Consider the following 113781-nt stretch of genomic DNA (forward strand, 5'->3'; position numbering starts at 1 on the left):
TGTCGACGACGGCGAGTACCGGCAGGTGGTGGGTGCGGGCGAGGCGCATCAGGTCGCGGGTCGCGGCGGGGAGGGTGTCGCCGGACAGCGGTACGGCCGGGTCCGCGGCGGTTTGGAGGCGGTCGACGACGAGGAGGGCCAGGCCGTCGACGTCGGCGAGGGTGGACTCGATGGCGCCGGTGTCGAGGTCGTCTCCGTCGTCGACGTACAGGGGGGCTTGGCGGGGTTCGGCGAGTCGTGCGGCGAGGTGTGGCGGGGGGTCCAGCAGGCCCGATCGCAGTCGTTGGTAGTCGGCGCCGGCGTGTGCGGCGGTGATGCGGGCGACGACGTCCGCGGCGGAGGGGCCGGAGGCGGCGTAGAGGACGGGGCGGCCGTGGACGACGGCGGTGTCGCGGGCCGCGCTCGCGGCGAGGAGGCTGCCGCCGGCGCCGGGTGCGGCGGCGATGAGGGCGAGGCGGCCCGGGAGGAGTCCGCCGCCGGTCGCGTCGTCGAGGGCGGCGAGTCCGTAGGAGAGTGCGGCGCGGGCGGTGCTGGTGATGCTCTCCAGCACCGCGGCGGGTCCGGTCAGTGTCCGTGCCCGGCGAGCAGGCCGCGGGGTCTGGGGCGGTGCGGCCTCGGCGGGCGGGGCGGGCGCCTCGTCGACGGGCCTGGTCGCTGCGGTTTCGGCGGGCGACGGGGGCGTGGGCGCCGGGACCGTCGCCTCGGCGGGGACGTCGGCGGGGAGGAGTACGGCGACGTCGCGGGTGCGCTTCCGCAGCCGCTGGGGAGCGCCGGCGGCGGCTGCGGTGACGAGGCTGCCCAACTGCTGGCGGGCCTGGGTGAGTCCGTGCGCGGGCCAGGACTCCAGCACGGCGTGCTGCTGTTCGGTGAGGGCGTTCAGCGGTGTCAGGACGGCCCGTACGACCGTGTCGCCGGACTCCCGCGTGATGACCACGGGCTTTCCGGCATCGAGCAGTTGGAACAGGGCCTTACGAGCGGCCTCCGTCCCGTACGGCCCTGTGGCGACGCCGTGTGTGGGCACGCGGGGTCACCTCCTCACGGTTTCGACCTCACACCTTGATGTGTAAGCAGTGAGAGCAAACCTATCAAGACGTGTCCCAACTATGCGCCGGAACAGGCGCTTTCACCAACATGACGAGACGTCGTCATGTCAGGAGCGGTGACGGACACCAAGGGGAAGAGGCGGCAGGTGCCGGTCGCGGGCGCCTGCCGTCTTGTTTCCGGAAGGGGCCGAACGGCCGGACCTGACAGCCCAGTTAGCCGGCACGTACAGGCACCGGCGCGGACGGTGCTGTGCGGAGTACGCGGAGTACCGTCCGGGCCGGACGGCTCCCGCCGCGATGCGGGCCGGGCTTCTCCGCGGGCCGGTGCCGCACCGGTTTGTCACTGTGGGCTCAGATGGCTGTGTTTCCATGCCTGTTGGGGTTCGCCGACGGCGTCATCCGCTTCCTGAGCGGCTGTTCGGGCCCGGCCGCGTCGGCCGGCCGCCGGGGCCGCACCGTTCGGCGGCAGGTCGTTCGGCGGTCGGTGCCTGGCGGGGTTCTAGGGACTCGGCCACAGGGTGAGGCGGTCGGTGACCCAGTCCCACACCCCGGCCTGTGCGCTCTTGCCCGGCTCCGCGGGGGTCGAGGTCCGGGGCCCGCCTGCGGAGCCACCGGGCTGTGGCTTCGGGGTCCGCCACGGAGACGGAGAGCAGCCTCCACGGCGTACCGGGCCGCACCTCGACGCACACCACGGGACGGCCGGGCCGGAAGGCGACGAAGTCGTCCTCCTCGTGGTCTCGGCGGGTGCCGGCGTACAGCGCCCCCGAGATCCACACGCCGCGGCGTGCGACTCCGCGCAGAGCACGCCACCAGTCACGCTCGGTCCTCACGCGCCGTACCGCGGCGAGCGGTACCCGCACGTCGCCGTGCCGCGCTGCGGCCTTCTCCCACCAGGGCAGCCGGACGATCAGGTCGTCGTCTTCGACGAGTAGCCGTGCCATCGCGCGTTCGTCCCCACTTCGTGGCGGTCCTCGGCCCGATCCGGGTTCCCGCCGGAACCCGGTTCACCCCCCGCCCGCTCGCCGAGACACGGGCCGCGGGAGTGCCGGCTCTCCGCGGGCGGCGGTCGTCCGCACGCGCCGGTCGTCGGCCAGCGTTTCGCCCCGGGCATTTCAACGGCAGCGCCGTCGCCGTCGCCGCCGCCGCCCCAGGGGGCACCAAAGGAGGCACCAAAGCGTGAACCGGGCCCTCCCCCGCGCAGGGTTGGGCCGCAGGCGTAGCGAAGCTGGCACCGCCTTCCCCCGGCCGTCATCTCAACTTCCCGTCTGTGGGCGGGACATGGAGACAGCGCGACACAGAGAGGTTCGGCCGGGAGGTTCGGCCGGGTGTCGAACTGGGCGCTCCTGTCTGCGCGTTCCCCACCCCCGGGGGGCCGGGCCCGACGGCGCGGAGCGCACCCTCCCGGCCGACGCCGCCACCCCCGTTCCCGCTCCCGCTGCTTCTCCCTGTGCCCGTTACCTCTGCGTCCCCTCCAGCCTTCCAGCCCTTCCCAGACCCTCCGGTGTCCCGGCCGTCGCCTCCGGCTCCGTTTCTTCCGGGCGTTACGGTCGAAAGTAGGTAAAAGCTGCGCGGAAGGGGACACTATGTCGTCCCGGATGGTGCATGAGAGCGCACTCAACGATCTGCGGAGGGGTTTCACCGGCGTTCTGCTGACTCCCGGTGATCCCTCGTATGAGGAGCGGCGGCATGTCTTCAACGCCATGATCGACCGCTCGCCCGCGCTGATAGCTCTGCCCCGTAACGAGGCCGAGGTGGCCCGGGCCGTGGCCTACGGGCGTGCCGAGGGGCTGCAGATCGCGGTGCGCGGCGGCGGGCACAGCGTGGCGGGGAATTCCACGACCGACGGGGTGGTGGTGGATCTGCGGCTGATGAACGGCGTCACGGTGAATCCGGACGCGCGGGCGGTGCGGGTGGGCGGCGGTGCCACCATGGCCGATCTCGACCGTGCGACCCAGCCGTATGCGCTGGCCACGACGGGCGGGCGGGTCTCGACGACGGGGGTCGGCGGGTTCGTGCTCGGCGGGGGTTCGGGGTGGCTGGAGCGGGCCTTCGGCCTGGCCTGCGACAACCTGCTGGCGGCCGAGGTCGTCACCGCCGGCGGTGATCTCGTACGGGCCACGCCGCACACCCACAGCGAACTGTTCTGGGCGCTGCACGGCGGCGGCGGCAACTTCGGCCCGGTCACCTCGCTGACGCTGCGGCTGCATCCGCTGCCCGCGCTGACGGCCGCGCTGCTGGTGTGGCCGCCGGAGTCGGGTGGGGAAGTGGCGCGCGCCTACCGGGAGTTCATCGCCGGCGCCCCGGACCAGGTCGGGGGCGGGCTGATCTACCTGACCGCCGGGGAGGAGCCCTTCGTCCCCCGCGGGCTGGTGGGGAAGCTGGTGTGCGCGGTACTGATCACCTACACCGGGCAGGAGGCGCAGGCCCGTGAGGTCATGGCCCCGATGCTGCGGCTCGGCCACGCCGGAGCGATGATCGCCCAACTCCCCTACGCGCAGCTGCAGAGCATGCTCGACGACCCGCCCGGCTACCGCAACTACTGGTCCGCGGAACACCTCGACGCCTTCCCCGACGACGCCGTCGACCTGTTCTGCGCACGGGCCCACGACATGATCGTCCCCTCCCCTCCCAGCACGTCCTCTTCCCCCAGGGCGGCGCGGTCGCCCGCGACGCCGACCGCTACCCCCTGCCCTGGCGGCACGCCCCCTGGATCGTCCACCCCTTCGGACTGTGGAACGACCCCGCCGACGACACCCGCGGCAAACAATGGGCCCGCGGCCTGCGCGAGGACCTCTCCCCCTGGGCAAGCGGCGCCGTCTACCTCAACTTCATCGGCCACGAAGGCGAAGACCGCATCATCGCCGGCCTCGGCCGCCACAACTACCAGCGCCTGGCCCGCATCAAGGCCCACTACGACCCCGACAACACCTTCCGCCTCAACCACAACATCAAACCCGCCCCCTGACCCCCACACACCAGGCAGCGGGCAGCGGGCAGCGGGCAGCGGGCAGGCCAACGCCCCGGGCGCCGGGGCGAGAACACCACCCCCCAGCACCACCGGCCCACACCCGCACCCCGCCCCGGGACACCGATCCCGCCCCGCCCCCGGGGCCGGTCCCGGCCTCGACCTCGACCGCGGTCTCGGTCTCGGTCTCGGTCTCGGCCGGTGAGGCAGCACCTCAGCAACCGTCCCGAACTACCGGCCCCCACCCGCCCCGTACGGCGACGAACAGCAGGCCGTCCGATCCCACACGGCCCGCTACGGGCGGCGAGCACGCCGCACACCCGCAGACACCGCAGCGTTGCCCCACCGGACGAGACCAGGCACCCCCGCCCCCAACGAGACCTCCGTCGTCGGCACAACCCCGCGGACAACACCCGGGCGCACCCCTTCGTGCGCCCGGCGAAGTCCTGGCTCCAGGCGGGCACTTGGCGCAGGCCGGTGTCCGGTCGGGCGGGGCGGCCGGGCGGGTAGCGGAGTGCCTGGGGCCGGGGATGTGAAGGGGACTCGGCCACCACCCGCCCCCGGACCCGATGAACACAAAGCCCGGCCCCACAGCCCCCACACCCCACACTCTCCCGCTCTCCCGGGACGAGACCGGCCCCCCACCGACCGGCACACATACCACCCGCACGACGCGCCCCCGGGCACCGGCCCGCCTGGTTCACCGCCGTCCCGCCAACACCCCACCCCACCCCGGCGAAGCGCCCGATCACCAGCGGCCACGCTCTACGCCCACCACGCGTGCCGTACGCCGCACGCCAGAACTTCGGCCCGCCCGACAGGCGCACCCCTGAGACAGCAACAACCGCCCCTTCTCCGCCAGTTCACTCACCTCCCGACGCCCCCGCGCCGCCGCACGACCCCACACCCCAGCGCCCGGGGCCCGGGGCCCGCCCAAAATGCGCGGGTGGTCCGGCGAAACGCCTCGCGCCCGTACAGCACGTGGCCGGTGCGAGCGATCAGTGAGCACCGGCATCCGCCGCCAGCCCCGCCCGCGCGCTGCCGCCGGAACCACCACCGCCCCGGCCCCCGCGCACCCGGCACAACTCCCCCGCCACGACAGCCCGTTCCCCACCCCCGGCCCGCAACCAGCCGCCGGGCCCGGCCCTCCCTACGGCCCCGCCCCGGGAAAGGACCTCCCGGCCGACGCCCATGCCGCGACCGGCTACCGCCGCCTCGCCCCCTGTGACGCGGGCGCGATCGCGCCGTCTACGCGACGTCAACACACCGCCCACACCGGCGCCTTCACCGGCCGCCGACCCCCGGCGCCAGAGACCCCGGCGCCGGGCGACCGCGGTTAGCCCCGCCTACGCGATCACTGCCACCATGGGCGATGCGCCGAGCCGCTGCCCCCGGGCAGGCCGCGCCCCGTGCGCACGCCCGCAGCAGCCTACCAGGGCAACCACCAGGAAAAGAAACCAACCCCCTTGCAGAGGAGTCGACATGTCGTCGAAGCGCCGCCGTAAGAAGAAGGCACGCCGTAAGAACGCGGCCAACCACGGCCGCAAGCCCCAGACCTGAACCACCACCGCACACCCGCACCCCACCGGCGCACGCCGCACCCGGCAGCCGCCCGCCCCCGCCGCCCCTACCCCGGGCGCCCCGGGGGCGGGCGGCTGCCCCGCACCCAGAACCTCCGGCACCCCCGACATCCCCAGCACCCCCAGCACTCCCGGCTCCTCCGGCGTCCGGTCGGCGACCTCGCCCCGGGCGGCGTTTGTCAACAGGGCAACGAACAGCACCCCCCTCCTTTACAACGTTGTAGCGGGCGCAGTACACATGCTCTGCCGCCGTCAGCGCCCAGGGAGGGGACACGTACGTGACCGCAACCACCGCCGGATCCCGGATCCGCACCGCCGTCGCAGGATCGGCCCTGCTCGCCGTCCTCGCCGCCGCGCCCGGGGCCTACGGCACGTTCGCCTCCGCCGACTCCCGGAACCCGGCTTCTGAGAGCCCGGCTTCGGGGAAGACCTACGTCAACCCCGTCTCCCGCGGCTTCGCCGACACCTTCGCCGACCCCGCCGTCGTCCGCGGAAAAGACGGCTACTGGTACGCGTTCGGCACCACCGACCCCCTGCGCAGCGGCGGGAAACCCCACTCGCTTCCCGTCGCCCGCTCCCGCGACCTGGTGGAGTGGAAGTACGTCACCGACGCGCTCGGCAAGGACAACGCGCCCGGCTGGGCCGCGGAAGACGCCGCCTACTGGGCCCCCGACATCACCTACCACGACGGCCGCTACTGGCTGTACTTCGTGGTCACGCAGACCGACGCCACCGACGAGAAGGACGACAGCGCCATCGGCGTCGCCACCGCCTCCAGCCCCGCCGGACCGTGGAAGACCCACGGCGAACCGGTCGTGCCGCCCCGCCGCGGCGACAACGGCTTCAAATGGACCTTCGACCCCGCCCACGTCACCGACACCGACGGCCGCCGCTACCTCTACTACGGCTCCTACAACGGCGGCATCGAAGTCACCGCGCTCTCCCCCGACGGCACCCGGCGGGCGGGCCGCCCCACCCTGGTCGCCACCGACAACCGCTTCGAAGGCGCGTATGTGATCCGCCGCGGCGGCTGGTGGTACCTCTTCGCCTCCTCCGGCGACTGCTGCGCCGGGCCGACCACGGGTTACTCGGTGTTCGCAGGCCGCTCCCGCTCCGTCCGCGGCCCCTTCACCGACCGCGACGGCGTACCGCTGACCGCGTCGCGCACCGGAGGCTCCATCACGCTGACCCCCAACGGCAACCGGTGGGTGGGAACCGGCCACAACGCGGTCGTCACCGACCTCGCCGGGCAGGACTGGATGCTCTACCACGCCATCGACCGCTCGAACCCGTACCTCGACAAGCCCTACGGCATCAACCGGCGCCCCATGCTCATCGACCGGCTCGACTGGAAGAACGGATGGCCGGTGGTGCGAGGCGGGAAGGGCGCCTCGGCCGGGCGGCAGCCCGCACCGGTGACCTCTCCCCGCACGAAAGCGCAGAAGCGGCCGGCCGTCCCTGCCGGCGGGGACAGCCGGCCGCCCGGCGATCCCGGATCCCTCGACCCCGCCCGCAGCGACGAGTTCGACGGTGAACGGCCCCGCCCCGGATGGCAGTGGGTACGTCACCCGGCGGGAAGCGTGAGGGACGGGCAGTACGTGTGGCGGACCCAGGACGCGGAGCTGCACAAGAAGACCAACACCGCGTCCGTCATGCTGCGTCAGGCGCCGCGGGGCGACTTCACCGTCGAGACGAAACTCAGCATCGACCTCGGCGTGGAGACCGTACGCAACTACCAGCAGGCCGGACTGGTCGCCTACGCCTACGACGACCGGTACCTGCGCCTCGCGCACACCGCCATCTGGAACACCCGGCAGACCGAATACGGCAAGGAGCAGCCGTATGCCGGAGACATCGCCTACGGCTCGGCCTCGGTCGGCCCTCCCGCACGGACCACATGGCTGCGGCTGCGGCACACCACCTCTCACGGGGAACACCACGTGCAGGCCCTCACCAGCCGCGACGGAACACAGTGGACCGCCGGCGGCACATGGACCATCCCCGGAAAACACCGGCTGCGCTACGGACTCGTATCCCTCGGCGGCGACGGAGCCACGGCGAAATTCGACTACTACCGCCTCTACCGGCACTGACAGCACCACAGCAAACAGAACCCGGACAGCGGGCAGCAGGCGAGCAGAACCCGGGCAGCGGGCGAGCAGGAGACGGGCAGGACGGAGCACGGGTACCGGGCGGCTCCAGGCGGGCCGCGCGCCGGGCCGGCACCACGCGAGGCATGACCCGGCGGCAGAGCGGGCCCGGGTGCCGCAGACCCCCGAGCCCGCTTCTGCCCAGCCGTGCACCAGGTCCTGCGCTGCGCGACGCATCACGCCGGGCATGACCCGGCCGCGCGGCGGCTACCCCGGAAGGCAGCAACCACAAGCCGGAAAGGGGAGAACGCTGATGATCTCGGAGCAGATCTCGGTGGCGGTGCCCGGCAACGTCGACCTCCCCGGGGACCTCGACATGCCGCCCTCCCCGCGCGGGATGGTGCTGTTCGTCCACGGAAGCGGCAGCTCCCGGCACAGCCCGCGCAACCGCGCCGTCGCCGCCGAACTACAACGCCACGGATGGGGCACCCTGCTGATCGACCTCCTCAGCGAGGACGAGGAGAAGACCGACGCGGCGACCGGGCAGCACCGCTTCGACATCGCCCTGCTCAGCGAACGGACGGCCACCGCCATCGAGTGGCTGAGCAAATACCCCGTGACCCACGGCGTGCCCGTGCACCTCTTCGGAGCCAGCACCGGCGCAGCAGCCGCCCTCGTCGCCGCAGCCCAGGCCGGACCGGTCGTCTCCGTCGTCTCCCGCGGAGGCCGCCCCGACCTCGCCGGCGACGCCCTCAAACAGGTAGAAGTCCCCGTACTGCTCCTCGTCGGCGGACGCGACCCCCAGGTACTGGAACTGAACCAGGAAGCCGCCCAGCTCCTGCCCGCGGACCACCAGCTCCAGGTCATCCCCGGAGCAACACACCTCTTCGAAGAACCCGGCGCCCTGGAACAGGTCGCCGCCGCAGCACGCGAATGGTTCCTCAACACCGCCGAAGCACACGCCGAAGGCCACCACCTGCCCTGACCCCCACCACACCCAGCCCCCCGGCACCCGCCCGCCGTCCCCCGCCCACACCGGCACCACCGAACGACCCACGACCCACGAGCGAACGGCCCACGAGCGGGAAACCGCCGGCTACGCCGGGACGCCGAAGCGCCGCGGCCAGGGGAAACCCGGCGCGAAAGCCCTGTCCCCAGACCGGCCGACGCGGGACAGCGACCCCTCACGACACCCGGCCGGGAAGCGTTCGACGCGCAGCAGCCCCCGCCCCTCCCCGGGGCCGGACAGGCCGCAGAGCACACGCCCTCCCCCCGCCGAACAGACCGCCAGGAACACGTCCTTCGCGCGCCGGGCACCCCGGTACGATGCGGGCATCACCTACCCCTACCGGGGGCCGAGCAGCGGCCAGGCCGAGGAGAACTGAAGCCAGTTGCCGCGCCGGATCACCATCTACGACGTCGCCTCCCAAGCCGGAGTGAGCATCTCCACCGTCTCACTCGCGCTCAACACCCCAGCCCGGGTCAGCGAGCGCACACGGCAGCGCGTGCTGAAGGCCGCGGACGCACTCGGCTACACACCCAAGACGGAGGCCGTCGCCAAGGCCCGCAAGGGAGTCGGGCGGATCGGCGTGCTCGCCCCCTACACCTCCTACCCCTCGGTGGCACGGCGGCTGAGCGGTGTACTGAAAGCGGTGGGCGACGGGCCGCTGGAAGTCGTCGTCTTCGACCACGCCTCAGCGGCACATTCCGCCTCACCCCTGCTGGAGACTCTGCCGCTGACCGGCCGGCTCGACGGACTCATCGTGATGAGCCTGCCGCTGGAGGACCATGCCGCCCGCCGCCTCACCGACTCCCGGCTGCCCGCGGTACTGGTCGACGCGCGGCGGGACGGCTTCGACTCCGTGCACACCGACGACGCCGACGGCGGACGGCTGGTAGCCGAACATCTGCTGGAACGCGGCTACCACAGCTTCGGCTTCCTCGGCGAGGAACAGATGTCGCAGGCGTACCAGTCGCCGGGACAGCGCCGCCTGGCCGGATTCCGTACCGCACTGGCCAGCGCGGGCCACCGACTTGAAGCAGAGCGCGTGCGCCACACCCCCCACGGACTGGAACAGGCCACCAAAGCAGCGAAAGAACTGCTGGCCAGCCCGGACCGGCCGCGGGCACTGTTCGCCGCAGACGACACACTCGCCGCCGGGGCCCTGCGCGCGGCCGGTTCACTGGGACTGGCCGTCCCCGGCGACCTCGCACTGGCCGGATTCGACGACAGCGAACTGGCCCGTGCACTGGAACTCACCACCGTCCGGCAACCCCTGGAAGAATCCGGCCACACCGCAGCCGACCTGCTGATCCAGCGCATCACCCACGGCCCCACGGCCACACGGGAGACCACCCTCAAACTGGAACTCCTCCCCCGGCACTCCACCTGAAAAGCCACGCGGAAGCCGGACACAGAACCACCGACCACCGGACCACCGGACCACCGGACCACCGGACCACCGGCAACCCGCGACCGGCAACCGACCCGGAGTGTCGAAGTGCTTCGACGAATGCTGTTGACAGGGCGGGAGGGGGGCGTGAGGCTGCCGGTGACCCATCGGCCTGGAAGAACGGAGACGCCGTGCGCAGCAGCCACGTGGTGACAGGAGGAGGCCGCGGCATCGGACGGGCCGTGGCCGAACGGCTGCTCGCCGAAGGCCACTTCGTGGTGGTGATCGAGGCCGACCCGGAGGCGGTGGAGTGGCTGGAGCACCCTGCGCACGCCGCTCGCGCCTCGGCCGTCACCGGCGACGCCCGCGAAGAGGCCGTGGCGGAGCACGCGGCGGACCTCGCCGAATCAGCCGGCGTGCTGGACGGCTGGGTCAACAACGCCGCCGTCTTCCGCGACGCGTCACCCGGCATCTCCCCCACCCCGGCGGTCATCGAACTGATCGAGGCCGTCATGGTCCCGCCGTCACGGGATGCGCCACCGCCCTACGCCGGTTCCTGAAGGCCGACTCGCCCGGGGCGATCGTCAACATCACCTCGCACCAAGCCCGTCGGCCCGTACCGGGATGCGCCCCGTACGCCACCGCGAAGGCGGCCGTCGAAGGACTGACACGGGCACTCGCCGTCGAATACGGACCCCGCGGCATCAGGGTCAACGCCGTAGCACCCGGATCGATCGCGACCGAGCGCTACACATCACTCCTCGCCGCCCAGGAACCCCACACAGCGCAGGCCGTAGAAGCCGGGATGCGGGCACTGCACCCACTCGGCAGGACCGGCCTCCCCGAAGAAGTCGCCGCAGCCGTGACGCACCTGCTCTCCACCGAGGCCGCCTACATCACCGGCGTCACCCTGCCCGTCGACGGCGGACGAACCATCCTCGGCCACGACCCCGAACCGCTGCAGACCACCAACACCTGACAAGCCCCTCCCCGCACGACGCGCACACAACGAAGCGCGCTCACACGAGGAAACGCGCTCACGCGAAGAGGCGGGCTCACGCGAAGAGGCGGGCTCACGCGAAGAGGCGGGCTCACGCGAGGAAACGCAGAACGCTCACTCCGTGAAACGCAGAACGTAGCGGCGCTGCCAGGGCGTCTCCACCGCACGGGGATCGTAATGGCGCCGCACAAAGGCCACGGCCTCGGCCGCCGGGACACCGTCGAGGACAGCCAGACACGCCAGCGCGGTACCGGTACGACCCCGGCCCCCACCGCACGCGACCTCCACCCGCTCCGCCCCGGCCCGCGACCACGCCTCACTCAACACCGCCAACGCCTGAGGACGGCTCACGGGCAGCCGGAAATCGGGCCAGCGCAACCAGCAGAAATCCCACGGCACATGAGACGGCTCCTTGCCCAGCAAGAACACCGAAAACGCCGGGACAGGCCCCGGCGGCAACGGACGGCGCAGCGCCCGTCCACGCAACAGACGCCCCGAGGGAAGACGCACCACCCCGCCTCCCGCCGGATCCCAAGTACCGCTCACAGGGCCCAGGCTAGACCCCCAGGCGGGACGCAGCCCCCGGCCTGAAGCGGCCCGCGCAGCCACAACAGGAATGAGCAAAAAGGGATGAGCAAAAAGGGATGATGGGCGCACCAGCCGAGGAAGGGACCGGAGAAGAACATGGAGATCTGGATCAACCCCCACTGTTCCAAATGCCGTTCCGCACTGTCACTGCTGGACGCGGAAGGCGCCCACTACACCGTACGGCGCTATCTCGAACACCCCCCCACCACCACCGAACTGGAAGACGTCCTCACACGACTGGAACTGGAACCCTGGGACATCACCCGCACCCACGAACCCGCCGCCACAGACCTCGACCTCGCCTCCTGGCCACGCACCCCAGACAACCGCACACGCTGGATCGAAACACTCGCCGCCCACCCCACCCTCATCCAACGCCCCATCATCACCGCCCACGACGGAACCACCGTCATAGCCCGCACACCACAAACAGTGAAAACCGCACTCCAACACGACACACCACAAACACCCAACTAAAACCCCCACACAAACACCCAACAGACGCGGACAAGCACCCAACCGATACAGAACCCCCAGACAAGCACCCGACAGATACAGAAACCCCCGGGGGGCCGCTCAACCAGCAGCACCATGACCGACGTTGACGCTGCGACGGCCGTTGACGCTATGACCGGCGGCGGCCCACCCCTGCGACCCCAGCACCCCACCAACACCGCACACAACAACAACAGATGCGACACACCACTCACCGGAACCGGCGAAAGCCGCCACCCCACCCCAGACCGTCCGGACGTCACCGGCCGAAACCACCCCGAGCCGCTCAACCAGCAGCGCCATAACCGACGTTGACGCTATGACGGACGACGGCCCGCCCCCTGCGATCCCAGCCCCACAAAGCACGGCACCAGCGGCCCACCCCCTGCTCCCAGCACCCGACCAACACCGCACACAACGACAACAGATGCGGCACACCGTCACCGGAATCGGTGACGTCCGTACTCGACCGAGACGGTCCGGCCGTCACCGGCCGACCCCCGGGTCTGCTCAACCAGCAGCGCTTTTACGGCTGTTGAGGCCCCGCAGCAGTCCCACGAAGCGCGGCACCGGCGAAGCCAGCACCTGCTCCCAGCACCCAACCAACATCACCGCGGACGACGAGAACAGATGCCGCAGGCCACCCACCAGAAACAGCGAAAGCCGCCACCCCACCCCGGACCGTCCGGACGTCACCGGCCGACCCCCCCCGGGTCTGCTCAACCAGCAGCGTCATGACGGCCGTTGACGCTATGACGGACGACGGCCCGCCCCCTGCGATCCCAGCCCCCGACCATCACCGCAGACGACGGGAACAGGTGCGGCAGGCCGCTCACCGGAACCGGCGAAAGCCGCCACCCCACCCCAGACCGTCCGGACGTCACCGGCCGAAACCACCCCGGGCCGCTCAACCAGCAGCGTCATGACGGCCGTTAACGCTATGACGGACGACGGCCCGCCCCCTGCGATCCCAGCCCCCAACCAACACCACAGACGACAGGAACAGATGCGGCAGGCCGCCCACCGGAACCGGCGAAAGCCGGCACTCGACCGAGGAGGTCCGGACGTCACCGGCCGACCCCCCCCCCGGGTCTGCTCAACCAGCAGCGCCATGACAGCCGTTGAGCCCCGCAGCCACGATATGCCCGCCACGCCCGCCACGCACCGAAGGAAACCGGGCCGGCCCACGGACAGGAGCGGCGCCCGCAGACGACACACCAGACGACTGGTCCACAACAATCCCCTCTCAAAAACACACACAACACGCACGCACCCCTCAACAGACCAATACACCCCACAAAACTCATCACCCACCCCCAAACACAAACCCGGCACACCCCCACAGCCCCCCACGCGGCACGACAGACCGCAGCGGAAGGACGGTGTTGCGGGGAGGCCGAGGCGCTCGGCCAGGGCGAGGACGCGCGCGGGGCTGGGGCTCGTCGGTGAGGCGAGCAGCAGTTCCGCGTCGAGGACGTCGAAGGGCTCCTCGCCCGTCACAATGCTCAACCTCGCAGTCTCGGAGAGTCCGGATACTGAGCAGTTTGCTCAGCGGACTGCGCCGTGATTGTGCGGTCGTCGTGGTCCTGCTGTCATGTCGGTGCAATCTGCTGACTTCGATGCTTCGGACGGGCGGCATGAGGACTACGGACGACGTGACAGGCGCGGCCTCGGCGGGCGGCGGTGCCGGGACGTGTCCCGGCGGCTCGCTGGATCTGGAGACGCTCGCGGCCGTCGAGCGGCGTGTGCTGTGGCTGGCGACGTCGGTGATCGACCATGCCAACCGTGTCCGCCCGAATCCGTCGGGGCTGAAGGTGGGCGGGCACCAGGCGTCCAGTGCCTCGATGACGTCGATCATGACGGCGCTGTGGTTCGCTCAACTGGGCCGCGAGGACCGGGTGTCGGTCAAGCCGCACGCGTCGCCCGTGCTCCATGCCGTCAACTATCTCCTCGGCGAGCTGGACGAGTCGTATCTGACGACGCTGCGCAGCTTCGGCGGTCTGCAGAGCTATCCGAGCCGTGAGAAGGACCCGGACCCGGTGGACTACTCGACGGGGTCGGTGGGTATCGGCGCCACCGCGCCGATCTGGGGCGCCCTGGCCCGTCGCTTCGTCAACACCCGTTTCGGCGGCGGGGGTTCGGGCCGCCAGTACGCGCTGCTGGGGGACGCCGAGTTGGACGAGGGCGCCTGCTGGGAGGCGGTGCTCGACCCGGCGGTGGCCGATCTGGGCGAGGTCGTGTGGGTCGTGGACTTCAATCGGCAGTCGTTGGACCGGGTCGTGCCGAACATCTCGGCGACTCGTCTCCAGGGGATGTTCGCCGCCGCGGGATGGCAGGTCATCACCGTCAAGTACGGGCGTCTGCTGCGGGAGTTGTTCGCAAGGCCCGGCGGTGACGCGCTGCGTGCCCGTATCGACGAGATGACCAACCCCGAGTATCAGCGGCTGTTGCGCTGCTCCGCGGATCAGTTGCGTGAGCGGCTGCCCGGTTCGGGGCCCGGCCGGGAGACGATCGCGGGGCTGCTGTCGCAGCTCGACGACAGGGCGGTCGTCGCCGTGCTGCGCAACCTCGGCGGGCACGACCTGGGGGCGTTGACGGATGCCTTCGCGCGTATCGACGACACGCGGCCGACCGTCGTGTTCGCCTACACGGTCAAGGGGCACGGGCTGCCCACGGCGGGCCATCCGCAGAATCACTCGGCGCTGCTGACGGGTGAGCAGATGCAGCAGCTCGCGGAGCGGGTGGGCGCCGATCCGGCGGATCCGTGGGCGCGGTTCCCCGAGGGCAGCGCGGAGGCGGTGCTGTGTGAGCGTACGGCGGCGAGGCTGCGCCGGGAGGATCGGCGGCCGCAGCAGCCGCCGTCGCTGCCGGAGGACTTCGGCCGTACCCCGTCGGGGAAGGGCTCGACTCAACAGGCCCTCGGCAGAGCGCTGTTGGACCTGACGCGGCAGGCTCCGCAGGCGGCCCGGCATGTGGTGACGGTCTGCCCGGATGTGGCGTCCACGACGAACCTCGGCGGCTGGCTGAACAAGGTCGGCACCTGGTCCCCCACCCAGCGCCGGGACTGGTTCGCCGACGACGCGGAGACGATCCTGCACTGGCGTGAGCAGCCGGGCGGGCAGCACATCGAACTCGGCATCGCGGAGACCAACCTGGTCGGGCTTCTGGGCGAGTTGGGCGCGACGTGGAGCCGGTGGGGCACTCCGCTGCTGCCGATCGGCGTGGTCTACGACCCGTTCGTCGGCCGGGCGCTGGAGCCGTGGTCGTTCGGGATGTACGCGGGCGGCCAGTCGATCCTGGTGGGGACGCCGTCCGGGGTGAGTCTCGCGCCGGAGGGCGGCGCCCACCAGTCGGTGATCACACCCTCGATCGGCCTGGAGCAGCCGGGATGCACCTCCTACGAGCCTGCGTTCGCTCTCGACGTGGAGTGGTGCCTGCTGGCCGCGCTGGCCAACCTCGGCAGACCCGGCGGCAGTTCGGCGTATCTGCGGCTGTCGACGCGAGCCGTCGATCAGGCCCTCGCGCATGTACCGGCCGACTCGGCGGCACGTGAACGGCGGCGCAAGCAGTCCGTGGCCGGCGGCTATCTGCTGCGCCGGCACCACGATCCGGCGCTGACGATCGCCGTCACCGGAGCGATGGTGACGGAAGCACTGGCCGCCGCCGACCGCCTCGACCAGCTCGGGGTCGGCGCGGATGTCGTCTGCGTCACGAGCCCCGACCTGCTCTTCCGTGCCGTGCAGGCGCGACAGGGGCTTCAGGACGGCCCGGACTGGATCCTCGACCAGACCTTCCCCCGGGAGCGAGCCCGTCCTCTGGTGACCGTCCTCGACGGGCACCCGCACACGCTCGCGTTCCTCGCCGGCGTCAACGGGATGGCCTGCCGGGCGCTGGGCGTGACGGGCTTCGGGCAGAGCGGCAGTCCGGAGGAGGTCTACCGGTACCACGGCATCGACAGCGACGGCATCGTCGCGGCGGCGCTGGATCTGGGGACCGGTCTACGATGAGCCGCGTGCGACCCGTCGTTGTGCATGTGGACGTGGACCGGCCCCGGGAGGAGGTCTACGACTTTCTCGATGTCCTCGCCGCCCACGAGGAGTTCACCGATCACATGCTGCGCGAATGGGAGTGCTCTGGCCCGTCGCGCGGTGTCGGCGCGAAGGCGCAGGTTACGGCGGTCGTCGCCGGACGCCGTGAGGGTGTCGCGATCGAAGTCGTGGAGGCGAAGCGCCCGTTGAAGATCGTGGAACGCAACACCGGCGCGGGCGGACGCCGGGTCGCCCACGGCACCTACCTTCTTCAGGAGCTTGCCGGCAGCGGTACGCGGGTCTTCTTCGAGTACGCCTGGCGGACCGCACCCGCGAGCGAGCGACTGGCGGCTCCCGTAACGAGATGGCTGCTGCGGCGCGCCAATACCCGTGCACTGCGGCGGCTGGCCGGCCTACTGGAAAGCCACGGTTAACGCTCGTACGCCGAGGAGGAGTTCCTCATGCGGATCACCGTCGTGGGCAGCGGAGACGCCTTCGGGTCGGGCGGTCGCTTCCAGACGTGCATCGCGCTGGGCCCTGACGACCCGGCAGCCGCCTCCCACACCCTCCTCGACTGCGGCGCGACGAGCGCCGTCGCGCTCAAGCAGCAGGGCTTCGACCTGAATTCGATCGAGACGATCCTGGTCACCCACCTGCATGCGGACCACTTCGGGGGCATCCCTTTTCTCATTCTGGACGGCCAATTCCGCCGCCGTACACGTCCTTTGACGGTCGTGGGACCGCCGGGCACCGAACAGCGGCTGACGGAGGCGATGGAGGTCTGTTTCCCGGGCTCGTCGTCGGTCCAACGCCGTTTTCCCGTACGGGTGCTGGAGCACCAGGAACGCACCGCGCTTCCGACGGAGCGCTTCACAGCCATCCCCTACGAAGTACGGCACGCGGCCGGAGCACCCTCGTATGCGATCCGCGTAGCAGACACCGATTCCGCAGCGCAGATCGCCTATTCAGGAGACACCGAGTGGACCGACGCCCTCATCGACGTCTCCGACGACACCGACCTCTTCCTCTGCGAGGGATACGCACCACACCCCGTCCGCTGGCACCTCGACCTCACCACCCTCGCCGACCAGCACCACCGGCTGAAGACACAGCGACTGGTCCTCACCCACCTCTCACCCACCGCGCTCACCGCAGACCTGCACAGCTGGAACATCGCCCACGACGGCCTCACGTTGACCGTCTGACCCCCGGCACCTGAGGACCACACCAACCGGAGCGACCAACACGCCCCCCACCATGGCTCAACGCCGTTATGCGGCACAGGAGTTCGGCCCATCCCGGTTGCTCGGAGTCGTCTCCGCACCCCCCCGCAGGTGGCTGACCCAGCGCACACCCCCGTCAGGCCAACCACCCGCTGCGCGGGGTCACCCCCGAAGCCACCAGGGACTCGAGTACGCCACACCCCAGTCATTGCACGCGTGGCCCGAAGGCCCCGGGGACGGGTTCGCCTGAGACGGGTCGGAGACGCGCAGGACGATCCAGTCGCCGTCTGCCGCGTCGAGGGGCACGGTGAACTTCGTCAGCCGATTGGACTGGGTCTCGACGACGTCCGCGACGGTCGGGGCGTCCGAACCCGGGCGCAGGACCTGGACGTTGAGGGGCTTGCCCTCCCACTCGGGGCCACGGTCCAAATCGACGGTGAACTGCACGTCGCCCGAGGCCAGACCGAGAGTGCCGCCCATCTGGACGCCGTTCGCCACGGCGTCGAGTCGCAGCCCCGATACGCGCGTTGCGAAGAAGCGCCGGGCCCGCATCGCCTCGAAGACGCCCGCGCGGGTGTTCTCGGTGACCCACAGCCCGCTGCGGCCCTTGCCCTCGGGGAAGCCCCAGTCCGTGCCGTGCTCGTCGGTGACGCCCGTCAGGCCGGTACGCCATCCCTTGTTGAGGCAGGCCACGAGCGGCGAGCGGCCGGTCTTCGACCAGCCGTCGAAGAGATAGTCGTCGCCGCGGTTGAACATCTCCAGGCCGACCATCTTCTCCAACACCCCTGACGAGAAGCTGAAGTTGTCGAACATCCCGGGCTCGCGACCGGGGTGGTTGAAGCTGGCGACGGCGTCGCGGCCCTCCAGCCAGCCGTAGAGCGAGCCCGGACTGCCGGCGCCGCCCAGGTCGACCCAGTCGTCGGTGAACCAGACGTTGGCGTGGCCGTGCAGCGGGTGGGACCACTCGAAGCCGCGGATGGCGGTGTAGTCCCCGGGATCGTTGGCGGCGTCCGCGAGCTGCCCCGTCCGGTCCCACTCTTCCGAGCTGAGGCCCTCGACCGACAGCAGCGTGGCGTGATCGGTGAGAGCGGCGACGTCCAGACCCGCGTCGCGCATGGACGCGAAGGCGAGTTCGGGATTGCCGTCACCGTCGGACATCGCGGTGTGGTTGTGCATGTCGGCGTGGACGAGCGTGGTGCCCTGCCTGAGCCGGGAGCCGCGCGCGGCGCCGGTGCGCTTGACCGGTACGTCCGACGATCTGGCCGTACGGGTACTGACCGCACTCGCGGTCCCCGGCACCGAGGCAGCTATGAGAAGCCCGCTCGCCCCGGCGAGCATGGATCGTCGGCTGGGTCTGTGGTGGTGGTCGTGTGTCGTCATGCGGGGTGTCTAGCGCAGACTGCCTTACCCGTCAGTACCCCGCGCACGACGGATGTCTGAACTCTTCGCCGAAGACGGCCTGTTCGGGCAATTCCTCCGGCGATCAGTACCTCCTCACCCTTGCCGGCGGCCGGGCGGACCGGTAGCCGAGTGGGACTGCGCGCCGCCACACTCCCCTGGAGCCGGGTTGTGGCATCGCGGCTGAGGGCGAGCCGCAAGGGCTGAGCGCGGGACCTGCGGTGTGGACCGCCGATCCCGCGCTCGACCTTGCAGCTTCCGGCCGCCCCCGCTGGGCTTCGTTCACTCGTCGATCGCCGCTCCGAACTGCGCGTTGGCCGCGGGCGCCCCGAGGCGCGCCCCGTCGTAGGTCCACGTGCCGGTGGCGACCAGTCCCGACGACGACGCGGGCAGGACCCATATGAAGCCGTCGTTGGTGTTCTCGCCCGGTGCCGCCGCGAGCAGGCCGAAGAGGCCGTTCTTGTCGGCGTCGATGAGCCGCACCTGGCCGCCCCACCGGTCCGAGCCCTCCGCGATGCCGGGGATGTCGGCGTGGTTCTGGTCGAAGCTGCGTGCCCCGGTCGCCGTCAGCCCGCCCGCCGCCCCGCGCAGTGTCCAGACCGCCCCCGCGTCGGGCGTCGAGCCGATGTCCTCACCGGGTGCGCCGACGGCGAGGTCGGGACGGCCGTCGCCGTTGGTGTCGCCGGAGGACATCTCGGAGCCCCACATGTCGCCTGCCTCGGCCACGCCGGGTACGCCCGGGGAGTCCTGCGTCCACGTCTGCGACGGGGCCGGGTCGAGACCGGAGAGATCGCCCTTGCCGAGGTAGACGGAGACGGAACCGCCCAGCGGCGAGCCAGAGCCCGTGTCGCCGATGGCGAGGTCGTCCTGCCCGTCATGGTTGAAGTCGCTGGAGTTGATGCCTGGCCCGCCCTCGAACGTGCCGCCGTCTCCCAACGCGCCCGCGTCGGCCGCGCCGTGCAGTACCTGCGTGACACCGGCGCCCGGCTTGTCACCGGTGGTGACTCCGGAGATCGCCAGGTCCGCCCACGAGTCCTCGTTGTAGTTGCCATGGCTGAGGCTCCGCAGCGCCAGGCCGCCGGCGGCAGGGGCAACGTCCAGCGCCTGTGATCCTTCGGCTGCCGGCTTCAGCTGCTGGGCCGCAGCCCCGGGCGGGGCGGTGAAGAACAGCAGTGTCTCGTTCTCCAGGACGGCGATGCTGTCGCGCAGGTTGGCGTCCGGCTCCGCAGGGTCGGGGGCGAAGTACCTGGCCGCCTCGATGGCCCGTCCGAAGTTCGCGCCCGCTCGCGGCTGGTCGGGGTTCTCCAGCCAGGTGCTGTCGCTGCCGTGCAGCCCGGTGGGCGAACCCCAGAAGACGATGGCGCCGCCCGCGTCTGACAGCCCCGCAAGGTCCTCACCGGGGATGCCCACGATCGCGTCGTCGTAGCCGTCATTGTCCAGGTCGCCGGAGGCCACGGCCCGGCCGACGCCGTCGCCGGCCTCGGCACCGCCGGGGACGCCGGAGGTGTTCTGATTGAGGACGCTCTTCTTGGTGGTGCTGAGACCACTCGACGAGCTGTACTGCACGGTGACGTAGCCGGCGCCCGAGGCGCCGCCCACCGTGCCGCCGGGGACTCCGGTCAGCACGTCGTCGTAACCGTTGCCGTCGTAGTCGCAGTTGCGCTGCTGCCAGCCGATGGACGGGAAGGGCACGGAGGCCTGTGCGGCGGGTGCCGCGACAAGGGCCCCGCCGGTGAGGGTGAACAATGCCGTGGCCGTGAGGGCCACGTTTCTGAAGTAGCGCACAGGAGAGCCTCCTTGGTCCCCTCAAACTGCTGTGCCGTGCTGGTCAGCCCCTGGTGGACTGTGCGTGGGCGGAGAGAACGCGGCCGGTTCCCGGGAAGCCCCGGGGAACCGGCCGACGGGTTCCGCGGAGGAGCGGTGGCGCCGCCGCGGTGGCCGCGGTACGGCGTCGAGTCCCTCCGCGACCTCGCCCGTTGAGTGATGCGATGACAGCGATGACGGCAACGTCCGTATTGCAGTCACCAAGAAGACAATCCAGGTTCGTCCAGGGTTGTACGGGATCGGGATCGGGACGGCGCCTGGGCTGCCCGATGCTGCGGCTGGTGCAGTGCTCGATCCAGAGCGGGACCGCCTTCGCACGGGACAGGCACGTTCCCTCAAGAAGATCGGTCAAGCGAGGCGAGAAGACCCCCAGCCCTGAGCACGGCCGCACAGTGGTGCATGCGACCGTGGCCCTGGCGTTTCGCAAGCCGCGAGCCCAGCCCGGCCGTGCTGGCGAAGAGCCGGGTAGGCGGGCACTGGGAGTCGACAGAGAAGCCGCCTCACCGGACGCGTTTCAATCCGGGCGTCGGGCCCTATCGCGTGTGGCGCTGCGTAGAGCTGATGCGGGAGGCGGACTCCACTGTCGAGGAACTGAAGCGTCAACTCGAAGGCCGCGCCCGATTTATGGATCTCGTTCAGAGAGTTCGTGCCGAGTGACCGGGAGACGACGGCCAACAAAGTCGAGGCGCCGCTACCACCATCGACTGCAACTGACGTTGTCACAGGCGCGCATATACACGCTCCGGGCGCCCCAATAAGGGTAGTTCTTTCCGAACCTCATCTTCTTGTGTGTTACCCGCCCCGATTCCCAGTAGATCTTCATCTGCACAGAGACGTGGGCGTCGGCGCCCGCCCACTTGAGGCGGCCGTCGTAACCGCCGTGCCCGTCCTTCTTCCACCATTTCCCGACGTCAGCCGCGAGACCCTTGGTGGGTGTGTACAGGGTCCTGACCGCGTGTTCGGTGAAGTGCGGCTTGGACGGCGCAGCGCTGGCCGCTTGTCCACCGGCAAGAGTCATTGCGGTGGCTGCGGCAATTACAACTGCCACACGTCGGATGTGCATGCGATGTTCCCCCTTGACTCCGATGCCCCTCAGTTGATCTGAGGGTGCAGCGCGAGCGTTCTTTCGGTATTGCGCCCACTTGCCCGCGCCGCCGTTCTACGTGGTCGATATTCAAAGCTAGCCCGCGACTTCGGAGACGTCGTTAGCGGTGAGTGCCAGCCCCTTAGCGTGGCGCGCCAGAGCTCTCGTACAGGGCGAGCTGTCGGTATTCGCGCGGCGGCATGCCGTAGGCGGTGCGGAAGGCCCGGGTGAAGTCGGCGGGACGGCGGAAGCCCCATCGGATGGCGATGGCATTGATGGGCCGGGTGGCCAGTGTTGGATCGGCCAAGTCGCGGCGGGCGCGTTCGAGTCGCTGCTCGCGGATGAACATGCTGACGGTGGTGCCCTGGCTCTGGAAGATCCGATGCAGGGTGCGGGATGAAATGTGGTGGGCCGCGGCGATCATGTCCGGGGCGAGACGAGGGTCGCCCAAGTGCCGGTATATGAAGGCGTGGACGCGTACGGCCAGGGTCTGTCGATGGGTCTCGGGCGGAAGTTCGCGGTCGGCGCCGAAGTGATGGGCGACCAACGACGCGGCGAGGTCGAGTGCCACGCCGCCCAGCCGCGAGGCGTCCGTGGGCCCGTAGCGGGTCGTGTCGGTGGCCAGACGAGCGATGAACTGGGCGAACAGGGCGCCGAGTCCCTGCCGGGCGGGTAAGTCGGCCGCCAGCAGCCGGTCGGCGGCATCGGCCGGAAGCGGCAACAGCGCCCGGGGTAGGAGGGCTTGCACCAGTGTGACCCCGCTTGGAGCCTCGCTCTGGTCGGCGGCGAGCCGTCCCAGGTAGGGCCGTGATGTGGTGGACAGTGTCAGGTCCCCGGAACCCAGGACGGTCTGCCGGTCGGCCTGTTCGATGGCGACGGATCCTCGCTGGGCGAGAGCGAGGTGGTACAACTCCGGGTCGGACTGCCGGATCAGCTTCGGCGTGCGGTGGGAGTGCAGCGAGGGACAGGTGAGTACGGACACCTGCACCGGGCCCAATTCCAGCAGGCGCAGGGTCGCGTCGAAGTCGTCGGCGTGGTCGGTACGAAGCTCGGTGGGCGCATGGCTGGCGAAGACCAGTTGACGCCATCCGTCGAACCGCTCCGCCGGAGGCAGGTCCTCACCCCGGAACACCGTCTCGAACACCGTTAGCTCCCCCTCTGCCCCGCATTCTTGAGAGTCTCCGGTGCGGCCAGCGTGCCATGCACCCGGGGCCCGACACATTCGGATCAGAGCGCGCGAGATGCCGAATCCCGATGCGGCCGCGAGCTGTCGGAGACCCCCCGACGTGGCTACACCCGCCTCCCGTAATGCGGTGCGGCAGCTTGCAGCACGCTCACGTCGTGTCCGGCGTCAGCTTGTAGTGGAGACGGAGTGCCGTCGCGGACCACAGGCGAAGTACATGGTCCGTACGGAGAGTGCCCTCGCGGTCGGCATAGACACGGAAGGACTCATGTATCGGCGCGCGGGCGGCGTGAGTGCGACCACGGTGCGCGACCACCACGTATGCACCGTTGTCCCCGAAGGCACCGGAGGGAGAGGTCAATTCCAGTGCGCCGTCCGGCGAGACGCTGGGGCGCAGGAAGACCTGGACGTTGCCGGCCTCAAGTGGAAAGGCCACGTGGACACTTGGCTGCAAGGAGCCCGGCAGCAGCCGTGCCGAATAGCATCCGCTGTAGACGTACTCCCCCGTGGCCCGCAGCTTCCGTATCCATCCCGCGGCGCGCTGTTCTCCGTCAGCGTCGACGATTGCGGCCACCCTGCTGTCCATGCCGTGGGCGACGTCGAGTGGCCGCATCGGTAGCGCGAGTTGCTGCACACGGCGTCCGAAGAACCGCGAGACGAGTTCACCGCCGGGCCGGAACAGGGCGCTCCACTGGGTCCACACCTCCAGGCGCCAGTCGGAGGTGTGCTCGTAGAAGTCACGGATCTCCGGGCGCAGTTCGGCAGCCTTGAAGTCCGGCCCGTCGAGCTGAGACATGTCCGGCAGCAAACCCCCGCCGTCCTGCTCGCGGACCGTGCCGCCGTGCGCCGCTGCGGCCGCGCGCAGCCATCCGTCGCCGACGGTCCCGGCGTCGTGCATGGGGGCCGCCAGCCACCGGTGTTCACCCGCCAAGTCGACGGGGCGGCCCCTGATGCGCCAGAACGCCCGGGACGCGCGGTCCAGCCTCGCCGTGAACGAACTCATGCGGCAAGCATGTCAGTTACTTGCCGCAGAAGAACCAGCTCACGGCACGAACCCTCACCGGAGCACCGGCGACCTGCGTCACGCCCGTGGTCAGTCCGCGCCGCCCTGCATCGGGGCCCAGAACTCCTCGAACGACATCGTGCCGTCGCCGTCCGTGTCGAGTACGTCGATGAATTGCTGCGCCTGCTCCTCGGTGAGGTGCTCGCCGCGCAGTTCGGCGACCACCTGCTGGTATTCCTTGGCGGTTATCTGCCCGTCGCCATCGAGGTCGTATGCGTCGAAGACCTTGCGCGCCGCCGCTTTCATGTCCACCACGTGAGTTCGCCTTTCCTCGTTGGATGTCGGGCGATGTTACTGCGCATTGATCGCCGGCAGCACCGGCCCCCTCGTCTCCTCGCATGGGCATCCGTCCGCCGCTTCCGTGCCCCGATACGGCACCACCACGCACCACCACGCCCTGTTCGCGCGCTGGAGTGGCGACGGCAAGGTGACCGGGTCACCGCATCGCCGCCACGGGGCCGCCGAGCTCGCACCTCGTCCGCGTTGGAACGCCCAAGTCTGGAAGGCCAGACGGCGGGGGCGGGAACAGCCGGTCCGGTCGGCAGGTTGCATCGACCGAGGGCCGGCGCCGCACGGGCGGGGGACACGGAGACCACGAGGTCCTCCGCCGCACCAGGATGTCCCAGGATCGCGGTACGCCCGCCGCCCACTCGGACCAGACGTATCTCTTGCAGGAGGACTTTTTCATGACTGACCGGCCCTTGACGCTCATGGCAGTACACGCCCACCCCGACGACGAGGCCACCGGAACCGGAGGGATTCTCGCGCGGTACGCCGCGGAGGGCATCCGCACGGTTCTCGTGACCTGTACGGACGGCGGTTGCGGGGACGGACCGGGGGGCGTCAAGCCGGGCGATCCCGAGCACGATCCCGCGGCCGTCGCCTTGATGCGCCGCCAGGAACTCGAGGCGAGCTGCGACGTCCTCAAGGTCAGCGATCTGGAGCTGCTGAACTATGCCGACTCCGGGATGACTGGCTGGCCGAGCAACGACGCCCCGGGATCCTTCTGGCAGACCCCCGTGGAGGAAGGCGCCGCCCGGCTTGCGGAACTCATGGAGCACTACCGGCCCGATGTGGTCGTCACCTACGACGAGAACGGCTTCTACGGACACCCCGACCACATCCAGGCCCACCGCATCACGATGGCGGCGCTGGAGATGACCGCGCTGACGCCGAAGACGTACTGGACGACGGTGCCCCGCTCGATGATGCAGCGGTTCGGGGAGACCATGCGCGAGTTTCAGGAGGACATGCCGGAGCCGGATCCCGCCGAGGCCGCCGCGATGGCCGAGATCGGCCTCCCCGACGACGAGATCACCACGTGGGTGGACACCACCGCATTCAGCGGCCAGAAGTTCGATGCGCTGGCCGCGCACGCCAGTCAGGGCGAGAACATCTTCTTCCTCAAGATGGGCAAGGAGCGGTTCGGCGAGCTGATGGGCATGGAGACCTTCCTACGTGTCAAGGACACCACCGGCGCGGCCGTGCCCGAGAACGATCTCTTCGCCGGACTGCGCTGATCCGCCCGTCCGGCCGGGTCCGGGACAGTTCCTCGGACGCACGGCGCGATCGAGAGGGCCACACGCCCGACCCCGTCGCGCTTGTGAACACGGCGGCGCGGGCGGGGCGTTGAGGGGCGGAGGCGACGCCGGCCGGCCGGGTCCTGGCGGCCTGGCCTGTTCCGGTTCCGGCCGCGGTTGTTCGGCGGCCTCCGCCCGCGGATGCCGCAACGTCCGGGACTTCACGCAAACTTCACGCAACGAAGGCAGCGTCGAGCGGAAGCACTACCTGGCGGCGGCTCGTCTTCGGAGCTGACACACCGCCTCGGCCGGTGAGTTGGGCGGCGGTGTGGATTCGACAAGTGAACTCACCGCCGCCTCTTGACGGTTCAGTGAAGCTGCATAACAGTGACTTGTGAATGAGAGCGCTCTCAAGCAACGGTCCGATAGGCCGTGCCGAGCGCGTATCGATCCACCTTGTACGTGCTTCTCCCGCCTCTGGCGGGCTCGCGTGTCCGTACGTCAGCAACCGACGTTCCTCCGAGTGAAAGCAGCCCCCATGTACAAGCTCACTCCCCCACGCAGGACGCCGACCGGCCGACTCCGGCCCCGGCGACGCTTCTTGGTCCTCGTGACCGCCGTGTCGCTCCCCTTCGGCGCGTTCCTGGGTCTCACCGCGTCCTCCGCTACGGCCGCCGCCGGCGAACCCGGACCCGCCGCTGCGAGCAACGCGGCTGCGACCGAGATGACCGCAGGCGACGCCGCTTCCGCGGCGGACTGGACCACCGTCTTCAAGGACGATTTCGACGGCGCAGCCGGCACCGGCCTCAACCGCGACGACTGGCTCTACGACATCGGCACCAGCTACCCGGGCGGCGCCCCGAACTGGGGCACCGGCGAGGTCGAGACGTCCACGGACTCGACCGAGAACGTCTACCAGGACGGCGAAGGCCACATGGTGATCAAGCCGATCCGTGACGACGCCGGGAAGTGGACCTCGGGCCGCGTGGAGACCCAGCGCACCGACTTCGGCGCCCCGGCCGGCGGCCAGATGGAGATGAGCGCCTCCATCAAGCAGCCCAACCCGGAGAAGGCGCTCGGCTACTGGCCCGCGTTCTGGGCCATGGGCGCAGACGCCCGCCCCGTCGGAGCCACCAACTGGCCCAGCATCGGCGAGATCGACATCATGGAGGCCGTCAACGGTCTCAGTAAGCACTCGGCCACGTTCCACTGCGGCGAATGGGCCGGAGAGTGCCACGACCCGGACGGCATCAGCAGCGACCTACAGCCCTGCGAAGGATGCCAGACCGACTACCACACCTACTCCGTCATCGTGGACCGTACCGACACCTCCGCCGAGCAACTGCGCTTCTACCTCGACGGCAACCAGACCTTCACCGTGAACCAGAACCAAGTGTCCGCAGCCACTTGGCAGAGGGCGGTGGACCACGGATTCTTCGCCATCTTCGACGTCGCGATCGGCGGTTCCTACCCGAACAAGGTCTGCGGCTGCACCTCGCCGGCGGCGGACATCACTTCGGGCGCGGGGATGAGCGTCGACTGGTTCGAGGTGAAGGTGAGCGAGTAACGACGCAGCCCATGGTCCCCGGCAGTGGGGCGTCGGCGTTCGGCGGACTCGCCGATGCATCAGCGCATGCGGACATCGGCGTCGAAGAGCCGGGCCTCGCCGGGGACCAGATCCGACTACGGCTAGCGGCAAGGGACAGCGCCTGAGTTCGCTTCCTTCGCAGACCACCAGGAGACCCCGTCGCACCACGTGGGACGGGGTCTCTTCGCCGCTGGCTTCTGGCTACTGGCCTGTGCGGCTGGGGCAGACGGCCCGCGTAGCGCGACATGCCCTTCGGCTGGCAAGCCGTGAACATCGTCTGCTGAGCCTCAGCGACCACACCGGCCTCACGTCGGCAGCACGCACACCGGCTTCGTCACCTTCACCGGCTCCCCCGCCTCCTTCAGCGCCCCGCTCGCCTTGTCGACGGCGAAGACCCCGATCGTGCCGCTCTTCTCGTTCCCCGCCCACAGCACGTCCCCGCCCGACGGGATGCTGATGTGCCGCGGCCAGTCGCCCCCGCACGGGACGGCACCGGCCATCTTCAGCGACTCGCCGCCACCGCCCGCCGACATCCAGGCGACGCTGTTGTGGCCCCGGTTGGAGACGTAGACGGTCCGCCCGTCGGCCGCGACCGCCACCTCCGCCGGAAAGTTGCGCACGCCGGGCTCCTCACCCTCGGGCAGCGTGGAGATGCTGCCCCCGCGCGTGAACTTCCCGCTCCCCGCGTCGTAGGCGTAGACGGAGATCGTGCTGTCCAACTCGTTGGCCACGTAAGCGAATCGGCCGTCAGGGTGGAACGCCAGATGCCGCGGCCCCGCGCCCGGCTTCGCCTTCGCCTCCGCGACGCGCTTCAACGTCCCCTTCTCAGCGTCGAGCCGGTACGAGAAGAGCGAATCCGTCCCCAGGTCCACGGCGATCACGAAGCCGCCCTTGGGGTCGCTCACGATCTGGTGTGCGTGCGGCCCTTCCTGCCGGTCGGGGTCCGGCCCCTTGCCTTCGTGCTGCACCAGGTCCGTACGGGCGCCGAGGCCGCCGTCCGCCTTGATCGGGTGCACGGCGACGCTTCCCGAGCCGTAGTTCGCGCTGAGCAGCCACTTCCCGCTCGCGTGCACTGACAGGTGCGTCACGCCCTTCCCGCCCGTCGACTGCGGCTCACCCAGCGGGCTCAACTTCCCTCGGTCGCCGACGGCGTAGGCCCGTACGCTGCCCTCTTCGCTCGCCTCGTCGAGCGCGTACAGCACCTTGCCGTCCTCGGCCAGCGCGAGGAAGGTCGGGCTGGTGACGTCCTGCACTGCACCGGACGTACTGATCGCGCCGCTGGACGTGTCGTACGAGCCGGTGACGATGCCGCCGCCGAACGTACCGATGAACAGGGGCCGTTGAGCGGGTTCGGCTCTCCGGCCCGCGGGCTTGCCGTCTTCGTGGCGCTTCGTTCCGTCGTCCGGCTTCGCGCCTTCGTCCTCCGACGGCAGTACGGCGGAGGCCACCGCCGTACTCCCGCCCGCGGCCGCGACCACCCCGAGCGCTCCGAGGAACGACCGTCGCCGTACCCTCCGGGCGGACTGGGCGGAGTCGGCGTACAGGGCGCGGCGGTCGGGCGTGCGTGGGGACACGGGACGAACCTTTCGGTGGGGTCTCGGGTTCGGCTCGCGAGTATGCCGCGCCTGCCCGTCCGGGATCAGGGACTTGACCTTTCGCGCTGGTCGGCGCCTTGTCCCGGACCGTCGTCCTGGTCCTGGTCCTCGTGCCCGCCGAGCTTCCGACGCCGTGTCTGCCCGTGCGGACACGGCGGTCATGCCGGTGACGCCGTCGTGCAGCACGAACGCGCCGTCGGTCATGGTCGCCGAGAAAGTCGCCGATAACCGCGGCGGTCCTGTGGACCGACTTGCGCGAAAGAAGGGGTCCTTGCCGACGGTCTGGTCGGCCTCAGGAAAACCTTTTCCTGAGGCCGGATACATGGTTGGCCTTCCTCGGCCGCGTGTCACATACGGCTGCGTGCCGATCGTCTTACGTACGAGGGCAGTCCAGCCGCAGGGAGGCGAAGAGCATCGTGACGGATGAGGACAGGAAACGAGCAGCGCACCGGGCCCTGGTGGATCGCGTGCTGAACGGGGAGGGCAGGGCATCCGCGGAAAAGCGAGCGCGTGCTTTCAGCAACGATGGCCTCCCGCCACCGCTGGACACGCTGATCGGCAAGGTTGTCGACAGGCCTGCGCAGGTCACCGAGGCGGACTTGGCGGCGGCGAAGGCGTCGGGCTGCACCGAGGATCAGCTTTTCGAGCTGGTCGTATGCGCTGCGGTCGGCCACGCTGCCCGGCTGTATGAAGCCGGACTGGCGGCCCTGGCCGAGGCGACCGTCAACGGGAGGCCGGGACATGCGACTTGACGTCCTCAACCACGGTTACGGCCCTGGAACCAAGGTGCTGTTCGCGCTCATCCGGCTGTTCTCACGGCACCCGGTACCGGACGCCGCGAAACTGGTCTTCTACCGGCCCGGTTTCTACGGTGCCCGGGCGAAGGAGTTCACCCACGAGGCGATGCGCGGGCCGTCCTCCTGGTCGGTGGGCGACCGGGAGCTGATGGCGGCTTACGTGTCCAAGGTGAACGAGTCCGCGTTCTGCGTCGGCGCGCACACCGCAACCGCAAGACAGGCGTACCAGGACGGGCCACGGGTCGCGGCTGTGCTGGCCGACCTGAGTTCGGCTCCCATCGCAGAGCCGCTGCGGGCCACGCTGCGGATGCTCGGCAAGCTGACGCGGGAAGGTGAGGTCGGCGCCGAGGACATGCGGGAGGTGCTGGCCGCCGGCGTCTCCTCCCAGCAGGTGAAGGACGCGCTGGCGGTCTGCGTCGCCTTCAACACCACCGACCGCCTTGCCGACGTCTTCGGGTTCGAGCTGCTCAGCCCCGAGGGCTTCGAGGCTGGAGCCAAGTACCTGCTCAAGCGGGGCTATCGGTAGCCCGCGCGGCGCGAGTCACGGACGTCCGCCGGGTCTGGTGACGATCTGGTCGATGTCCGTGACGCCGGGGTTGGCGGCAGCGGGGGAAGCGAGTCGCCCCGGAGGCCCGGGCGGTGATCCTCATGGCCTCGGGGTCCGGGACACGGGTAACGGCTACCGCACGGCTGGTTCAGACGCAGAAGCCGCAGGCCACATCGCCTTCGGAATGGCCTGGCTGTTGGTCGCCGCCATGCTCGGAACATCCAGGGCGACGGCCGAGCCGAGTGTTCAGCCCCGCACCTGAGACGTGCTCTTCGCGAAAGTCGTGGTTCTGGCTGAACTTCCATGCAGCACACACACGTTGAGTGACGGCTGGGGGGAAACCGAGGAAAGGCGCCGGGCCAGGCTGAAAAGAATCTTCGAATGAAGCTAGAGGCCAGCGCGCTCTTGCAGCACGGCGCGCTCGGCCGGGTTGGCGGTCAACTTGAGCGCAAGCCGGTCAGCGGGGCCGGCAACTGCTCGCGGAACTGCTGCCGTTCGGCGGTCAGACCGCCGCCTTGTGGATACCGCACCCCGAGGTCGTGCCGCTCAGGGCCGACGACCACCAAGCCCTACGACGCCAGGAGCTCAATCTCAGCAGTCGGCCATCGCCCGTCCCCCTGCCCGGCACGAGCCCAGGCGTGCGGCGAGGCTCGGCCGCACGTCTGAATTCAGTGACCCGCGTCACACTCGGCTCCTGTCAGCAATCGGGACGCTGTCTCGTTCAAAGGGCACGCGAACCAGACAGGAGCAACGCCATGAAGCACCGCATCGTCGTGCTCGGCGCCGGTTATGCCGGTGCCTTCGCCGCCGGAAACCTCGCCCGCCGGCTCTCTCCGGCCGACATCGAGATCACCGTCGTCAACGCCGTGCCCGACTTCGTTGAACGGATGCGGCTCCACCAGCTCGCGATCGGCCAGGACCTCGCGTTCCGCAGGCTCGCCGACGTGTTCGCGGGCACCGGGGTGCGGCTGCGTCTGGCGCGCGTCACCGGCGTCGACCCCGAGCGCAGGACCGTGGCCGTGACGGGCGAGGACGGCGATGGCGACCTCGCGTACGACACGCTTCTCTACGCGCTCGGCAGCTCCGTAGCCCACCATGGCGTCCCGGGCGTGGCCGAGTACGCCTTCGACGTGACCGGCCGGTCCTCGGCGCTGCGTCTGCGCGAGCGCCTGGCCGGACTGGGCGAGGGCGGCACCGTGCTGGTCGTCGGTGAAGGGCTGACCGGTATCGAGACCGCCACCGAGTTCGCCGAGTCCCGGCCCGATCTCTCGGTGACGCTCGCCGCCCACGGCGAACCGGGCGCCTGGCTCTCACCGAAGGCCCGCCGTCACCTGCGCCATGCCTTCGACCGGCTCGGGGTCACCGTCCACGAGCACACGGACATCGAAGTCGTCGAACCGACACGGGCGATCGCCGCCGACGGCAGGTCCATCCCGGCCGATGTGACCGTGTGGGCGGCCGGGTTCGCCGTGCACCCCGTCGCAGCCGCCAGCGGCCTGGAGGTCGCAGGCACCGGCCAGATCGTCGTCGACCGCACCATGCGCTCGGTCTCGCACCCGGACGTCTACGCCGCCGGTGACTGCGCCTACGCGATCGGCGAGAACGGCCGGCCGTTGCCGATGTCCTGCGCCTCCGCCGGCTTCACCAACATGCAGGCGACCGCCGCGATCATCGCGCGCCTGACGGGCCGCAAGGTCCCGATCACCGGGCTGAAGTACTACGGCAACCACATCAGCCTCGGGCGGCGGGACGCGATCTTCCAGATGGTGGACGGGAACGTCCGGCCGAAGTCCTGGTACCTGGGCGGGCGAACCGCCGCGCGTCTCAAGTCCGGCGTGCTCACGGGGGCCGGCTGGGGCATCGCACACCCGACCTTCGGCATGCCGAAGCGCAAGCGCCGACTGGCCCCCGCGCCTGACCGAACCGCTGTAAGGGCCGCCGCATAGGCTTCCCGCCATGGACAGCGCGGCCATCGATCGGTTCGAGGCCAGCCGGGACCGGCTGGCCTCGCTCGCATACCGTCTGCTCGGCTCGGCCACCGACGCCGAGGACGCCGTGCAGGACACGTTCCTGCGATGGCAGGCGGCAGACCGCGAACGGGTCGAGGTACCGGAAGCGTGGCTGACGAAGGCCCTAACCAATCTCTGCCTCGACCGGCTCCGCTCGGCGCGGGCACGCCACGAGCAGGCGGCCGGTGCCTGGTTGCCCGAGCCGCTCCTCGAAGGCGACCCGATGCTCGGCCCGGCCGACACCTTCGAGCAGCGCGAATCGGTGTCGTTGGCCGTACTGACGCTCTTGGAGCGTCTCTCGCCGGTCGAGCGGGCCGTCTACGTCCTGCGTGAAGCCTTCTCGTACAGCCACGCCGAGATCGCCGGGATCCTCGACATCACCGAGTCCGCGAGCCAGCAGCACGTCCACCGGGCCCGCATCCGGGTCGCCGCCGAGCGCCGCCGCGGCGAGGCCGACCCCGCATCCGCGCGCCGGGTCGTCGAGGAGTTCCTCGCCGCCGCCACGTCGGGGCGCACCGAACGGCTGGTGGCGCTGCTCACCGACGACGTGACGGCCGTCTCGGACGGTGCCGGACTGAGCAAGCGGCTGTTGCGCTACGACACGCGCGAGCGGGTCGCTTCCTACGTGCGGGCCGGTTTCAAACCCACGCCCGCGAAGCGGCGGCTGGCCGGCGGCTCACCCGCCATCCATATCGCGACGGTCAACGGCTCTCCGGCCGTCCTCGCCGTGGTCGACGACCGGGTCGTGGGCGCCGTGGCGTTCGAAGTCAGCGACGGCAAGGTCACGTCCATTCACGGCGTCGCCGCCGCGGATCGGCTCGCGCGCCTCGACGAGACCTGGCGGCAGCACGAACACGACGCGCCCCTCATCGAGGCATGGTGACGGGAGCCACCGGATTCCGGTGATCTGTCTTATGCCCTGTTGCCACTGGTGGTTGAGGTAGCCGGTGTGTTGCTCGCCTCCGGCGAAGCGACCCGTCACGGGTGCTGAAGATCGCGAGGCGACCCGCTTCGGCGCAGGCGCCGGCGTCAGGCTTCAGGCGTAAGGGTCGCCGTCCGCGTGGTCTGCCCTGGGGGTGTTCCGGCTGTCGTACGGCCGCCGTCATCCGTCCTGCGGGGCGTTCGCCGAGGTGATCAGGAATAGCTGGGCCTCGGCGTCCGAGCACGACCCCACGACGGCTTCCGCCCCCTGGGCCGGTTCGTCCCCGATGGCCAGGCACCCGCCGGTGGCCGTCGACGCGATGCGGTACGCCCCGGCCGGACGCTCGGCCGACTCGATGCGGAACCGCTGCGTGGCCCGGGCCCCCGAGCAGTCGTCCCAGGGTTCCAGCATGGTGGCGGCCGGCCCGCTGTCCAGCAGCGTCAGGCAGCCGCGGCCGTGCTGCGGGTGATCCCACTCGATGTAGTAGACCCCGGCCGCGTCGGTGGACCGCAGTTGAGTCCGCGGCGGCTCCGCATGGGTACAGGGGCGCGGAACGGCGACTGGCCCCCTGTACCGGCCGCTTTGTTCCCGGCCCTCGGTCAGGCACTGGTCGCGGGCGCCGACCGGGCGGATCTGCACCCAGCCGCCCGGAAGAGGACCGGTCCCGGCCTCCGTCTCGCGCTCGTCGCTCGGCCAGAGTGCAGGGGTCAGTGCTGCCAGGCCCAGCGTCAGCGCGAATCCCGCCGCGCCCAGCCACCAACGTGCCGGCCGGCGCCCTAGCAGGCGTCGGGCCCCAATCGCGGGTGTAGGCCCGTGTGTTGGCGTGAGCCCGGGGGAATGTGACTCCGCCGTGCCCTTCGGCCCGGCCGTACCGTTCGGCCCGATCGTCCCGTTCGGCTCGGCCGCCTCAGGAACGGCGGCAAGACGATCCCTGACCGCCAGCCAGGACCTGACCTCCACGTCCCCGCCACCACAGGCCCGGACGAACGGGGCCACCACGTCCGCGCGGGGCAGCGCCGACTTGCGTAGCCCGTCCGCGATCGTGCTTCGCGCCAGCACCTCGCCCCGCCGCTCGGCGCGCTCCTCCAACTGGCGATAGGACAGTCCGCAGTGGTCCTTGAGCTCCCGCAGCAGCGCTACGAACTCCGTGGCGTTTCGCGCCTGTTCGGGTCTCGGCTGTCGGTTCCCGGTCACGGCCCCATTTTCACGTCAAGCATGCCCACGACAAGACCGTCGAGCGATGAACTGATCCCCCATGTGACCGGAGGTGTCCGGAGGGTGTCCGGAGGTGCCCGGGGGCTACCTCGCTGACCAGGCCGGACAGCTCCCGCGGAGTCCCGGACGGAGCCCGGACGGGGATGGACCTTGCCGCAGGAATCTGTGGTGTCCAGGCTCCCTTCGACGGTCGCCGCTCACCCGGCACCTTCTGAGATGGGTGAGGAAGCCTCGGGGTTCGTCTCTGCCCTGCGGCCGGCCGTCTGACGTCACTCAACCGCTTTGATTCCTGGGAGAGTTCAATGCTGGAAGACAAGGTCAACGCAGCGCTGGCAGACCAAGGTCTGCTGGAGTCCGACGAGGGCACGGTGCCGAAGTCGCTTCTCATCGTGCTTGCCACCCCGGCAGTAGCAGCCATTGCGACCGGGGTGGCTGTCGGCCGAGGCGCCTACGCCGCCTACCAGGCGGCCAACGGCTAGAGCCTTTCGACCCTCACGAGTCTGCGCGGGGTCGTGCTCCGGTCGCGGCCCCTGCCCTGCCGTTCGATACGCACCCTCGGGCCACCACACGGTCTCCAGGCGCACACAACCCCGGTGATCACGCGGCGGAGGTCAACCAGGCTTCGCCGCACCGCCGTTGTGACGCCGACGAGCGACAGCGTCCTGCGGCCGGTCGGGTCGAGCGGACGAATACGAGGGTGGCGACGCCCGTGGCCAGGGTTCAGCTCAAGGGGCGGGTCGCCTGTACGAAGGTGATCCGACCGAACCTGTGGTCGGCGTGAGCGACCTCCCGGGCGTCGCCGAACCCGGCCCCGGCCAGCAGCGCGACGATGCCATCGCCCTGGTTGCGGGCCGCCATCGGGCTGTTCGCCGCCCGGGAACGTACGAGGTGGGGCAGGTGCCCGAGCGCGTGGACCGGGCGGCCATGGCCGTGCGTGGGGCGCCCGGCGTCCTCGCCATCGGACTCCGGCCCGACGAAATCGACGACGGTGACCCTCCCTCCCGGCCGAAGCGCGCGAAGGGCGTCGCGCGCGAACGCCACCCGGCCGTCGTCATCGACGTGGTGCAGGGCCAACGACGAGATCACGTGGTCGAGCGAGGCGTCCTCGGCGGGGATCCGATCGGCGTATCCCTGGACGAGGGTGAGGGACACGCCTCGGCGGCGTGCCTTGCGCGCGGCCCTGCGCAGTGCTGCACCGTCGGGGTCGAGTCCGGTCAACCGGGCACCCGGCTCTGCCGCGAGCACGGCGAGCGACAGGTTGGCTGTACCACAGCCGACGTCGACCACCGCCTGCCCGGCTTTGATCCCGGCGAGTTCGACGCTCCGCTCGTGCAGCGCGCGAACGCCGGCCAGCCGCGTGAAGACGTCGTAGAGCGGGAGCAGCCAGGCCTTGCTCATCCCCGGCAGAAACGGGCGGTCCCGCTCCTCCGGCGTGCGCTGGTCGAGGATCCGTACATCGGTCGTCGTCGCCATGGGGTGCTCCCTGTGCCCTTGGTGACGGGTCTGCCTCGGTGCGGTCCCGCAGACCCGGCGTCCTTGCCTCGCAGTCTTGTACATCCTGCGGTTACTCAGCAGGATGTACGTTGGTGAACATGGGACATTCTTCGGTCGTGGGTCGTTCTCCGGTCGTTGACACAACGGCGATACCTTCGACTCTGCGCACGGTGCGACCCGACGGGACCCCGGTCTACCGGTACCGGCAGCGGCCCGGCGTACCTCCTGTCTCCGTGATCCGCTTCGACACCGCGGCCGCCCACTCCAGTCTTCCGCCGGACAACCGCCACGCCCACGACTTCCTCGTCCTCGTCTACGTCGAAGAAGGCACGGGCTCGTTCACCCTTGACGGCGCCGAACGGTCGCTGCACGGCGGCGAGGTCCATGCCGTACCGCCGGGGCAGGTCATCAGCGTCGCGCCCGTCGCGAAACACACCCGCACCCGCGCGTGGTCGGTCGCGTTCATGCCGGACGCCGTTCCAGCTCTGGCATCGGTCTCCCCGCTGGCCTGGGCACACCATCCGCTGCTCGCCCTGTTCGCGCCCGGCGCGGGGCCCGGTCGGGTCGCCGGGCGCGACCGGGCGAGTTGGTCGACTTGGATGGCGGACCTGAGCGATGAGGTCGCCGACCCGGACCGTCTCGGTGCCCACGAGGCCGTCGCCGCGCTCCTCACCTCGATCCTGGTCGCGGCTGCGCGACTGGCACCCTCCGCACCGGGGACGCCGGACCCACTCGTCGAGCGGGTCTTCGCCGAGATCGAGGAGAGGTTCCGCGAACCGATCTCCGCCACCGATGTCGCCCGCGCACTCGGCTACACCCCGGGACACCTCACGACCGTGCTCCGCCGGCGCACCGGACGCCCCCTGCTGGAATGGATCACCGAGCGGCGCATGACCGAGGTCCGGCGCATGCTGCGCGAGACCGACATGTCGCTCGATGCCGTGGCCGCCCGAACCGGCCTGCGCGACGCCACGTACCTCGTCCGCCGCTTCCGTGCCCGATACGGCACCACCCCGCAGCGATGGCGCCGCACCATGACAACGGTCGGCCGGACGCCTTCAGAGTCACCCTGAGTCGGTCAATGTCTGAGAGCCAACCCCGCAACGCGACACTGTGGTTGGGGATGCAGACGTCGCCGGTCGCGCTGCGGGATTCAGGAGTCCATCGATCCATGGACCTGACGGCCGGGGAGCCCGGCCGGGCTCCCCGGCCGTGTCAGTCGCGCCGCGCTCCCGCTCCCCCTTCCGCCAGCAGGACGCGGTCGGGCCGGATCGGCAGGTTCCGATGCCGCACGCCGGTCGCGTGCCACACCGCGTTGGCGACCGCAGCCGCGGCACCCACGATGCCGATCTCACCGATGCCCTTGATCCCGACGGGGTCGTTCGGATCGGGGTCGTCCACCCAGTCCGCCTCCAGATGCGGAACGTCGGCGTTCGCGGCTACGTGATAGCCCGCGAGGTCGGACCCGACGACGCCTCCCGATGCCTGGTCCCTGACCGCTTCCTCGTGCAGGGCCATGGAGATGCCCCAGGTCATCCCGCCGACGAGCTGACCACGAGCCGTCAGCGGGTTGACGATGCGGCCCGCGGCGAAGACGCCGAGCATGCGCCGCACACGTACTTCGCCCGTGGCGGTGTCCACGGCCACCTCGGCGAACTGCGCCCCGAACGTGTGGCGTTCCGTGGCCGCGAGGGCACCGATGGCCGCGGAGGTGTCGGAGCGCGTTGTGATTCCCTCCGGCGGGATGCTGCCGCCCAGCGCGAGTTGCTCGCGCAGGTCGCTCGCGGCGGCCGTCACCGCCCACGCCCACGAGCGGGTGCCCATCGATCCGCCGGCGATCATCGCCTGGCCGAAGTCGCTGTCCCCGATCCGTACGCGCACCTGGTCGGGGTCCACTTCCAGGGCCTCGGCGGCGACGAGGGTCAGAGCGGTTCGCGCCCCGGTTCCGATGTCGGCCGCGGTGATCCGCACAGTGAACGTACCGTCCGCCTCAGCCGTCACGGCGGCTGTGGACGGTACGGCCCGCGCGGGGAACGAGGCCGCGGCGGTGCCGGTTCCCAGCAGCCACCGCCCTTCACGGCGCATGCGCGGGCGCGGGTCCCGTTCCGCCCAGCCGAACCGGCGGGCGCCCTCGTCGAAGCAGGCCATCAGGTTGCGGCTGCTGAACGGCAGCCCGGAGACGGGACCGGTCTGCGGGTCGTTGCGGGCGCGCAACGCGATCGGGTCGATGCCGCACTTCTCGGCGAGCTCGTCGAGCGCAGACTCCAGCGCGAACGAACCCGGTGCCTCGCCCGGCGCGCGCATGAACGTCGGGCTCGGCACGTCGAGCCGCACGATCCGGTTCGCCGTGTGGTGGGCGTCGGCGTCGTACATCACCCGCCCCACCCCGGCGCTGCCCTCGACGAATTCGTGAACGGTCGAGGTGAGGCTGAGGGAGTCGTGCTCCAGCGCGCGCAGCCGCCCGTCGTCGTCGGCTCCGAGCCTGATCCGCTGCGTCGTGGGACTGCGGTAGCCGATGAGCGAGAACATCTGCCGGCGGGTCAGTACGACACGGACCGGGCGCTGGAGGACGGTCGCCGCCATCACGGCTGCCACCTGGTGCGCCCTCACGCCCTTGGAGCCGAAGGCGCCGCCGACGTGTTCGGAACGCACCCGTACCGAGGACGCGTCGAGCGAGAAGAGCTGCGCCAGCTCGTTGACGACCCACGTGCTGCCCTGGTTGGAGTCGACGACCTCCAGGCGGCCGTCCTCCCAGCGGGCAGCCGCCGCGTGCGGCTCCATCGGGTTGTGGTGCTCTTCCGGCGTGGTGTACTCCTCGTCCAAGACGACCGCGGACGAGGCGAGTTCGGCCTCCAGGTCGCCCTTCGCCTCCACGGCCGGCCCCCGGTGGCCGCCGGGCGCGTACGCGTCAGGGCGTCCCGCGGCGAACGCGATGTCGTGCGGCTCCTCCTCGTACCGCACCACCAGGGCCTCGGCGGCCTCCCTGGCCTGCTCGGACGTCTCGGCTACGACGAGGGCCACCGGCCAGCCCCTGTGCGGCACGCGATCGGTCTGGAAGACGGCGGCGGTCGGGTCCGGAGCGCCCAGCAGGCCGACGTAGTCGGTGTTCACATGGGGGGCGTTCCCGTGGTGGAGGACGGCGAGCACGCCGGGCATCGCGAGGACGGGCTCCGCCTCGACCGAGCGGATACGGCCGCGGGCCACGGTGGACAACGCCAGCCAGCCGTGGGCGAGTTCGGGGAAGGGGATGTCGCCGGCATAGCGGGCGGCACCGGTGACCTTCTCGGGACCCTCCACGCGGGTGTGCGGGGTGCCGTGGGAGCCCTTGGCCGGGGTCGTTCCGGTCGTGGCAGTGGTCATCGGGAAGCCTCCTCGCTCAGTTCGGTCAGCACGGCCACCACCAGGTTGTGGATCAGAGTCACCTTGTATTCGTTCTGCGGCAGCGGCTCCGCGGCGGCGAGTTCGGCGTCCGCGGCGGCGGCGAAGGTGGCGGCGTCGGCCGGCGCACCGGTCAGCGACCGCTCGGCCTCCCGGGCTCGCCACGGCCGGGACGCGACAGCCCCGAAGGCCAGGCGCACGTCGCGGACGACGCCGTCCCGTACGTCGAGCGCGGCGGCGACGGAGCCGATCGCGAAGGCGTACGAGGCGCGTTCGCGAACCTTCCGGTAGCGCGAGCGCGCGGCGACCGGAGCAGGCGGCAGCGTGACGCCGGTGATCAGCGCTCCGGAAGGCAGCGCGGTCTCCAGGTGCGGCGTCTCGCCAACCGGCGTGTAGAACTCGGCCAACGGCAGCTCTCCCCCGGGCCCGTCCGCCGTTTCATACGAGACGACGGCGTCGAAGGCCGCCAGCGCCACGCCCATGTCCGACGGATGGACGGCCACGCAGTGCTCGGAGGCGCCCAGGATCGCGTGGTTGCGGTGTTCGCCTGCGACGGCCGGGCAACCGCTGCCGGGTACGCGCTTGTTGCAGGGCTGGGTCACGTCGCTGAAGTAGCCGCAGCGGGTGCGCTGCAGCAGATTCCCGCCGACGGTGGCCACGTTGCGCAGTTGTCCCGAGGCACCGGCCAGCACCGCTTGCGCCAACGCCGGGTACCGGCGCCGGACTTCGGGGTGCGCGGCCAGGTCGCTGTTGGTGACGGTGGCTCCGATGCGCAGGCCGCCGTCCTCGGTCGCTTCGATCTGCCCCAGGGGCAGTCGGCTGACGTCGACGAGCCGGGCGGGCCGCTCGACGCCGGCCTTCATCAGGTCGACGAGGTTGGTGCCGCCGCCGAGCAGGCGCGCGTCGGGATCGGCTTCGAGCTGCGCGACCGCACTGGACACGTCGAAGACGCGCTGGTAGCCGAACTCCCTCATGCGGACGCCTCCGTTTCCGAGCCCTCGAGCATCCCGGTTTCCTTCCCGCGCGTCGCCGCCTGTGCGACGGCTTCTACGATCTGCACGTACGCACCGCAGCGGCACAGGTTGCCGCTCATCCGCTCCCGTATCTCCTCGGCGGTCAGCGGTGGCGGTGCCGCTTCGGCCCGTACGTCGTCGGTGACGGCGCTCGGCCAGCCCGCCGCGTGCTCCTCGAGCATCGCGACGGCTGAACAGATCTGTCCCGGCGTGCAGTAGCCGCACTGGTAGCCGTCGAATTCGAGGAACGCCTGCTGCACCGGATGCATCCGCTCGCCGTCGGCTATCCCTTCGATGGTGGTGATGTGACGCCCCTCGGCTGCGACCGCGAACTGGAGGCAGGAGACGGCCCGTTGCCCGTCGAGCAGCACGGTGCAGGCACCGCACTGTCCTTGGTCGCAGCCCTTCTTGGTGCCGGTCAGATCGAGACGCTCGCGCAGCGCGTCGAGCAGGGTGGTGCGGTGGTCGACGGACAGCGCGTGTTTCTCGCCGTTGATGTCCAAGATGATGTCGCTGGACGTCGATTGATCCATGCTCGGCCTTCTTTCGGGTGTGGGAGCGCGCCGGGAACTCTCCGGGAGGCAGCGGAACGAGGGCATGGGCCTGCCACGGGCTGTAGTGGTGAGGGTGGCCGCGAGGAAGTGCAGGTGGGGGCGGGAGCATTGAACGCATCCGCCGGTAAGGTGGACCTAATCCAACCGGACGGCTGTCCGTTACCCACTGAACGTAGCGGACAGTTGTCCGCTTCAGCAAGCCTGATTCCGGACGCGAGCGCGAGGAGGACGAGTGCATCAGAGGAAAGAGGCATCTCTGCGCTCAGACGCACAGAGAAATCGCGAACGCATCCTCGACGTGGCACTGGCAGAGCTCACGCGCTCCGCGAACGTCCCGCTCAGTACGATCGCCAAGAAGGCGGGCGTCGGACAGGGCACCTTCTACCGGAACTTCCCCAGCCGCGACGCGCTCGTGCTCGAGGTCTACCGCCACGAGATGCGGCAAGTCGCCGACGCCGCGGCTCAGTTGATCGCGACGCGCGACCCGGACCTCGCCCTCAGGGAATGGATGGACCACCTCGCCCGGTTCGCCATGACCAAGGCGGGTCTGGCAGACGCGATCCGCCAGGCCACCAGCGCTCCCGGAAACCCCGAGAAGCCCGGCCACGGCCCGGTGAAGACCGCCGCCGAACGCCTGCTCCGCGCCAACGAGGAAGCCGGCACCATCCGCCCGGGAGTCACCGCGGACGACTTCCTCCTCGCCATCGCGGGACTCTGGCAGATCGCTCCCCACGGCGACTGGCAGCCACGCGTCGACCGCCTCCTCGACCTCGTCATGGACGGGCTGCGAGCGGGAGCGCCGGGACGGTGAACGCGAGCACATGCTCCACCGGCGGCCGTCCCGGTCACGGAACGGCCAGGACGACGTGACAGCGAGGAGAACCCAGTCGATCTCCGCGCCCGGCAGTGCGGCCGACGCAGTCCCGGCTGGGCAGCGCCCGGGAGTCCGGGCCGAACACGCCGTCGCGCTGGAACCCCGGGTCTGCTCCATGGCAACGCTCTCTTCCCTACGCGCCTGAAGCTGTAGCGGCGAGTGGTCGAAATCCGCGATGGTCTGCCGGCGAGGGGACCTCGGACATCGGCGGTCCCGGGTCGATGTGCCGGCCCTGCCGGTGGACGGGCGCGTTCCGCGTAGGGCCCGGGGCGACGCCCCGAACTCCCGCCCTCGCCCGGGATCAGGCCCGGTAGCGGCGCAGCTCCGGCATCGCGACCGCCAGGGTCAGCATGGTGACGATGACCAGCAGGCCGCCGGCGGTGACGGCCGTACGCGTGCCCAGCGCGGCGCCCGCCATGCCGTGCACCAGGTCCGCCACTCGCGGGCCGCCCGCCACCACGACCGTGAACACTCCCTGCATGCGGCCCCGCATGTCGTCGGTGGCCACGGACTGGAGGATGGCGCCGCGGAAGACCATGGAGACCATGTCGGCGACACCTCCCGCCATCAGGAAGCCGACCGCCCACCAGAGGCTCGAACTCAGGCCGCTGCCGACGACGGCGACGCCCCAGGCGACCACGGCGGCGATGACCATGACCCCGTGGCGGCGTGCCCGGGAGAAGGTCCCGGAGAACAGCCCGCCCGCGACCGCTCCGATCGGGATCGCCGCGAACAGCAGGCCCAGGGCGAGCCCTTCGCCCCACGGCGCGTACGTCGTGGCGGCAAGTTGCGGGAAGAGGGCGCGGGGCATGCCGAAGACCATGGCGACGATGTCGGCCACGAAGGAGAGCAGCAGCACCCGGCTGGCGGTGATGTACCGGAATCCGGCGGCCACTTCACGCCAGCCCGCGCGGCGCGGAGCCGCCGTATCCCCGGCCTCTCCGGTCCCGGCCCGGGTCAGCGGCGGCAGGGCGGGCAGCCGCCACACCGCCCACAGCGCCGCGCACAGTCCCACCGCATCGATCATGTACAGCTCCGGCAGCCCGATGACCGGAATGAGTGCGCCGGCAAGCAGCGGGCCGAAGACCATCCCGGTGGACCCCACGGTCGACATCAGCGCGTTCGCGGCGGGCAGCTCCTCCAGTGGCACGAGCCGGGCGATGGAGGCACTGCGGGTGGTCTGGTTGATACCGAAGAACGCCTGCTGTGACGCCAGCAGCACCATCAGCACCAGGACCGACTCGGCGCCGGTGGCCGCCTGTACCCAGAACAGCAGCGAAGTGACGGCGATGCCCGTGTTGGAGACGAGCAGCAGCTTGCGCCGGTCCACGGTGTCCGCGATCGCGCCGCCCCAGAGTGCGAAGAGAACGAGCGGGATCAGTCCGGCGAAGCTGGCGTAGCCGACCCAGGCCGAGGAACCGGTGATGTCGTACACCTGCTTCGGCACGGCCACGGCGGTGAGCTGGCTGCCGACAGCGGTGACGGCCGTGGAGGACCACAGCCTGCGGAAGGGCAGGTGGCGCAGCGGGCGAGTGTCCATCATCAGCCGACGCCAACCGGTCCGCGGCGGCGGGTACTCGGCCGCCGGCGCATCCCGCGCTGCCGGCAGGTCCGGCCCGGCCCGCCTGCTCTCCGCCTGCGCGGTGTCCTCGCCTGTGGTCTCCGCGCCGTCCACGGCAACTCCGGTTCCTGGTACATCTACTCGGTCGCGGACCAGTATCGCCCGCCGCTTTCGACGCGGTCACCGCGGATTCGCCGACGGCCGACGCCTCGCAGGCGGAGCAGCGCAGCCATCGGTGTCTCCGCGCAGAACCGGGCCGAGTCCCACCCCTACGACCGGATCGGCGATCAGACCTCGGCGTCCAGACCGAGTCCGTACGCGTCGGGGGTGTGCGGACGACGCCGGGGGTGTGCGGAGGACGCCGGGGGTGTGCGGAGGACGCCGGGGGTGTGCGGAGGACGCCGAGGTGTGCGGACGAGCCGGTGCCGGAGACCGCTACCTGAACGTGCAGCGGCGGAGACGGCGCCGCTCCCCCCGCCGAGACCGACCATGCGAGGAGGAAAGCAGGAGAGTCACGGGAAAGCCCTCAAGTACCGCCCTCTACGGCTTCCTTGATCCGGCGGCCGAAATCCTCCGCATCCGCCCGCGCCGCATTCAGCGCCGTCCCCGCCATCAGCTTCCCGACCCCCTCGCCCGTCAGGGCGTTGAAGAGCCGTACACGAGTGATCCCCTCGCCGGCCTTCTCCAGGTCGTAGCCGCCCTCTTCCGTCCTCACCAGATTCTCCGAGATCTCCGTCCAGCGGATTCTGGAAGGCGGGTCGAACTCGGTGATGCGGAATTCCCGGCGGGTGCGTACCCCGGCGTCCTTGACCGTGCTCTCGTAGACCGTTCCCACGCCCACCGGGCCGTCCGTGACCTTTGCGATCCGTTCCACGCGGGGGCTGAACCGGGGGTCGTTCTCGCCGTCGGCGAGGAAAGCGAAGACCTCCTCGATCGGACGCTCGATCTCGGTCGTCACCTCGAACTGTCCGGCCATCGTCTCTCCCCAGTTCTGACCGCTTTCACCGCGGTACCGTCGCTCAGGGCTGCTGGCGAGCCTGCTTTCCCGCTTTGTTCGCAGCCTCGCGCTCCGAACCGGCGCTCGCCGTACTCAAGGCACCGCCCGCGCTCTCCAGATGGGCGCGCACGAACCACTGGAAGAGTTCCAGGCTGCGCAACTGCTCGATCAGCATGTCCTGCGTGATCAGGTCGCTTTCGTCGGTCACCTTGACCGCTTCGCGGTGATCCTCGATCACGCCGCTGTAGACGAGATCCAAAGCTCCCAGATGCTCGATGGCCTCGGCGCGGCCGATCGCGTAGTCCTCCCACTGGCGTTCGGCTACCAGCACCCCGGGAGTTCCCTGCGGGGAGCCACCGAGGGTGGAGATGCGCTCGGCCGTCGTGTCGACCATTCCCCGCACCGAGTCCACCTGCGGGTCCAGCATCTCGTGTACGGCGATGAAGTGCGGGCCGACGACGTTCCAGTGAATGTGTTTCAGGGTCAGGGCGAGGTCGTTGAGCGCGTGCAGACGCATGCTCAGCAACCGGATCACGTCACCGCCCGTGCTCGGCGACATACCCGGGACCGTGTACTCCGGCACACCACCCACAACCACCCACACCCTCTCCACGGCGACAAGCACATGCACGACATCGGCTCGCTCCTCATACGACCACCGGTGACGGCGGGGCGCTCGCCGGGAGGGCCGCGAGTGGTCCATTCGGGAGGCGCGGAAGGGGGCCGCGATGGTCCCCGCGGCGACAGCGGAGGCGGAAGGCGAGTCAGCCGGCCGCCGGTGCCGCCACTTCCCGTACGAGGGCACTGAGCCGCTGGTCCGCGGGCGACAGCAGGTCGGCCTGGTCGATGACGGTGAGCGCCGAGGCGGTGAGCTGGCCGATGCGGGCCTCGACGGCGGCGACGGCGCCCAGGGCGGTGAGGAGGTCCTGGATCTGCCGGAGTTCCTCTGCGGGGAGGTCGCGGTTGCCGAGAGCGGCGCGCAACTGGCCTTCCGCTTCATCTCTGCCGTGTGCGCGGGCCCGTTGAAGGGCGATGGCGACGAGATACGTGGAGGCGCCGTCCCGGATGTCGTCGCCCGCCGGCTTCCCCGTACCGCCGGAGCCGCCGAAGACGCCGAGGAGGTCGTCGCGTAGCTGGAAGGCGACACCGGCGCTGCGTCCTGCCCGGCGGAGAGCGGCGATGAGGTCGGGGTCGGCGCCGGCCATGGCGGCTCCGAGGTGGAGGGGGCGTTCGACGGTGTAGAGGCCGCTCTTGAGATACGCGACGCGCAGCGACTCCTCGGGGGAGTCGACGCCGGTGCCCTGCCCGTAGAGGTCCAGGTACTGGCCGGCGATGGTCTCGGTGCGCATGGCCTGCCAGGCGGGGGCGACGGCGCGCCGGGCTCTGCTGTCGAGCCCCGCGGTCTCGAAGAGGTCGTCGGCCCACACCAGGGCGAGGTCGCCCGCGAGGATGGCGGCGGAGACGCCGAAGGTGTCGGGGTTGCCGCGTAGCCCGGCGGCCCGGTGCTGATTCGCGAAGGCGACGTGTGCGGCGGGGGCGCCGCGGCGCAGCAGCGATCCGTCCATCAGGTCGTCGTGGATGAGTGCGCAGCCCTGGATCAGTTCCAGTGCGGTGGCGACCTTGAGCGCTGCCTCGGCACCGGCTCCGTGTGGTGCGCCGCCGCAGCCGCGCCAGCCCCACCAGAGGAAGGCGGGACGGGTACGTTTGCCGCCGCGAAGGACGACGTCGGCGAGCAGGTCGATGACGTCCTCGGCGAAGCGGTCGCTGCTGCGGGCGGCCTCCTCGCGGCGGGCCGCGATGTGGCGGGAGAGCAGGGCCTCGATGACGGCGGCCGTGTCGTGGTCGGGGTCGAAGCCGAGCGTGCGGATGTCGCGGACGTCCTGGTTCCCTTCGCGCACATGGGCGCTCGGGCGGCGCTGCATGGCGGCTCCTTCCCCGGAGGTCGGCCCGGCGGCGCGTGTGCACTGCATGGCACTCGCGGACGGTGAAGGGTGTTATACGGAGAGTTTTTCAGCGATGGCTACGTACGGGGTGCACCTTCACGTCCGTACGGCTGCGGACGCGGGTCGGGGCCCGGCGTAGCGGGCCGGTCGGGCCGGTCGTGGAGGGAGGCATTCACCGCAGGTGGAGGGGCACCCGGCGAGGTGAAGAGGGGTGAATGAGATGAGAGGCGGCATACACCGGGAGCGGCGGACGGTGCCCCGCGTCGAGGCAGATGCCGGAGGGGCCGCCGCCGGTGCCCGCGAGCCCGGCGGGCTCACGCGGGCGAGAGGGGCGAGTCCCATGAGCGACATGAAGCAGCAGCAGTCCCAACGTGAGGAACTCTTCGCCGACTTCGCCCATGCTGTGAACATTCCCGCAGGTCAGCTCGAACGCTGGCTGGACACGGAGCGGTCACGCAACGTCGGCCGTCACAAGGGGCAGCGTGAGAGCCACAGTCACGCCGCCGGGCGGCGCATACTGCGGCTGCTGCGGACGCCGAGGGCGGACTTCACCGCGGACGACCTGGTCCATATGCGCAAGGTCGTCCATCATGTCGAGCGTCAGCTCAGGCACCGCCCTCGGGGCGACGTGAGCAACACCGACTGGCGCTTCGCGCTCATGAACTGGGGCCACGACCCGCTGCGCTGACAGCGGACGGCGAAGCCGATGACGCCGCCACAGGGCTGCCGGGGCCGGGGCCGTTGCGGACCTGTCGCGGCCCCGGCGGCGCAGTGAGGATGGAGCCATGCTGCTGGCCGACATCGCACGGACCTCGCGGGAGATCACGACGGTAGCGGGGCGCAAGGAGAAGGTGGCTCTGCTGGCGGAGCTGTTCCGCGCCGCGTCGCCCTCCGAAGTGCCCGTGGTCGTAACGTACTTGGCGGGGCGGCTGCCGCAGCGCAGGACGGGGGTGGGTTTCCGCACGCTGTCGGAGTCTCATCCTGCCGCCGCCGAGGCGCAGTTGACCATCGCCGAGGTGGACGCGGCGCTGGAGGAGATCGCCGCCGTGAGCGGGAAGGGCGCGCAGGCCGAACGGAGGCGGCTGCTCGGCGCGTTGATGTCCGCGGCGACCGAGGAGGAGCAGGGGTTCCTCTTCCGGCTGCTCACCGGCGAGTTGAGGCAGGGCGCGCTGGACGCGTTCGCCGTCGAGGGGCTGGCGGAGGCGGTGTCGGTGCCGTCGGCGCAGGTACGGCGTGCCGTGATGTTCGGCGGTTCGCTGGGGGCGGTCGCGAGTGCCCTGCTGGCCGAAGGGCCGTCCGCGCTGGAGGCGTTCCGGTTGCAGACGGGACGTCCGGTGCTGCCGATGCTGGCGCAGAGCGCGAAGGACGTACTGGAGGCGGTGGACCGGCTCGGACCGTGCGTGGTGGAGGAGAAACTGGACGGGATACGTGTGCAGGTGCACAAGGAGGGCGAGAGCGTCGGCGTCTATACGCGCACGCTGGACGACATCACGGCGCGCCTTCCCGAACTCACCGATCTCGTACGGGAGTTGCCGGTGCACCAGGTGGTGCTGGACGGGGAGGTGACGGCCGTCGACGAGCAGGGCCGTCCGCGTCCGTTCCAGGAGGTCTCCCAGCGTGTGGGGTCGCGCGTGGATGTGCCGGCCGCCCGGACGACGCTGCCGGTCACGCCTCGCTTCTTCGACGTACTGTCCGTGGAGGGGCGGGACTTGACGGATCTGGACGTCGCGCGGCGGCACGAGGCCCTCGCGGGGGTGGTGCCGGAGTCGCTGCGGGTGCGGCGCATGGTGGTCGCCGATCCGCGGTCGGACGAAGACCGGGGCGCGGCCGAGGAGTTCGCCCGGCTGGTGCTGGAGCAGGGCCATGAGGGCGTCATGGTCAAGGCGCTGGACTCGGCGTACAGCGCGGGCCGCCGCGGCGCGTCCTGGCTGAAGGTGAAGCCCGTCTTCACTCTCGATCTGGTGGTGCTCGCCGCGGAGTGGGGCCATGGGCGGCGCACGGGGCGCCTGTCGAATCTGCATCTGGGGGCGCGGCGGCCGGACGGCTCGTTCGCGATGCTGGGCAAGACGTTCAAGGGGCTCACGGACGAGATGCTGGCGTGGCAGACGGAGCATCTGCGCGGCATCACGGACGTCGAGCACCCGTGGGGTGTGACGGTGCGGCCGGAGTTGGTGGTGGAGATCGCCGTCGACGGGCTTCAGCGTTCGACGCGCTATCCGGCGGGTGTGACGCTGCGCTTCGCCCGGGTGGTGCGCTACCGGACCGACAAGCAGGCCGCCGAGGCGGACACCGTCGACGACGTCCTCGCGCTCCGCAGATAGGGCGCGGAGCGCGAGGACTCGACCGTCGAGCCGACTTTGATGCGGGCGGGCCTGAGTTCATCAACTCCCCGCTCTGCCCGCCCCGTTCGGCCCTGTTCTGCCAATAGCCCGAAGGCGCTTCAAGGGAGGGCTGTTCGCGGGCCGTTCAGAGGGCCGTTCACCCTCGCTGTACGACCATCGAGAGGACCTTCGGCAGCGGGTACCAGTCGCAGGTCGCGAAACTGGCGTGTGACGCGGCGAGTTGCGTGACGCGATCGCTTGCTTCCTGCTCGCCGGGTTCTGTGCTGTCGAGTTCCGGTGCGACCTTGTGGGCGTCGGTCATCACGGTGAGGTAGCCGTGCTGCTGGTACCAGGCGGTGTCGATGCCGTCGCCGGTGAAGGTGGCCGCGTCACCGTCGAACACGACGAACCAGGGCCGCAGTTCCTCTTCGTAGCGTTCCGTGCGGGGGTCGCCCTTCTCGGCGCCGTGCACCGCGGGGAAGGCGCCTGCTTCGCCGAGCGTGCCCTTCGCGGCGAGGTCCTTGAGGTGGGTGGCGTACTCCTCGTCCGTCCACAGGTCGTCGGCGGGATTGTCCTCCTCGACGGTGCCGGGTATGAGTTCGACGAGGAACTTCCCGGCCATGGCGTCCCTGCTGGGCCAGCCTTCGGCGCCGACGGCCTCGTCGAGGGTGGCGTGGTCCTTCGTGACGTCGGAGGGACGCAGCAGGGCGTCGCCGAGCTTCTCCGATAGCAGCGCGTCAAGTTCGTCGGGTCCGCGGTCGGCCTTGTCGTAGAAGCCGTCCTTCATCTCGACCTTGATGAGTGTGGGCCGGTGGCCGGGGTTGGCGTCGTGCCACGCACGCATGTCGGCGAGGCAGCCGTCGAGGCTCTGGTCGCGGTCCTTGGTGCGCAACTCCCCGGCGGAGGCGGCGTTTTCGCAGTTGTTGTCGTTGCCGGTGGGGTTGTTGTGCGAGACGCGCCAGCCCTTGCCTATGACGTTGGTCCATACGTCGAGTTCGAGGAGGGAGGCGCCCGAGTCGAGGGCGTCGGCGAAGTACTCGTACTTGTCCTGCTCGTAGGCGTTGTGGACGCCGACCGATGTGGTGTCGCCGTACGAGGGGGCGGCGGCTTCCGCGGTGCCCGCCTGGGCGGTGAGCGGCAGGGCCAGCGTGGTCGCGGCCGAGACCAGCGCGGCCGTCGACACGGCGACGGCAAGGCGGTATCTGCTCATGGGCTGATTCCTTGGTGATGTGGGGGGCCAAGTGGCAATCAGCGTAGAGCGGTTCGGGCCGCCCGGATATGGGGCTTGTCGAATGTGAGCGGCGAAGAGCGGGAAATGCCCGGTGTTTCGCGGGCGCTTTCACGAGTGCCCGCCGACGTGCGAAGGCCCCCTGCCGGCGGGGGTGGTCCGGCAAGGGGCCCTGGAATGCGGCGAGTTCGCCGCATGGGCGTGTGCCGCTCAGCGGCGGCGTTTCGAACGGTCGAGTGCGGAGACGCCGAGTGCGGCCAGTACGAGCTGAATCAGCCATTCGATCCAGTCGACGCCCTTGGTGTCGGCCACGCCGAAATATGTGGCTATGGCCGAACCTATGAGGGCGGCCACGATGCCGACCCCGATCGTCAGGAGAATTCCGACGCGCTGGCGTCCGGGAACGATGAGCCGTCCCAGCACGCCGATGACGATCCCGATCACGATGGCGCTGATGATGCCTGAGATCTCCATGATTTCCCCTTGCCGGTGGTCTGTTCCCTCCTTGTGCCCGCTTCGGCGGTCCGCACTCGGTCCTTCGCGCATCGCCCCCGTCCCCGGCGGCAGCGCTCGTCGGCTCCGTGCCCTGGGGCGTCACCCGGCGGTGTCGGTGGTGACTGCGACACTGGCCGGTGACCTGGACGTCTGCGGCGCCGCCCCTTCGTACGTACCGCGGCAAGGACCCGTCGAAGTTCGGGCACTCATCGAAGACCGGGGACGCATCGAGGAAGGGAGGCCGCGCGGATGGACGCCCTCGTGCCGGTTCCGCCGTCAAGTCCCGCTCCCGGGGCGGTACATCTGCCGGGGTGGCTGAGCCTCGACGAACAGCGTCGGCTGGTCTCCGCGTGCCGCCGCTGGGCGGCCGGTCCCGTACCGCTGCGGCATACGAGACTGCCGCGCGGTGGCGTGATGTCGGTGCGGACGGTGTGCCTGGGCTGGCACTGGCAGCCGTATCGCTACACCCGTACTGCCGATGACGTGAACGGCCGCCGCGTCGCCGAACTGCCGGAGTGGCTCGCCGAGATGGGGCGGCGGGCGCTGGCCGCCGCCTACGGGGAGAGCGCGGCGCGGGAGTACGACCCCGACACCGCGCTGGTCAACTTCTACGACGCCGGCGCACGCATGGGCATGCACCAGGACAAGGACGAGCGGTCCGACGCTCCCGTCGTCTCGCTGAGCATCGGCGACACCTGCGTCTTCCGCTTCGGCAACACCGAGTCGCGTGGCCGCCCGTACACCGACATCGAGCTGGCCTCCGGAGACCTGTTCGTCTTCGGCGGGCCGTCGCGCTTCGCGTATCACGGAGTGACGAAGGTCTTCCCGGGGACGGGCGACGCGGCCACGGGGATGGCGTCGGGCAGGCTGAACCTCACGCTCAGGGTCACGGGTCTTACGGACGGGAACCCCTGAGGCGGCCATTGGCGAGGCAGCCGCCGTAGCGGACGGAGACCAGCCAAGGGCCGGGCCGTCCTGCCATGTATAAGTCGCCGGCCGCTGCCCACCCGTACGGCATGGACGAGAAGTATCCGGATCCGGACGATCCCCGCCACACCCCCGGTCTCGAACCCGGCGGCCAGGTGCCGCCCGGGGAGACGCCTCCGGGCGAGGACAGCACCGGCGGCACCGGCCCTGACGAGCGGCACAACCCCGCGAAGGGCTGGTCGAAGACGCCGGTGATCATCCTGGCGGTTCTCGTCGCGGTCTTCCTCGTCTATTTCCTGGCCTGGGCGGTCGAACTCTAGGGAAGGCTCCAGGGCAGGAAGGCACAACGCAGGGAAGGCCGAGGCCGTGGCCGGCAGGCGGGAAGGGGGTTCGCCTGCCTCCACGGCCTCGGCGCGGCCCGGACGGAAGGAGCCTCCGCATCTCGGCGGACCGGGCCGCTGGTCATGGCACGGCTCGCACGGCACCTGGAGCCGGAGCCGGGGGTCGGCGCGTCACGGCACACGGCCGCGGTTTGGGCCCCTGCCGCCTGCTTCAGGGTGCCGGTGGCGACGGCTGCGGTTCCGGATCCGGCGGTACGGGCTCCGGCCCCGGGGACGGCGGAATCGGATCGGGAGCCGGCCCCGGCGGCGGGCTGGGCGGAGGCGCGGGCACCGGATCCGGAGCCGGTCCCGGACCGGGTCCGCCCGGCCCGGGCGGCGGCGTCGGCTTCGGAGGTACCGGGTCGGGCCGCCTACAGGCCGGGAACCTCGTCCCTGACTGCTGTGGCATCACAACTCCAGCGGTCTCACATAGCGGCGTATCCGTCTGCGGGACGGGTGCCCGGCTCCGCGGAGGACACTCACATCGACGGCCACTCCCGGCCCTTCCGCCCGGCGGTCTGTTCAGTCCGCGGACACCTCGCTGCGGTCCCCTCCCCACAGCGTGTGGAACGACCCTTCACGGTCCGTACGCCGGTAGGTGTGCGCACCGAAGAAGTCGCGCTGCGCCTGGGTGAGCGACGCCGGGAGCCGCTCGCTGCGCAGTGCGTCGTAGGAGGCCAGGGCCGCGGAGAAGCCGGGGACGGGGATGCCGCGCCCGGCCGCGGTGGCCACGACCGAGCGCCAGTCCGCCTGTGCCTCGCCGATCTCCTTGGAGAAGTGGTCGTCGGCCAGCAGCGTCGGCAGGTCCGGGCGGGCGGCGAACGCGGCGCGGATGCGGTCCAGGAACGCGGCGCGGATGATGCAGCCCGCGCGCCAGATCGCGGCGACGGCGCCGGGGTCGATGCCCCATCCGTACTCGTCGCTGCCGCTGCGGATCATGTTCCAGCCCTGCGCGTAGGAGGTGATCTTCGAGGCGTAGAGGGCCTGTTCGACCTGTTCGGCGAAGCGGTCGGCGTCGGCCGGGGCGAGCGGGGAGGCGTCGGGACCGGGCAGATGGGCGCTCGCGGAGCGCAGGTCCGCGTGCCCGGAGAGGGAGCGGGCGAAGACGGCCTCGGCGATCCCGGAGACGGGCACTCCCAGATCGAGCGCGGTCTGCACGGTCCAGCGTCCGGTGCCCTTCTGCTCGGCCTGGTCGGCGACGACGTCCACGAAGGGCTTGCCGGTGGCGGCGTCGTCGTGGGAGAGGACTTCGGCGGTGATCTCGATGAGGTAGGAGTCGAGCCGGCCGGTGTTCCACGCTCGGAAGGTCTCGGCGATGCGGGCGGGGCTGTATCCGGCGACGTCGCGCAGCAGGTGGTAGGCCTCGCCGATGAGCTGCATGTCCGCGTATTCGATGCCGTTGTGCACCATCTTCACGAAGTGGCCCGCGCCGTCCGGGCCGACGTGCGTGGTGCAGGGCGTGCCGTCCTCGGCCTTGGCGGCGATGCTCTCCAGCAGCGGACGCAGCGACTCGTAGGCCTCCGCGGAGCCTCCGGGCATGATGCTCGGTCCGTGCAGGGCGCCTTCCTCTCCGCCTGAGATGCCGGTGCCGACGAAGTGCAGGCCGCGTTCGCGCAGTGCCTGCTCGCGGCGGCGGGTGTCGGCGTAGTGGGCGTTGCCGCCGTCGATGATGACGTCGCCGGGCTCCAGCAGTCCGGCGAACTCGTCGATGACGGCGTCGGTCGGGCCGCCCGCCTTGACCATGACGACCAGGCGGCGGGGGCGTTCCAGCGCGGCGACGAACTCCTCCGCCGTCTCCGCCGCGACGAAGCTGCCCTCGTGGGAGAAGTCGCGCACCAGGTCGCGGGTGCGGGAGACGGTCCGGTTGTGGAGGGCGACGGTGTAGCCGTTGCGTGCGAAGTTGCGGGCGAGATTGCGGCCCATGACTGCGAGGCCGGTGACGCCGATGTGTGCGCTGGGGCTCATCTTCGATGCTCCTGTGAGTACGGACGGGACAAGGGCCGGACGGATCTTTGAGGCGTGCGGACGGCCTGCCGGCTGCCGGCCGGAATCAGGCGTCGTCGCTGCGGGGCGGAAGCGGCAGAGGCAGGGCGGGCAGCCCGTCGAGGCTGGTGCCGACGTGCTCCTTCTTCTCGCAGTATGCGGCGAACGATTCGTCGGTCTCGCGGGCGAAGCGCTTGGTGTGCACGTCCCGGTCCGACTGCCACTCCATCAAGGGCACGGCGAAGCCGCAGGTGTCGCTGATGCGCTGCGCGCGCACCGTGATGACGGCACGCAGATCCGTACGGGAGCGCATGTCCTCCCCGAAGTACGGCAGCAGCTCCGCCCAGCGGGGGTCGTCGCGGAAGACTGGTCTGCCGGTGCCGTGGATGCGCACGATGCGCGGCGGGCCGCCGAAGGCGCACCACATCAGGGTGACGCGGCCGTTCTCCCGCAGATGGGCGATGGTCTCGGCGCCGCTGCCGCCGAGGTCGAGGTAGGCGACGGTGGTCTCGTCGAGGACGGCGAACGATCCCGCCAGGCCCTTCGGGGACACGTTGACGTGTCCGTCGGCCGCGAGCGGCGCGGTCGCGGCGAAGAAGACATGCTGCTCCTCGATGAAGGCGCGCAGTCGCTCGTCGATGCGTTCGTAGATCTTGCCCACCACGGCATTGTGGGCCTGAAGTGGGGCCGCCGAGCGGGGATTTCGCGAAAGCGCGCCATGGGTACGCCCTGCCGCGCATCCGGCGGGGCGTGCGGGCGGTCAGCTCAGGGGCGTGCCGTCGACGACGGTCTCGATGCCGTCGGCGAGGAAGCACAGATGTCCCGCGACGCGTGACGCCTCGTCCAGCGGCTGCTCGTAGCACCACGCCGCGTCCTCGATCGTCGCGCCGGGGGCCCTCAGCGTCCGGTAGGCGGCCTGGCCCTTGTAGGGGCAGTGGGTGTGGGTGGCGCTGGGCTCCAGCAGTTCGGTGCGTACGTCCTGCGGCGGCAGGTAGAAGCGGTTGGGCAGCCCGGTCTCGGACAGCAGATAGGCGCGGCGGCTCTCGGCGATGTCCGTGCCCCCGGCCCGTACGACGACGTGGCGGCTGGTGGGCCGCACGTCGACGCGGTGGTACGGGTCGCGCACGTGTCCGGTGACCTCCTCGTCCTCGTCGAACCAGGCGTCCATGGCCGACCAGTACACGGCGGCGTGGCCCTTCAGCCACTGCGCGCCGTCGAGCGGTTCGGGGTAGCTCCACACGGCGTTCTCGGCGAAGCGGTCGCCCACGCGCACGCTCCAGTAGCGGGCGTCGCCCTTGAAGGGGCAGTGGGTGCGGTGGCCGCTCTCCTCCAGCAGGTCCTCACGCAGGTCGGCTCTCGGCACGTAGAGCTGCGGCAGCAGGTTGGACTCGTGCAGCAGCCTGGCGCGGGCGGAGTCCAGCACGGTCTCACTGCCGAGCAGTGCGCGTACGCGGCGTGGGAAGGGCTGCCACAGCAGGCGGTGCGCCGGGCCGTCGATGGTGTAGTTGACGGTCTCCGGCGGACGTGACGCGAGGGGGCCGCCGCCGAGCGTGAGGGTCATGATGTGCGCCTCCGGATCGGGCGTGACGATGCGGTGCGCTTCCCACTCTCGCACCCCGGCCGTCACGCCGCGTCCGTCGGCGGGCTCAGCGGATGGGCATTCCGGAGACCGAGCGTGCGATGACGAGGCGCTGGATCTCGCTCGTCCCCTCGAAGATCGTGTAGATCGCCGCGTCCCGGTGCATGCGCTCCACGGGGTATTCGCGGGTGAAGCCGTTGCCTCCGAGGATCTGCATGGCCTGTGCGGTGACGGTCTTGGCCGTCTCCCCCGCGTACAGCTTGGACATCGAGCCCTCCGCGGACTCGAAGGGCTTGCCCGCGGCGGCCATCCACGACGCACGCCACACCAGCAGCCGGGCCGCGTCGACGCGGGTGCGCATGTCGGCGAGCTGGAAGGCGATGCCCTGGTTGTCGATGATGGGGCGGCCGAACTGGACGCGGGTCTTGGCGTAGTCGAGGGCGACCTCGTACGCGGCGCGGGCGATGCCCACCGCCTGCGCGCCGACCGCAGGACGGGACGCCTCGAAGGTGGCCATGGCCGCGTTCTTCACCCTCCCCCAGCCTTCGGCCGGGGGCGCCCCCTCGCCGCCCTGCTTGGCGCGTTCGCGGGCGCGGGCGAGGCGCTCGTCCAGCTTCTCCTTGCCTCCGAGCAGGCAGTTGCCGGGGATGCGGACGTCCTCGAGTACGACCTCGGCGGTGTGGGAGGCGCGGATGCCGTGCTTCTTGAACTTCTGGCCCTGGGAGAGGCCGGGGGTGTTCGGCGGCACGATGAAGGAGGCGTGCCCCTTGGAGCCGAGTTCCGGGTCGACGACGGCGACGACGACGTGGATGTTGGCGATGCCGCCGTTGGTCGCCCAGGTCTTGGTGCCGTTGAGCACCCACTCGTCCTTGGCCTCGTCGTAGACGGCGCGGGTACGCATGGCCGAGACGTCGGAGCCCGCGTCGGGCTCGGAGGAGCAGAAGGCGGCGACCTGCACGTCGTCGGGGGTGCCGTACATCTGCGGTACCCAGGTGCCGATCTGCTCCTCGGTGCCGTTCGCGAGTACGCCCACCGCGGCCAGGCCGGTGCCGACGATGGAAAGGGCGATCCCGGCGTCGCCCCAGAAAAGCTCCTCCATCGTCATGGCGATGCCGAGACCGGTCGGGTCGAAGAACTGCTGCGCGTAGAAATCCAGCGAATACAGACCGATCTTCGCGGCCTCCTGGATGACGGGCCAGGGCGTTTCCTCACGCTCGTCCCATTCGGCGGCGGCAGGGCGGATCACGTCGGCCGCGAAACCGTGTATCCACTCACGAATCTCCTTCTGGTCCTCATTGAGATCGAGCGCGAATGCGGAGTCGCCCATGACCGGTCCTTCCAGCAGCAGAGTTACCAATGGTAATGGTCAGTCTGTTACTGGTCGGTAATGGATGTCAACTCCCGGCCGCGCCCGGCTCTCCGACAGTGCCGGGTGTTACGTTTCGCAGGGGTAGCGCGAGTTGAAACGGGTGGGGAGGCGCCATGGAGACCACACAGCCGGCAGAGCAGCGAAGCACCGGAGACCAACGACGCCGGGAGCTGCTGGAGGCCGCCGACCGCGTGGTGCTGCGTGACGGCCCGGGCGCCTCGATGAACGCCATAGCCGCGGAGGCCGGGATCACCAAGCCCATCCTCTACCGCCACTTCGGCGACAAGGAAGGGCTCTACCGCGCGCTCGCCGTACGACATACCGACGCGCTGCTCAGCGCCCTGCGCTCCGCGCTCGACGCCCCCGCGGAGCGCCGCCAGCGGGTCGAGGCCACGCTGGACACCTACCTCGCCGCGATCGAGGTCCGCCCGCAGGTCTACCGCTTCCTCATGCACCCCTCCGAAGGCACCTCCGGCGCCGACCGCGGCTTCGACGCGGGACAGCAAGCCGCTCCCCTGCTGCGCCGCCTCGGCGACGAGCTGGGCAAGGTGATAGAGGAGCGGCTCGAACTGGGCCCCGAGGGCCAGCAGCGCGCACGGATCTGGGGGCACGGCGTGGTCGGCATGGCCTACGCCGCCGGCGACTGGTGGCTGCGTGAACGCCCTTGCCCACGTGCGGAGTTGGTCAAGCAGCTCGCCGACCTGCTGTGGGGCGGGCTGGCGCTCGCCGAGGACCGGCCCGGAGCGCCCGGGCGTCTCTGAGACCGCTCCGAGGCCGCGCGGCAGCAACGGCACCGCCGCCGGGGAAGACTTGCGTGACGACGGAACTCGCGTAAGGGAGCACCGGCGCGGCACGCCTACATAGGATCAGCGCGCGTCCCGGGACAGGCCGGGCGCGGCGCACGAGGCGCAACTCCCCTGTGGGTGAGGCGGTTCGGGCACGACGGCGGACCTCGATAGGCTGCACCCGGACCGAGGGGCAAGGAGGACCAGGACGATGGCAGGCAACCAGGAGCCGCTGTCTCCGCGGGCCAGGCTGGCCGTTACGGCGGGCAGGGCCGCGGCGGCGGTATCGCGGGCGGCGGGTCGCGGCAGCGGATCGGTGATCGGGGGCAAGGTCGCCCTCAGACTCGACCCGGACCTGCTGGCTCAGCTGGCCAACCACCTCGACGTGGTCCTGGTGTCCGCGACGAACGGCAAGACCACCACCACCCGTCTCATCGCCGAGGCGCTGCGCGCCAACGGCGGCGTGGTCTCCAACGCGCTGGGCGCGAACATGCCCGCCGGTATCACCTCGGCGCTCGCCGGTGGATCGGACGCCCGGTACGGCGTGATCGAGGTGGACGAGAAGTACCTCGACACCGTCGCCCGCGATGTGACCCCGAAGGCCATCGCCCTGCTGAACCTCTCGCGCGACCAGCTCGACCGCGCCGCCGAGACGCGCATGCTCGCCGAGCGCTGGCGAGAGGCCCTCTCCGGTACGAAGGCCGTGGTCATCGCCAACGCCGACGACCCCCTCGTCGTATGGGCGGCCTCGTCCGCTCCGAACGTGGTGTGGGTGGCCGCGGGCCAGGAGTGGAAGGACGACGCGTGGTCGTGCCCCGCGTGCGGCGGCGTGATGCAGCGGCCCGGCGACGACTGGTTCTGCGGCGAGTGCGGCTTCCGGCGTCCCGTGCCGAGCTGGGCGCTCTCCGGCGACGAGGTATTGGACCCGCACGGCTCGGCGTGGCCGATCAAGCTGCAACTGCCGGGCCGCGCCAACAAGGCCAACGCCACGACCTCCGCGGCGGTGGCGGCCGCGTTCGGTGTGCCGCCGCAGACGGCCCTGGAGCGGATGCACTCGGTGACCGCCGTCGCCGGCCGATACGACGTGGTCGGCTACCGCGGCCGTGAGGTGCGTCTGCTGCTGGCGAAGAACCCGGCGGGATGGCTGGAGACGTTCTCGCTCATCGACGCGCCGCCCGCCCCGGTGATCCTCTCCGTCAACGCCCGCAGCGCGGACGGCACCGACACCTCGTGGCTCTGGGACGTGGACTACTCGCGTCTGGCGGGGCACCCGATCTGCGTGATCGGCGACCGCAAGCTGGATCTGGCCGTACGGCTGGAGGTCGCCGGCGTCGACTTCCAGGTCTGCGAGAGCGCGGCCGAGGCGGTCACCGCGTGCCCGCCCGGACGCATCGAGGCGATCGCGAACTACACGGCCTTCCAGGATCTGCGCCGCGTCGTCGGCAACTGAACCCAGCGACCCGCTCAAGGAGTTGGCGAGAATGAGTGACACGAGCCTGCGGGTGGTGTGGGTCTACCCCGACCTGCTGAGCACCTACGGCGACCAGGGCAACGCACTGGTGGTGGAGCGCCGCGCGCAGCAGCGCGGGCTGGCGGTGCAGCGCACCGACATCCGCTCCGACCAGCAGGTGCCCACGTCCGCGGACATCTACCTCATCGGCGGCGGCGAGGACCGGCCGCAGCGGCTCGCCGCGGAGCGGCTGCTGCGTGACGGCGGGCTCAGGCGGGCCGTCGACAACGGCGCGATCATCTTCTCGGTGTGCGCCGGCTATCAGATCCTGGGACGGGAGTTCGTCAACGACCTCGGTGAGACCCAGCAGGGCCTGGGCCTGCTGGACGTCGTCAGCACCCGCGGCGAGGCCGAGCGCTGCGTCGGGGACGTACTGGCCGACATCGACCCGGACTTGGGCCTGCCGGAGCTGACGGGCTTCGAGAACCACCAGGGCGTCACCCGGGTCGGGCCGGGCGCCCGGCCGCTTGCGCGAGTGCGGCTGGGCAAGGGCAACGGCACCGGCGACGGCACCGAAGGAGCGTGGAACGACACGGTCTTCGGTACGTACATGCACGGCCCGGTGCTGGCACGCAACCCGCAGATCGCTGACCACCTCATCAAGCTGGCGCTGGATGTGAACGCGCTGCCGCCGGTGAACGACCAGTGGTACGAGGCGCTGCGCAGGGAGCGGATCGCGGCGGCGCTCCAGCCCGCCTGACCCCCGGCACACTCGGCACTCGGCACACTCCGCAGGCTCAGCACGTCTCGCCTCTCCCCCGCCCCGGCCGGTACACGCGCCGGGGGCGGGGGTCCCGGACCGCGCCACGGGGCGGGGGAATACGCTTGTCGGGCAGAACGCCCCAAGTCAGGAGAGAGCGCGGATGGATCACGGCGGGCACGGCATGACGATGGATCTGCCGCCGTTCACTCTCGGCCGCGGTCTTCAGTTCACCGGCGAGCCCTTCTTCCTGACGGGGTGCCTGCTGGCGCTGGTGCTGTACGCCGCCGCCGTGGTGCGGCTGCAGCGGCGGGGCGACGCGTGGCCCGTGCCCCGTACCGTCGCGTGGACGCTGGGCGTGCTCAGCGTCGCGGTGACGATGTGCACGGCTCTGAACGAGTACGGGATGGTGCTCTTCAGCGTCCACATGGTGCAGCACATGATCATCAGCATGCTCTCGCCGATCCTGCTGCTGCTCGGGGCGCCCGTGACGCTGACGCTCCGGGCGCTGCCGTCCGCGGGACGCGGCCGGAAGGGCCCGCGGGAGCTGCTGGTGGCCCTGCTGCACAGCCGGGTGCTGAGGGTCTTCACCCATCCCGGCTTCACGATCCCGCTGTTCATCGCCAGTCTCTACGCGCTGTACTTCACGCCCGTATTCGACTTGCTGATGCGCTCGACGACGGGGCACCTGGCGATGATGGTGCACTTCCTGCTGGTGGGCCTGGTCTTCTTCTGGCCGATCATGGGCGTCGACCCCGGGCCGCACCGGCCCGGCTATCTGCTGCGGATGCTGGAGCTGTTCGCGGGGATGCCCTTCCACGCCTTCTTCGGGATCGCGCTGATGATGGCGTCGGAGCCGATGATCGCCACTTACGCGTCTCCCCCTGCGTCCCTCGGTGTGACGGCGCTGTCCGACCAGACGGCCGCCGGCGGCATCGCCTGGGCGTTCAGCGAGATCCCCTCGGTGCTGGTGCTGCTCGCGCTGGTCTTCCAGTGGCACAGGTCGGAGGAGCGCGAGGCACGGCGCAGGGACCGCATGGCCGACCGGGACGGCGACAAGGAGCTCGCCGCGTACAACGCCTACCTGGCGTCGCTGCAAGCACGCGGGCAGTGACCTCCCGGCCGTAGCGCAGTCGACCGCGGCCGAGCGACCATGGAGGCCGGGCCCGGTCCTTTTTGTACGGGAATCCCCGCCGCGGCCGGGCGCGGGAGGAGGGTGCCGAGATGCCTGGCTCTGTGAAGACCCTGACCGCGGTCACGGTGACGGCGCTGATCGTCGTGACCGCCTACACGGTGACGATGGGCAGCAGCGGATGGCTCTGGTTCGCGTGGGTCGTCCTGGTTATGGCCACTGCGGGAGCCGTCACCACCCGGCGGAACTGAGGCGGTCTCCGGTGGGCCCCCTCCCCCGGCCGCACGGGAGGGGGCTACTCTGCGATCTCACCGAACGCATGGGGGAAGGCCGTAATCGCGTGTTCTACAACTTGTTCAAGTACGTATTGCTGGGGCCCCTGTTGCGGCTGTACTTCCGTCCGCGGATCGAAGGACTGGAGAACATCCCGGACGAGGGCGCGGCGATCGTGGCGGGGAATCATCTCTCCGTCTCCGACCATTTCCTGATGCCGGCGATCCTCAGACGGCGCATCACCTTCCTGGCGAAGTCCGAGTACTTCACCGGGCCCGGAATCAAGGGGCGGCTGACTGCGGCGTTCTTCCGCAGCGTCGGCCAGATCCCGGTGGACCGCTCGGGCAAGGGCGCGGGGCAGGCAGCCATCGACGAGGGACTGGGGGTCCTGCGCAAAGGCGAGCTGCTGGGCATCTATCCCGAGGGCACCCGCTCCCACGACGGACGGCTGTACAAGGGCAGGGTCGGTGTCGCATCGATGGCGTTGCAGGCGGGTGTGAAGGTGATCCCCTGCGCGATGCTCGGCACCTTCGAACTCCAGCCGCCCGGGCGGAAGATGCCGAGGTTCGGCCGTGTGACGATCCGTTTCGGCGAGCCGCTGGACTTCTCCCGCTACGCCGGCATGGAGGGCGAGCGCGCGGTGCTGCGCGCGGTCACCGACGAGATCATCCACGAGATCCTTCAGCTCTCCGGTCAGGAGTACGTCGACATGTACGCGCCGGAGGCGAAGGCGCTTCAGGCGCAGGAACGCCAGCAGGCCCGTACGCGCGGCGGGCGCGGCGAGGAACGTGGCCACGGCGGGGAACGCGAGAAGGACTGAGGCGAGGCCCGGGAAGCGGAACGGCCGTACATGCGACGGCACTTCACGCGGCGGCGTGACACGGCAGGGCAGCACGAGGCCCACAGGGCGCACGAGGCACCGCGAGCGAGGGGCGGCCCGGGATTTCCGGGCCGCCCCTCATCATGCCGGTGCGGTGCGATGCGGACGCTGCTTCGCGCTCCGGCGTGCGTGCCGCTGAGTTCCGCCCGGATCAGCGCGGAGCGTGCAGCCGGGCGGTGTTGGCCTTGGCCTCCGGCGTCGCCACATCGGGAAGGATCTGCGGCACCGGCTCCGAGTGCGGCCCGCAGGTCACGTCCTTCGCGTCGACGTCGCCCTTGAGGAGGTACTTCTCGACGCGCTCGTTGATGCAGGGGTTCTTCACGTTGGTGATGCCGTGCGACCCGGCGTCCCGCTCCGTGATCAGACGGGAGCCCTTGAGGCGCTTGTGCACTTCGAGCGCACCGCCGTAGGGCGTGGCCGCGTCCCGTTCGGACTGCGTGATGAGAACGGGCGGCAGGCCCTTGTCGGCTCCGACCTCCACCGGCTGCTGCTGCTTGACGGGCCACGTCGCGCACGGCAGGTTCAGCCAGGCGTTGGACCAGGTGAGGAACGGATACTGCTCGTGCAGCCGGGTGTTGTCCCGGTCCCACTTCTCCCAGCTCTTGGGCCACTTGGCGTCGGTGCACTCGACGGCGGTGTAGACGGCGTTGCCGTTCTCCGCCTCCTTGTTCCCGGCCTTGTCGGACATGTCGGGGCCGGCTGCCTCGACGAGCGGCTTCTCGTCGCCCTTGATGTACGACGACCACGCCTTGGCGACCTGCGCCCAAGCCTGGTCGTAGTACGGGGCGTTCTGGAAGAAGGCCAGCAGTTCGGCGGGGCCGACGACGCCGCCGATGGGCTTCTTCTTGGCCTCGGCACGCAGCTTCTCCCACTGCTCGCCGACCTTCGCGGCGGTGTCGCCGATGCCGTAGGTGTCGTCGTGCTTCGCGACCCACTTCGTCCAGTCCTCCCAGCGGGTCTGGAAGGCGACGTCCTGGTCGAGGTTGTTCTTGTACCAGATCTGGTCGCGGGAGGGGTTGACGACGCTGTCCACGATCATGCGCCGCACATGCGTGGGGAAGAGCGTGCCGTAGACGGAGCCGAGGTAGGTGCCGTAGGAGACGCCGAGGTAGTTGAGCTTCTTGTCGCCCAGCGCGGCACGGATGACGTCGAGGTCGCGTGCCGTGTTGGGCGTCGTCATGTGCGGAAGCAGGTCACCGCTGCGTTCCTTGCAGCCGTCGGCGTACTCCTTGGCCAGCTTGCGCTGGGCGGTCTTGTCGGCCTCGTCGTCCGGAACGGGGTCGGCCTTCGGCGCCTTGACGTACTCCTGCGGGTCCATGCAGGAGATCGGCGAGGAGTGCCCGACGCCGCGGGGGTCGAAGCCGACGAATTCGTACGCCTTGGCCGTCTTCGTCCACAGGGGGTTGTCGCGGGTGACGCGCGTAGGGAAGGACATGCCCGAGCCGCCGGGCCCGCCGGGGTTGTAGATCAGCGAACCCTGGCGGTCGTCCTTGCCGCCTGTGCTCTTGGCACGGTCGACCGCGATCTTGATCTTCCGTCCGTCCGGGTCGGCGTAGTCGACGGGCACGGTGACGAACCCGCACTGGACCGGCTTCTCGATGCCCCAGTCCTTGGGGCAGTCCTTCCAGTCGACGCCTTCCTTGGCGGCGCGGGCGGCTGCGGCCTGCACGCCACGTGCCTCTGCGCCGCCTCCGTTGTCCGCTTGGCCGCTGCCGGAAGCGGCGAACGCCGAGGGAACGGCGACGAGTCCGGCGGTGAGCGCCGTCGCACCGACGGCGGCGATGCTTGCTTTGCGTATATTCACGTGGGGTGCTCCCCCTTGGGGTGGCTGGCCGCTGAGGGCAGGGTGCGATCGTTGATCACGTCACCGTCGATCCTTACCTGCCCGTAGCACACACGGGACAGAGTGCTCCGGTGATCTTTACCAAGTCGTGAATCTACCCGCGCTGTCCGATGTGCGCCTCGGCAGCGGGTCCATACGGGGGCACGGGAACACCGTGCGGCGGCGCCCGACCTGCGAAGACACCGGTACGCCAGGAGGCGGTCAACTCGCCCGTGGCGAGGAGGAGTCGGCGGTGCCGGCCGCCAGGCCACGGGTCGTCAGCCCGCCCGCTTCCGGTCCGCCCGCTTCCGGTCGGCCCGTTCCCCCTTGGTCTCATCGGGCGCTGCCAGTGACGGCACGTTCATGGTGACCAGCGCCCGCAGGCCCTCCTGGAATCCGGCCGGGTCCATTCCACCGAAGAGGGCCTGCTGTACGAAGTAGCCCTGCACGGTGCCGATGAGAGTGCGCGCCACATGGTCGGGGTCGGCGCCGGGATCGACCCAGCCGCGGGCCTGGTACTCCTCGACGAGCTCCACCCACTGGCGGCGCAGGCCCTGATAACCCTCGCTCAGTACGCGCGCCACATCAGGATTGCGCAGCGTCTCCCCCCACACCTGCATCAGCAGTTGCGGCAGGGCACGCTGGTCGCCTGAGTCGCCCAGCGACTCGCGCAGCTTGGCGAGGACGGAGGCGAACAGCTCGTCCGGCGTGGGCGGCGGGTCCGCGGCGGCGACCGCGGCGTAGGACTCCCGCACGCTCTCCAGCGTCTCCGCCGCCACCGCGGCGACGATCTCCTCCTTGCTGCGGAAGTAGCGGTAGACGGCTCCGGCCGACAGGCCCGCCTCCTTCAGTACGTCCTGCATCGACGTGGCGTGGAAACCGTTGCCGGTGAAGCAGCGCCGGGCACCGTCGAGGATCTGCCGGCGCCGGGCGTCGAGGTGCTCCTGGGATACGCGGGCCATGACCGAAGGCTAAAACGAACGTTCATTCTTGACAACCTCGGACCGTGGCGCGAGGGTGTGCCGCGTAAAACGAACGATCCTTCTCTTTGGAAAGGAGGGCCACCGCATGCCCGGTCCCACGCCCCGCCGCCGGCCGGTCCCCGGCTCCCGCGCCCTCGTCGCCGTCGTGCTGCTCGCACCGCTGATCGTCGGTGTCGCGCTGTGGGCCTTCGCCTGGCCCGCGGCCCGCACGGCACCACGCGACCTGCCGCTGGGGGTCGCCGGTCCGCCGGCCGCCACCGCGCCCGTCCAGAAGCAACTGGCCCGCCACGCCGGCCAGTTCGAGGTCCACCGGTACGCCGACGAGGCCGCCGCACGCGACGCGGTCGAGCAGCGCGAGGTCTACGGTGCCGTCGTCGCACGGCCGGACGGGCCGCACATGCTGACGGCGAGCGCCGCCGGCCCCGTCGTCGCACAGGCACTGGAGAAGGCCGCAGGCGGGCCGTCCGCGCAGACGCATGCCGCGCGCTCCACGGACGTCGTCGCCGCACCGGAGGCCGATCCGCGGGGCGCGGCGCTGAGTTCGAGCGTGCTGCCGATGGCGATAGGCGGCGTGGCCGCCGGAGCCCTGGTCGTCACCGCCGGGCTCCGCGGCACCCGCGCGGTCGTCGCGCTGCTGGGCGCCGCGGCCCTCGTAGGAGTGGTCGCCGCCGCGCTCACGGACACCTGGCTGGGCGTGCTCACCGGCGACTGGTGGGCGGAGTCGGCCTCGTTCGCGCTGATTTCGCTCGCGGTGAGCGCGAGCGCGGCCGGTCTCGGCACGCTGCTGGGTCCCGCGGGCCTCGGACTGGGGGCGATGGTGATGGTCTTGTTCGGCAATCCGCTCTCAGGGGTCACCTCGGCGCCGGAGATGCTGCCGCAGCCGCTGGGAGACATCGGCCAGTGGCTGCCGCCGGGCGCGGGCGGGACGTTGCTGCGTTCCGTCGGCTTCTTCGACGGCCGCGCCTCGGACTCGCCCGTGCTGGTGCTGACCGTATGGGCAGTGGCCGGACTCGTCCTGGTGACGATAGGCGGTCTGCGGAAGGAGCCGGGGCCGGAATCCGACGGGAGAGCACAGCCGAACGAGGCGCAGCCGGCGGTGGCCTGACCCTCGGGGCTGCCGGCCGCGCCGGCAGCCCCGACTGCCCACCGTGCGCCGCCAGTTGAGCGACGGGATCGGCGTGCCTGTTTTCGTGCGCCGTCGCCTACGCGGGCACGTGGAAGTACCGCGAACGTCTTCGCGACTCTCCGTATGTCGCAACACCCCGTCCGGTAAACGCTCTTGACTCCGCAGCCGCCCGCGGACGATTCTCGTCAGGACGCAAGACCCAGCAGTAACTTCGAATCCCCCCACACAGCATCGGAGTACCTGTGATCCGCAAAGAGAAGCGTCGTATACTCCTGGTCGCCTCCGCGAGCACCGCGTTGGCGGCCTCTCTGCTCGGCGCGGGCGCAGCCCAGGCCGTCAAGCCGGAGGCCGCAGCCGCACCCGACATCTCCGTGGACAGCGTCCAGAAGGACCTGAAGGAGCTTCAGTCGGTGGCCGAGGCCAACGGCGGAAACCGCGCACACGGCGAGCCCGGCTTCAAGGCGTCCATCGACTTCATCAAGAAGAAGCTCGACGCTGCCGGATTCAAGACCAAGGTCCAGGAGTTCGACCACGGCGGCACGACCGGATACAACCTCGTCGCCGACTGGCCGAAGGGCGGCTCCGCCGACAACACGGTGATGGTCGGCTCCCACCTCGACTCCGTCAGCGACGGCGCCGGCATCAACGACAACGGTTCGGGTTCGGCGGGCGTGCTCGAAGTCGCCCTCGCCGTGGCCAAGGAGAAGCTGGAGCCGTCCAAGCATCTGCGCTTCGCCTGGTGGGGCGCCGAGGAGGAAGGGCTCGTCGGCTCGCAGAGCTACGTCCAGAGCCTTTCCCAGGACGAAGTGAAGAAGATCAACACCTATCTGAACTTCGACATGATCGCCTCGCCGAACGCGGGTTACTTCGTCTACGACGACGATGCCGCAGTCCAGAAGGTCTTCAAGGACTACTACAAGTCGAAGGACATCACGACGGCGACGTCCCCCGAGGTCCAGGGGCGCAGCGACCACGCGTCGTTCAAGGACGCGGGCGTGACGGTCGGCGGCACCTTCAGCGGCGCCGGGGAGACCATGACCGAGGAGCAGGCCAAGCAGTGGAACGGCAAGGCGGGTGAGCCGTACGACTCCTGCTACCACTCGGAGTGCGACGACATCTCGAACATCAACGAGAAGGCGCTCGACGTGAACACCGACGGCATCGCACATGCCGTGTGGGAGCTCAGCTCCTGACGTAGTTCCGGGGCCGCCCGCGTGGGCAGGCCTTTCAACCCTCCCGGCCCGGCCGCCTGTCACCGGCGGCCGGGCCGCGGTGCTGTGCGGCGATGCCGAAGCGCCGGCGTTCGCCTTCGGCGGACGGGACGTCGCGCACCGTGGAGACGGTCCTGATCACGCCCTCCTCGGCCGCCCCGTTCATCTCTTGCAGTCTCTCCAGGTCAGCAGCCGATACGAGCGCCACCAGCGGCTTGCCGTGCCGGGTGACGACCACGCGCTCGCCGCCGTAGACGACGCGGTTGATCAGGTCGGCGAGGGCCGCACGTGCTTGCGTCACCGGAATCTCGTACGTCATGCTCCCAGCATAACGTCATGTACGTCCTGTACATTTTTGACGTTCAGCCAGTCCTGCCAAGGGACTTCGGACCTTCCGAGGGATGAGGTGGCGTGATGCCCTACCGGCCGTCAGCCCGCTACGTACTGCCGGAGCTGACCGAGCGGACCAGCGCCGGCACCCGGACGCTCGATCCGTACTCCAAGCTCCTGGACGAGCGCATCGTCTTCCTGGGCACCCCCGTCGACGACACCGCGGCCAACGACGTCATGGCGCAGCTCATCCATCTCGAGGCGGCGGCGCCCGAGCAGGACATCTCCCTGTACATCAACTCCCCCGGCGGCTCGTTCACCGCGATGTCGGCGGTCTACGACACGATGCGGTACGTGAGCTGCGACATCGAGACGGTGTGCCTGGGACAGGCGGCCTCCTCCGCCTCCGTGCTGCTGGCCGCCGGGACTCCCGGCAAACGGCTGGCACTTCCCGGTGCGCGCATCGTCATCGAGCAGCCCGCGTTCACCGAGCCGGTCGAGGGGCAGGCCGACGATCTGGCGATCCGGGCGCGTGAACTGCTGCGCACCCGCGAGCGGTTGGAGGAGATGTACGTGCGGCACACCGGGCAATCGCCGGAGACCGTACGCGCGGACATCGAACGGGAGAAGATCTTCGACGCCGAGGGAGCGATGGCGTACGGGCTCATCGACCACCTCACCGCCGGCCGCAAACGCAACGGCGGCGACCGCGGCCCCGCGCGGGGGTGAGCGCGGTGCCTCCTCCCGAACTGCCGCCGCTGCCCGCGCTGACGCGGGCGGAGTGCCAGGTGGTGGACGCCTATCTGGAAGTGCTCGACGTGCTGGGGCGCGTCAACCCAGCGCGCGGTGAGCACACTTACGGTGCGCTGCGGGCCGCACAGGCGCTGCCGGTCAAGGCCGCGGCGCTGCGCGACGCGCTGGCGCTCATGCACGAGCGAGGCGAGTCGGAGATGCACAGCGCGACGCTGGCGACGGCCCTGCGGGTGCTGGACGGTGAGCGTCGTTCGATGCGCGTGACCGTGCCGGGGGACTGAACTCGCGGGCGCGGGCGTTCGGTTGGGCGTCCCTCTGGGGCGCTCCGACCGTGCGGACGTGCGGCGCCCGGTGCTTCGCTCAGCGGGCTCCGGGCGGTGCGCAGCGCGCGATCGTACGGGCGGCCCACTCCAGTTGGCCGTCGTCGAGATCCGCGCGGACCGTCAGCCGCAGCCGTGAGATGCCGTCCGGCACGGACGGCGGCCGGAAGCAGCCCACTTGGAGCCCGGCGGCACGGCAGTCCGCGGCCCAGCGCACCGCGTCGTCGGGGGTGGGTGCCCGAAGGGAGATCACGGCCGCGTCGGGGCGGCGCACGGCGTGCATCCCCGAGGCGGCCAGCCGGTCGTGGAGGAGTACGGCGGCAGCGCGCACCCTTGCGGAACGCTCCGGCTCGCGCCGCATCAGGCGCAGCGCGGCAAGGGCCCCGCCTGCCGCCGCCGGGGCGAGCCCGGTGTCGAAGATGAAGCTGCGTGCGGTGTCGACGAGATGACCGATGACGTGGGCCGGTCCCAGGACCGCTCCGCCCTGGCTGCCGAGCGACTTGGAGAGGGTCACGGTCGCGACCGTGCCCTGGGTGCCGGCGAGGCCCGCAGCGTGCACGGCTCCGCGTCCGCCGTCGCCGAGGACCCCGAACCCGTGGGCGTCGTCGACGACGAGTGCTGCCCCGTACGTACGGCAGACGGCCGCGAGGGCGGCCAGCGGTGCGGCGTCGCCGTCGACGGAGAAGACCGAGTCGGTGACGGCCAGGGCCCTGCCGCCGTGTCCGTCGAGGACCTTGGCCGCGGACTCCGGGTCGCAGTGGGGTACGACGGCGGTCTCCGCCCTGGAGAGGCGGCAGCCGTCGATGAGGGAGGCGTGGTTCCCGGCGTCGGAGACGAGGAGGCCGCCGCGAGCGGTGAGGGCGGTGAGCGCGGCGAGGTTCGCGGCGTAACCGGAGGAGAAGACCAGTGCGGATTCGAATCCGCTGAACTCGGCGAGTTCCGCTTCGAGTTCGGCGTGCAGGGCGGTGGAGCCGGTGACCAGGCGGGAGCCGGTGGAGCCCGCTCCCCAGCGCTGTGCCGCCTCGGCCGCGGCGCCGGTCACCTCGGGGTGGCGGGCCAGGCCGAGGTAGTCGTTGCCTGCCAGGTCCAGCAGGGGCGACCGGGCGGGGCGATGCCGCAACTGCCGTACGAGACCGGCACGTTCACGGTCCCGGCGGGCCGGGGCGGTCCATGCGAACGGGTCGCCGCAGGCGGCGGAGTCCTCCGCGGGGCCTTCCTGCCCGGCGGGCTGTACGCGTGTGTCTTCGCGGCGGGACGACTCCGGCGAGCCTTCTGCGGCGCGGGCCTCGTCGGGCATGGGCGGTCCTCTCGCGTGGGTGGTGCGGCGCGTGCTGCGACAGGCGCGCGGGCCGTGCTCCGTATGCAGTGTCCGGTGCTCAGTGCCGGTGTTCCGTCCCGCCCTGTGGGTCTCCGGGGTCCGTACCGGTCGGACGGACCGGAACGGCGGGAGTGAGAGCCCGGTGCGCGCTTTTGTCGGCAGTCCATAGACGGTATCCGCTCGGCGGCGGGGCCGTGGTGTGGCGATACACACACCGCCCGCGGGCGGTGTTGTGAGTTCTCTCCTTGGCCTTGAGCGGGGGAATCGGCAAGGATCGCCGTCATGGACCTGCTGAAGACGCTGGTGGACAAGGGCCTCCGCCGCGAGTTGCCGACACGTGACGAAGCCCGAGCGGTTTTGGAGACCTCCGACGACGAACTGCTCGATGTGGTGGCCGCCGCAGGGAAGGTGCGCCGGCACTGGTTCGGGCGGAGGGTGAAGCTGAACTATCTCGTCAATCTCAAGTCCGGGCTGTGTCCTGAGGATTGCTCGTACTGTTCGCAGCGCCTCGGCTCGAAGGCCGAGATCCTCAAGTACACCTGGCTGAAGACGGACGAGGCCGCCTCCGCCGCGGAGGCCGGTCTCAAGGGCGGCGCGAAGCGGGTCTGTCTGGTGGCCAGCGGCCGGGGTCCGACCGACCGCGACATCGACCGCGTCTCGCAGACGATCTCCGCCATCAAGGAGCAGCACGAGGGCGTCGAGGTGTGCGCCTGCCTCGGGCTGCTCTCCGAGGGGCAGGCCGACCGGCTGCGTGAGGCGGGCGCCGACGCCTACAACCACAACCTCAACACCTCCGAGTCGACATACGGGGACATCTGCACCACCCATGACTTCTCCGACCGGCAGGAGACGGTCCGTCATGCGCAGGGCGCCGGGCTGTCGGCGTGCTCGGGGCTGATCGCGGGCATGGGCGAGAGCGACGAGGACCTCGTGGACGTGGTGTTCGCGCTGCGCGAGCTGGACCCGGACTCGGTGCCGGTCAACTTCCTCATCCCGTTCGAGGGGACGCCGCTCGCGGACGAGTGGAATCTGACGCCGCAGCGGGCGCTCCGCATCCTGGCGATGGTCCGCTTCGTACATCCCGACGCGGAGGTACGGCTGGCCGCCGGACGCGAGGTGCATCTGCGGTCGCTGCAACCGCTCGCGCTGCACCTGGCCAACTCCATCTTCCTGGGCGACTACCTCACCAGCGAGGGCCAGGCCGGGCAGTCCGACCTGGACATGATCGCGGACGCCGGATTCGAGGTGGAGGGCGCGGACACCACGACGCTGCCCGCGCACCGCGTGCCGGGCCGGCCCGCCGAGGACGGCGATCAACCGCAGGACCAGGGGGAATCCGAGCACCGCCAGCGCCCCGGAATCCGCGCCGAGGAGCTGGTCTCCGTACGCCGGCGTGGGGCCGGTACCGCACTGCCGCCCAATGCCTGACCGCGCCGACGCCCTCACCATGAACCGTTCCGCTGCACAACAGCCGCTGAGTCCGGGCGAGTTGCTCGACCTGGACCGGCGGCACGTATGGCATCCGTACGGGCCGATGCCGGGACGCGACAGGCCCCTGGTCGTCGAGTCGGCGGCCGGGGTGCGCCTGCGCCTCGCGGAGGAGTTCTGCGGACGCCGGGAACTCGTCGACGGGATGTCCTCGTGGTGGTCGGCCGTGCACGGCTACAACCACCCCGTGCTCAACGAGGCGGCGCGCGGCCAACTGGAGCGCATGAGCCACGTCATGTTCGGCGGGCTCACGCACGAGCCCGCCGTGCGGCTGGCGAAGCGCCTCGTGGAGATCGCTCCGAGCGGTCTGGAGCATGTCTTCCTCGCCGACTCCGGTTCGGTCTCGGTCGAGGTCGCCGTCAAGATGTGCCTCCAGTACTGGCGTTCACAAGGCCGCGGCGAGAAGCGGCGGCTGATGACGTGGCGCGGCGGATACCACGGCGACACCTGGCAGCCGATGTCGGTGTGCGACCCCGAGGGCGGCATGCATGAGCTGTGGTCGGGTGTGCTGCCGCGCCAGGTCTTCGCGGACGCGCCGCCGCCCGGCTTCGCCACCGCCCCCGACGAGGACTACGTGGCTCGTCTGCACGAGACGGTCGCACGTCACGCCGGTGAACTGGCGGCGGTGATCGTGGAGCCTGTGGTGCAGGGCGCGGGCGGAATGCGCTTCCACTCCCCTGCGTATGTGCGGGCGCTGCGCGAGGCGTGCGACGAGCACGACGTGCTGCTGGTGCTGGACGAGATCGCCACCGGATTCGGCCGCACCGGCTCCCTGTTCGCAGCCGGGCACGCCGGGGTCGTACCGGATGTGATGTGCCTGGGCAAGGCGCTGACCGGCGGTTATCTCACGCTCGCCGCCACGCTCTGCACGTCGCGTGTGGCGGAGGGGATCTCACGCGGTGAGGTGCCTGTGCTCGCACACGGGCCGACGTTCATGGGCAACCCGCTGGCCGCCGCCGTGGCGGACGCCTCCGTGGGGCTGCTCCTGGACGGCGGCTGGCAGACGGAGGTGCGCCGCATCGAGGAGGGCCTTCGGGCCGGACTGGCGGGCGCCGAGGAGCTGCCGGGCGTCACGCAGGCGCGGGTGCTCGGAGCGATCGGCGTCCTCCAGCTCGACCACGAGGCGGACATGGCGGCGGCGACCCGGGCGGCGGCGCGGGCCGGGGTGTGGCTGCGGCCGTTCCGCGATCTGATCTACGCGATGCCGCCCTATGTGACGGGCGACGAGGACGTGGCCGCGATCTGTACGGCGATGCGCGCCGCGGCGGAGGAGGGCTGAGGCGATGCGGGGAATCGTCGTGGTCACCGGTACGGGCACGGAGGTCGGCAAGACCGTCGTCACGGCGGCGCTGGCCACGGCCGCGCTGGCGGGCGGACGCTCGGTCGCGGTGCTCAAGCCCGCCCAGACCGGCGTGGCCGACGGTGAGCCCGGGGACGCGGAACGCGTACGGGAGATGGCCGGTGAGGACGTCACGATCGCCGAACTGGCCCGCTATCCCGAGCCGTTGGCGCCCGCCACCGCCGCACGCAGGGCGGGCATGGAGCCGGTGCGCCCGGACCGTATCGCCGGGGCGGCTCGGCGGCTCGCGGCGGATCACGACCTGGTGCTGGTCGAGGGCGCCGGAGGGTTGCTCGTACGTTACGACGAGGAGGGCGCGACCCTCGCTGACGCGGCGCGGCTGCTGGAGGCGGAGACGGTGGTGGTCGCAGCCGCCGGACTGGGCACCCTCAACGCCACGGCCCTCACCACGGAGGCGCTCCGCAACCGCGGACTGCGCACCCTGGGGGTCGTCATCGGGAGCTTCCCGACCGCACCCGATCTGGCGACGCGCTGCAATCTGGCGGATCTGCCCGAGGCCGCGGGATGCCCGCTGCTTGGTGTGCTGCCGGCCGGTGCGGGGGCGCTGGAGCCCGCCGACTTCCGTGCTGCGGCGCCCAGTTGGCTCGCGGGCGAACTCGGCGGATGCCGGTCCGGCAGCGCCTCCGGGGTGCACGGCGACGACGTCAGCGTCTCGTCCGGTCTTCGCGGCACCGGTGTCTTCTGACGCGTTGCCGCTTCCCGGTAGCGCCGCCCTCTGCCCCGCAGCGTCACGAACGTGCACAATCGGGACAGATGCTCGCCGCCGACGGCGCGGCAGGCGCGAAGGAGAGGAACCGGTCATGTCCGCACCTGCCGCACAACCGGCGCACGAGTCCCGGCCCGTACGCCACCCGCTGTTCGCGCGCTTTTACGAGCGGCTGAGCGAATCGGCCGACGTACGGGCCGGAGTCCGAGCACACCGCGAGGAACTGCTCTCCGGACTCGAAGGCGAAGTGGTCGAGATCGGCGCGGGCAACGGCCTCAACTTCGCCCGCTATCCCTCGCGCGTCACCCACGTGACCGCCGTCGAACCCGAACCGCGGCTGCGCGCTACGGCCTCACGGGCCGCCGAGAGCAACGCGCTGCGGGTGCCGGTGAGCGTCGTCGACGGCACGGCGGAGGCGCTGCCGGTCGCGGACGCCTCCTGCGACGCCGTGGTCTGCTCGCTGGTGCTGTGCTCGCTGCCCGACGTACAGGAGGCGCTGGCCGAGGTCCGGCGCGTGCTGCGGCCCGGCGGGCAACTGCGCTTCTACGAGCACGGGCGGGCGGAGGGGCGGCGGCGCATGGCCCGGCTCCAGCGTGCACTGGACGCCACGGTGTGGCCCCTGCTGTTCGGCGGCTGCCACTCGGGGCGGGACCCCGTCGGGGAGATCGGGGCCGCGGGGTTCACGGACGTGACGTTCCGCAGGCTGCTGGTGCCCGAGAGCGGGCCGACCTTCCCGTCGTCGTTCCATGTGCTGGGGAGAGCACGCCGCCCGTGAGCCGGCGCGGCGGGCGAGGGGCGGTCCGTGCGGAAGGGCGGGGCCGCGCCAGGCGGGCAGGGCGGCAGACCGGACAGGGCCCCAGACCGGGCTGACCCGGGTCGCTACGGGACGCCGACTGCCCTGATGCCAGGCCCCGTTGATACTCGCGCAGCAGTCACTGCGTCCAGTTGCGCAGTTCCAGGGCGATGTCGCGTACGCCCGCCGAGCCGTCCTTCACCAGCAGGGCCAGATCGCGGATGCGCTCCGGCGAGGTACTGACGCTGAGTCCGCTGGCGACGAGATAGCCGTAGGCGACGGCCGAGGCGAAGAGGGCGTTGCCACGCTCCAACGCGGGGACGTGCAGCAGCAGTTGGAGCAGGGCCGCGGCACGGTCGTGGGGCTCGGCGTAGACGGGGCGTTCGAATATGGTCGCTTCATGCCTGCTGACGGCGGCGACGAGTGCGCCGTAGTCGGTGACGCGCGGGTCGCCAGGGGCCTTCGCCTCCGCGACCATCAGCAGCCAGGCGAGGTCGATGCGGAGAGTCACGTACGCGGAAGGCCCTCGCTCTCGCGCCGCCCCGGCTCGGGGAACTCCTCCGCGAAGACCGACTCGTAGCTCTTCATGAACTCCGACGCCGCCTCGACGAAGGTCTGCCCCGCTTCTCCGGCGTCCCGCTCGACCAGTTCCTCGATGTACCGGTTCATGCTCACACCCCGTTCGAGGGCACGCTCACGCGCCGTCTGTGCGGTGGCCTCGTCCACGCGGACGTTCAGCTGAGTCTTCGACACACCTTCAAGCTAGCACTCGACCGCTAGCAGGCGCCAGGCCGTATGCGCCGGGCCGTGCGCACGGTGGCCCGGCGGTGTCAGTGCCCGGCTCTAGGGTTCTGTTCCGGGTGGACCGCCAGGGGAGGTCCGGGAAGCCATGGAGGGGGACGAGCATGCACTGGGCCGGATGGGCCGTGATCGCGCTGGTGGCGGTGACGGGCGGATGGATGCTCTTCGACGGGCTCCACGCCCTGCTCACCGGCGACTTCGTGACACCGGACGGCGGCACGCACGCCGGGCAGCTCGGCCCCTGGGCGAAGCTCGTCTCGGGCATCGGTCTCGACCCCCGATCCCTGCTGGTCAAGTGGGTGTTCGTCGGTTACGCCGTGGCGTACCTGGCCTCCGCGGCGGCCTTCGCCACGGGCACGACGGGAGCTTCGAAGGCGGTGGCGGTGCTCGCCGTGCTCGGGCTCTGGTATCTGCCGTTCGGGACGGTGACGAATCTCGCGGTGGCCGCTCTTCTTCTCACGCCGGGTCTGCGAATACGCGGCTGAGGCGGTGGCGCGGGGCGGGCGCGGGCGGGCAGCGGCGGGCCGCCTCGTCGTGGGCGGGCTCCCAGAGCGCATATCGGCCGCCCGCCCGGGGAACTCGCTGTCGCTACTGTCCGTCTACGATGAACGCTCGTCGTCACGCCCGAACCTCTGTCCAGTGACGTTCCGCGCCCCGCGACAGCCAGGGGCCGTGCCGTTCCCGAAAGGTGTGAAAGCCCGCCCATGGGCGACCCTTCCCACAGCAGAGACCACCGTGACCGGCACGGAACGACCGCCGGGGGCCCGCGCCTCCGGCTGCGTTCCGTGGCCCCATGCGTCCCGCTTGGCTGCGCGCGCCGGGCTGCGCTTGCGTGCTGCGCCTCACCGTCGTCGGCGGAGGCGGCCCGGTGACCGAGGTGCTCTTCCTCCTCCTGGCGCTGCTGCTCGCCCTTGCCTGCGGTGCCTTCGTCGCCGCCGAGTTCTCGCTGACGACGGTCGAGCGGGCGGACCTGGAGCGTGCCGTCCAGCGCGGGGAGCGTGGCGCGCGCAGTGCGATGGAGGCGGTGCGGTCGCTGACGTTCCAGCTCTCCGGGGCGCAGTTGGGGATCACGGTCACCAATCTGGTCGTCGGCATGCTCGCCGAGCCGTCGATCGCCAAGCTGATCGCGGGGCCGCTGCGTGCAGTGGGGGTGCCCACCTCCACGGCGCCCTCGGCGGCCCTCGTCCTCGGCACCGCGCTGTCGACGCTCGTACTGATGGTGGTCGGCGAACTCGTGCCGAAGAACTGGGCGATCTCCCGTCCGCTGCCCATCGCCAAGGCTGTGGCCACACCCCAGCGTGTCTTCTCCGCCGTCTTCCGGCCGCTGATCCGCCACCTCAACAACACCGCCAACCGCATCCTGCACATGCTCGGGCTCGAACCCACCGAGGAGCTGGCCTCCGCACGCTCGCCACGCGAACTGGTCGCGCTCGCCCGGCACTCGGCGAAGGCGGGGGCGCTTGAGCCGGACACCGCCGACCTGTTCGTGCGGACCCTGCACCTCGCGGAGCTGACCGCGGAGAACGTGATGACGCCACGGGTGCAGGTCACGTCGCTGGACGTGCAGGCCAACGCCGAGGACGTCGCCAACGCGACCCGCGCCACCGGCCTCTCCCGCTTTCCGGTGGTGCGCGGCGGCCTCGACACGGTCGTCGGGATCGTACGGATCAAGGACGTGCTGGCGGTTCCCGCCGACGAGCGGCCCCGTTACCCGGTGACGGAACTGATGCGCGAGCCCCTGCTCGTACCGGAGTCGCTGACCGTGGACCGGCTGCTGGACCGGATGCCCGGCGGGGAGCGCAGCATCGCCGTGGTCATCGACGAGTACGGCGGCACGGCCGGTGTCGTCACCCTTGAGGACATCATCGAGGAGGTCGTCGGCGAGGTCCGCGACGAGCACGACCCTCAGGAGCCACCGGACCTGGCCCCCGCGGGTCACGACCCGGACGGGCGGCGTGTGTTCGACGCCGACGGCGCCACCCGCACCGACCAGCTCCAGGCCATCGGCATGCACGCCCCAGAGGGCCCTTACGAGACGCTGGCGGGGCTCGTCGCCACGGAGTTGGGGAGGATTCCCGAGCGCGGAGACTCGCTCGACGTCGCCGACTGGCACATCGAGGTCGTCGACGCCCGCGGCCGTCGCGCCGCACGTGCCCAGCTCACCGCTCCCCCGGAGCCGGAAGACGCGGAAGCCACCGCCGGGGAGGGGGGACGTTGACGGCCATTCAGCTTTTCATCGGGCTGCTGACGCTCGTCGCGAACGCCTTCTTCGTGGGCGGCGAGTTCGCGATGATCTCCGTACGCAGGGCGCAGATCGAGCCGCGCGCGCAGGAGGGCGACCGGCGGGCGCGCAGCGTCATCTGGGGCCTGGAGAACGTCTCCGCGCTGCTGGCCGCCGCCCAGCTCGGGATCACGCTGTGCACGCTGGTGCTCGGTGTCGTGGCCGAGCCGGCGATCGAGCACCTGCTGGAGCCGCTGTTCCACTTGATGGGCGTGGGCGAGGGGCTGGCCCGCGTCATCTCGTTCGTGATCGCGCTGACGGCGGCCACGTACGCACACATGCTGCTCGGCGAGATGGTCCCGAAGAACATCGCGCTGGCCGGGCCGGAGCGTGCGGCGCTGCTGCTGGGCCCGCCGCTGGTGGGGCTCTCCCGCGCCCTGCGGCCGGTGATCTTCACGGTGAACGCCTTCGCCAACAGCCTGCTGAAGCTGCTGCGTGTGGAGCCCAAAGGCGAGGTCGAGTCGACGTTCTCGGACGACGAACTGGCCCAGATGGTCGCCGATTCCAGCGAGGCGGGGCTGCTCGACGACCGGTCCACCGAGCGGCTGCGTGATGCGCTGGAGCTGGGCCGCCGCCCCGTCGGCAGGATCGCCAGGCCGACCGAGATCGTCGTGGCCGCGCGCCTCGGTGTGACACCGGAGGAGCTGGAGCAGCTCTCGGCGAGTTCGGGGTTCTCCCGCTTCCCCGTGGTGGACGGCAAGGGCAGGGCGCTGGGTTATCTGCACGTCAAGGACGCGCTGGACGCCCTGCCCCGCGACGCGGCGTTCCCGGCGACGGCGATGCGGCCGATCGCGCGGGTACGGGCGTCGATGCCGCTGGACGACGTGCTGGGTGCGATGCGCAGCAGCAGTACGCATCTGGCGGCGGTGATGGGCGACGACGGGCGTACGGCGGGGGTGGTGACCATGGAGGACGTGCTTCGTGAACTGGTCCACCGCAGTCCGGAGGAGGAACAGCCGTGAACGGCTGAGCGGGCACGGGGACTTGACGGCGCAGCTCGACTTGACGGGGCGGCTCGACCGGCGCGGATCAGCGAACCCGGGCCGGGTGTTGTTCTCCGGCGGGGCGGTGGAGGGCGCCGAAGGGCCGCGGGAAGTCGCCCCCGGCAACCGGATACGATGAACGGCCGTGAGCAGCGCGCAGGACTCCCGACCGGCCGACGGCACAGCCGACTCTCCCGGCGCCGCCGCGTCCCGGGCAACCACCCGGCGTCCGTTCCCCGCCGGGCAGCCGGCGTCCGGGGAGCCCCCGGCCGTACGCAGCTTCGTCGCCCTCGGCGACTCCTTCACGGAGGGAATGTCGGACCTCCTGCCCGACGGCAGCTACCGGGGCTGGGCGGATCTCCTCGCCGCACGTCTCGCGGCACACGCCGCGAGCGCCGAGAGCACCGCGGGCGCCGACAGCGCCCCCGGCGCCACCCGGCCGGAAGGCACGGAGTCCGAGAACGAGGCGGCCCCCGGGCACGGCCAATACCCCGGCGGCCACCCGGACTCCAGGGGCGCTGCCCGGGCCGCTTCCGCCGGAGAATTCCGCTACGCCAACCTCGCCGTGCGCGGCAAGCTCATCGGGCAGATCGCCGCGGAGCAGGTGGACGCCGCCGCCGCGATGAACGCCGACCTCGTGACCCTCGTCGGCGGCCTCAACGACACCCTGCGTCCCCGCTGCGACATGGGCCGGGTACTCGGCGTACTCGAGGAGTGCGTGGAGAGACTGGCCCCGAGCTGCGGGCAGTTGGTGCTGATGCGCAGCCCCGGCCGCAACGGGCCCGTACTGGAACGCTACCGGGGCCGCATGGAGCGGTTGTTCGACTTCATAGACGAACTGGCGGCGCGGCACGGCGCGCTCGTCGTGGACCTGTACTCGGGGGCGGTGCTGGCGGACCCCCGGCTGTGGGCCGACGACCGGCTGCATCTGACGGAGGAGGGCCACCGGAGGGTCGCCGAGGCGGTGTGGCAGCGGCTCGGCCACCCCGCCACCAGCGACTGGCGCGCTCCCCTTCCCCCTTCGCCTCTGCCGTCGTGGACTGCCCGTCGCCGTGCCGATCTGCGGTTCGCGCGGCAGCATCTGGTGCCGTGGATCGGGCGGCGCCTCACGGGGCGTTCCAGCGGCGACGGGCGTGCGCCCAAGCGTCCCGAGCTGACGGCGCTGGCCTGCGAGGACACCCCGTAGCGGCCGGGAGGCGACCCCGTAGAATCGGGCGGTGTGACTGACAAGCCCCGCATTCCCGACGTACTCGCCTCCCGCTACGCGTCCGCGCAGCTCGCCCGGCTGTGGTCCCCCGAAGAGAAGGTCGTGCTGGAGCGGCGGCTGTGGCTGGCGGTGCTGCGGGCCCAGCGCGACCTCGGCGTCGACGTGCCGGAGCAGGCCGTCGCCGACTACGAGCGGGTCGTCGAGGACGTGGACCTGGCCTCCATCGCCGAGCGGGAGAAGGTCACCCGGCACGATGTGAAGGCCCGCATCGAGGAGTTCAACGCGCTGGCCGGGCACGAGCATGTGCACAAGGGCATGACCTCGCGCGATCTGACGGAGAACGTCGAGCAGTTGCAGATCCGCCGCTCCCTGGAGCTGGCACGGGACCGCAGCGTCGCGCTGCTGGCGCGGCTTGGCCGGCTGGCCGCGGAGCACGCGGAGCTGGTTATCGCGGGCCGTTCGCACAACGTCGCCGCCCAGGCCACCACACTCGGCAAGCGCTTCGCGTCGGCCGCCGACGAACTCCTCGTCGCCTACGAGCGGTTGACGCAGTTGCTCGCCCGCTATCCGCTGCGCGGCGTCAAGGGCCCCGTGGGCACCTCGCAGGACATGCTCGACCTGCTCGGCGGCGACGAGGAGAAGCTGGAGGAGCTGGAGCGCAGGATCGCCTCCCATCTCGGCTTCGCCCACGTCTTCACCTCCGTGGGGCAGGTCTATCCGCGTTCTCTCGACCACGACGCGGTCGGTGCGCTCGTCCAACTCGCCGCCGCGCCCTCGTCGCTGGCGAAGACGATCCGGCTGATGGCCGGGCAGGAGCTGGTGACCGAGGGGTTCAAGGAGGGGCAGGTCGGCTCCTCGGCGATGCCGCACAAGATGAACACCCGATCGTGCGAGCGCGTCAACGGGCTGATGGTCGTGCTGCGCGGCTACGCCTCGATGACGGGCGAGCTGGCCGGCGACCAGTGGAACGAGGGCGACGTGTCGTGCTCCGTCGTGCGGCGGGTGGCACTGCCCGACGCCTTCTTCGCCTTCGACGGTCTGATGGAGACGTTCCTGACGGTGCTGGAGGAATTCGGCACCTTCCCCGCCGTGGTGGAACGCGAACTGGACCGCTATCTCCCGTTCCTGGCCACCACCAAGGTGCTGATGGCGTCCGTACGGGCCGGGGTCGGCCGGGAGGCGTCGCACGAGGCGATCAAGGAGCATGCGGTCGCCTCGGCGCTGGCGCTGCGCGGCGGCGCCGAACGCAACGAGCTGCTGGACCGTCTCGCCGCCGACGAGCGAATCCCGCTCGGCCGCGGGGAGTTGGCGGCCCTCATGGAGGACCGGCTGGCCTTCACCGGTGCTGCCGCCCGTCAGGTCGCGGCGGTGGTCGCCCGTATCGAGGAGATCACCAAGGAGCACCCCGAGGCCGCCGCCTACGTTCCGGGGGCGATCCTCTGACGCGCCGCGCGCCCCGCTTCAGCCGCGAGGAGCTTGAGGCGGCCCGCGGAAAGCTCGTCCCGGACGTGACGGCCGAGGGGCTGCGGGTGCTGTTCTGCGGCATCAACCCGGGCCTGATGTCCGCGGCCACGGGGCATCACTTCGCCCGCCCCGGCAACCGCTTCTGGCCGGTGCTGCACTCCGCCGGGTTCACTCCGCGGCTGCTGCGTCCGGACGAGGAGCGTGAGCTGCTGACGTACGGGCTCGGCATCACCAACGTCGTGCAGCGAGCCAGTGCGCGTGCCGACGAGCTGAGCGCCGAGGAGTACCGCGAGGGCGGCCGGGACCTGGAGCGCAAGGTGTCGCGGCTGCGCCCGCGTTGGCTGGCCGTGGTGGGGGTGACGGCCTACCGCACGGCGTTCGCCGACCGTCATGCTCAAGTCGGGCCGCAGGAGCGGAGAATCGGCGGTACGAGGGTGTGGGTGCTGCCCAACCCGAGCGGGCTGAACGCGCATTGGACTCCGCAGGCCATGGCGGAGGAGTTCTCCCGGCTGCGGGAGGCCGCGGAGGACGAGGCGGGCGACGAAGACTCCTAGGCCCTGCCCGGACGGCAGTCGCGAACCTGCCGTCGCCGCGAACCGGCCCGCTACGGCGGGTCGTTGACCGTAACGGCCGCCACGAGCTGGAACGGCAGCTCGGGGCCCTGCCGCGATACGCCCACCGCTATCCACCTGTCGTCCGCCCGCCACAGCTCGACGTATGGGACACCGGCGCTCAACTCCCGCCAGGGCTCGGGGATCTCCTCTCCCACGGCGCCGCGCAGCATGGCGCCGACGAGGCTCACGAGCTGCGGCTCGCCCCAGCGGGTCGTCAGCAGCATGCTCAGCGCCCCGCACTCCGCCTCGTACTGCTCCTCGGCAGCGGCCCGCCTCGTGCCGTCGTCGTCCCAGAACTCCTCGCTCGTCGACAGCTCCACCGTGTGGTAGCCGGGGCCGCTCACGACCTCCGCCTTCCGGCGGCGCCGCGCGGGGAACGCGCCGCACCGTAACCGGTCGATCGTGGCGAGGTGACGGGCGAGGACGTCCATGGCCCCAGTAAACCCTCCGGTGCCGACATCTCGTCGCGCGGAGGCGGCAGTTCAGCGCCCCCGAGGGCCTGCGCCAGGGTGCACGCGGAGACTGCGGCACCCGCAGGCCCGAGGCATACCGCTACCACCGGCTTCCGGCCTCTCGGCGACCGACCCCGTACTCGCGGTAACTGCGGCCACCGGATACGATCCGGCGCAGGGCACAGGCTTGGAGGCGGACTTGGCGCGGCTCTCGGGCAGAGACCCTTCTCTGCTGCGACGGATCAACTCCACCGCCGTGCTGCGCGTGCTGCGTTCGCACTTCGGCCGGGCGCCGCTGACGCTGACGGATCTCGCCCACGCAACCGAGCTGTCCCGTCCCACAGTCGAAGGCGTCATCGAGGGTCTCGTCGATGCGGGCCTGGCGACGGAGGCCGGTGAGGAGCAGCCCGGCGGCGCCGAGCACGCCGCCCGCCGGGGCCGCCCCGCGCGGCGCTTCCGCTTCCGTGCGGAGGCGGGCCATGCGATCGGCGTCGAGATCGGAGCCCACCGGATCGCCGCGGTCGTCTCCGATCTCACCGGGGAGATCGCCGGTTCGGTCACACAGGACGTCGAAGAGGACGCCCCCGCCGCGGAGCGTCTCGCCCAGGCGCACACCACGGTCGCCGAACTCATCCGTGTCAACGCCGTCGACTGCGGTTCGCTGCGCGCTGTGGGCGTCGGCACGCCCGGGATCGTAGAAGCCGACGGCACGGTACGGCTGAGCACGGCACTGCCGGGCTGGACGGGCCTGGCGCTGGGCGAGAAGCTGCGGGAGACGGCGTTCGGCTGTCCCGTCATCGTCGAGAACGACGCCAACTCCGCCGTCGTGGCCGAGCGTTGGCAGGGCGCGGCCGAGGGCGCCCAGGACGTCGTGATGGTGCTGGTGGGGCTGAGCCCGGGGGCGGGTTCACTGATCGGCGGGCGGCTGCACCGCGGATTCGGCGGTGCAGCCGGTGAGATCGGCGCCCTGCATCTGCTGGGCCGCGAGGCGACGCCGGAGCGGCTGCTGTCGACGACGGACGAGCCGCTGCATCCGCTGGACGAGACGGCGGTGGCCCGCGTCTTCGCGCTGGCACGCGCGGGCGACGAGCGTGCGGAGCGTGCCGTGGAGCGCTTCGTGCAGCGGCTGGTGCACGACGTGGCGGCGCTGGTGCTCGCCCTCGACCCGGAGCTGGTGGTGATCGGCGGCTGGGCGTCGGGGCTGGACGACGTACTGGGGCCGCTGCGGGCCGAGTTGGAGCGCTACTGCCTCAGGCCGCCGCGTGTCGCCCTGTCGGTGCTGGGCGAGTCTGCGGTGGCCACGGGCGCGCTGAGGCTCGCTCTCGACGAGGTCGAGAGCGAGCTGTTCAGCGTCAGACTCGACTGAGGCGCGACGCGGGCCGGTGCCGCCGGTGAGCGGCCGGTGCGGCGGCGTCGGTGCCGGGCATCACTGGCTCGGGCCTGCTGTCGCCGAAGGTCAGGCGGCAGGTGTCGGCACGGTAGGTGGAGACCGCGACGGCGGCGACGGCGCCCTGTGAGTAGTAGCTGGTGGTGACGACCAGCACGGGCGCACCGGGCAGCCGGTCGAGCTGACGGGCGTCGTCGGCGCGTGCCGAGCCCAGCTCCACCGTGCGCTCCAGGCCGTTGAGTTCGAGGCGGTGCAGTTCACGCAGTACGGCACGGCCGCGTGCCGTGTCGCCGGAGGTGTCGGCGTCGGGCAGCCCGGGGACCGAGGCGTGCGGCACGTAGAGCAGCTCACCGGCGACCGGCTGGCCGTGCGTCATGCGGGTGCGGCGTACCACGTGGACCTTCTGGTCCGTGTCCTGGCCCAGCAGCGCGGCCACGTAGGTGGGCGGCTTGGTCTCGTCGCTCTCGCCGGTCTGCCAGGCGTCGTCGGGGCTGCCCGGCCATGTCTGCTCGGGCGATCCCACCTCGACGCCGAAGCGCGGCGGCGCGACGGTGGTGCCCACTCCGCGGCGGCGCTGGAGGCGGCCTTCGAGTTCGAGCTGTTCGAGGGCCTGCCGGAGGGTGGCGCGGGCGACTCCGAAGCGGGCTGCCAGTTCGCGCTCGTTGGGCAGGATCTCGCCGACCGCGAACTCGGAGTCCAGCGCGTCCGACAGCACGGTCTTCAGGTGCCAGTACTTCGGCTCCGGCACCGCGTCCAGCTCTGTGGTGCTCACTGTGGCCCCGCCTCTCCCCTGCATCGCCAGCCCGTTTCGGTCCGGCTTTATGCGTGCTTGTTTTTTAAAGGTCCTTGCGTATGGCGACCTTAAGGGGACCTTAGGAGTTGGTCAAGACCAATAAGGACGACGGGATGTGAGGGCGGATGCCCGGATGAGATGATCGATCATCGCTCGTTCTGGAGGACGGAGGGCTCATGACGCAGGGGCAGCGGGTCACGGTGGTCACCGGGGGCAGTCGCGGAATCGGTGCGGCCGTCGCCCTGCGTCTCGCGCGGGAGGGGCACCATGTCGCGATCGGCTACGAGCGCTCCCACGACGCGGCGGAGCAGGTCGCGCGGGAGGTGCGCGCCGAGGGCGTCCGGGCGCTGCCCGTCCAGCTCGACACCAGCGTCGAAGCGGACGTCGACCGGCTCTTCGACACCGTGGGCGACCGGCTCGGGGCGGTGACGGGGCTCGTGAACAACGCGGGGGTGACCGGCCCGCTGGGCCGCTTCACCGAGACGCCCACCGATGTGATGCGTCGCGTGCTCGACGTCAACGTGCTGGGCGCGCTGCTGTGTTCACGCCGTGCGCTGCTGGCGATGTCGAGGGAGTACGGCGGCGAGGGCGGCTGCGTGGTGAACGTCTCCTCGGCGGCGGCGACGCTGGGCGCTCCGGACGAGTACGTGCACTACGCGGCGTCGAAGGCGGCGGTCGACGCGATGACGGTCGGCCTGGCCAAGGAGTTCGGGCCCTGGGGCGTACGCGTCAACTCGGTGCAGCCCGGTGCCGTGCTCACGGAGATGCACGCCACGATGGGCGACCCGGAGCGGCCCTGGAAGAAGGCCACCGCGATTCCGGTGCGCCGTCCGGGCGAGCCGGAGGAGATCGCAGCCGCGGTGGCGTGGCTGATGTCCGGCGAGGCGTCGTTCACCAACGGGGCGGTGCTCAGGGTCGCGGGCGGCGCCTGAGGGCGGGGCGGCGAAGGCGACAGGGGCGGCAGGCCGGGGCGCAAGCATCGGCCACCGGCCCACCCCGGCACCCGGCCGACCCGGCACCGGTCAACTGCCGTCCGCAGCCCACCGGTTGCCCCTCCTCGCTCGCATGAGCCGCCGGCCGGACGCCGTTCAGCCCGTACGCAGATGCGTCAGCTTGTCGGGGTTGGCGACCAGGTAGACGCACTGGATGCGGCCGTCCGCGACGTCCAGGAGCATCACGGCGGTGGGCTTGCCGCCGTCCGAACCGACCAGTGCCGCCGCGCCGTTGAGTTCCGTGAACGCGAACTCCAGGTGTGCCACGCCCTGCTGGGCGATCGCCGCCATGAAGCGCCCCACCTTGGCGGACGAAGTGATCGTGCGCAGCGGCGCCTTGGCCTTGCCGCCGCCGTCGCCGACCAGGCGGGCGTCGGGAGCCAGCAGGCGCAGCAGCCCGTCGAGGTCGCCCCGTGAGGCCGCGTCCATGAACCGCCGGGTCAGTTCCCGCTGCTGGTCGGGGTCGACCTCGTAGCGGGGGGTGCGTTCGGCGACATGGGTGCGTGCGCGGGCCGCGAGTTTGCGTACTGCCGCGGGGCTGCGGTCGAGCACACCGGCGATCTCCTCGTGCGGGAATCCGAACGCCTCGCGGAGCACGAACACGGCGCGCTCCAGCGGGGAGAGGGACTCCAGCACCACCAGCACGGCCAGCGAGACGGACTCGGCCAGCATGGCGCGCTCGGCGCCGTCGGGCACCTGACCGGTGTGCACGTCGGTGGGCAGCGGCTCCGGCAGCCAGGGTCCGACGTAGGTCTCGCGCCGTGACTGTGCCGAGCGCAGCCGGTCGAGGGCGAGACGGGTGGCGACGCGTACGAGGAACGCCCTCGGCTCGCGCACGGTCTGGCGGTCTGCCGAGGCCCAGCGAAGCCAGGTGTCCTGGACGACGTCCTCGGCGTCGGCGACGCGGCCCAGCATGCGGTAGGCCACGCCCAGCAGGACCGGGCGGTGTTCTTCGAAGACAGCGGTCCCGTCGTTCTGTTCGGCGTCCACGGACTCATGATGTCACCCGGTCCCTGGTCGTCCCCGGGTACGTGCCCCCGTCTGCCGCCGCTCGTCAGCCGCCGCTCAACGGGGCTTCCCCCGCGGGCCTCTTGCTGACATCGTGTCTACGAACGGTCGGCCGTGCCGCCCGGGCCTTGCCCCGGCCGTCCGTCGTACCGGTTCCGCCGGTCGTTCCGACGTACGAGATTCACGAGGAGTGGACCATGACCGCCGTCGCCTCCCCCCACACGCCCGTGCCGCCCACCGAGTCCTTCGTGCATGTCGCCCCGGCCGGTGAGCGGCCCGGCTTCGACCTGGCCTACGAGCGGCGCGGCAGCGGCGAACCCGTCGTGCTGCTGCACGGCATAGGGCACCACTGGCAGGCGTGGGAGCCGGTGTTGAGCATCCTCGCCGCCTCGTGCGAGGTGATCGCCGTCGATCTTCCTGGCTTCGGGGCCTCTCCGGAGCTTCCCGAGGGAGTGTCGTACGAACTGGACAGCGTCATACCGCTGTTGGGCGACGCGCTCTCGGCGCTGGGACTTCAGCGCCCCCATGTGGTGGGCAACTCGCTCGGCGGGCTGCTCGCCCTGGAGCTGGCGTCGCAGGGGTACGCGCGTTCGGTGACGGCCCTGTCCCCCGCCGGTTTCTGGACCGGCGCGGAGCGGCGCTACGCATACGCCGTGCTGCTGGGGATGCGCGCGGGCGCGAAGGGCATCCCGGATGCGCTGCTGCACCGGATGGCCCGCAGCGCCGCGGGCCGTGCGGCGCTCACGAGCACCATCTACGCCCGCCCTGGCCGCCGTTCACCCGAGGCGGTGGTGGCGGAGACGCGCTCGATGCGCGGGGCGACCGGGTTCGCGCCGACGCTGAAGGTGGGGCGCAGCCCCGACGTGATCTTCGACCGTGACATCCCCGACGTACCGGTGACGATCGGCTGGGGAAGCAAGGACCGGCTGCTGCTGCGCCGTCAGGGCACGCGGGCGAAGAAGACCATCCCGGGCGCCCGTCTGGTGTCGCTGCCCGGCTGCGGTCACGTACCGATGAACGACGATCCGGCGCTGGTGGCGCGGCTGGTGCTGGAGACGGTGCGCGCGGTCTGAACCCCGGCCCCGTCGTACGGCTCGCACGAGTCGCACGGGTCGTTGCGCCGACCGTTCACACGGACGAGGGGCCCGGCTTCCGCTGCCGGGCCCCTCGACGGGCCTCAGGTGGCTCGACCGCTCAACTCACCGTCCGCTCAGGGCCGGTGGCCCGCCGGAACCTCCTCGTCCGGAGGGACCGCGCCCGGCGGTGTGCCGTCCCCGAAGGGCCGGCCGCCGAGCTGTTCGCGGTGGTGCGGGGTCAGCCAGCCCGTGAGGTCAGGGCCGGCGGGCACGATCTCCGTCGGGTTGATGCCGGTGTGGACGCCGTAGTAGTGCCGCTTGATGTGGTCGAAGTCGACCGTGTCGCCGAAGCCGGGCGTCTGGTAGAGGTCGCGTGCGTACGCCCACAGCACCGGGTCCTCGGTGATCTTGTTGCGGTTGCACTTGAAGTGGCCGTGGTAGACGGCGTCGAAGCGTACGAGCGTGGTGAACAGGCGGATGTCTGCCTCGGTGATGGTCTCGCCCACCAGGTAGCGGCGCCCTGACAGCCGCTCCGACAGCAGGTCCAGGCGGCGGAAGACGTCCGCGTAGGCCTTCTCGTACTCCTCCTGGCCGGTGGCGAAACCGGCGCGGTAGACGCCGTTGTTGAGGTCGCGGTAGACGCCGTCCATGACCTCGTCGATCTCGTCGCGCAGCTCCACGGGGTAGAGGTCCGGGGCGCCGGGCCGGTGCTGTGCCGTCCACTCGGTGGCGAGGTCGAGGGTGAGCTGGAGGTAGTCGTTGGTGACGAGCTGCCCGCTGGGGACGTCGACGACCGCGGGTACGCTCACGCCGCCCGGATACTCCTTCTCCCTCGCGTCGTACGCCTCGTGCAGGAAGCGGATTCCCAGCACCGGGTCACGGTCGCCGGGGTCCAGCGTGAAACGCCAACTGCGGTCGTCCTGAAGGGGATCGGTGACGCCCATCGACAGCGCGTCCTCCAGCCCCAGCAGCCGCCGTGAGATCGCCGCACGGCTCGCCCAGGGGCACGCCCTGCTGATGACGAGCCGGTAGCGGCCCGCCTCCACTGGCCATCCGTCCGCGCCGTCGGCGGTGATGCGGTCCGCGAAGTGGCTCTTGGACCGTTTGAAGCTCTTCCTGCCGTACGCGGCGTTGCTCTGCGCGGTGCTGCCCTGTGCTGCGCTGCCCTCCGTGGTGCCGTTCGCGGGGGTGCTCTGCGCATGGGTGCCCTGCGCGGTGTCGCCGTCGCTGGTCGCGTCGCCGTGGCGGCTCAATGTGCGGTCCTTCCCTGTCGGTCTCCGGTGGACCTGTACCCCTGCCGGGGCAGGATCCACCGCCCGGAGCGGACGACACTACGGAAGCCCTCGTGCGGGGGCTCTCACCGCGCCCCGGAGGACCAGTCGCGCGTCGACAGCACCAGCCGGTATCCGTCGGGGTCGCGCACGGTCACGCCCCACTGCTCCCAGTACGGGTTGCGGGCGGTCACGCGCGTGCCGCCGCATCGCTCCAACCGCTCCACGAGCCCCTCGGGCACCGGACCGTCGAGATAGATCACCAGCAGGTCCTCGTCGGTGGGCGCGGGCGTCACGGGGGCGTGCGGGTCGAGGGCGAACTCCAGGTGCCAGCCCGCGTCCCGCCATCCGGTCATCAGCAGCGCGTACTCGCCGCCGTGGGGGCTGCCGTCGTCGCCGTCCCCGGCGTCGCCGGCGTCGCCGTCTCCGTCCGGCGCCGGGTGACGGGCCTCCGTACGGAACAGCACGTCCATGCCGAGGCCCTCGACCCAGAAGCGTTCGGCCGAGGCCAGGTCATTCGTGGGGCGTGCGATGCGGATGTGACGAGTGCCGTCCATATGGGCTGCGCTCCCGGGCAGTTCGGTGCGTACGGCGGGCGCCGGCCGCACGGGCACGTTACAGACGGCGAACCCGCCGGGCATCGGACGCCGGTACGAGGAGCCCTCGGCCTGTGGGCCCGGGACCACAGGCCGCCGGCCGCAGGCCCTCGCCGCCAGGCCATCGGCGACGGGCCCTCGGTGAGCGCGCCCTGGTGACGGCCCGCCCGTCAGACGATCTCGTCGCTCATCTCCACCAGTTCACGGTCGCCGCTGCCGCTGCTGAACGTGGGCGTCGTGTACGAGCCGCGCCCGGCGACCGCCCACCAGAAGGACGCCAGCGCCAGTACGCCGATCAGCGCGACGGGCGCGTAGTTGAAGGAGTCGGCGGTGACCGGGTTGGTCTGCGGAAGGCAGAACAGCACGGTCACTGCGGCCACCCACACCACGGCGACCCAGCCGACCGGCACGCCCCAGCGGCCCAGGTGCCACTTGCCCCTGCGGAAGCGGTCCTTGTACCGCAGCCGCAGATAGACGGGAATGGCGTAGGCCGGGGTGATGCCGATGACGGAGATCGCGGTGACGGCGCCGTACGCGGCCTTGCTGTAGAGCGCGGGGAGCGTGAGCAGCGCGGCGACGGCGACCGTGAGGATCACCGCCCTCGCAGGTGTGCCCGTGCGTGCGCTGACACGGCGCCACTGAGCGGAGAACGGCAGGGCGCCGTCGCGGGAGAAGGCGAAGACCATGCGGCTGGTGGCGGCGACTTCGGCGTTGCCGCAGAAGAGCTGGGCGACGATCACGATGAGCAGCAGCAGCTTGGCGCCGGTCAGGCCGAGCGCGTCCAGGAAGATCTGCGCGGGAGGCACCCCCGTGGCGCTGTTCTGGGTGCCCGCGTAGTCCTGGATGGCGAAGGTGACGCCCGCAAGCAGCACGAAGCCGGCGACCCAGGACCATCCGACGGCGCGGACGATGCCGCGTGCGGCGCTGACCTCCGCGTCGGTGGTCTCCTCCGAAAGATGGGCGCTGGCGTCGTAGCCGGTGAAGGTGTACTGCGCCAGCAGCAGCCCGATCATCACCACGTACACCGAGGACGACCAGCCGGTGTCGTTGACGAACTCGCCGAACACGAAGGCGGACGTGCGGTGTTCGGAGGGGATGAACCACAGCGCGGAGACGATCACCGCCACCCCGGCGAAGTGCCACCACACGCTGACGGAGTTGAGGACGCTCACGAGCCTCACCCCGAACAGGTTCAGCGCGGCGTGCAGCAGCAGGATGCACAGGAAGATCACCATCACCACGCCGGGCGTGGGCTCCAGTCCCCACTGGAGGTTGAACAGCGCGCCGGTGAACATCGCGGCGCCGTAGTCGATTCCGGCGAGGGTGCCCAGCAGTCCGAGCAGGTTCAGCCACCCCGTGTACCAGCCCCAGCGGCGTCCGCCGAGCTGGTCGGCCATGTAGTACAGGGCGCCGGAGGTGGGGTAGGCGCTGGTGACCTCCGCGAGTCCGGCGCCGACGAACATCACCATCAGGCCGACCACGATCCAGCCCCACATCATCACCGCGGGGCCGCCGGTGACGAGGCCGAAGCCGTAGAGCGTCATGCATCCGGAGAGCACGGAGATGACGGAGAAGCTGATGGCGAAGTTGCCGAACGGGCCCATGCGGCGGATCAGTACGGGGTGATAACCCAGCTCTCGGAGTTTGGCGTCGTCGTCGCCGATCCGGTCGTCGCCGCGACGGCGCCTTGCGGTGGGGCTCAACGGAACCTCCTGGGTGGTGCTCTGGGGACGGGAGCGGGGGGTGGCGGGACGGTGGGGTCTCGTAAGACCGGGCGGCAGGGATACGGACGGCGGAGCGGCGACGGAGCCGTGCCCCTGACGCGGATACGGGGGTGCTGAACGGTGATGACGGGTGGGCTGAACGGTGACGGGTGTGCTGCTGTGACTGGTGCTGGGTGACGGGTGTGCTGCGGGTGCGGCGGGCGCCCGGGTCAGCGGTCCGCCGCGAAGGACTCCTCACGTGCCCGGCAGTACTCCGACCTCGCCGCCTCGGGACGTTCGGGGTCCTCGGCGACCTGGAGCCAGGGCTGCTGGGTGAAGTACGGGCCCAGCGCGGCGAACACACGTGCCGCGTCGGCCGGACGTCCGCCCGCCCACAGCGCGTGAGCCAGGTGGTTGAGATCCAGTACGGACTGGCTCGTGGGGTCCGTGTGGTCGAACCAGCCGTGCAGCGCGGTGCTCGCGTCGACGGCGACCGGGTCGCGGGCCCAGTGCTGCCGCAGCAGAGGGCCGGTTCTGGCCTCCGCGGGCAGGCGCCGGTACTGCTCCACGTAGGCGTAGAGCGGCAACGCCAGCAGCGCGGACCCGGCGGGAGCCCATGAGGAGACCCAGCGGACGAAGTCGACCGCGGAGGCACGGGTCGCGGAGTCTCCGGCGGAACGCGCGTGCAGGAAGTGCAGCATGCGGTGGTGTGCCTCGCGGTTGTATCTGTCCCGCTCGTAGACGCGGTAGAGCAGTCCCCAGGGGCCGAGGGGAAGCATCGGCTCCGCGGCGCGCTCCCGGTGCTCGCCGCGCTCCTGGCGCTCGTCGAGGCGGGCGAGGGCGAGCAGGGACACCCATGGCACGGGATCGGCGGGCGCCTTCTCGGCCGCGGCGTAGCACTCCTGACGGGCCGTCTTCTCCAACTCGTCGGCGCTGGGGTGGTGTTCGCGCCGTGCGCGGACGGCGCGCTCCACCGACACCCGGCCGAGCATCACCTGGGCGTCGGCGCTGTCGGGCGACTCGCGCAGCCATGCCTCCACAACCTGCGAACCGGCCGCCACGACACCGAGCACCTGGGAACGGGCCGTACGCAGCCCCCAGGACGCGCCCGTGCGTTCCAGCAGTGTGCGCATCGCCATCCAGCGGCCCGCCTTCAACTCCTCCAGCGCGCTGCGCAGTTCGTTGTCGAACCCGGCAGGGCTGTAGACGGGGCGTATGCCGCGGGCGTCGTGGCCGCCGCTCGTGCGCCGCATCAGCCGCGCTCCGCCGCCCGGCGCGGGCCCGTACACCCTTGCGGTCCGGGCCGGGAAGGGTACAAGTGGTGCGGCATTACGGGGATTTCCTCGACGGCGGCTTCCTCTACGGTCGTTGGGGGGACCGCGGCGGCCCGCCTGCCGTACCGGGCTGGCCGGAAGGGACGGGTGACCGCGTGTCCCGGGATCATCAGCGAACCTAACTCCTTGGAAGTCACAAGCCGACGGGGGGATTTGTGACGGTCCTGCGCGGAAGGGCCGCGAGCTGAGGAAGTCCGGTGTGCCGGCCCCTTCGGCACCGCCCTCGCCGGCCCACTCCGCAGCGTCCTTCCGCTTCCGCTGCGTCCGCGTCCGCTACGTACGCGCGGACGTAGGGCGCGGCAGGGCGCGGCAGGGCGCGGTCAGCAGCGCCACACGCGGGCGGGCCCGCGCTGACGCTCCAGGTCAGGATGCATGGAGAGAGCTTGAGGGCAGTGGGGACGGCCGTCAAGCCTCCGGGAGGCCGCAGCTCGGGACCCATCCGGTGGGGAACCCTTTCTCCCGTTGCGGCGTCGGTGTTCACTGAGTCCAGTGTTCACCGCTGCGCTCGCCGAGGTGTCGCGTGCACCGCCGGGGAGGCGGTGGTACGCATCGCACAGCCGGCCCTCGGGCCGCTTTCGTCCGTACGCGATCCAGGAGGCACGTCCATGGCGCACGAGGACCCCATCTCCCGCACCACCGGCGGCACGGCACCGGGACGGCGTGCGATGCTGCGCGGCTCGCTGGCGGCGTCGGCCGCGCTGTCGCTTCCGGCACTGGCCGGCGCGGCACCGTCGCAGGCGCTCAGCGGGCGTCCCGAGGCGAAGTGGGGCGTGCAGGCCGGTGATGTGACGGCCTCGTCGGGTCTGATCTGGGTGCGGGCGGACCGGCGTGCGCGGATGCAGGTGGAGACCTCGGCGACGGAGTCGTTCCGCCGTGCGCGTACCTGGCGGGGCCCGGTCGTCGGGCCGGACACCGACTTCACCGGTGTGACGCCGCTGCGGGGGCTGCCCGCCGGAGAGCAGGTCTTCTACCGCGTCACGCTGGCCGACCCCGACGATCCGCGCCGTACGGGGAAGCCGCTGCACGGCTCCTTCCGCACGGCGCCCGGCAGACGGCAGAGCGTGCGCTTCCTGTGGTCGGGAGACCTTGCGGGTCAGGGCTGGGGCATCAACCCCGACCGCGGCGGCTACACGATCTTCGAGGAGATGCGGCGCCTCGACCCGGACTTCTTCCTCAACAGCGGCGACACCATCTACGCGGACTCCCCCATCGCGGAGAAGGTGGCACTGCCGGACGGCGGTGTGTGGCGCAACGTCACCACCGAGGAGAAGGCGAAGGTCGCCGAGACCCTCGCCGAGTTCCGCGGCAACTTCCGCTACAACCTGCTGGATTCGAATCTGCGCCGCTTCCAGGCGCAGGTGCCCTCGGTCGTCCAGTGGGACGACCACGAGGTGCTCAACAACTGGTATCCGGGCGAGATCCTCGACGACGACCGCTACAAGGTGAAGGACGTCGACACCCTCGCCGCCCGGTCGCTGCGGGCGTTCAGCGAATACCATCCGCTCACCACGCTCCCCGCGAAGGACGAGCAGGGACGCGTCTACCGTGTCGTCCACCACGGGCCGCTGCTCGACGTCTTCGTCCTCGACATGCGTACGTACCGCAACGCCAACTCGCCCGGCAGACAGGAGCACGACCCCCAGGGCATCCTGGGCGAGACCCAGTTGAAGTGGCTGAAGAAGGCGCTGTCGCGTTCGCGTGCGGTGTGGAAGGTGATCGCCGCAGACATGCCGCTGGGTCTGGCCGTACCGGACGGGAAGACCGACTTCGAGGGCGTCGCGCAGTCCGACCCCGGGGCGCCGCTCGGCCGGGAGCTGCAACTCGCCGAGCTGCTGCGGCACATCAAGCGCGAGCGCATCACCGGCACGGTGTGGTTCACCACGGACGTCCACTACACCAGCGCCCAGCACTACGACCCGTCACGTGCGGCGTTCAAGGACTTCGAGCCGTTCTGGGAGTTCGTCTCCGGGCCGCTGAACGCGGGCGGCTTCCCCGCATTGAAGCTCGACGGCACGTTCGGCCCGTCGCAGCCCTTCGTGAAGGCGCCGGAGAAGGCCAACACCCCGCCCAGCGAAGGCGGTCAGTACTTCGGACAGGTGGACATCGACGGCGGCAGCGGCGAGTTGACCGTACGGCTGCGGGAGCAGGGCGGCGAGGTGCTCTACACGAAGGTGCTACAGCCGGGCCGGACCGGCCAGTGAGCGGCGGGGCGGTGCCGTGACCCGCGCGGGGCAGCGGCTGAACTATCCGGGCATCGGAGCCACCGAGCAGGAGCCCGGGGAGTGGCCCGCCGGTTACCGCACCCTGCGGGTCAGCGACCAAGTGGGCCGCGGCGACGAGGACTTCGCCGCCGCGGCGGACGCGGTGATGACTTGGCGGATGCACCGCACGGCCGGTGTCCGCTTCGACACGGACGCCAAGCGTGCCGTCCCGGGTGCGCAGGTCGTCGTCGGACTGGGCGTGGGCTCGCTGCGCACGCACGCGCCGTGCCGGGTCGTGTGGACCGTCGAGCGGCCGCACCGCACGGGATGGGCCTACGGGACGCTGCCCGGCCATCCGCTGCGCGGCGAGGAGGCGTTCGTGGTCGTGCGGGACGACGACGGCACGGTACGGCTGGAGGTGCTGGCCTTCAGCACGCCCGCGACCTGGGTCACGGCCGCCGCGGGTCCCCTGCTGCGCTTCTTCCAGCGGTGGTACGCGCGCCGGACGGCACGCGTGCTGCGGCGCATCGTGGACGAGGAGCGCCAGGCGCTACGGACCGCCGGGCAAGGCGCGGAGCCGGACACGGACCCGGACATGGAACCGGACGGGGAGCCGGACGTCGAACAGTCCGGAGCCCCGGACGCGGAACCGTCCGCGGGCAGGGGCGATCACGGCAAGCGTGACGCCGGGTAGGAAAACGGCACCCGAGGGACAGAACATCCTTAACTCATCGGTCACAAGGCGTTCTTGATCAGGCAATGCCCGTGCGTGAGGGTGGTCGCATGACTGACATGTCACAGAACGAGCAGCCGTCCCGGCATGGCCTTGGAAGCCTCCTCGCAGGAGGTCTCGGGCACTGCCGGGCGCTGCTGCGCCGGTACCGCCAGCAGTCGCCGCACACCGCGGGGGACGGCGCTGCGGCCGGTGTGAAGTCCCAGACGACCGGGGCGACTTCGCTGTGGCGGATGCGTACGACCGTGCCGGACGAACCGGGGACGCTCGCAGCACTGTGCAGCGCGTTCGCACGGGAACGCATCGACATCGTCTCGCTCCAGACCTTCCCCCTGGGCCTGCGGCCCGGGCAGACCCCGGCGCCCGTGGAGGGGGCCGACGACGGCGCGGCGCCGGGAAACCGCGCACACACCACCACCGACACAGTCACCAGGACAGGCACGGAGAGCGGCACGGACACGGGCACAGGCAGCTCAGGTCCGGAAGTCATCACCGCCGAGGCCGCGCTCACCGGCGAGCAGGTCATGGACGAGTTCGTGCTCCGCGCGCCCGAGGACCTGGAGGCCGACGCACTGGTACGGATCGTCCACGACGCGGGAGCGGGCGGCACCTGGGTCGAGCGGGCCGACGCCCACGACCTCGTCGACACCCCGACCCGCGTGCTGCGCCTGGCGGCACGCACCGCCCTCGACACCGCCGAACTGCCTCTCGCGCTACGGCAGTTGCTCGGCAGGTGCACGGTGCGCTCGATCCCGCCGGTCTCGCCCTACTCCGGGCTGCCCTCACCGCTCGACGTACCGCCGGAGGGCACGTGCGACGAGACCGTGCTGCACCTGCCCGATCCTGCCGGGGGCGTCATCGTCGTGGAGCGGCCCCGGCTGCCGTTCACCCCGGCCGAGTTCGCCCGCGCCAGCGCGCTGGTGGAGCTGGACCGGGTGCTGGGCGCCGGTGCCCGGGTGCCGCGCTCGCCGGACACGCTGACGCTGCCCGACGGGTTGCCGGTGACGGTGCGCCGCGCGGACACCCGCGATCTGCGGGCGGCGCTGGAGATGCACCGGCGTTGCTCGGAGCGGACCCTCAGGCAGCGCTACCACGGCCCGGTCGGCGAGGCCGACCGCTATCTGCGGCATCTGCTCTCGCCGCGTTTCGGCAGGACGCTCGCCGCCCGCACGGCGTCGGGGAAGCTCGTCGCGCTCGGCCATCTGCTGTGGGACGGCGACGAGACCGAGGTGGCGCTGATCGTCGAGGACGACTGGCAGCACCGGGGCATCGGCACCGAACTGCTGCGCCGACTGGCCGGGTTGGCGCGCGAGGCGGGCTCCAGGGAGGTCTACGCGGTCACGCAGGCGTCCAACACGGCCATGGTGGCGGCGATGCGCAAGCTGGGTACGCCCCTCGACCACCAGGTCGAGGACCGCACGCTCGTCATCACCGCCCGGCTCACCGGCGGCGGGCAGCCCTCGGCGGCGGACGGCGCCCGCACTTCCGCCACCGCCTCCGGCGTCCCCTCCCGCAGCCGCCGGCCCGGGTGACCAGTGGGGCCTCCGCGGACCCCCGGCAGCGCTGATGCTGATGACGCCGGGGGTCCGCGCGTATCAGGATGGGAGCATGTCCGATCCAATGAACCCCACCCCCCTGCCACGACAGGTCGCCGACGCTTATGTCGACGCCCTCGTCGAACTCGATCCGATCACCGGCACGTACCTCGGAGTGCCGGAGAGCCACAGCCGCCTTCCCGACTTCTCCCCCGCAGGTCAGGAGGCCCTCGCCGAACTGAGCCGTACGACGCTGCGGCGGCTGGCGGAGGCGGAGGAGCTGCCCGGTGCCGACAGCGACGCGGAAAGGCGCTGCGCGCGCCTGCTGCGCGAGCGGCTGACCGCCGAACTCGCCGTGCACGACGCCCAGGAGGGGCTGCGGGCCGTCAGCAACCTCCACTCACCGGTGCACTCGGTGCGCGGGATCTTCACCGTCATGCCGTCCGAGACGCTTCAGGACTGGACGGCCGTGGCGCAGCGGCTGCGTGCCGTGCCCGACGCCCTGGAGGGCTACCGGGAGTCCCTGGAGGCCGGTCTGGAGAAGGGCCTGCCCGCGGGCCCGCGCCAGGTCTCCACCGTGATCGGACAGCTCGACGAGTGGGTCGGCGACGGTGACGACGGCGACGGCAAGGGCTGGTTCGCCGCTTTCGCCGCCGAAGGGCCCGAGGCGCTGACCGACGTCCTCGCCTCCGCGGCGGACGAGGCGACGGCGGCGGTCAGGCGGCTGCGCGACTGGCTGCGCGAGGTCTACGAGCCCGGCGTCGCCGGTGCTCCGGAGACCGTCGGCCGTGAACGCTACGCACGCTGGGCCCGCTACTGGAACGGCGCGGACCTCGACCTCGACGAGGCGTATGCGTACGGCTGGTCCGAGTTCCACCGCCTGCTGGGCGAGATGCGCACCGAGGCGGAGAAGATCCTCCCCGGCGCGGCCACACCGTGGGAGGCGCTGCGCCACCTCGACACCGAGGGCGAGGCCGTCGAGGGCGTCGACGAGGTACGTGAATGGCTTCAGGGCCTCATGGACGAGGCCATCCAGAAGCTGGACGGCACGCACTTCGAACTGGCCGAGCGGGTACGGCGCGTGGAGTCCCGCATCGCACCTCCCGGCAGCGCCGCCGCCCCGTACTACACGCAGCCGTCGCTGGACTTCTCCCGGCCGGGCCGCACTTGGCTGCCCACGATGGGAGAGACCCGCTTCCCCGTCTACGACCTGGTCTCCACCTGGTACCACGAGGGCGTGCCGGGCCACCATCTTCAGCTCGCCCAATGGGCGCACGTCGCCGACGAGTTGTCCCGCTACCAGACGACCGTGGGCATGGTCAGCGCCAACGCCGAGGGCTGGGCGCTGTACGCGGAACGCCTCATGGACGAGCTGGGGTTCCTCGCCAACGCCGAGCAGAGGCTGGGCTATCTCGACGCGCAGATGATGCGGGCGACGCGGGTCATCGTCGACATCGGCATGCATCTGCGGCTGCGCATCCCGGACGACTCCCCGTTCCACCCGGGCGAGGAGTGGACGCCGCAGCTCGCGCAGGAGTTCTTCGGGATGCACAGCGGCCGTCCCGCGGACTTCGTCGAGAGCGAGCTGGTGCGCTACCTGGGCATGCCGGGGCAGGCCATCGGCTACAAGCTGGGCGAGCGTGCCTGGCTGACGGGCCGTGAGGCGGCACGCAAGGCGCACGGAGACGACTTCGACCCGAAGAAGTGGCACATGGCGGCGCTTTCGCAGGGTTCGCTGGGGCTGGACGACCTGGTGGCGGAGCTGTCGGTGCTCTGACCCGCTCCCGCGAGCGAGTGCGCCCTGCGACGGCGCGCGAACGAGCAAGGAGTCGGGGCGAGTACAGCGCGCGGTGTGTGAACGAGCGGCCTGTGAGCCTGTGATGGGGTTCGGCCCGGAGCGGTCGCCGGGCGGGCGTCACACCTTCACACACCGCGCGTCGCCGGTCCGGGGCCGCCGGTGTTATTGCGCGGTCTCAACCCCCGTGCGGCTACAGCGACTTGGCGACAAATCGTCGAGTCGACTGATGTCTTCATTGACGCGCCTCGGCAGCTCGCCGATTCCATGACTCATCCGGTGCGGCAGGCGCTTTGTCGACATCGAGGGGGCTACGGCCTGGTTCGACGACCGAAGCCGTTCTCGGAGTTGACGACCTCCCCGGTGATCCATGCGGCCTCGTCGGTGGTGAGCCAGGAGACGAGCCGTGCGGGATCGTCGGGCACCGCCCAGCGGCCGCCGGGGAAGAGCGCTGCGACAGCGGCGTGGTCCTCGCCTCGCAGATAACCGGTGTCCACCGGGCCCGGATTGACCGCGTTCACCGTGATACGGGGAGCCAGCGCGGTGGCGAGCGTACGCACCGACGAGGCGAGCGCGCCCTTGGCGAGCGCATAGCAGATCTCATCGGGCATGCCGCCGCGTACGTCCTGGCCTGAGGTCATCACGACGACCCGGCCGGTGGGGGCGTTCTCGGGCCTGGGGAGGCGCGCGAAGGCCTGGATCAGCAGGATCACCGAGCGTGCGTCGACGGCCCAGTGCGCGTCGAGCATGTCCGCGTCCACCGAGTCGAGCGGCCCGTCGGTGCCGCTGAGCGCGTGATTGGCCACCAGGATGTCGAGCCGGTCCCCGCCCAGGGCCTCGGCCGCCTCCGCGATCAGCCGGGCCGGGGCGCCGGGCAGGGTCAGATCGCCCGGGCCGTGCACGATCTTCGCCTGCGGTGCGGCGTGCTCCCGTAGACCGGCGGCCAGGGCCTCGGGGCCGTCGGGGTCGCTCCCCCAGGGCTGCGCCGCGTCGTGCGCGCGGTGGTGGTGGAGATAGACGTCGGCGCCGTAGGCGACCAGGCGCCGGGCGGTGGCGTATCCGATTCCGGCTCGACGGCTCGCTCCGGTGACGAGCGCGGTACGGCCGCGCAGCGGCAGCGGGTCCCGGTGTGGCGATGGCAGGGCAGACATGGCCGACAGCCTGGTATGCGGCGGGCCGCCACGTCAGGTCGTTTTTCACGCCTGCGGTGCCGCGCTGCCCCAGGCCACCGGCGTCAGCCGTCTGCCGGTGCCGAACGGTGGCGAAGTGCCGAGCCGTGCCGCGACTTGACGACCTCCAACTGGACGGGGATGCGCTGCCGCAGGTCCGGGACGTGACTGACGATGCCCACGCAGCGGTCCCTCTCCCGCAGGGAGTCCAGGACGTCGAGGATCTCGTCGAGTGTCTGCTCGTCGAGGCTGCCGAAGCCTTCGTCGATGAAGAGCGTCTCCAGTCTGGTGCCTCCGGCCTCGTCGGTGACGACGTCGGCGAGCCCCAGGGCCAGCGCGAGGGACGCGGAGAACGTCTCTCCCCCGGAGAGCGTCGCCGTGTCGCGCTCGGCTCCCGTCCAGGCGTCGATGACGTGCAGTCCCAGCCCGGATCGTGCCCGTCCGCCGCTGCGGGCGTCGGAGTGTACGAGGGTGTAGCGACCGGCGGACATCCGCGCCAGGCGTGCGCTCGCGGCGGCGGCGACCTGTTCGAGGCGTGCGGCCAGCACGTAGGACTCCAGCCGCATCCGGCGTTCGTTCTCCACGGAGGTGCCCGCGGCCAGCCCGGCGAGACGCGCGACCTGCTCATGTGCCTCGCGCAGCGGGGCGAGTTCACGGGCTCCGGCGACGGCCTGCCTGCTGAGCCCGTCCAGTTCGGCGCAGCGCGTACGGGCGGCGTCCTCCGCGGCGGAGGCGTCCCGCAGGCGGCGGGTGGCCTCGTCCGTGGCGCGCTGTGCGGCGTCGGGGTCGGCTGCGGGCCGTGCGGCGGCCGCGAGGAGGTCCGGGTCCTGCAACTGCGCGGTCACGCGTGCCTCGGCTGTGTGCCACTCCTCCAACCGGGCCTCCAGCGCCCGCTGTTCGCCGTCGGCGAGGAGCGCCGCCGATGCGGCGTCCGGGCTGTCGAATCCCGCACGGGCGGCTGCCTCGGCGAGCTGTGCCCTCGCCTGCTCGAGCCGCCGGGCCTCCTCGTCGGCCCGGCGTGCCGCTTCGGCGGCGCCGTCGAGCAGGGCCACCCGGCCTTGCAGCAGCGCCACTCGCTCGGCGACTCCGGACGCGTCGCCTACCGCCTGCTCCAACTCGGCGGTGAGCGCGGCCCGTTCACGCTGGAGCGCTTCGCGGTGCGAGGTGCGGGCCGCGCTGCGGCGCTCGGCCGCCTGGTGCTGGGCGAGCCGTTCGGCGTGCTCCCGCTCGGCCCGTGCGAGGGATTCGCGTGCGGCGTGGGCGCCGGACGCCTCCTCGTGGGCGCGCTCGTATGCCTCCTGCCATTCGGCGACGGCGTCGGCGAGCTTCCCGGTCTCCTCGTCGTGCGACTCGGCGCGGGCGGCGGCCAGTTGTTCGCTCAGTGCGCGGGCGGCGGTGTCCGCCTCCTGCCGGGCGGCCTCGGCCTCGCGGTATGCCGTGAGCGCGGCGTCCTCGGCGGCCTGGCCGACGGCGCCTTCCCCGGGGGTGGCGGGAGCGGGGTGCTCGGTGGCACCGCAGACCGTGCAGGGCTCGCCGTCGCGCAGTCCGGCGGCGAGTTCGGCGGCGATGCCCCGCAGCCGCCGGTCCTTCATCCGCAGCCACTCCTCGTGGGCGGACGCGGCGGACTCGCGCGCCTTGAGCAGCCGCTGCGCGGCGTCCTCGGACCGCTGGGTGAGTTCGTCACGCCTCCGTGCCGCGGTGAGGCGCTGCCTCGCGGGCTCCAACCGCCCGGCTAGCTGTTCGGCTCGGGTGGCCGCCTCCTGTGCGGCGTCGATGCGCTGCTGGTGTGCGTGGCGCTCTGCGTCCCAGCCCGCCAGCCACTCCGCGGTCTCCCGCAGGGCCTCCTCGTCCGTACGCGATTCCCGCTCCAGCGCGGCGAGTTCGGCGTCGACGGCCGAGCAGCGCTGCTCCGCGCGGCGGGCGGCCTCCAGGGAGCCCAGCTCCTCGCGGTACTCCCCGGCGAGACGCGTCAGTTCGGGCGCGGGTGCCTCGCTCAGCTCCGGGGGAAGCTGAGCGCGCCGATGTGCCCGTGCTGCGCGGGCCTCGTCGTGTCCGGAGGCGGCCGACTCGTGCAGCGCCAGTGCCGGGGCCACCGTCGCCGCGGCTCGGGCGCGTGCCAGGCGCTCACGGGTCTGCTCGCGTTCACCGGCGAGGGCTTCGAGATCGTGGGCGCGCTGCCGTGCCTCCTCGTACTGGTGCTGTCTGCGGGCGAGTTCGCGGGTCTCGGCCAGCCGCGACATCGCCGCGGCGTGTGCGCTCTCGGCGGTGGCGGAGGAGATCACGGCGATGTCAAGGCGTTCGCGGGCGCCGGCGCGGGCGAGCGCGGCCCACTCCAGCACGGCCGCCGTCAGGCCCGGGTCGCCGGGCGTGAGGCCGATGTCACCGTCGCCGGGCACCGTGCCGTCAACGCTGCCGCTTCCCTTGCCGGTGGCCTTGCCGTTGCCGCTTGCTCTGCCGTTGCCGCGGCTCTTCGGTTTGCGTTCCGTACGACTCTGCAGTCGTGCCCCGGCGCGGGCGCGCTGTACCGGCACATCCGACGGTCCGGCCTGGCCCGGGGTCTCGGTCTCCCCTGCGTCCGCGTCCGGGTTCGCGCTCACGCTCGCCTTCGCTGCGAGCAGGGCGCCCGGGGCGGGCAGCCCGTCGAGGCCGCCGCCGGTGCCGAGGGCCTGCCGCATCCGGTGAAGGAGACCCAGCAACGCCTCGTCACCCGCGCGTACTTCGTCCTGGGCGCTGCGGCGCATCCGCGCGAGCTGCTCTTCTGCGGCGGCGAACCTCCCGGTGTCGAAGAGCCGCCCGAGCAGCTTCGCCCGGTCCTCGGCGCTCGCACGCAGAAACCGCGCGAAGTCCCCCTGGGGAAGCAGCACCACCTGGCAGAACTGGTCGCGGCTCATGCCGGTGAGCTGCGCGACCTCCTCGCCGATCTCCTGGTGGGAGCGGCTGAGGCCGCGCCACTCCCCGGTGATGCCGTCGTACTCCCGCAGCCAGGACTGTGCACGCTCCCGGGTGCTGCCGCTGCCGCGCCGCTTGGGGCGGCTCTGCTCGGGGCGCCGGGTGATCTCAAGGCGGCGGCCCGCCACGGTGAGGTCGAGCACGACCTCGGTCAGCGTGCCCGGCGCCGCATGGTCGCTGCGCAGGGTGCCGCCCGGCTGCTGCCGTGCCCCGGGCACCGTGCCGTACAGCGCGAAGCAGACGGCGTCGAGGACGGAGGTCTTGCCCGCGCCCGTCGGCCCGTGCAGCAGGAAGAGACCGGCGGCCGACAGTGCGTCGAAGTCGACGTGCTGGGTGCCGGCGAAGGGCCCGAACGCGGTGACCTTCAGCCGGTGCAGCCTCATGCGCGGGCCTCCGCCCGCACGCCGGGCCCTGCCTCGTCCTGCCCTGCCCGGGGCGCGGCCTGCTCCTGCGGCGCCTCGGCCGCGTGCTCCTCGGCGCGTGCCGCCGCGAGGGCCTCGCCGAGCATGCGGCGCTCCCGGCTGTCGGCCTCCCGGCCCGTACGTACGTGTCCCACGAAGTCCTCGGCGATCTCCTGGTCGCTGCGGCCCCTCAGCCGCCGGGCGTACGAGGCGGGCGCCGGTGCCTCCGCGACGGGTTCGGGGTCGAAGACGAGGCTGACGATGTGCGGGAAGCGCCTGGACAGCCGCGCCATCGGGGCGTGCGGACGGGCCGCGTCGGTGAGGGTGGCCTCCACCCACGCCTCCTCGTGCTCGGTGTGGGCGGGATCGTCGAGCAGTTCCTCCAGGCTTCCGCGCAGACGGGCCAGCGGCCGTGGCACGGGGCAGTCGATGCGGCGCGCCTCGACGCCGCCTGCCTCGTCGAGGTCGACGAGCCACATGGACTTGCGGTGTGCGGCCTCGGAGAAGGAGTAGGCGAGCGGCGAACCCGAGTACCGCACGCGCTCGTTGACGGTCTGACAGCCGTGGAGGTGGCCCAGCGCGGCGTAGTCGACCCCGTCGAAGACGGAGGCGGGCACGGACGCCACTCCCCCGACGGTGATGTCCCGTTCGCTGTCGGAGGACTCGCCGCCGTGGACGAAGGCGTGGGCCAGTACGACGGAACGGGTGCCCGGCGGCCGTGCGTCGAGGTCGGCCCGTACCCGGCTCATCGCGGCGCTCAGCACGTCCGTATGGCTGCTGGACCCGGCGCCCAACTCGGCCGAGACGAGCGCCGGTTCCAGATACGGCAGCCCGTAGCAGGCCACGTCGCCGTGCTCGTCGGAGAAGAGCACGGGTGTGCCGCAGCCCGCCGGGTCCGTGCGCAGATGGACGCCCGCGTGCCGCATCAGACCGGAGCCGACGCCGAGGCGGCGTGCCGAGTCGTGGTTCCCGGCGATCATCACGGTGGGCACGCCCAACTCGGCCAGCCCGTGCAGTGCTTCGTCGAACAGGGACACCGCCGCCAGGGGCGGGACGGCCCTGTCGTAGACGTCACCGGCGACGAGCACGGCATCGGCCCGCTCCTCCTCCACGGTCGCCAGGAGGTGGCGGAGGAACTCCCGCTGCGCGTCGAGCAGACTGACGCGGTGGAAGTTCCGCCCCAGATGCCAGTCCGATGTGTGCAGCAGTCTCACAGCACGGCTCCCGCCAGCACGCGCACTCTCCCAGGTCGTAGGGTCGCCGGAACACAGGTCGTCAGGTCGCCCCGACTCCCCCTGGTCTACCAGCAGGCACTGACAACGCGGCAGTCACCCGTGGCGGCGGGGCGTGGCAGGCTCCGCGAGGCCGGTGCGAAGGCATGCGTGAACGGCCGTGGTCCGTACGGCACATGAGGCGAGGTCAGCACCATACGAGATGCTGAGCGCACGGTCCCGCGGAGCCTGGTGCGGGGTGAGCGCGGAGAAGAACCGTGCTGTGCCGGCAAGTTGGCGCTTCGACGCCCACAACTGCCGGGCCGAACGGGACAGACGCACAGGCACGGCAGACGGACCGGCGCGGCAGACGGACCGGCGCGGCAGACGCACCGGCGCCCCGGGGCTCTCAGTCCTGGGCGGCCGGCCGCAGCCGCAGCCCCTGCATGCCACCGTCCACGGCCAGTTCGGTCCCCGTCGTCGCTCCCGCCCAGGGACCGGCCAGATAGCAGACGGCGGCGGCCACCTCCTCCACGGTGACCAGGCGTCCGGTCGGCTGCCTCGCCTCCAGCGCGGCCCGTTCGGCGCCCGGATCGTCGGCGGCCTCCAGCAGCCGCCCGATCCAGGGGGTGTCGACCGTGCCCGGGTTCACGCAATTGACGCGTACGCCCTCTCGGATGTGGTCGGCGGCCATCGCACGCGTGAGGGCGAGTACGGCGCCCTTGCTGGCGGAGTAGAGGGCCCGCTGCGGCAGGCCCGAAGTCGCGGCCACGGAGCAGGTGTTGACGATGGCGGTGCCGCCGGAGGGCGCTGTGCCTGTCCCGTCCGGCGCGGCGGCCGTCCGGCGCAGCAGCGGCAGTGCGGCGGCGCTGACGCGGGCGATGCCCGTCACGTTGACGTCGAGCACGCGGTGCCACTCGTCGTCGCCGTTGTCCTCGACGGTGCCCTGCGCCCCGATTCCGGCGTTGTTCACCAGGACGTCGATCCGTCCGTGACGTTCCTCCACGGCATCGATCGCGGCCTTGGCCGACGCCCGGTCGGTCACGTCGCAGGGCAGCGCGGTGAGTTCCGCGGGGAGGGGACCGGCGGCCACGTCCAGGGCGTAGACGTCTGCTCCCCGGCGGGCGAGTTCGCGTGCGACGGCCAGTCCGATGCCGGAGGCCCCACCGGTCACGGCTGCTACCTTGCCGCCGAACTCGCCCCCGGAGACTGCCTCTTGCTCAGCCATGACCGCCTCGCCGTCCTTCGTACGTGATGCCTGTGGCGCGCCGGACGCGGTGAAGGCCCCCGTGGTGCATCCCCGGTCCCACGGCCACGGGCCACGGGCCGCCTCCAGGGGGAGCGCCCTCACCGCATCCTGGCGGTGCGCTCAAGAGAGCGTAAGGGCTGGTGCGTACATGTCCATCCACCGGGCCAGATCGAGGGTGTGCTCAAGGCCGTGCCTGCGGCCGGGGGTGATCCGCGCGGTGTCCGCTTCCACGGCGTCCCGGAGCCAGCGGCGGCTGACGAGCCCGAACACCGGGTGCGAGGGAGCGGCCAGTACGTCCGCGGCGGCCTTCTGCACGGCGACGAGGTACTCCGGGTCCTGCGTCGACGGGTAGGGGCTCTTGACCCGGTCGTAGACGGAGCGCGGCAGCACGTCCGCGGTGGCCTCGCGCAGCAGGCTCTTCTCCCTGCCGTCGAAGGACTTCAGGCTCCACGGGGTGTTGTAGACGTACTCGACGAGCCGGTGGTCGCAGAAGGGCACGCGGACCTCCAGGCCCACGGCCATGCTGGCGCGGTCCTTGCGGTCGAGGAGCACCCGTACGAAGCGGGTCAGGTGCAGATGGCAGATCTTGCGCATGCGGAACTCGAAGTCGCTCTCGCCGTCGAGCCGTTCGATGCCGCGGACGGCGTCGTCGTAGCCGTCCTGGATGTAGGACTCCAGGTCGAGGACCTTGCGGGCCTCCTCGGTGAGGAAGTCGCCCTGTTCCCCGGCCATCTCCCTCATCCGCACCAGCCATGGGAACGCGTCTGACTGCTGCGCCAGCGGGTCGAAGAACTGCTTGTAGCCGCCGAATACCTCGTCGGCGGACTCTCCGGAGAGCGCCACCGTCGAGTGCTCGCGTATCGCCTTGAACAGCAGATACAGGGAGGTGTCGAGGTCGCCGAAGCCCATGGGCAGGTCGCGCGCCCGTATCATCGCCGACCGCAGCGCGGGGTCGGCGAGTTCGGCCGAGCTGAGGACGATGTCCTCGTGCTGTGTGGCCGCGCTGCGGGCCACGTCGTGCACGAAGGGACCGTCCGGGGTGTCGCGCAGTGCGTCGGCCACGAAGTTCTCCGTGTGGCCCACGAAGTCGACGGCGAAGCTGCGTACGCTCTCGCCGGACGCCGCGAGCCTCCGCGCGGCCATGCCGGTCAGCGCCGAGGAGTCGAGGCCGCCGGAGAGCAGGGTGCAGCGCGGTACGTCGGCGACGAGCTGACGGTCGACGATGTCGTCCAGCAGCTCGCGTACGCGGGCGACGGTGGTGTCCTGGTCGTCCGTGTGGGGCCGGGTCTCCAGGGTCCAGTAGCGGGTGGTGCGGATGCCGCTGTGGTCCACGGTGACGACGGTGCCCGGCTCGACCTCGCGCATGCCGTCCCAGATCGCGTGCCCGGGCGTCTTGATGAAGGTGAACAGTTCGCGCAGCCCGTCGGCGCCGACCGCGGCCCGTGCCAGCGGGTTGGCGAGGATCGCCTTGGGCTCCGACCCGAAGAGCACGCCGTCTTCGGTCGGGTAGTAGTAGAGCGGCTTGATGCCCATGCGGTCGCGGATCAGCACCAGCCGGCGCTCGCGCTCGTCCCAGATCGCGAACGCGTACATGCCGTTGAGGCGTTCGGCCACCGCCGCGCCCCACTCCAGATATCCGCGCAGCACGACCTCGGTGTCGGATGCGGTGGTGAACCGGTGTCCCCTGCCGCGCAGTTCGGCGCGCAGCGACTCGTAGTTGTAGCTCTCCCCCGAATACACCATGGCCGCGCTGTTCCCCGGCGACGCCTCGGCGGCCATGGGCTGGCGTCCTCCGGGGAGGTCGATGACGGCGAGCCTGCGGTGCCCGAGGGCGGCCGGGCCCGCGATCCACGTGCCGCTGTCGTCGGGCCCGCGGCAGGCCATCGTCTCCGTCATCGCCTCGACGGTCTCGCGTTCACGCGTCAGGTCGCGGTCGAACGAGACCCAGCCGGCGATTCCGCACATGCTCTCTCTCCCAGTCCGGGCCGGCGGCGGCCTACCCCGGTCAAACAGTTGTACCGGGCAACTACCCTGACCCAGCGTCCCCCTTGTCCGTTGCCTCGGTCAACCTTGTCCGATGATCTTCGGCCACGAGTACGAGTCGGGCGGGGAGCACGCTCACACTCCGGCTCAGGTGCCGCCCGTTCCGGTTCCGCTCTCCGTGCCGGTACCGGCCTCCGCCGCCTCCCCGGTCGTACGGCCCACCGCCAAATCGCGCGGGCGCCCCCGCTGATAGAGCAGCACCGTCACGATCAGGCCCGCGCCGAACAGTCCGGCCGCGCACCAGTACGCGATCGCGTAGCTGTAGACGTTCGCCCGCGCGATCAGATCCGGGGTCCGCGGATGGGTGCTCACGTACTCGGTGACGGCGTTGGCGGCCACCGTGTTCAGCAGGGCCGTACCGACCGAACCGCCCACCTGCTGCATGGTGTTGACGGTCGCGGAGGCCACGCCCTGGTCCCGTTTGACGACGCCCAGCGTGGCGAGGCTCATCGCGGACGGCATGACCAGGCCCAGCCCCACGCCCATAATCAGCAGCGGCGGCAGCACATGAGCGGCGTAGCCACTGTGCAGGCTCAGCGCGGTCAGCCAGGCCATCCCCGCCCCGGCGAGCCCCATGCCCGTCGGCACCACCGGCTTCGGCCCGATGCGCGGGATCAGTACGTTCGTCGAGAGCTGCGCCGTCGCCATCAGCGCGCCCACCATCGGCAGGAAGGACAGCCCGGTCCGCACGGGCGAGTAGCCGAGCGTGCGCTGCAAGTAGTACGTCACGAAGAGGAAGACGCCGAAGATGCCCGCGCCCGCGATGAAGACGCTGATGAACGACGCCGCCCGGTTGCGGTCCCGGACCACGCGCGGAGGCAGCAGCGGTGCCTCGGTGCGCGACTCGTGCACGACGAAGGCCGCGAGGAGCAGCCCGCTCAGGGTGAGCGCTCCCCAGCACCGCCAGTCGCCCCAGCTCTCGGTGTCGGCGCTGGAGAAGCCGTAGACCAGGCAGAACAGTCCGCCGGCGACGAGTGCCGCGCCCGGCAGGTCGAGCCGCGGGCGGACGGACGGGCGATGCGGCGGCAGGATGGCCATGCCGCAGAGAACGCCCACGGCGGCGATGACGACGTTCACATACAGCGTCCAGCGCCAGGTCAGGTGCTCGGTGAGGACGCCGCCCAGCAGCAGCCCGATCGCGCCGCCCGATCCGGCGATGGCGCCGAAGACGCCGAACGCCCTTGAGCGCTCGCGTGGTTGTGTGAACGTGGTCGTCAGCAGCGACAGCGCGGACGGTGCGAGGACCGCGCCGAACATGCCCTGTAGCGCCCTGGCGCCCACCAGCGCCGTGAAGCTTCCGGCGGCGCCGCCCAGCGCGGAGGCGGCACCGAATCCGATGAGGCCCGTCACGAAGGTCCTGCGCCGCCCGATGAGATCGGCCAGCCGCCCGCCGAGCAGCAGCAGACTGCCGAAGGCCAGGGTGTAGGCGGTGATGATCCACTGGCGGCCGTCGTTGGAGAAGCCGAGGTCACGCTGTGTGGACGGAAGCGCGATGTTCACGATCGTCGCGTCGAGGACCACCATGAGCTGCGCCAGTCCGATCACCGTCAGCGCCCACCAGCGGTGGGGGGTGTGGTCCTCCTCGCCGGTACGGGCCTCGGGAGCGGGCCCGGGGTCTCCGCCGGAACCGGGAGGCGGACCGTCCGGTCTGGAGGGCATCGACGGACCTCTCGGCTCAAGGGCTGTCGGGACGCGGACGCTGAGATCTTCTCGTCACGTTATGTCCGTATTCCGGGTGCCGCAAAAGATCAGCGGCGGCGCGAGGCCGGCGCTGCGGCGCCGCCCTGACGGTGCGGCCGTGAGGGCCCGGGCCAGGTCTCAGGCGCCGCCGTACGCCTCGCCGCCGACCGTGAGGCGGGCCGTGCCTGCCGTGGTGTCCGCGAGCCAGCCGCGGAAGGCGTCGAGTTCCGCCTCGGGCAGCCCCAGCTCGATGCTCACCTGCGCCCCGTAGGTGACGTCGCGTACCGAACGGCCGCTGGAGCGCAGGTCGTTCTCGAGTCTGCCCGCGCGTGCGTGGTCGGTGGTGACCGTCACCAGGCGGTAGCGCTGCCGCACGGTGGTGCCGACCGCGTCCAGCGCCGCGCCTACGGCGCCGCCGTAGGCGCGGATCAGCCCGCCGGCACCCAGCTTCGTACCGCCGAAGTAGCGGGTGACGACGGCGACCGCGCAGCGCACGCCGCGTCGCATGAGCATCTGGAGCATGGGCAGGCCCGCGGTGCCGCCCGGCTCGCCGTCGTCGTCGGACTTCTGGAGGCCGCCGTCCGCGCCGACGACGTACGCCCAGCAGTTGTGCGTCGCTCCCGGGTGCTGCGCGCGCACCCGCGCGACGAAGGCCCTGGCCTCCTCCTCGGTGTCCGCCGGGGCGAGGGCGCATACGAACCGCGACCGCGAGACCTCCGTCTCGTGCACGCCCTCACCGGCGACGGTCACGTACTGCTCTGGCATACGGGCACCCTACGCGGGCGGCGCGAAGGCCCGGCCCCGGCCGCCGCCGGTCCGTATGCGGCTGCGTGCCCGTACGGGAATGGCCGGGCGGGTCCGGCTCGTTGGGGAGGTCATGTACGCGGACGCACAGACGGTACGAGAAATCCTGACCGAGTCGGGCGACACCTGGGCGGTGGTGGGCCTGTCCACGAACCGCGCCCGCGCGGCGTACGGCGTCGCGGACGTCCTGAAGCGCTTCGGCAAGCGCGTGGTCCCGGTGCACCCCAAGGCGGAGACCGTGCACGGCGAGCGGGGCTACGCCACGCTGGCGGACATCCCCTTCCCCGTGGACGTCGTCGACGTCTTCGTCAACTCCGAACTCGCGGGCCCGGTCGCGGACGAGGCCGTGGAGATCGGCGCGAAGGCGGTCTGGTTCCAGCTCGGCGTGATCGACGAGGCCGCGTACGAACGGACGCGAGCGGCGGGCCTGGAGATGGTGATGGACCGCTGTCCGGCCATCGAGATCCCGAAACTGTGATGAGAGGCGGAGCCCGGCGCCGCTATGGTGCGTCGCCGTGATCACGACGCGTATGGCCGTCCCCGCCGACGCACCCGAGCTGGTGCGGCTGCGGCGGCTGATGTTCCTCGGCATGGACGGACGGGACGAGCCGGGCCCGTGGGAGCGGGACGCCGAGCGCATGGCCCGCCGGGCACTGCACGGCGGCGACGGCGGCGCGGGGCGGCTGGGCGCCTTCGTGGTGGACGGCGACGAGGCGGGGCCGCCGCATCTGGCGGCCTGCGCGGTGGGCAGCGTCGAGGAGCGGCTGCCCGCGCCGAAGCATCCCGCCGGGCGCTTCGGCTTCGTCTTCAACGTGTGCACGGACGAGCGCTACCGGGGGCGCGGCTATGCGCGGGCGACGACCGAGGCGCTGCTGGAGTGGTTCGCCGGTCACGGTGTGACCAGGGTCGACCTCCATGCCAGCGGGGACGCGGAGCGTCTGTACCGGTCGATGGGCTTCGCCGAGCACTCGACCGCCCTCTCCCTGGACCTTTCGGGGCGCGGCCGGGCGACGGGCGTCTGAGCGGCGGCTCGGCCGCCATCACGTCCGAACTCCCTTGCGCCGGGCAGCAGTTGCGCAACGGGAGGCGCCGGTGGCGAAGCCGTACGCCGGGACTGCGGGCCTCGTCAGACGCCCAGGCCCTCCAGGACGACCGCGCCGGGCAGCGCCGCCAGCGCCTTGCCGGGGACGATCAGCTTGCCCCGGCGGCGTCCGCTGCCGATCAGCGTCCATTCCAGAGCGGCGACCGATGCGTCGATCAGCAGCGGCCAGCCTGCGGGAAGCCCGATCGGCGTGATACCGCCGTACTCCATCCCCGTCTCCTCTACGGCGGTGCCCATGGGCGCGAACGATGCCTTGCGGGCGTCGAGTCGGCGCCGCACCGTGCCGTTGACGTCGACTCGGGTCGTGGAGAGCACGACGCATGCGGCGAGCGTGCGCTCCCCTCCGCGCTTCGCGGCGACGACCACGCAGTTGGCCGAGGTGCCGACGAGGTCCTCGCCGTAGTGCTCGACGAACACGGCGGTGTCGGCCTTCTCCGGGTCGGTGTCGACGTAGAGGAGCTGATCGGCGGGAGGTGTGCCCGTCCACGCCCGGATCGCCTCGGCCGCCGGACCGTCGAAGTGGCCGACGCCGGCGGCTGGTTCGGCCGAGTCGAAGTTCCCGATGGGTGCGCGCATGCGCCGCACGCTAACACCGGCTGCACGCTAGCACCGGCTTCGGATGAGGGAGCACCGCCGGCACCGCGCGGGAAGGCGGCGGACGTCAGCGGGGCGCGGGCACGGAGATGGCCATGGTCATCTCGACCGGTTCACCGGCCTCGTTGCGGTAGCCGTGCTCCACACCGGCCTCGAAGGACGCCGAAGTCCCCGCGGGCACCTCGTAGTCCACACCCTCGACGCTCAACGTCAGCCGCCCGGCCCGTACATGGACCAGCTCGGTGGTGCCTGCCGGGTGCGGGTCGGAACTGCTGCCGTCGCCGGGCATCAGCCGCCATGCCCAAAGCTCCAGCGGTCCGGGCGACTCGGCGCCCGCGAGCAACGTGCTGTGGCTGCCCGCCTCCGTGGACCACAGCCGCACAGCCTGCTCCTGCGGCACGAGGCGCACCTGCGGTTCCTGGTCGAAGTCGAGCAGCGTGGTGATGCTCACCCCGAGCGCGTCGCCCACCTTCACGACCGTGCCCACGCTGGGGTTCGTACGGCCCTGCTCGATCTGGATGAGCATTCCCCGGCTCACGCCGGCGCGGGCCGCGAGGGCGTCGAGGGTGTAGCCGCGCTCCTGGCGACGGCGCTTGAGATTGCGGGCCAGGGACTGCGTGAGGTGGTCGAGGTCCGTCACCGGGTCGTACACCATCCAATATTTTGACTACCGTAGTTCAGTTTGCTGCACTAGTCTGAGCTGTACCGCACTGTTCACGTCACTGTACTGCGAGGTGTCCTGATGACCGCCGTCCTGGCCTTGGTCACCAGCCTCATGTGGGGGTTCGCCGACTTCGGGGGCGGACTGCTGACCAGGCGCATGTCGGCGCTGACCGTCGTCGTGGTCTCACAGGCGCTGGCCGCCGCCGTACTCGGGGCGGTCGTCGTCGCCATGGGCGGCTGGAGCGAATGGGACGGCAGCCTGTGGTATGCGGCGGCTGCCGGAGTCGTCGGGCCGGTGGCGATGCTCGCGTTCTACAAGGCGCTCGCCCAGGGGCCGATGGGCGTGGTCTCGCCGCTCGCATCGCTTGCCGTCGTCGTCCCCGTCGCTGCCGGGCTCGCACTGGGCGAACGGCCGGGCTGGGTACAGGCGTTGGGCATCACCGTCGCCGTGGCCGGCGTGGTCCTCGCCGGAGGTCCTGAGCTGCGCGGCGCCCCCGTGCAGCGGCAGACGATCGCCCTCACGCTCGTCTCCGCGCTGGGCTTCGGCACGGTCATGGCGCTGATCGAGCACGCGAGCACCGGCACCGCGGCCGGGCTCTTCCTGGCGCTGTTCGTACAGCGCGTGTGCAACGTCGCGGTCGGCGGCGCCGCACTGTACGCACAGGTGCGGAGGGGCACACCCGCACTGCCTGCCGACGGCGGCCTGCGCGCGGTCGCGACGGCGCTTCCCGCCCTCGCCTTCGTGGGTCTCGCGGACGTCGCAGCCAACGGCACGTACATGCTCGCCACCCAGTACGGGCCCGTGACCACGGCCGCCGTGCTCGCCTCGCTCTATCCCGTCGTCACCGCGCTCGCCGCACGCGGCGTGCTGAAGGAGAGGCTGCGGGCCGTACAGACGGCGGGGGCCGGTCTGGCGCTGGTGGGCACCGTGCTGCTGGCCTCTTCCTGACGGGTCTTTCTCCCGCTTCCTGACGGGCCTTTCTCCCGCGCCCGACGAGGCTCTGCTCGCCCTGCTCGCCCTACTCGCCCTCGCCTGCGGCCAGTTCGGAGACACCGAGCAGTTGCTCCGGCACGGAGCCGCGTGCGGAGCCGTGCACGGAGGTGTCCCGCGCCGGTCCCGGTGCCGCCGTCCGCAGCGGAGGCTGCCAGCCGCGCTCGCCCTCCCAGCGGCGCACGATCCGCGCGGGGGCACCGGCGACCACGGCGTGATCGGGCACCTCGCCCCGTACGACGGCTCCCGCCGCGACCACCACGTTCCTGCCCAGGCTCGCCCCCGGAAGGATCACCGCCCCGGCGCCGAGCCAGCTTCCGCGCCCGATCTCGACGGCGGCACTGCGCGGCCACTGCTTGCCGACCGGCTCATGGGGGTCGTCGTAGGAGTGGTTGGTGGAGGTGATGTAGACGTACGGACCGCAGTAGACGTCGTCGCCGAAGGTGACGGCCCCCTGCACATCGGCGATGACATGGCTGCCCCGGCCGAGCACGACTCCGTCGCCGAGCGTCACGAGCGGCTCGGGGCCGAGGTCCAGGCCCGGCAGCATGCCCGCGGCGAGAGTCACCTCCTGCCCGATCACGCAGTGCTCCCCGAGTTCGATCCACTCCGTGCCGAAGAGCGTGCCCTGCGGGAACGCGAGCCGCGTCCCCGCCCCGATGCGGCGGAAGGCATACGGGCCCGGCCGCTCGGCGGTCACGGCCCCGGCGTACTGCGCCCGGCGCCAGACCCCGTGCACCGCACGGGAGGCGAGCGAAGCGAAGGCGCTGCGGATGGACGGCACGGGCGTCACGGTAGTCCGCCGGTGCCTCCGCGGGACCCGTGGACCCCTGTGATCTTCCGCCCACCCATCGCATACGGTTCACGGAGGGGCCGGTGACGATCCGGCCGGGAAGCGAGCGGAGACAAGACGATGACGGAGCAGCGAGCGGTGATCGCGAGTGTGGGCGGCAGGAAGCCCGA

102 protein-coding genes and 1 pseudogene (1 of these 103 only partly in view) are annotated in these 113781 nt (G+C 71.2%); 55 read left to right on the forward strand and 48 right to left on the reverse strand.

All coding sequences use genetic code 11. The features are described from left to right. Positions 1-1021, reverse strand: a 1021-nt coding sequence (locus tag MMA15_RS00080; RefSeq protein WP_241056887.1) for a DnaB-like helicase C-terminal domain-containing protein, incomplete at its 3' end; no start/stop codon positions are given. Positions 1022-1438: 417 nt separating this feature from the next. After that, the gene (locus MMA15_RS00085) at positions 1439-1984 is read right to left on the reverse strand and encodes a hypothetical protein (RefSeq protein WP_241056888.1); all 546 of its coding nucleotides are present in this window, start codon (positions 1982-1984) and stop codon (positions 1439-1441) included. A 642-nt stretch (positions 1985-2626) separates the two neighbouring features. Between MMA15_RS00085 and MMA15_RS00090 the strand changes: the two are divergent. The 7 genes and pseudogenes from MMA15_RS00090 to MMA15_RS27715 all read left to right on the forward strand — a co-directional run bounded on the left by MMA15_RS00090 (position 2627) and on the right by MMA15_RS27715 (position 11050). After that, positions 2627-4008 (forward strand): annotated as a pseudogene (locus MMA15_RS00090) (FAD-binding oxidoreductase). A 1482-nt stretch (positions 4009-5490) separates the two neighbouring features. Next, complete coding sequence (locus MMA15_RS28675; protein ID WP_484600488.1) at positions 5491-5568, forward strand: 50S ribosomal protein bL37; 78 nt, start codon at positions 5491-5493, stop codon at positions 5566-5568. A 298-nt stretch (positions 5569-5866) separates the two neighbouring features. Then, positions 5867-7681, forward strand: a complete 1815-nt coding sequence (locus MMA15_RS00095) for a family 43 glycosylhydrolase (RefSeq protein WP_241056889.1) — start codon at positions 5867-5869, stop codon at positions 7679-7681. A gap of 310 nt (positions 7682-7991) precedes the next feature. Beyond that, positions 7992-8663, forward strand: a complete 672-nt coding sequence (locus tag MMA15_RS00100; protein ID WP_241056883.1) for a dienelactone hydrolase family protein — start codon at positions 7992-7994, stop codon at positions 8661-8663. A 406-nt stretch (positions 8664-9069) separates the two neighbouring features. After that, on the forward strand, positions 9070-10071 hold the full coding sequence (locus tag MMA15_RS00105) for a LacI family DNA-binding transcriptional regulator (RefSeq protein ID WP_241056884.1): 1002 nt from the start codon (positions 9070-9072) through the stop codon (positions 10069-10071). 191 nt (positions 10072-10262) lie between these two features. After that, positions 10263-10631, forward strand: a complete 369-nt coding sequence (locus MMA15_RS27710; RefSeq protein WP_308290479.1) for an SDR family NAD(P)-dependent oxidoreductase — start codon at positions 10263-10265, stop codon at positions 10629-10631. A 20-nt stretch (positions 10632-10651) separates the two neighbouring features. After that, the gene (locus MMA15_RS27715) at positions 10652-11050 is read left to right on the forward strand and encodes an SDR family NAD(P)-dependent oxidoreductase (RefSeq protein ID WP_308290480.1); all 399 of its coding nucleotides are present in this window, start codon (positions 10652-10654) and stop codon (positions 11048-11050) included. A 135-nt stretch (positions 11051-11185) separates the two neighbouring features. On the opposite strand, the gene MMA15_RS00115 is transcribed toward MMA15_RS27715, so the two are convergent. Continuing rightward, positions 11186-11617 (reverse strand): protein-tyrosine phosphatase family protein, encoded by a 432-nt coding sequence (locus MMA15_RS00115; protein WP_241056885.1) that lies wholly within the window; start codon positions 11615-11617, stop codon positions 11186-11188. A gap of 138 nt (positions 11618-11755) precedes the next feature. Here MMA15_RS00115 and MMA15_RS00120 point away from each other — a divergent pair, with 138 nt between their 5' ends. The 4 genes from MMA15_RS00120 (at position 11756) to MMA15_RS00135 (ending at position 17387) form a co-directional block, all read left to right on the forward strand. After that, positions 11756-12136, forward strand: a complete 381-nt coding sequence (locus MMA15_RS00120; protein ID WP_241056890.1) for an ArsC/Spx/MgsR family protein — start codon at positions 11756-11758, stop codon at positions 12134-12136. A gap of 1655 nt (positions 12137-13791) precedes the next feature. Continuing rightward, on the forward strand, positions 13792-16161 hold the full coding sequence (locus tag MMA15_RS00125; protein ID WP_241056891.1) for a thiamine pyrophosphate-binding protein: 2370 nt from the start codon (positions 13792-13794) through the stop codon (positions 16159-16161). Next, a complete protein-coding gene (locus MMA15_RS00130) occupies positions 16158-16616 on the forward strand; it encodes an SRPBCC family protein (RefSeq protein ID WP_277399971.1) in 459 nt (152 codons plus the stop codon). The genes MMA15_RS00125 and MMA15_RS00130 overlap by 4 nt, the downstream gene beginning before the upstream one ends. A gap of 27 nt (positions 16617-16643) precedes the next feature. After that, the gene (locus MMA15_RS00135; RefSeq protein ID WP_241056893.1) at positions 16644-17387 is read left to right on the forward strand and encodes an MBL fold metallo-hydrolase; all 744 of its coding nucleotides are present in this window, start codon (positions 16644-16646) and stop codon (positions 17385-17387) included. 180 nt (positions 17388-17567) lie between these two features. Here the strand turns inward: MMA15_RS00135 and MMA15_RS00140 are convergent, their stop codons facing one another. The 6 genes from MMA15_RS00140 to MMA15_RS00165 all read right to left on the reverse strand — a co-directional run bounded on the left by MMA15_RS00140 (position 17568) and on the right by MMA15_RS00165 (position 24203). Then, entirely contained in the window at positions 17568-18785 is a 1218-nt protein-coding gene (locus tag MMA15_RS00140; protein ID WP_241056894.1) for a CehA/McbA family metallohydrolase, read from the reverse strand. Between the two features lie 300 nt (positions 18786-19085). Continuing rightward, positions 19086-20588 carry an FG-GAP and VCBS repeat-containing protein gene (locus MMA15_RS00145; protein WP_241056895.1) on the reverse strand — a complete coding sequence of 501 codons (1503 nt, stop codon included), beginning with the start codon at positions 20586-20588 and terminating at the stop codon, positions 19086-19088. A gap of 730 nt (positions 20589-21318) precedes the next feature. After that, positions 21319-21690, reverse strand: coding sequence for a hypothetical protein (locus tag MMA15_RS00150; RefSeq protein WP_241056896.1), 372 nt, complete (start codon positions 21688-21690; stop codon positions 21319-21321). Positions 21691-21853: 163 nt separating this feature from the next. Further along, positions 21854-22855 (reverse strand): AraC-like ligand-binding domain-containing protein, encoded by a 1002-nt coding sequence (locus MMA15_RS00155; RefSeq protein WP_241056897.1) that lies wholly within the window; start codon positions 22853-22855, stop codon positions 21854-21856. A 190-nt stretch (positions 22856-23045) separates the two neighbouring features. After that, positions 23046-23897, reverse strand: coding sequence for a hypothetical protein (locus MMA15_RS00160; RefSeq protein ID WP_241056898.1), 852 nt, complete (start codon positions 23895-23897; stop codon positions 23046-23048). A 90-nt stretch (positions 23898-23987) separates the two neighbouring features. Beyond that, positions 23988-24203: an EF-hand domain-containing protein gene (locus MMA15_RS00165; RefSeq protein ID WP_277400611.1), complete on the reverse strand. Its 216-nt coding sequence runs from the start codon at positions 24201-24203 to the stop codon at positions 23988-23990. Between the two features lie 440 nt (positions 24204-24643). Between MMA15_RS00165 and MMA15_RS00170 the strand changes: the two genes are divergently transcribed. Together MMA15_RS00170 and MMA15_RS00175 are read left to right on the forward strand one after the other, a co-directional pair. Further along, positions 24644-25477, forward strand: coding sequence for a PIG-L family deacetylase (locus MMA15_RS00170; RefSeq protein WP_241056899.1), 834 nt, complete (start codon positions 24644-24646; stop codon positions 25475-25477). A 610-nt stretch (positions 25478-26087) separates the two neighbouring features. Then, positions 26088-27044: a glycoside hydrolase family 16 protein gene (locus tag MMA15_RS00175; protein WP_241056900.1), complete on the forward strand. Its 957-nt coding sequence runs from the start codon at positions 26088-26090 to the stop codon at positions 27042-27044. A gap of 326 nt (positions 27045-27370) precedes the next feature. On the opposite strand, the gene MMA15_RS00180 is transcribed toward MMA15_RS00175, so the two are convergent. Beyond that, positions 27371-28639, reverse strand: coding sequence for a lactonase family protein (locus MMA15_RS00180; RefSeq protein WP_241056901.1), 1269 nt, complete (start codon positions 28637-28639; stop codon positions 27371-27373). Positions 28640-29076: 437 nt separating this feature from the next. Here MMA15_RS00180 and MMA15_RS00185 point away from each other — a divergent pair, with 437 nt between their 5' ends. From MMA15_RS00185 to MMA15_RS00200, 4 genes are all read left to right on the forward strand, one after another. Further along, positions 29077-29412 carry a hypothetical protein gene (locus MMA15_RS00185; protein WP_241056902.1) on the forward strand — a complete coding sequence of 112 codons (336 nt, stop codon included), beginning with the start codon at positions 29077-29079 and terminating at the stop codon, positions 29410-29412. Then, positions 29402-29983, forward strand: a complete 582-nt coding sequence (locus MMA15_RS00190; protein ID WP_241056903.1) for a carboxymuconolactone decarboxylase family protein — start codon at positions 29402-29404, stop codon at positions 29981-29983. Before MMA15_RS00185 ends, MMA15_RS00190 begins: the two co-directional genes overlap by 11 nt. Positions 29984-30759: 776 nt before the next feature. Then, on the forward strand, positions 30760-31950 hold the full coding sequence (locus tag MMA15_RS00195) for an NAD(P)/FAD-dependent oxidoreductase (RefSeq protein ID WP_241056904.1): 1191 nt from the start codon (positions 30760-30762) through the stop codon (positions 31948-31950). A gap of 10 nt (positions 31951-31960) precedes the next feature. Continuing rightward, a complete protein-coding gene (locus MMA15_RS00200; RefSeq protein ID WP_241056905.1) occupies positions 31961-32896 on the forward strand; it encodes a sigma-70 family RNA polymerase sigma factor in 936 nt (311 codons plus the stop codon). Between the two features lie 219 nt (positions 32897-33115). On the opposite strand, the gene MMA15_RS00205 is transcribed toward MMA15_RS00200, so the two are convergent. Further along, positions 33116-34129: an RICIN domain-containing protein gene (locus MMA15_RS00205; RefSeq protein WP_241056906.1), complete on the reverse strand. Its 1014-nt coding sequence runs from the start codon at positions 34127-34129 to the stop codon at positions 33116-33118. A gap of 323 nt (positions 34130-34452) precedes the next feature. Here MMA15_RS00205 and MMA15_RS00210 point away from each other — a divergent pair, with 323 nt between their 5' ends. After that, positions 34453-34629 carry a hypothetical protein gene (locus MMA15_RS00210; protein ID WP_241056907.1) on the forward strand — a complete coding sequence of 59 codons (177 nt, stop codon included), beginning with the start codon at positions 34453-34455 and terminating at the stop codon, positions 34627-34629. A 241-nt stretch (positions 34630-34870) separates the two neighbouring features. Here the strand turns inward: MMA15_RS00210 and MMA15_RS00215 are convergent, their stop codons facing one another. Beyond that, positions 34871-35623 (reverse strand): class I SAM-dependent methyltransferase, encoded by a 753-nt coding sequence (locus MMA15_RS00215; RefSeq protein ID WP_241056908.1) that lies wholly within the window; start codon positions 35621-35623, stop codon positions 34871-34873. A 191-nt stretch (positions 35624-35814) separates the two neighbouring features. Here MMA15_RS00215 and MMA15_RS00220 point away from each other — a divergent pair, with 191 nt between their 5' ends. Further along, a complete protein-coding gene (locus tag MMA15_RS00220; protein ID WP_241056909.1) occupies positions 35815-36717 on the forward strand; it encodes an AraC family transcriptional regulator in 903 nt (300 codons plus the stop codon). A gap of 142 nt (positions 36718-36859) precedes the next feature. On the opposite strand, the gene MMA15_RS00225 is transcribed toward MMA15_RS00220, so the two are convergent. From MMA15_RS00225 to MMA15_RS00235, 3 genes are read right to left on the reverse strand one after another with little or no spacing between them, the layout of a single operon-like run. Continuing rightward, on the reverse strand, positions 36860-39004 hold the full coding sequence (locus MMA15_RS00225; RefSeq protein WP_241056910.1) for a xanthine dehydrogenase family protein molybdopterin-binding subunit: 2145 nt from the start codon (positions 39002-39004) through the stop codon (positions 36860-36862). After that, positions 39001-39996: an FAD binding domain-containing protein gene (locus tag MMA15_RS00230; protein WP_241056911.1), complete on the reverse strand. Its 996-nt coding sequence runs from the start codon at positions 39994-39996 to the stop codon at positions 39001-39003. Before MMA15_RS00230 ends, MMA15_RS00225 begins: the two co-directional genes overlap by 4 nt. Then, a complete protein-coding gene (locus MMA15_RS00235; RefSeq protein WP_241056912.1) occupies positions 39993-40568 on the reverse strand; it encodes a (2Fe-2S)-binding protein in 576 nt (191 codons plus the stop codon). Before MMA15_RS00235 ends, MMA15_RS00230 begins: the two co-directional genes overlap by 4 nt. Before the next feature lie 253 nt (positions 40569-40821). Between MMA15_RS00235 and MMA15_RS00240 the strand changes: the two genes are divergently transcribed. Further along, a complete protein-coding gene (locus MMA15_RS00240; protein ID WP_241056913.1) occupies positions 40822-41400 on the forward strand; it encodes a TetR/AcrR family transcriptional regulator in 579 nt (192 codons plus the stop codon). Between the two features lie 364 nt (positions 41401-41764). On the opposite strand, the gene MMA15_RS00245 is transcribed toward MMA15_RS00240, so the two are convergent. The 4 genes from MMA15_RS00245 to MMA15_RS00260 form a co-directional block, all read right to left on the reverse strand. Continuing rightward, positions 41765-43138, reverse strand: a complete 1374-nt coding sequence (locus MMA15_RS00245) for an MFS transporter (RefSeq protein WP_372498153.1) — start codon at positions 43136-43138, stop codon at positions 41765-41767. A gap of 412 nt (positions 43139-43550) precedes the next feature. Further along, a complete protein-coding gene (locus MMA15_RS00250) occupies positions 43551-44000 on the reverse strand; it encodes an SRPBCC family protein (RefSeq protein ID WP_241056914.1) in 450 nt (149 codons plus the stop codon). 43 nt (positions 44001-44043) lie between these two features. After that, complete coding sequence (locus MMA15_RS00255) at positions 44044-44580, reverse strand: Dps family protein (RefSeq protein WP_241056915.1); 537 nt, start codon at positions 44578-44580, stop codon at positions 44044-44046. 205 nt (positions 44581-44785) lie between these two features. Beyond that, positions 44786-45943 (reverse strand): polyprenyl synthetase family protein, encoded by a 1158-nt coding sequence (locus tag MMA15_RS00260; RefSeq protein ID WP_241056916.1) that lies wholly within the window; start codon positions 45941-45943, stop codon positions 44786-44788. Between the two features lie 361 nt (positions 45944-46304). Between MMA15_RS00260 and MMA15_RS00265 the strand changes: the two genes are divergently transcribed. Both MMA15_RS00265 and MMA15_RS00270 read left to right on the forward strand, forming a co-directional pair. Continuing rightward, positions 46305-46652 carry a DUF3140 domain-containing protein gene (locus tag MMA15_RS00265; protein WP_241056917.1) on the forward strand — a complete coding sequence of 116 codons (348 nt, stop codon included), beginning with the start codon at positions 46305-46307 and terminating at the stop codon, positions 46650-46652. 97 nt (positions 46653-46749) lie between these two features. Continuing rightward, positions 46750-48285, forward strand: a complete 1536-nt coding sequence (locus MMA15_RS00270; RefSeq protein ID WP_241056918.1) for an ATP-dependent DNA ligase — start codon at positions 46750-46752, stop codon at positions 48283-48285. Between the two features lie 157 nt (positions 48286-48442). Here the strand turns inward: MMA15_RS00270 and MMA15_RS00275 are convergent, their stop codons facing one another. Both MMA15_RS00275 and MMA15_RS00280 read right to left on the reverse strand, forming a co-directional pair. After that, positions 48443-49495: a phosphatidylinositol-specific phospholipase C domain-containing protein gene (locus MMA15_RS00275; protein ID WP_241056919.1), complete on the reverse strand. Its 1053-nt coding sequence runs from the start codon at positions 49493-49495 to the stop codon at positions 48443-48445. A 228-nt stretch (positions 49496-49723) separates the two neighbouring features. Next, a complete protein-coding gene (locus MMA15_RS00280) occupies positions 49724-49987 on the reverse strand; it encodes a GlsB/YeaQ/YmgE family stress response membrane protein (RefSeq protein ID WP_241056920.1) in 264 nt (87 codons plus the stop codon). Between the two features lie 270 nt (positions 49988-50257). Between MMA15_RS00280 and MMA15_RS00285 the strand changes: the two genes are divergently transcribed. After that, on the forward strand, positions 50258-50923 hold the full coding sequence (locus MMA15_RS00285; protein ID WP_241056921.1) for an alpha-ketoglutarate-dependent dioxygenase AlkB family protein: 666 nt from the start codon (positions 50258-50260) through the stop codon (positions 50921-50923). 101 nt (positions 50924-51024) lie between these two features. Then, a complete protein-coding gene (locus MMA15_RS00290) occupies positions 51025-51255 on the forward strand; it encodes a DUF6480 family protein (protein WP_241056922.1) in 231 nt (76 codons plus the stop codon). A gap of 582 nt (positions 51256-51837) precedes the next feature. Here MMA15_RS00290 and gnd read toward each other — a convergent pair. The 4 genes from gnd to MMA15_RS00310 form a co-directional block, all read right to left on the reverse strand. Next, the gene (gene gnd / locus MMA15_RS00295; protein WP_241056923.1) at positions 51838-53280 is read right to left on the reverse strand and encodes an NADP-dependent phosphogluconate dehydrogenase; all 1443 of its coding nucleotides are present in this window, start codon (positions 53278-53280) and stop codon (positions 51838-51840) included. Positions 53281-53365: 85 nt separating this feature from the next. After that, positions 53366-53959: a pyridoxamine 5'-phosphate oxidase family protein gene (locus MMA15_RS00300; RefSeq protein WP_241056924.1), complete on the reverse strand. Its 594-nt coding sequence runs from the start codon at positions 53957-53959 to the stop codon at positions 53366-53368. Positions 53960-54058: 99 nt separating this feature from the next. Beyond that, positions 54059-54925: a DUF427 domain-containing protein gene (locus MMA15_RS00305; protein ID WP_241056925.1), complete on the reverse strand. Its 867-nt coding sequence runs from the start codon at positions 54923-54925 to the stop codon at positions 54059-54061. Positions 54926-54944: 19 nt separating this feature from the next. Continuing rightward, positions 54945-56204 (reverse strand): acyl-CoA dehydrogenase family protein, encoded by a 1260-nt coding sequence (locus tag MMA15_RS00310; protein WP_241056926.1) that lies wholly within the window; start codon positions 56202-56204, stop codon positions 54945-54947. Between the two features lie 155 nt (positions 56205-56359). Between MMA15_RS00310 and MMA15_RS00315 the strand changes: the two genes are divergently transcribed. From MMA15_RS00315 to MMA15_RS00340, 6 genes are all read left to right on the forward strand, one after another. After that, positions 56360-57007 (forward strand): TetR/AcrR family transcriptional regulator, encoded by a 648-nt coding sequence (locus MMA15_RS00315; RefSeq protein ID WP_241056927.1) that lies wholly within the window; start codon positions 56360-56362, stop codon positions 57005-57007. 235 nt (positions 57008-57242) lie between these two features. Beyond that, positions 57243-58481, forward strand: a complete 1239-nt coding sequence (locus MMA15_RS00320; protein ID WP_241056928.1) for a MurT ligase domain-containing protein — start codon at positions 57243-57245, stop codon at positions 58479-58481. 31 nt (positions 58482-58512) lie between these two features. Continuing rightward, positions 58513-59241 carry a type 1 glutamine amidotransferase gene (locus tag MMA15_RS00325; RefSeq protein ID WP_241056929.1) on the forward strand — a complete coding sequence of 243 codons (729 nt, stop codon included), beginning with the start codon at positions 58513-58515 and terminating at the stop codon, positions 59239-59241. 163 nt (positions 59242-59404) lie between these two features. Further along, positions 59405-60355 (forward strand): cytochrome c oxidase assembly protein, encoded by a 951-nt coding sequence (locus MMA15_RS00330; RefSeq protein ID WP_241056930.1) that lies wholly within the window; start codon positions 59405-59407, stop codon positions 60353-60355. 110 nt (positions 60356-60465) lie between these two features. Continuing rightward, on the forward strand, positions 60466-60624 hold the full coding sequence (locus tag MMA15_RS00335) for a hypothetical protein (RefSeq protein WP_241056931.1): 159 nt from the start codon (positions 60466-60468) through the stop codon (positions 60622-60624). An 89-nt stretch (positions 60625-60713) separates the two neighbouring features. After that, positions 60714-61466, forward strand: coding sequence for a lysophospholipid acyltransferase family protein (locus tag MMA15_RS00340; RefSeq protein ID WP_241056932.1), 753 nt, complete (start codon positions 60714-60716; stop codon positions 61464-61466). A gap of 211 nt (positions 61467-61677) precedes the next feature. Here the strand turns inward: MMA15_RS00340 and MMA15_RS00345 are convergent, their stop codons facing one another. Both MMA15_RS00345 and MMA15_RS00350 read right to left on the reverse strand, forming a co-directional pair. Continuing rightward, on the reverse strand, positions 61678-63330 hold the full coding sequence (locus MMA15_RS00345) for an alpha/beta hydrolase (protein WP_241056933.1): 1653 nt from the start codon (positions 63328-63330) through the stop codon (positions 61678-61680). A gap of 296 nt (positions 63331-63626) precedes the next feature. Continuing rightward, positions 63627-64310 (reverse strand): TetR/AcrR family transcriptional regulator, encoded by a 684-nt coding sequence (locus MMA15_RS00350; RefSeq protein WP_241056934.1) that lies wholly within the window; start codon positions 64308-64310, stop codon positions 63627-63629. 106 nt (positions 64311-64416) lie between these two features. On the opposite strand from MMA15_RS00350, the gene MMA15_RS00355 reads away from it, so the two are divergent. Together MMA15_RS00355 and MMA15_RS00360 are read left to right on the forward strand one after the other, a co-directional pair. Beyond that, positions 64417-65436, forward strand: a complete 1020-nt coding sequence (locus MMA15_RS00355) for an ABC transporter permease (protein WP_241056935.1) — start codon at positions 64417-64419, stop codon at positions 65434-65436. Between the two features lie 263 nt (positions 65437-65699). After that, complete coding sequence (locus MMA15_RS00360; protein ID WP_241056936.1) at positions 65700-66650, forward strand: M28 family metallopeptidase; 951 nt, start codon at positions 65700-65702, stop codon at positions 66648-66650. Between the two features lie 34 nt (positions 66651-66684). Here MMA15_RS00360 and MMA15_RS00365 read toward each other — a convergent pair whose 3' ends face one another. Next, entirely contained in the window at positions 66685-66987 is a 303-nt protein-coding gene (locus MMA15_RS00365) for a type II toxin-antitoxin system Phd/YefM family antitoxin (protein ID WP_241056937.1), read from the reverse strand. A gap of 95 nt (positions 66988-67082) precedes the next feature. On the opposite strand from MMA15_RS00365, the gene MMA15_RS00370 reads away from it, so the two are divergent. Further along, a complete protein-coding gene (locus MMA15_RS00370; protein WP_241056938.1) occupies positions 67083-67727 on the forward strand; it encodes an ATP-dependent Clp protease proteolytic subunit in 645 nt (214 codons plus the stop codon). Between the two features lie 5 nt (positions 67728-67732). Then, positions 67733-68032, forward strand: a complete 300-nt coding sequence (locus MMA15_RS00375; protein ID WP_241056939.1) for a hypothetical protein — start codon at positions 67733-67735, stop codon at positions 68030-68032. Positions 68033-68111: 79 nt separating this feature from the next. Here the strand turns inward: MMA15_RS00375 and MMA15_RS00380 are convergent, their stop codons facing one another. After that, on the reverse strand, positions 68112-69368 hold the full coding sequence (locus MMA15_RS00380; protein ID WP_241056940.1) for an 8-amino-7-oxononanoate synthase: 1257 nt from the start codon (positions 69366-69368) through the stop codon (positions 68112-68114). A 303-nt stretch (positions 69369-69671) separates the two neighbouring features. On the opposite strand from MMA15_RS00380, the gene bioB reads away from it, so the two are divergent. The 4 genes from bioB (at position 69672) to MMA15_RS00400 (ending at position 73718) form a co-directional block, all read left to right on the forward strand. Further along, a complete protein-coding gene (bioB, locus tag MMA15_RS00385) occupies positions 69672-70817 on the forward strand; it encodes a biotin synthase BioB (RefSeq protein ID WP_241056941.1) in 1146 nt (381 codons plus the stop codon). Further along, entirely contained in the window at positions 70810-72156 is a 1347-nt protein-coding gene (locus MMA15_RS00390; protein ID WP_241056942.1) for an adenosylmethionine--8-amino-7-oxononanoate transaminase, read from the forward strand. The genes bioB and MMA15_RS00390 overlap by 8 nt, the downstream gene beginning before the upstream one ends. 4 nt (positions 72157-72160) lie before the next feature. Beyond that, complete coding sequence (gene bioD, locus MMA15_RS00395; protein ID WP_241056943.1) at positions 72161-72922, forward strand: dethiobiotin synthase; 762 nt, start codon at positions 72161-72163, stop codon at positions 72920-72922. A 115-nt stretch (positions 72923-73037) separates the two neighbouring features. Beyond that, a complete protein-coding gene (locus MMA15_RS00400) occupies positions 73038-73718 on the forward strand; it encodes a class I SAM-dependent methyltransferase (RefSeq protein ID WP_241056944.1) in 681 nt (226 codons plus the stop codon). A gap of 157 nt (positions 73719-73875) precedes the next feature. Here the strand turns inward: MMA15_RS00400 and MMA15_RS00405 are convergent, their stop codons facing one another. Together MMA15_RS00405 and MMA15_RS00410 are read right to left on the reverse strand one after the other, a co-directional pair. Next, positions 73876-74247 (reverse strand): fic family toxin-antitoxin system, toxin component, encoded by a 372-nt coding sequence (locus MMA15_RS00405; protein ID WP_241056945.1) that lies wholly within the window; start codon positions 74245-74247, stop codon positions 73876-73878. Next, entirely contained in the window at positions 74244-74489 is a 246-nt protein-coding gene (locus MMA15_RS00410; protein WP_241056946.1) for a toxin-antitoxin system HicB family antitoxin, read from the reverse strand. Before MMA15_RS00410 ends, MMA15_RS00405 begins: the two co-directional genes overlap by 4 nt. 152 nt (positions 74490-74641) lie before the next feature. Between MMA15_RS00410 and MMA15_RS00415 the strand changes: the two genes are divergently transcribed. The 6 genes from MMA15_RS00415 to mug all read left to right on the forward strand — a co-directional run bounded on the left by MMA15_RS00415 (position 74642) and on the right by mug (position 81026). Further along, entirely contained in the window at positions 74642-75022 is a 381-nt protein-coding gene (locus tag MMA15_RS00415) for a hypothetical protein (protein WP_241056947.1), read from the forward strand. 383 nt (positions 75023-75405) lie between these two features. Beyond that, positions 75406-76755 carry a hemolysin family protein gene (locus MMA15_RS00420; RefSeq protein WP_241062888.1) on the forward strand — a complete coding sequence of 450 codons (1350 nt, stop codon included), beginning with the start codon at positions 75406-75408 and terminating at the stop codon, positions 76753-76755. After that, entirely contained in the window at positions 76752-77780 is a 1029-nt protein-coding gene (locus MMA15_RS00425) for a hemolysin family protein (RefSeq protein WP_241056948.1), read from the forward strand. The genes MMA15_RS00420 and MMA15_RS00425 overlap by 4 nt, the downstream gene beginning before the upstream one ends. 166 nt (positions 77781-77946) lie before the next feature. Continuing rightward, a complete protein-coding gene (locus MMA15_RS00430; RefSeq protein ID WP_308290481.1) occupies positions 77947-78987 on the forward strand; it encodes an SGNH/GDSL hydrolase family protein in 1041 nt (346 codons plus the stop codon). Positions 78988-79020: 33 nt separating this feature from the next. Further along, entirely contained in the window at positions 79021-80451 is a 1431-nt protein-coding gene (purB, locus tag MMA15_RS00435) for an adenylosuccinate lyase (RefSeq protein ID WP_241056949.1), read from the forward strand. A 65-nt stretch (positions 80452-80516) separates the two neighbouring features. After that, positions 80517-81026 carry a G/U mismatch-specific DNA glycosylase gene (gene mug / locus MMA15_RS00440; RefSeq protein ID WP_241056950.1) on the forward strand — a complete coding sequence of 170 codons (510 nt, stop codon included), beginning with the start codon at positions 80517-80519 and terminating at the stop codon, positions 81024-81026. Positions 81027-81076: 50 nt separating this feature from the next. Here the strand turns inward: mug and MMA15_RS00445 are convergent, their stop codons facing one another. Next, complete coding sequence (locus tag MMA15_RS00445) at positions 81077-81517, reverse strand: hypothetical protein (protein ID WP_241056951.1); 441 nt, start codon at positions 81515-81517, stop codon at positions 81077-81079. Between the two features lie 220 nt (positions 81518-81737). Between MMA15_RS00445 and MMA15_RS00450 the strand changes: the two genes are divergently transcribed. Continuing rightward, on the forward strand, positions 81738-82904 hold the full coding sequence (locus MMA15_RS00450) for an ROK family protein (protein ID WP_241056952.1): 1167 nt from the start codon (positions 81738-81740) through the stop codon (positions 82902-82904). Here MMA15_RS00450 and MMA15_RS00455 read toward each other — a convergent pair. Continuing rightward, positions 82891-83697: a GntR family transcriptional regulator gene (locus tag MMA15_RS00455; RefSeq protein WP_241056953.1), complete on the reverse strand. Its 807-nt coding sequence runs from the start codon at positions 83695-83697 to the stop codon at positions 82891-82893. The genes MMA15_RS00450 and MMA15_RS00455 overlap by 14 nt on opposite strands. A gap of 197 nt (positions 83698-83894) precedes the next feature. Here MMA15_RS00455 and MMA15_RS00460 point away from each other — a divergent pair, with 197 nt between their 5' ends. Next, positions 83895-84650 (forward strand): SDR family NAD(P)-dependent oxidoreductase, encoded by a 756-nt coding sequence (locus tag MMA15_RS00460; protein ID WP_241056954.1) that lies wholly within the window; start codon positions 83895-83897, stop codon positions 84648-84650. A 156-nt stretch (positions 84651-84806) separates the two neighbouring features. Here the strand turns inward: MMA15_RS00460 and MMA15_RS00465 are convergent, their stop codons facing one another. After that, positions 84807-85700, reverse strand: coding sequence for an RNA polymerase sigma-70 factor (locus MMA15_RS00465; RefSeq protein WP_308290482.1), 894 nt, complete (start codon positions 85698-85700; stop codon positions 84807-84809). A 215-nt stretch (positions 85701-85915) separates the two neighbouring features. Between MMA15_RS00465 and MMA15_RS00470 the strand changes: the two genes are divergently transcribed. Beyond that, positions 85916-86791: an alpha/beta fold hydrolase gene (locus tag MMA15_RS00470; protein ID WP_241056955.1), complete on the forward strand. Its 876-nt coding sequence runs from the start codon at positions 85916-85918 to the stop codon at positions 86789-86791. 137 nt (positions 86792-86928) lie between these two features. Here the strand turns inward: MMA15_RS00470 and MMA15_RS00475 are convergent, their stop codons facing one another. The 4 genes from MMA15_RS00475 to MMA15_RS00490 all read right to left on the reverse strand — a co-directional run bounded on the left by MMA15_RS00475 (position 86929) and on the right by MMA15_RS00490 (position 91617). Further along, positions 86929-88047, reverse strand: coding sequence for a glutathione S-transferase family protein (locus MMA15_RS00475; protein ID WP_241056956.1), 1119 nt, complete (start codon positions 88045-88047; stop codon positions 86929-86931). Between the two features lie 104 nt (positions 88048-88151). Beyond that, positions 88152-88622, reverse strand: coding sequence for a VOC family protein (locus tag MMA15_RS00480; RefSeq protein WP_241062891.1), 471 nt, complete (start codon positions 88620-88622; stop codon positions 88152-88154). A gap of 209 nt (positions 88623-88831) precedes the next feature. Further along, positions 88832-90364 (reverse strand): amino acid permease, encoded by a 1533-nt coding sequence (locus tag MMA15_RS00485; RefSeq protein WP_241056957.1) that lies wholly within the window; start codon positions 90362-90364, stop codon positions 88832-88834. 230 nt (positions 90365-90594) lie between these two features. Next, positions 90595-91617: a hypothetical protein gene (locus MMA15_RS00490; RefSeq protein WP_241056958.1), complete on the reverse strand. Its 1023-nt coding sequence runs from the start codon at positions 91615-91617 to the stop codon at positions 90595-90597. Positions 91618-92303: 686 nt separating this feature from the next. Here MMA15_RS00490 and MMA15_RS00495 point away from each other — a divergent pair. From MMA15_RS00495 to MMA15_RS00510, 4 genes are all read left to right on the forward strand, one after another. After that, positions 92304-93899, forward strand: coding sequence for an alkaline phosphatase D family protein (locus MMA15_RS00495; RefSeq protein WP_241056959.1), 1596 nt, complete (start codon positions 92304-92306; stop codon positions 93897-93899). 16 nt (positions 93900-93915) lie between these two features. After that, positions 93916-94593: a DUF1990 domain-containing protein gene (locus MMA15_RS00500; RefSeq protein WP_241056960.1), complete on the forward strand. Its 678-nt coding sequence runs from the start codon at positions 93916-93918 to the stop codon at positions 94591-94593. 89 nt (positions 94594-94682) lie between these two features. Continuing rightward, positions 94683-96164 carry a GNAT family N-acetyltransferase gene (locus tag MMA15_RS00505; protein ID WP_372498154.1) on the forward strand — a complete coding sequence of 494 codons (1482 nt, stop codon included), beginning with the start codon at positions 94683-94685 and terminating at the stop codon, positions 96162-96164. Between the two features lie 76 nt (positions 96165-96240). After that, positions 96241-97944 (forward strand): DUF885 domain-containing protein, encoded by a 1704-nt coding sequence (locus MMA15_RS00510; protein WP_241056961.1) that lies wholly within the window; start codon positions 96241-96243, stop codon positions 97942-97944. Positions 97945-98273: 329 nt separating this feature from the next. Here the strand turns inward: MMA15_RS00510 and MMA15_RS00515 are convergent, their stop codons facing one another. From MMA15_RS00515 to MMA15_RS00545, 7 genes are all read right to left on the reverse strand, one after another. Beyond that, positions 98274-99113, reverse strand: a complete 840-nt coding sequence (locus MMA15_RS00515) for an SDR family oxidoreductase (protein WP_241056962.1) — start codon at positions 99111-99113, stop codon at positions 98274-98276. Between the two features lie 83 nt (positions 99114-99196). Next, entirely contained in the window at positions 99197-102463 is a 3267-nt protein-coding gene (locus tag MMA15_RS00520; protein ID WP_241056963.1) for an AAA family ATPase, read from the reverse strand. Beyond that, on the reverse strand, positions 102460-103695 hold the full coding sequence (locus tag MMA15_RS00525; protein ID WP_241056964.1) for an exonuclease SbcCD subunit D: 1236 nt from the start codon (positions 103693-103695) through the stop codon (positions 102460-102462). The genes MMA15_RS00520 and MMA15_RS00525 overlap by 4 nt, the downstream gene beginning before the upstream one ends. A 406-nt stretch (positions 103696-104101) precedes the next feature. Further along, the gene (locus MMA15_RS00530) at positions 104102-104920 is read right to left on the reverse strand and encodes an SDR family NAD(P)-dependent oxidoreductase (protein ID WP_241056965.1); all 819 of its coding nucleotides are present in this window, start codon (positions 104918-104920) and stop codon (positions 104102-104104) included. A gap of 141 nt (positions 104921-105061) precedes the next feature. Next, on the reverse strand, positions 105062-106906 hold the full coding sequence (asnB, locus tag MMA15_RS00535; RefSeq protein WP_241056966.1) for an asparagine synthase (glutamine-hydrolyzing): 1845 nt from the start codon (positions 106904-106906) through the stop codon (positions 105062-105064). A gap of 165 nt (positions 106907-107071) precedes the next feature. Beyond that, positions 107072-108643 (reverse strand): MFS transporter, encoded by a 1572-nt coding sequence (locus tag MMA15_RS00540; protein WP_241056967.1) that lies wholly within the window; start codon positions 108641-108643, stop codon positions 107072-107074. A gap of 159 nt (positions 108644-108802) precedes the next feature. Further along, entirely contained in the window at positions 108803-109429 is a 627-nt protein-coding gene (locus tag MMA15_RS00545; protein WP_241056968.1) for a YigZ family protein, read from the reverse strand. 112 nt (positions 109430-109541) lie between these two features. On the opposite strand from MMA15_RS00545, the gene MMA15_RS00550 reads away from it, so the two are divergent. Next, positions 109542-109946 carry a CoA-binding protein gene (locus MMA15_RS00550; RefSeq protein ID WP_241056969.1) on the forward strand — a complete coding sequence of 135 codons (405 nt, stop codon included), beginning with the start codon at positions 109542-109544 and terminating at the stop codon, positions 109944-109946. Between the two features lie 37 nt (positions 109947-109983). Next, positions 109984-110490 carry a GNAT family N-acetyltransferase gene (locus tag MMA15_RS00555; RefSeq protein ID WP_241056970.1) on the forward strand — a complete coding sequence of 169 codons (507 nt, stop codon included), beginning with the start codon at positions 109984-109986 and terminating at the stop codon, positions 110488-110490. A gap of 104 nt (positions 110491-110594) precedes the next feature. On the opposite strand, the gene MMA15_RS00560 is transcribed toward MMA15_RS00555, so the two are convergent. Then, positions 110595-111146 (reverse strand): YbaK/EbsC family protein, encoded by a 552-nt coding sequence (locus MMA15_RS00560; RefSeq protein WP_241056971.1) that lies wholly within the window; start codon positions 111144-111146, stop codon positions 110595-110597. An 85-nt stretch (positions 111147-111231) separates the two neighbouring features. After that, positions 111232-111804, reverse strand: coding sequence for a helix-turn-helix domain-containing protein (locus MMA15_RS00565; protein WP_241062893.1), 573 nt, complete (start codon positions 111802-111804; stop codon positions 111232-111234). Between the two features lie 102 nt (positions 111805-111906). Here MMA15_RS00565 and MMA15_RS00570 point away from each other — a divergent pair, with 102 nt between their 5' ends. After that, positions 111907-112776, forward strand: a complete 870-nt coding sequence (locus MMA15_RS00570) for a DMT family transporter (protein ID WP_241056972.1) — start codon at positions 111907-111909, stop codon at positions 112774-112776. A gap of 70 nt (positions 112777-112846) precedes the next feature. On the opposite strand, the gene MMA15_RS27720 is transcribed toward MMA15_RS00570, so the two are convergent. Further along, a complete protein-coding gene (locus MMA15_RS27720; protein ID WP_308290483.1) occupies positions 112847-113602 on the reverse strand; it encodes an acyltransferase in 756 nt (251 codons plus the stop codon). 129 nt (positions 113603-113731) lie between these two features. Here MMA15_RS27720 and MMA15_RS00585 point away from each other — a divergent pair, with 129 nt between their 5' ends. Further along, on the forward strand, positions 113732-113781 hold the beginning of the coding sequence (locus tag MMA15_RS00585; protein ID WP_241056973.1) for a gamma carbonic anhydrase family protein. It continues 487 nt past the right edge of the window; only the first 50 of its 537 coding nucleotides appear in the window; its start codon is at positions 113732-113734; its stop codon lies off the right edge, out of view.

This window comes from Streptomyces marispadix (assembly GCF_022524345.1).
Lineage (GTDB): Bacteria > Actinomycetota > Actinomycetes > Streptomycetales > Streptomycetaceae > Streptomyces > Streptomyces marispadix.

Excerpts from the sequence above, each read along its gene's own strand:
- MMA15_RS00290 (WP_241056922.1), top strand. The coding sequence starts at position 51,025 with ATGGACGAGAAGTATCCGGATCCGGACGATCCCCGCCACACCCCCGGT.
- MMA15_RS00200 (WP_241056905.1), top strand. The coding sequence starts at position 31,961 with ATGGACAGCGCGGCCATCGATCGGTTCGAGGCCAGCCGGGACCGGCTG.
- MMA15_RS00285 (WP_241056921.1), top strand. The coding sequence starts at position 50,258 with ATGGACGCCCTCGTGCCGGTTCCGCCGTCAAGTCCCGCTCCCGGGGCG.
- MMA15_RS00355 (WP_241056935.1), top strand. The coding sequence starts at position 64,417 with ATGCCCGGTCCCACGCCCCGCCGCCGGCCGGTCCCCGGCTCCCGCGCC.
- MMA15_RS00530 (WP_241056965.1), bottom strand. The coding sequence starts at position 104,920 with ATGGCTGAGCAAGAGGCAGTCTCCGGGGGCGAGTTCGGCGGCAAGGTA.
- MMA15_RS00130 (WP_277399971.1), top strand. The coding sequence starts at position 16,158 with ATGAGCCGCGTGCGACCCGTCGTTGTGCATGTGGACGTGGACCGGCCC.
- MMA15_RS28675 (WP_484600488.1), top strand. The coding sequence starts at position 5,491 with ATGTCGTCGAAGCGCCGCCGTAAGAAGAAGGCACGCCGTAAGAACGCG.
- MMA15_RS00365 (WP_241056937.1), bottom strand. The coding sequence starts at position 66,987 with ATGACGTACGAGATTCCGGTGACGCAAGCACGTGCGGCCCTCGCCGAC.
- MMA15_RS00350 (WP_241056934.1), bottom strand. The coding sequence starts at position 64,310 with ATGGCCCGCGTATCCCAGGAGCACCTCGACGCCCGGCGCCGGCAGATC.
- MMA15_RS00460 (WP_241056954.1), top strand. The coding sequence starts at position 83,895 with ATGACGCAGGGGCAGCGGGTCACGGTGGTCACCGGGGGCAGTCGCGGA.
- MMA15_RS00085 (WP_241056888.1), bottom strand. The coding sequence starts at position 1,984 with ATGGCACGGCTACTCGTCGAAGACGACGACCTGATCGTCCGGCTGCCC.
- MMA15_RS00260 (WP_241056916.1), bottom strand. The coding sequence starts at position 45,943 with ATGCAGCGCCGCCCGAGCGCCCATGTGCGCGAAGGGAACCAGGACGTC.
- MMA15_RS00150 (WP_241056896.1), bottom strand. The coding sequence starts at position 21,690 with ATGCACATCCGACGTGTGGCAGTTGTAATTGCCGCAGCCACCGCAATG.
- MMA15_RS00560 (WP_241056971.1), bottom strand. The coding sequence starts at position 111,146 with ATGCGCGCACCCATCGGGAACTTCGACTCGGCCGAACCAGCCGCCGGC.
- MMA15_RS00445 (WP_241056951.1), bottom strand. The coding sequence starts at position 81,517 with ATGGACGTCCTCGCCCGTCACCTCGCCACGATCGACCGGTTACGGTGC.
- MMA15_RS00415 (WP_241056947.1), top strand. The coding sequence starts at position 74,642 with ATGCACTGGGCCGGATGGGCCGTGATCGCGCTGGTGGCGGTGACGGGC.
- MMA15_RS00275 (WP_241056919.1), bottom strand. The coding sequence starts at position 49,495 with ATGAGCAGATACCGCCTTGCCGTCGCCGTGTCGACGGCCGCGCTGGTC.
- asnB (WP_241056966.1), bottom strand. The coding sequence starts at position 106,906 with ATGTGCGGAATCGCCGGCTGGGTCTCGTTCGACCGCGACCTGACGCGT.
- MMA15_RS00165 (WP_277400611.1), bottom strand. The coding sequence starts at position 24,203 with ATGAAAGCGGCGGCGCGCAAGGTCTTCGACGCATACGACCTCGATGGC.
- MMA15_RS00190 (WP_241056903.1), top strand. The coding sequence starts at position 29,402 with ATGCGACTTGACGTCCTCAACCACGGTTACGGCCCTGGAACCAAGGTG.
- MMA15_RS00170 (WP_241056899.1), top strand. The coding sequence starts at position 24,644 with ATGACTGACCGGCCCTTGACGCTCATGGCAGTACACGCCCACCCCGAC.
- MMA15_RS00320 (WP_241056928.1), top strand. The coding sequence starts at position 57,243 with ATGGCAGGCAACCAGGAGCCGCTGTCTCCGCGGGCCAGGCTGGCCGTT.
- MMA15_RS00160 (WP_241056898.1), bottom strand. The coding sequence starts at position 23,897 with ATGAGTTCGTTCACGGCGAGGCTGGACCGCGCGTCCCGGGCGTTCTGG.
- MMA15_RS00390 (WP_241056942.1), top strand. The coding sequence starts at position 70,810 with ATGCCTGACCGCGCCGACGCCCTCACCATGAACCGTTCCGCTGCACAA.
- MMA15_RS00490 (WP_241056958.1), bottom strand. The coding sequence starts at position 91,617 with ATGCGGCGCACGAGCGGCGGCCACGACGCCCGCGGCATACGCCCCGTC.
- MMA15_RS00470 (WP_241056955.1), top strand. The coding sequence starts at position 85,916 with ATGACCGCCGTCGCCTCCCCCCACACGCCCGTGCCGCCCACCGAGTCC.
- MMA15_RS00505 (WP_372498154.1), top strand. The coding sequence starts at position 94,683 with ATGACTGACATGTCACAGAACGAGCAGCCGTCCCGGCATGGCCTTGGA.
- MMA15_RS00265 (WP_241056917.1), top strand. The coding sequence starts at position 46,305 with ATGAGCGACATGAAGCAGCAGCAGTCCCAACGTGAGGAACTCTTCGCC.
- bioD (WP_241056943.1), top strand. The coding sequence starts at position 72,161 with ATGCGGGGAATCGTCGTGGTCACCGGTACGGGCACGGAGGTCGGCAAG.
- MMA15_RS00570 (WP_241056972.1), top strand. The coding sequence starts at position 111,907 with ATGACCGCCGTCCTGGCCTTGGTCACCAGCCTCATGTGGGGGTTCGCC.
- MMA15_RS00280 (WP_241056920.1), bottom strand. The coding sequence starts at position 49,987 with ATGGAGATCTCAGGCATCATCAGCGCCATCGTGATCGGGATCGTCATC.
- MMA15_RS00325 (WP_241056929.1), top strand. The coding sequence starts at position 58,513 with ATGAGTGACACGAGCCTGCGGGTGGTGTGGGTCTACCCCGACCTGCTG.
- MMA15_RS00195 (WP_241056904.1), top strand. The coding sequence starts at position 30,760 with ATGAAGCACCGCATCGTCGTGCTCGGCGCCGGTTATGCCGGTGCCTTC.
- MMA15_RS00380 (WP_241056940.1), bottom strand. The coding sequence starts at position 69,368 with ATGCCCGACGAGGCCCGCGCCGCAGAAGGCTCGCCGGAGTCGTCCCGC.
- MMA15_RS00250 (WP_241056914.1), bottom strand. The coding sequence starts at position 44,000 with ATGGCCGGACAGTTCGAGGTGACGACCGAGATCGAGCGTCCGATCGAG.
- MMA15_RS00235 (WP_241056912.1), bottom strand. The coding sequence starts at position 40,568 with ATGGATCAATCGACGTCCAGCGACATCATCTTGGACATCAACGGCGAG.
- MMA15_RS00255 (WP_241056915.1), bottom strand. The coding sequence starts at position 44,580 with ATGTCGCCGAGCACGGGCGGTGACGTGATCCGGTTGCTGAGCATGCGT.
- MMA15_RS00315 (WP_241056927.1), top strand. The coding sequence starts at position 56,360 with ATGGAGACCACACAGCCGGCAGAGCAGCGAAGCACCGGAGACCAACGA.
- gnd (WP_241056923.1), bottom strand. The coding sequence starts at position 53,280 with ATGAGCCCCAGCGCACACATCGGCGTCACCGGCCTCGCAGTCATGGGC.
- MMA15_RS00225 (WP_241056910.1), bottom strand. The coding sequence starts at position 39,004 with ATGACCACTGCCACGACCGGAACGACCCCGGCCAAGGGCTCCCACGGC.
- MMA15_RS00550 (WP_241056969.1), top strand. The coding sequence starts at position 109,542 with ATGTACGCGGACGCACAGACGGTACGAGAAATCCTGACCGAGTCGGGC.
- MMA15_RS00335 (WP_241056931.1), top strand. The coding sequence starts at position 60,466 with ATGCCTGGCTCTGTGAAGACCCTGACCGCGGTCACGGTGACGGCGCTG.
- MMA15_RS00230 (WP_241056911.1), bottom strand. The coding sequence starts at position 39,996 with ATGAGGGAGTTCGGCTACCAGCGCGTCTTCGACGTGTCCAGTGCGGTC.
- MMA15_RS00545 (WP_241056968.1), bottom strand. The coding sequence starts at position 109,429 with ATGCCAGAGCAGTACGTGACCGTCGCCGGTGAGGGCGTGCACGAGACG.
- MMA15_RS00310 (WP_241056926.1), bottom strand. The coding sequence starts at position 56,204 with ATGGGCGACTCCGCATTCGCGCTCGATCTCAATGAGGACCAGAAGGAG.
- MMA15_RS00120 (WP_241056890.1), top strand. The coding sequence starts at position 11,756 with ATGGAGATCTGGATCAACCCCCACTGTTCCAAATGCCGTTCCGCACTG.
- MMA15_RS00480 (WP_241062891.1), bottom strand. The coding sequence starts at position 88,622 with ATGGACGGCACTCGTCACATCCGCATCGCACGCCCCACGAATGACCTG.
- MMA15_RS00125 (WP_241056891.1), top strand. The coding sequence starts at position 13,792 with ATGAGGACTACGGACGACGTGACAGGCGCGGCCTCGGCGGGCGGCGGT.
- MMA15_RS00520 (WP_241056963.1), bottom strand. The coding sequence starts at position 102,463 with ATGAGGCTGCACCGGCTGAAGGTCACCGCGTTCGGGCCCTTCGCCGGC.
- MMA15_RS00495 (WP_241056959.1), top strand. The coding sequence starts at position 92,304 with ATGGCGCACGAGGACCCCATCTCCCGCACCACCGGCGGCACGGCACCG.
- MMA15_RS00540 (WP_241056967.1), bottom strand. The coding sequence starts at position 108,643 with ATGCCCTCCAGACCGGACGGTCCGCCTCCCGGTTCCGGCGGAGACCCC.
- MMA15_RS00370 (WP_241056938.1), top strand. The coding sequence starts at position 67,083 with ATGCCCTACCGGCCGTCAGCCCGCTACGTACTGCCGGAGCTGACCGAG.
- MMA15_RS00400 (WP_241056944.1), top strand. The coding sequence starts at position 73,038 with ATGTCCGCACCTGCCGCACAACCGGCGCACGAGTCCCGGCCCGTACGC.
- MMA15_RS00215 (WP_241056908.1), bottom strand. The coding sequence starts at position 35,623 with ATGGCGACGACGACCGATGTACGGATCCTCGACCAGCGCACGCCGGAG.
- MMA15_RS00330 (WP_241056930.1), top strand. The coding sequence starts at position 59,405 with ATGGATCACGGCGGGCACGGCATGACGATGGATCTGCCGCCGTTCACT.
- MMA15_RS00100 (WP_241056883.1), top strand. The coding sequence starts at position 7,992 with ATGATCTCGGAGCAGATCTCGGTGGCGGTGCCCGGCAACGTCGACCTC.
- MMA15_RS00210 (WP_241056907.1), top strand. The coding sequence starts at position 34,453 with ATGCTGGAAGACAAGGTCAACGCAGCGCTGGCAGACCAAGGTCTGCTG.
- MMA15_RS00140 (WP_241056894.1), bottom strand. The coding sequence starts at position 18,785 with ATGACGACACACGACCACCACCACAGACCCAGCCGACGATCCATGCTC.
- bioB (WP_241056941.1), top strand. The coding sequence starts at position 69,672 with ATGGACCTGCTGAAGACGCTGGTGGACAAGGGCCTCCGCCGCGAGTTG.
- MMA15_RS00270 (WP_241056918.1), top strand. The coding sequence starts at position 46,750 with ATGCTGCTGGCCGACATCGCACGGACCTCGCGGGAGATCACGACGGTA.
- MMA15_RS00135 (WP_241056893.1), top strand. The coding sequence starts at position 16,644 with ATGCGGATCACCGTCGTGGGCAGCGGAGACGCCTTCGGGTCGGGCGGT.
- MMA15_RS00510 (WP_241056961.1), top strand. The coding sequence starts at position 96,241 with ATGTCCGATCCAATGAACCCCACCCCCCTGCCACGACAGGTCGCCGAC.
- MMA15_RS00515 (WP_241056962.1), bottom strand. The coding sequence starts at position 99,113 with ATGTCTGCCCTGCCATCGCCACACCGGGACCCGCTGCCGCTGCGCGGC.